This window comes from Enterococcus sp. C63, from assembly GCF_040887215.1.
In the GTDB taxonomy this organism is placed as follows: Bacteria; Bacillota; Bacilli; order Lactobacillales; family Enterococcaceae; genus Enterococcus_B; species Enterococcus_B hirae.
Map to the genome: position 1 here is coordinate 115,344 of NZ_JBFOFI010000005.1, position 115,343 is coordinate 230,686.

General features: G+C 36.7%; 108 protein-coding genes, 1 tRNA gene, 4 pseudogenes and 1 riboswitch (2 of these 114 cut by a window edge). Of the genes and pseudogenes, 90 read left to right on the plus strand and 23 right to left on the minus strand.

Annotation, left to right across the window (positions count from 1 at the left end):
- Together AB3H90_RS08950 and AB3H90_RS08955 are read left to right on the plus strand one after the other, a co-directional pair.
- On the plus strand, positions 1–437 hold the 3' portion of the coding sequence (locus tag AB3H90_RS08950; RefSeq protein ID WP_010719552.1) for a sodium:proton antiporter. The gene continues 1,648 nt to the left of window position 1, outside the view; 437 of the gene's 2,085 nt are visible here — the last part of the coding sequence; the start codon falls outside the window, past its left edge; it ends in the stop codon at positions 435–437.
- A gap of 84 nt (positions 438–521) precedes the next feature.
- A pseudogene (locus AB3H90_RS08955) lies at positions 522–781 on the plus strand (DNA topoisomerase); the annotation flags it as partial.
- Positions 782–878: 97 nt separating this feature from the next.
- Here AB3H90_RS08955 and AB3H90_RS08960 read toward each other — a convergent pair.
- A complete protein-coding gene (locus tag AB3H90_RS08960; protein WP_126344293.1) occupies positions 879–1,193 on the minus strand; it encodes a multidrug efflux SMR transporter in 315 nt (104 codons plus the stop codon).
- 3 nt (positions 1,194–1,196) lie between these two features.
- A complete protein-coding gene (locus AB3H90_RS08965) occupies positions 1,197–1,526 on the minus strand; it encodes a multidrug efflux SMR transporter (protein ID WP_053766436.1) in 330 nt (109 codons plus the stop codon).
- 431 nt (positions 1,527–1,957) lie between these two features.
- Here AB3H90_RS08965 and AB3H90_RS08970 point away from each other — a divergent pair, with 431 nt between their 5' ends.
- From AB3H90_RS08970 to AB3H90_RS09020, 11 genes and pseudogenes are all read left to right on the plus strand, one after another.
- Positions 1,958–2,725: a cyclase family protein gene (locus AB3H90_RS08970; RefSeq protein WP_010737366.1), complete on the plus strand. Its 768-nt coding sequence runs from the start codon at positions 1,958–1,960 to the stop codon at positions 2,723–2,725.
- A gap of 317 nt (positions 2,726–3,042) precedes the next feature.
- On the plus strand, positions 3,043–4,938 hold the full coding sequence (locus AB3H90_RS08975; protein WP_368016594.1) for an ABC-F family ATP-binding cassette domain-containing protein: 1,896 nt from the start codon (positions 3,043–3,045) through the stop codon (positions 4,936–4,938).
- Between the two features lie 10 nt (positions 4,939–4,948).
- On the plus strand, positions 4,949–5,896 hold the full coding sequence (locus AB3H90_RS08980; protein WP_034700291.1) for a thymidylate synthase: 948 nt from the start codon (positions 4,949–4,951) through the stop codon (positions 5,894–5,896).
- Positions 5,897–5,915: 19 nt separating this feature from the next.
- Positions 5,916–6,410, plus strand: a complete 495-nt coding sequence (locus AB3H90_RS08985; RefSeq protein ID WP_368016595.1) for a dihydrofolate reductase — start codon at positions 5,916–5,918, stop codon at positions 6,408–6,410.
- Between the two features lie 231 nt (positions 6,411–6,641).
- On the plus strand, positions 6,642–7,484 hold the full coding sequence (locus tag AB3H90_RS08990; protein WP_010719545.1) for a DegV family protein: 843 nt from the start codon (positions 6,642–6,644) through the stop codon (positions 7,482–7,484).
- A 145-nt stretch (positions 7,485–7,629) separates the two neighbouring features.
- Complete coding sequence (locus AB3H90_RS08995; protein ID WP_368016596.1) at positions 7,630–8,523, plus strand: SGNH/GDSL hydrolase family protein; 894 nt, start codon at positions 7,630–7,632, stop codon at positions 8,521–8,523.
- Positions 8,523–9,224, plus strand: coding sequence for a YpmS family protein (locus AB3H90_RS09000; protein WP_010719543.1), 702 nt, complete (start codon positions 8,523–8,525; stop codon positions 9,222–9,224). The genes AB3H90_RS08995 and AB3H90_RS09000 overlap by 1 nt, the downstream gene beginning before the upstream one ends.
- 29 nt (positions 9,225–9,253) lie before the next feature.
- Positions 9,254–9,771, plus strand: a pseudogene (gene msrA / locus AB3H90_RS09005) (peptide-methionine (S)-S-oxide reductase MsrA).
- A complete protein-coding gene (locus tag AB3H90_RS09010) occupies positions 9,768–9,989 on the plus strand; it encodes a YozE family protein (RefSeq protein WP_010719473.1) in 222 nt (73 codons plus the stop codon). Before msrA ends, AB3H90_RS09010 begins: the two are co-directional and overlap by 4 nt.
- A gap of 121 nt (positions 9,990–10,110) precedes the next feature.
- Complete coding sequence (gene lepB / locus AB3H90_RS09015) at positions 10,111–10,662, plus strand: signal peptidase I (RefSeq protein ID WP_010719472.1); 552 nt, start codon at positions 10,111–10,113, stop codon at positions 10,660–10,662.
- 224 nt (positions 10,663–10,886) lie between these two features.
- The gene (locus tag AB3H90_RS09020; protein ID WP_094940792.1) at positions 10,887–11,900 is read left to right on the plus strand and encodes a lipoate--protein ligase; all 1,014 of its coding nucleotides are present in this window, start codon (positions 10,887–10,889) and stop codon (positions 11,898–11,900) included.
- Positions 11,901–11,991: 91 nt separating this feature from the next.
- Here the strand turns inward: AB3H90_RS09020 and AB3H90_RS09025 are convergent, their stop codons facing one another.
- Positions 11,992–12,390 carry a VOC family protein gene (locus tag AB3H90_RS09025; RefSeq protein ID WP_010737374.1) on the minus strand — a complete coding sequence of 133 codons (399 nt, stop codon included), beginning with the start codon at positions 12,388–12,390 and terminating at the stop codon, positions 11,992–11,994.
- Between the two features lie 343 nt (positions 12,391–12,733).
- On the opposite strand from AB3H90_RS09025, the gene AB3H90_RS09030 reads away from it, so the two are divergent.
- The 12 genes from AB3H90_RS09030 (at position 12,734) to AB3H90_RS09085 (ending at position 25,425) form a co-directional block, all read left to right on the plus strand.
- Positions 12,734–13,180 (plus strand): LytTR family DNA-binding domain-containing protein, encoded by a 447-nt coding sequence (locus AB3H90_RS09030; protein WP_368016597.1) that lies wholly within the window; start codon positions 12,734–12,736, stop codon positions 13,178–13,180.
- On the plus strand, positions 13,177–13,608 hold the full coding sequence (locus AB3H90_RS09035) for a hypothetical protein (protein ID WP_368016598.1): 432 nt from the start codon (positions 13,177–13,179) through the stop codon (positions 13,606–13,608). Before AB3H90_RS09030 ends, AB3H90_RS09035 begins: the two co-directional genes overlap by 4 nt.
- Positions 13,609–14,276: 668 nt before the next feature.
- Complete coding sequence (ylqF, locus tag AB3H90_RS09040; RefSeq protein ID WP_010719467.1) at positions 14,277–15,137, plus strand: ribosome biogenesis GTPase YlqF; 861 nt, start codon at positions 14,277–14,279, stop codon at positions 15,135–15,137.
- Complete coding sequence (locus AB3H90_RS09045) at positions 15,130–15,897, plus strand: ribonuclease HII (RefSeq protein WP_010719466.1); 768 nt, start codon at positions 15,130–15,132, stop codon at positions 15,895–15,897. Before ylqF ends, AB3H90_RS09045 begins: the two co-directional genes overlap by 8 nt.
- A 61-nt stretch (positions 15,898–15,958) precedes the next feature.
- The gene (gene dprA, locus AB3H90_RS09050; RefSeq protein WP_368016599.1) at positions 15,959–16,816 is read left to right on the plus strand and encodes a DNA-processing protein DprA; all 858 of its coding nucleotides are present in this window, start codon (positions 15,959–15,961) and stop codon (positions 16,814–16,816) included.
- A gap of 120 nt (positions 16,817–16,936) precedes the next feature.
- Positions 16,937–19,015: a type I DNA topoisomerase gene (gene topA, locus AB3H90_RS09055; protein ID WP_368016600.1), complete on the plus strand. Its 2,079-nt coding sequence runs from the start codon at positions 16,937–16,939 to the stop codon at positions 19,013–19,015.
- Positions 18,984–20,357, plus strand: coding sequence for an FADH(2)-oxidizing methylenetetrahydrofolate--tRNA-(uracil(54)-C(5))-methyltransferase TrmFO (trmFO, locus tag AB3H90_RS09060; RefSeq protein WP_051092533.1), 1,374 nt, complete (start codon positions 18,984–18,986; stop codon positions 20,355–20,357). The genes topA and trmFO overlap by 32 nt, the downstream gene beginning before the upstream one ends.
- A gap of 282 nt (positions 20,358–20,639) precedes the next feature.
- A complete protein-coding gene (gene xerC / locus AB3H90_RS09065; RefSeq protein WP_010719462.1) occupies positions 20,640–21,539 on the plus strand; it encodes a tyrosine recombinase XerC in 900 nt (299 codons plus the stop codon).
- Between the two features lie 39 nt (positions 21,540–21,578).
- Positions 21,579–22,127, plus strand: coding sequence for an ATP-dependent protease subunit HslV (hslV, locus tag AB3H90_RS09070; protein ID WP_010719461.1), 549 nt, complete (start codon positions 21,579–21,581; stop codon positions 22,125–22,127).
- 12 nt (positions 22,128–22,139) lie between these two features.
- A complete protein-coding gene (gene hslU, locus AB3H90_RS09075) occupies positions 22,140–23,540 on the plus strand; it encodes an ATP-dependent protease ATPase subunit HslU (protein WP_010719460.1) in 1,401 nt (466 codons plus the stop codon).
- 15 nt (positions 23,541–23,555) lie between these two features.
- A complete protein-coding gene (codY, locus tag AB3H90_RS09080; protein WP_010719459.1) occupies positions 23,556–24,347 on the plus strand; it encodes a GTP-sensing pleiotropic transcriptional regulator CodY in 792 nt (263 codons plus the stop codon).
- 202 nt (positions 24,348–24,549) lie between these two features.
- Positions 24,550–25,425, plus strand: coding sequence for an aldose 1-epimerase family protein (locus tag AB3H90_RS09085; protein WP_034700304.1), 876 nt, complete (start codon positions 24,550–24,552; stop codon positions 25,423–25,425).
- 163 nt (positions 25,426–25,588) lie between these two features.
- On the opposite strand, the gene plsY is transcribed toward AB3H90_RS09085, so the two are convergent.
- Positions 25,589–26,227, minus strand: coding sequence for a glycerol-3-phosphate 1-O-acyltransferase PlsY (gene plsY, locus AB3H90_RS09090; RefSeq protein WP_010719457.1), 639 nt, complete (start codon positions 26,225–26,227; stop codon positions 25,589–25,591).
- Positions 26,228–26,330: 103 nt separating this feature from the next.
- Here plsY and AB3H90_RS09095 point away from each other — a divergent pair, with 103 nt between their 5' ends.
- The 5 genes from AB3H90_RS09095 to pflA all read left to right on the plus strand — a co-directional run bounded on the left by AB3H90_RS09095 (position 26,331) and on the right by pflA (position 34,876).
- Complete coding sequence (locus AB3H90_RS09095) at positions 26,331–26,765, plus strand: CoA-binding protein (RefSeq protein ID WP_368016601.1); 435 nt, start codon at positions 26,331–26,333, stop codon at positions 26,763–26,765.
- A gap of 199 nt (positions 26,766–26,964) precedes the next feature.
- Complete coding sequence (parE, locus tag AB3H90_RS09100) at positions 26,965–28,989, plus strand: DNA topoisomerase IV subunit B (protein WP_368016602.1); 2,025 nt, start codon at positions 26,965–26,967, stop codon at positions 28,987–28,989.
- Between the two features lie 11 nt (positions 28,990–29,000).
- Entirely contained in the window at positions 29,001–31,451 is a 2,451-nt protein-coding gene (gene parC, locus AB3H90_RS09105) for a DNA topoisomerase IV subunit A (RefSeq protein ID WP_368016603.1), read from the plus strand.
- A 274-nt stretch (positions 31,452–31,725) separates the two neighbouring features.
- The gene (pflB, locus tag AB3H90_RS09110) at positions 31,726–33,957 is read left to right on the plus strand and encodes a formate C-acetyltransferase (RefSeq protein WP_010719453.1); all 2,232 of its coding nucleotides are present in this window, start codon (positions 31,726–31,728) and stop codon (positions 33,955–33,957) included.
- 151 nt (positions 33,958–34,108) lie between these two features.
- Positions 34,109–34,876 (plus strand): pyruvate formate-lyase-activating protein, encoded by a 768-nt coding sequence (gene pflA / locus AB3H90_RS09115; protein ID WP_010737384.1) that lies wholly within the window; start codon positions 34,109–34,111, stop codon positions 34,874–34,876.
- Between the two features lie 67 nt (positions 34,877–34,943).
- On the opposite strand, the pseudogene AB3H90_RS09120 reads toward pflA, so the two are convergent.
- Positions 34,944–35,140 (minus strand): annotated as a pseudogene (locus AB3H90_RS09120) (ISL3 family transposase); the annotation flags it as partial.
- 233 nt (positions 35,141–35,373) lie between these two features.
- On the opposite strand from AB3H90_RS09120, the gene AB3H90_RS09125 reads away from it, so the two are divergent.
- Together AB3H90_RS09125 and AB3H90_RS09130 are read left to right on the plus strand one after the other, a co-directional pair.
- Complete coding sequence (locus AB3H90_RS09125; RefSeq protein ID WP_368016604.1) at positions 35,374–35,832, plus strand: LMxysn_1693 family intestinal colonization protein; 459 nt, start codon at positions 35,374–35,376, stop codon at positions 35,830–35,832.
- Between the two features lie 7 nt (positions 35,833–35,839).
- On the plus strand, positions 35,840–36,406 hold the full coding sequence (locus AB3H90_RS09130; RefSeq protein ID WP_081001079.1) for a CPBP family intramembrane glutamic endopeptidase: 567 nt from the start codon (positions 35,840–35,842) through the stop codon (positions 36,404–36,406).
- A 208-nt stretch (positions 36,407–36,614) separates the two neighbouring features.
- Here AB3H90_RS09130 and AB3H90_RS09135 read toward each other — a convergent pair whose 3' ends face one another.
- Together AB3H90_RS09135 and AB3H90_RS09140 are read right to left on the minus strand one after the other, a co-directional pair.
- On the minus strand, positions 36,615–36,863 hold the full coding sequence (locus tag AB3H90_RS09135) for a hypothetical protein (RefSeq protein WP_368016605.1): 249 nt from the start codon (positions 36,861–36,863) through the stop codon (positions 36,615–36,617).
- Between the two features lie 9 nt (positions 36,864–36,872).
- Positions 36,873–37,640 (minus strand): DeoR/GlpR family DNA-binding transcription regulator, encoded by a 768-nt coding sequence (locus tag AB3H90_RS09140; protein WP_010737385.1) that lies wholly within the window; start codon positions 37,638–37,640, stop codon positions 36,873–36,875.
- A 465-nt stretch (positions 37,641–38,105) separates the two neighbouring features.
- Between AB3H90_RS09140 and AB3H90_RS09145 the strand changes: the two genes are divergently transcribed.
- Positions 38,106–40,340 carry a helix-turn-helix domain-containing protein gene (locus AB3H90_RS09145; RefSeq protein ID WP_368016606.1) on the plus strand — a complete coding sequence of 745 codons (2,235 nt, stop codon included), beginning with the start codon at positions 38,106–38,108 and terminating at the stop codon, positions 40,338–40,340.
- Positions 40,341–40,616: 276 nt separating this feature from the next.
- Here AB3H90_RS09145 and AB3H90_RS09150 read toward each other — a convergent pair whose 3' ends face one another.
- The 4 genes from AB3H90_RS09150 to AB3H90_RS09165 form a co-directional block, all read right to left on the minus strand.
- The gene (locus AB3H90_RS09150) at positions 40,617–41,921 is read right to left on the minus strand and encodes an alpha-L-fucosidase (RefSeq protein WP_094940800.1); all 1,305 of its coding nucleotides are present in this window, start codon (positions 41,919–41,921) and stop codon (positions 40,617–40,619) included.
- A gap of 10 nt (positions 41,922–41,931) precedes the next feature.
- Positions 41,932–42,417: a hypothetical protein gene (locus tag AB3H90_RS09155; RefSeq protein ID WP_368016607.1), complete on the minus strand. Its 486-nt coding sequence runs from the start codon at positions 42,415–42,417 to the stop codon at positions 41,932–41,934.
- A gap of 15 nt (positions 42,418–42,432) precedes the next feature.
- Positions 42,433–44,301 carry a beta-N-acetylhexosaminidase gene (locus tag AB3H90_RS09160; protein ID WP_368016608.1) on the minus strand — a complete coding sequence of 623 codons (1,869 nt, stop codon included), beginning with the start codon at positions 44,299–44,301 and terminating at the stop codon, positions 42,433–42,435.
- Positions 44,302–44,711: 410 nt separating this feature from the next.
- Positions 44,712–45,356, minus strand: coding sequence for a DUF624 domain-containing protein (locus AB3H90_RS09165; RefSeq protein ID WP_368016609.1), 645 nt, complete (start codon positions 45,354–45,356; stop codon positions 44,712–44,714).
- A 256-nt stretch (positions 45,357–45,612) separates the two neighbouring features.
- On the opposite strand from AB3H90_RS09165, the gene AB3H90_RS09170 reads away from it, so the two are divergent.
- From AB3H90_RS09170 to AB3H90_RS09200, 7 genes are all read left to right on the plus strand, one after another.
- Positions 45,613–46,959, plus strand: a complete 1,347-nt coding sequence (locus tag AB3H90_RS09170; RefSeq protein WP_368016610.1) for an alpha-L-fucosidase — start codon at positions 45,613–45,615, stop codon at positions 46,957–46,959.
- 33 nt (positions 46,960–46,992) lie between these two features.
- Entirely contained in the window at positions 46,993–47,946 is a 954-nt protein-coding gene (locus AB3H90_RS09175; protein ID WP_034867549.1) for a sugar ABC transporter permease, read from the plus strand.
- Positions 47,947–47,959: 13 nt separating this feature from the next.
- Positions 47,960–48,868: a carbohydrate ABC transporter permease gene (locus tag AB3H90_RS09180; RefSeq protein WP_034700323.1), complete on the plus strand. Its 909-nt coding sequence runs from the start codon at positions 47,960–47,962 to the stop codon at positions 48,866–48,868.
- Positions 48,869–48,900: 32 nt separating this feature from the next.
- The gene (locus AB3H90_RS09185) at positions 48,901–50,523 is read left to right on the plus strand and encodes an extracellular solute-binding protein (RefSeq protein ID WP_081128673.1); all 1,623 of its coding nucleotides are present in this window, start codon (positions 48,901–48,903) and stop codon (positions 50,521–50,523) included.
- 302 nt (positions 50,524–50,825) lie between these two features.
- On the plus strand, positions 50,826–52,235 hold the full coding sequence (locus tag AB3H90_RS09190; protein WP_368016611.1) for a glycoside hydrolase family 1 protein: 1,410 nt from the start codon (positions 50,826–50,828) through the stop codon (positions 52,233–52,235).
- 275 nt (positions 52,236–52,510) lie between these two features.
- Complete coding sequence (locus tag AB3H90_RS09195; protein WP_010719439.1) at positions 52,511–53,437, plus strand: manganese-dependent inorganic pyrophosphatase; 927 nt, start codon at positions 52,511–52,513, stop codon at positions 53,435–53,437.
- A 225-nt stretch (positions 53,438–53,662) separates the two neighbouring features.
- Positions 53,663–54,544 (plus strand): DUF1803 domain-containing protein, encoded by an 882-nt coding sequence (locus tag AB3H90_RS09200; RefSeq protein ID WP_368016612.1) that lies wholly within the window; start codon positions 53,663–53,665, stop codon positions 54,542–54,544.
- Positions 54,545–54,709: 165 nt separating this feature from the next.
- On the opposite strand, the gene AB3H90_RS09205 is transcribed toward AB3H90_RS09200, so the two are convergent.
- A complete protein-coding gene (locus tag AB3H90_RS09205; protein ID WP_010719437.1) occupies positions 54,710–55,330 on the minus strand; it encodes a hypothetical protein in 621 nt (206 codons plus the stop codon).
- A 526-nt stretch (positions 55,331–55,856) separates the two neighbouring features.
- On the opposite strand from AB3H90_RS09205, the gene AB3H90_RS09210 reads away from it, so the two are divergent.
- The 5 genes from AB3H90_RS09210 to AB3H90_RS09230 all read left to right on the plus strand — a co-directional run bounded on the left by AB3H90_RS09210 (position 55,857) and on the right by AB3H90_RS09230 (position 60,439).
- Positions 55,857–56,246: a hypothetical protein gene (locus AB3H90_RS09210; RefSeq protein WP_010719436.1), complete on the plus strand. Its 390-nt coding sequence runs from the start codon at positions 55,857–55,859 to the stop codon at positions 56,244–56,246.
- A gap of 4 nt (positions 56,247–56,250) precedes the next feature.
- Complete coding sequence (locus AB3H90_RS09215; protein ID WP_088745511.1) at positions 56,251–57,015, plus strand: alpha/beta fold hydrolase; 765 nt, start codon at positions 56,251–56,253, stop codon at positions 57,013–57,015.
- Between the two features lie 518 nt (positions 57,016–57,533).
- Positions 57,534–58,481 (plus strand): LacI family DNA-binding transcriptional regulator, encoded by a 948-nt coding sequence (locus tag AB3H90_RS09220; RefSeq protein ID WP_368016613.1) that lies wholly within the window; start codon positions 57,534–57,536, stop codon positions 58,479–58,481.
- 98 nt (positions 58,482–58,579) lie between these two features.
- Complete coding sequence (locus tag AB3H90_RS09225; protein WP_010737399.1) at positions 58,580–59,314, plus strand: hypothetical protein; 735 nt, start codon at positions 58,580–58,582, stop codon at positions 59,312–59,314.
- Positions 59,315–59,386: 72 nt separating this feature from the next.
- A complete protein-coding gene (locus tag AB3H90_RS09230) occupies positions 59,387–60,439 on the plus strand; it encodes a zinc-binding alcohol dehydrogenase family protein (RefSeq protein ID WP_094940808.1) in 1,053 nt (350 codons plus the stop codon).
- Between the two features lie 39 nt (positions 60,440–60,478).
- Here AB3H90_RS09230 and AB3H90_RS09235 read toward each other — a convergent pair whose 3' ends face one another.
- The gene (locus AB3H90_RS09235) at positions 60,479–61,144 is read right to left on the minus strand and encodes a YitT family protein (RefSeq protein ID WP_010719430.1); all 666 of its coding nucleotides are present in this window, start codon (positions 61,142–61,144) and stop codon (positions 60,479–60,481) included.
- Between the two features lie 127 nt (positions 61,145–61,271).
- Here AB3H90_RS09235 and AB3H90_RS09240 point away from each other — a divergent pair, with 127 nt between their 5' ends.
- From AB3H90_RS09240 to AB3H90_RS09290, 11 genes are all read left to right on the plus strand, one after another.
- Positions 61,272–61,559 (plus strand): hypothetical protein, encoded by a 288-nt coding sequence (locus tag AB3H90_RS09240; RefSeq protein WP_010719429.1) that lies wholly within the window; start codon positions 61,272–61,274, stop codon positions 61,557–61,559.
- Between the two features lie 439 nt (positions 61,560–61,998).
- The gene (locus AB3H90_RS09245; RefSeq protein WP_010719428.1) at positions 61,999–63,537 is read left to right on the plus strand and encodes an ABC transporter permease/substrate-binding protein; all 1,539 of its coding nucleotides are present in this window, start codon (positions 61,999–62,001) and stop codon (positions 63,535–63,537) included.
- Positions 63,534–64,499, plus strand: coding sequence for an ABC transporter ATP-binding protein (locus AB3H90_RS09250; RefSeq protein WP_178306028.1), 966 nt, complete (start codon positions 63,534–63,536; stop codon positions 64,497–64,499). Before AB3H90_RS09245 ends, AB3H90_RS09250 begins: the two co-directional genes overlap by 4 nt.
- A complete protein-coding gene (locus tag AB3H90_RS09255; RefSeq protein ID WP_368016614.1) occupies positions 64,486–65,808 on the plus strand; it encodes an NAD(P)/FAD-dependent oxidoreductase in 1,323 nt (440 codons plus the stop codon). Before AB3H90_RS09250 ends, AB3H90_RS09255 begins: the two co-directional genes overlap by 14 nt.
- A 391-nt stretch (positions 65,809–66,199) precedes the next feature.
- A complete protein-coding gene (locus AB3H90_RS09260) occupies positions 66,200–67,003 on the plus strand; it encodes a helix-turn-helix domain-containing protein (protein WP_368016615.1) in 804 nt (267 codons plus the stop codon).
- A gap of 296 nt (positions 67,004–67,299) precedes the next feature.
- Complete coding sequence (locus tag AB3H90_RS09265) at positions 67,300–67,683, plus strand: hypothetical protein (RefSeq protein ID WP_228011845.1); 384 nt, start codon at positions 67,300–67,302, stop codon at positions 67,681–67,683.
- 381 nt (positions 67,684–68,064) lie between these two features.
- Complete coding sequence (locus AB3H90_RS09270; RefSeq protein WP_010719424.1) at positions 68,065–69,537, plus strand: helix-turn-helix domain-containing protein; 1,473 nt, start codon at positions 68,065–68,067, stop codon at positions 69,535–69,537.
- A gap of 247 nt (positions 69,538–69,784) precedes the next feature.
- Positions 69,785–70,123 (plus strand): LPXTG cell wall anchor domain-containing protein, encoded by a 339-nt coding sequence (locus AB3H90_RS09275; protein WP_223603537.1) that lies wholly within the window; start codon positions 69,785–69,787, stop codon positions 70,121–70,123.
- 55 nt (positions 70,124–70,178) lie between these two features.
- Positions 70,179–70,808, plus strand: a complete 630-nt coding sequence (locus AB3H90_RS09280) for a hypothetical protein (RefSeq protein WP_088745506.1) — start codon at positions 70,179–70,181, stop codon at positions 70,806–70,808.
- Positions 70,809–71,111: 303 nt separating this feature from the next.
- Complete coding sequence (locus tag AB3H90_RS09285; protein ID WP_258924852.1) at positions 71,112–71,471, plus strand: hypothetical protein; 360 nt, start codon at positions 71,112–71,114, stop codon at positions 71,469–71,471.
- Between the two features lie 678 nt (positions 71,472–72,149).
- Entirely contained in the window at positions 72,150–72,818 is a 669-nt protein-coding gene (locus AB3H90_RS09290) for a plasmid recombination protein (RefSeq protein ID WP_368016639.1), read from the plus strand.
- A 104-nt stretch (positions 72,819–72,922) separates the two neighbouring features.
- On the opposite strand, the gene AB3H90_RS09295 is transcribed toward AB3H90_RS09290, so the two are convergent.
- From AB3H90_RS09295 to AB3H90_RS09305, 3 genes are all read right to left on the minus strand, one after another.
- Positions 72,923–73,543 (minus strand): LysM peptidoglycan-binding domain-containing protein, encoded by a 621-nt coding sequence (locus tag AB3H90_RS09295; RefSeq protein WP_368016616.1) that lies wholly within the window; start codon positions 73,541–73,543, stop codon positions 72,923–72,925.
- A gap of 355 nt (positions 73,544–73,898) precedes the next feature.
- Positions 73,899–74,108, minus strand: coding sequence for a DUF378 domain-containing protein (locus tag AB3H90_RS09300; RefSeq protein WP_010719419.1), 210 nt, complete (start codon positions 74,106–74,108; stop codon positions 73,899–73,901).
- A gap of 623 nt (positions 74,109–74,731) precedes the next feature.
- Positions 74,732–74,814 (minus strand) — tRNA-Leu (locus tag AB3H90_RS09305).
- Between the two features lie 68 nt (positions 74,815–74,882).
- Here AB3H90_RS09305 and AB3H90_RS09310 point away from each other — a divergent pair.
- From AB3H90_RS09310 to nagA, 4 genes are all read left to right on the plus strand, one after another.
- Positions 74,883–75,044: a hypothetical protein gene (locus AB3H90_RS09310; RefSeq protein WP_010719418.1), complete on the plus strand. Its 162-nt coding sequence runs from the start codon at positions 74,883–74,885 to the stop codon at positions 75,042–75,044.
- 143 nt (positions 75,045–75,187) lie between these two features.
- Positions 75,188–76,405: a pyridoxal phosphate-dependent aminotransferase gene (locus AB3H90_RS09315; protein ID WP_010719417.1), complete on the plus strand. Its 1,218-nt coding sequence runs from the start codon at positions 75,188–75,190 to the stop codon at positions 76,403–76,405.
- Positions 76,406–76,611: 206 nt separating this feature from the next.
- A complete protein-coding gene (locus AB3H90_RS09320; RefSeq protein ID WP_010719416.1) occupies positions 76,612–77,448 on the plus strand; it encodes a helix-turn-helix transcriptional regulator in 837 nt (278 codons plus the stop codon).
- 74 nt (positions 77,449–77,522) lie between these two features.
- Positions 77,523–78,671, plus strand: a complete 1,149-nt coding sequence (gene nagA, locus AB3H90_RS09325) for an N-acetylglucosamine-6-phosphate deacetylase (protein WP_010719415.1) — start codon at positions 77,523–77,525, stop codon at positions 78,669–78,671.
- Positions 78,672–78,835: 164 nt separating this feature from the next.
- On the opposite strand, the gene AB3H90_RS09330 is transcribed toward nagA, so the two are convergent.
- Positions 78,836–79,600: a DeoR/GlpR family DNA-binding transcription regulator gene (locus AB3H90_RS09330; RefSeq protein ID WP_053766402.1), complete on the minus strand. Its 765-nt coding sequence runs from the start codon at positions 79,598–79,600 to the stop codon at positions 78,836–78,838.
- Positions 79,601–79,817: 217 nt separating this feature from the next.
- Between AB3H90_RS09330 and ulaG the strand changes: the two genes are divergently transcribed.
- From ulaG to AB3H90_RS09365, 7 genes are read left to right on the plus strand one after another with little or no spacing between them, the layout of a single operon-like run.
- The gene (gene ulaG, locus AB3H90_RS09335) at positions 79,818–80,885 is read left to right on the plus strand and encodes an L-ascorbate 6-phosphate lactonase (RefSeq protein ID WP_123874847.1); all 1,068 of its coding nucleotides are present in this window, start codon (positions 79,818–79,820) and stop codon (positions 80,883–80,885) included.
- A 16-nt stretch (positions 80,886–80,901) separates the two neighbouring features.
- Positions 80,902–81,354, plus strand: a complete 453-nt coding sequence (locus AB3H90_RS09340; protein ID WP_034866766.1) for a PTS sugar transporter subunit IIA — start codon at positions 80,902–80,904, stop codon at positions 81,352–81,354.
- Positions 81,355–81,366: 12 nt separating this feature from the next.
- Positions 81,367–82,857, plus strand: coding sequence for a PTS ascorbate transporter subunit IIC (locus AB3H90_RS09345; protein ID WP_368016617.1), 1,491 nt, complete (start codon positions 81,367–81,369; stop codon positions 82,855–82,857).
- Positions 82,858–82,900: 43 nt separating this feature from the next.
- Entirely contained in the window at positions 82,901–83,200 is a 300-nt protein-coding gene (locus AB3H90_RS09350; RefSeq protein ID WP_010719408.1) for a PTS sugar transporter subunit IIB, read from the plus strand.
- 14 nt (positions 83,201–83,214) lie between these two features.
- Positions 83,215–83,856 carry a 3-keto-L-gulonate-6-phosphate decarboxylase UlaD gene (locus AB3H90_RS09355; RefSeq protein ID WP_368016618.1) on the plus strand — a complete coding sequence of 214 codons (642 nt, stop codon included), beginning with the start codon at positions 83,215–83,217 and terminating at the stop codon, positions 83,854–83,856.
- Between the two features lie 2 nt (positions 83,857–83,858).
- Positions 83,859–84,719, plus strand: a complete 861-nt coding sequence (locus tag AB3H90_RS09360) for an L-ribulose-5-phosphate 3-epimerase (RefSeq protein WP_094940814.1) — start codon at positions 83,859–83,861, stop codon at positions 84,717–84,719.
- Positions 84,706–85,422, plus strand: coding sequence for an L-ribulose-5-phosphate 4-epimerase (locus AB3H90_RS09365; RefSeq protein WP_034700355.1), 717 nt, complete (start codon positions 84,706–84,708; stop codon positions 85,420–85,422). Before AB3H90_RS09360 ends, AB3H90_RS09365 begins: the two co-directional genes overlap by 14 nt.
- Before the next feature lie 165 nt (positions 85,423–85,587).
- Here the strand turns inward: AB3H90_RS09365 and AB3H90_RS09370 are convergent, their stop codons facing one another.
- Entirely contained in the window at positions 85,588–86,013 is a 426-nt protein-coding gene (locus AB3H90_RS09370; RefSeq protein ID WP_368016619.1) for a GyrI-like domain-containing protein, read from the minus strand.
- Between the two features lie 37 nt (positions 86,014–86,050).
- Complete coding sequence (locus tag AB3H90_RS09375) at positions 86,051–86,371, minus strand: MerR family transcriptional regulator (protein WP_010737420.1); 321 nt, start codon at positions 86,369–86,371, stop codon at positions 86,051–86,053.
- Positions 86,372–86,549: 178 nt separating this feature from the next.
- Between AB3H90_RS09375 and AB3H90_RS09380 the strand changes: the two genes are divergently transcribed.
- The 3 genes from AB3H90_RS09380 (at position 86,550) to AB3H90_RS09390 (ending at position 91,376) form a co-directional block, all read left to right on the plus strand.
- A complete protein-coding gene (locus AB3H90_RS09380; RefSeq protein ID WP_368016620.1) occupies positions 86,550–89,153 on the plus strand; it encodes an HAD-IC family P-type ATPase in 2,604 nt (867 codons plus the stop codon).
- A gap of 195 nt (positions 89,154–89,348) precedes the next feature.
- The gene (locus AB3H90_RS09385; RefSeq protein ID WP_010719402.1) at positions 89,349–89,873 is read left to right on the plus strand and encodes an NfeD family protein; all 525 of its coding nucleotides are present in this window, start codon (positions 89,349–89,351) and stop codon (positions 89,871–89,873) included.
- A 15-nt stretch (positions 89,874–89,888) separates the two neighbouring features.
- Complete coding sequence (locus tag AB3H90_RS09390; protein WP_368016621.1) at positions 89,889–91,376, plus strand: flotillin family protein; 1,488 nt, start codon at positions 89,889–89,891, stop codon at positions 91,374–91,376.
- Positions 91,377–91,453: 77 nt separating this feature from the next.
- On the opposite strand, the gene AB3H90_RS09395 is transcribed toward AB3H90_RS09390, so the two are convergent.
- Positions 91,454–92,047, minus strand: coding sequence for an aromatic acid exporter family protein (locus AB3H90_RS09395; protein WP_010719400.1), 594 nt, complete (start codon positions 92,045–92,047; stop codon positions 91,454–91,456).
- A gap of 109 nt (positions 92,048–92,156) precedes the next feature.
- Between AB3H90_RS09395 and AB3H90_RS09400 the strand changes: the two genes are divergently transcribed.
- Positions 92,157–93,110 carry an aromatic acid exporter family protein gene (locus AB3H90_RS09400; RefSeq protein ID WP_034700359.1) on the plus strand — a complete coding sequence of 318 codons (954 nt, stop codon included), beginning with the start codon at positions 92,157–92,159 and terminating at the stop codon, positions 93,108–93,110.
- A gap of 111 nt (positions 93,111–93,221) precedes the next feature.
- Here the strand turns inward: AB3H90_RS09400 and AB3H90_RS09405 are convergent, their stop codons facing one another.
- The gene (locus AB3H90_RS09405) at positions 93,222–94,175 is read right to left on the minus strand and encodes a Gfo/Idh/MocA family protein (RefSeq protein ID WP_368016622.1); all 954 of its coding nucleotides are present in this window, start codon (positions 94,173–94,175) and stop codon (positions 93,222–93,224) included.
- A gap of 183 nt (positions 94,176–94,358) precedes the next feature.
- Between AB3H90_RS09405 and AB3H90_RS09410 the strand changes: the two genes are divergently transcribed.
- The 6 genes from AB3H90_RS09410 to AB3H90_RS09435 all read left to right on the plus strand — a co-directional run bounded on the left by AB3H90_RS09410 (position 94,359) and on the right by AB3H90_RS09435 (position 99,511).
- Positions 94,359–94,895 (plus strand): hypothetical protein, encoded by a 537-nt coding sequence (locus AB3H90_RS09410; protein WP_014834723.1) that lies wholly within the window; start codon positions 94,359–94,361, stop codon positions 94,893–94,895.
- A gap of 14 nt (positions 94,896–94,909) precedes the next feature.
- On the plus strand, positions 94,910–95,713 hold the full coding sequence (locus AB3H90_RS09415) for a D-alanyl-D-alanine carboxypeptidase family protein (RefSeq protein ID WP_368016623.1): 804 nt from the start codon (positions 94,910–94,912) through the stop codon (positions 95,711–95,713).
- A gap of 9 nt (positions 95,714–95,722) precedes the next feature.
- Complete coding sequence (locus AB3H90_RS09420; RefSeq protein ID WP_010737427.1) at positions 95,723–96,340, plus strand: glycoside hydrolase family 73 protein; 618 nt, start codon at positions 95,723–95,725, stop codon at positions 96,338–96,340.
- A 22-nt stretch (positions 96,341–96,362) separates the two neighbouring features.
- A complete protein-coding gene (locus AB3H90_RS09425; RefSeq protein ID WP_010737428.1) occupies positions 96,363–97,046 on the plus strand; it encodes a hypothetical protein in 684 nt (227 codons plus the stop codon).
- 321 nt (positions 97,047–97,367) lie between these two features.
- Positions 97,368–97,465: riboswitch (purine riboswitch) on the plus strand.
- Positions 97,466–97,616: 151 nt separating this feature from the next.
- Positions 97,617–98,198: a xanthine phosphoribosyltransferase gene (locus tag AB3H90_RS09430; RefSeq protein WP_010719393.1), complete on the plus strand. Its 582-nt coding sequence runs from the start codon at positions 97,617–97,619 to the stop codon at positions 98,196–98,198.
- A gap of 2 nt (positions 98,199–98,200) precedes the next feature.
- Positions 98,201–99,511, plus strand: coding sequence for a nucleobase:cation symporter-2 family protein (locus AB3H90_RS09435; RefSeq protein WP_368016624.1), 1,311 nt, complete (start codon positions 98,201–98,203; stop codon positions 99,509–99,511).
- A gap of 203 nt (positions 99,512–99,714) precedes the next feature.
- On the opposite strand, the gene AB3H90_RS09440 is transcribed toward AB3H90_RS09435, so the two are convergent.
- Complete coding sequence (locus AB3H90_RS09440) at positions 99,715–100,992, minus strand: hypothetical protein (protein ID WP_368016625.1); 1,278 nt, start codon at positions 100,990–100,992, stop codon at positions 99,715–99,717.
- 339 nt (positions 100,993–101,331) lie between these two features.
- Between AB3H90_RS09440 and AB3H90_RS09445 the strand changes: the two are divergent.
- The 4 genes and pseudogenes from AB3H90_RS09445 to purB all read left to right on the plus strand — a co-directional run.
- A pseudogene (locus AB3H90_RS09445) lies at positions 101,332–102,259 on the plus strand (transposase); the annotation flags it as partial.
- A gap of 106 nt (positions 102,260–102,365) precedes the next feature.
- Positions 102,366–102,854 (plus strand): 5-(carboxyamino)imidazole ribonucleotide mutase, encoded by a 489-nt coding sequence (purE, locus tag AB3H90_RS09450; protein WP_010719389.1) that lies wholly within the window; start codon positions 102,366–102,368, stop codon positions 102,852–102,854.
- The gene (gene purK / locus AB3H90_RS09455) at positions 102,847–103,971 is read left to right on the plus strand and encodes a 5-(carboxyamino)imidazole ribonucleotide synthase (protein ID WP_368016626.1); all 1,125 of its coding nucleotides are present in this window, start codon (positions 102,847–102,849) and stop codon (positions 103,969–103,971) included. The genes purE and purK overlap by 8 nt, the downstream gene beginning before the upstream one ends.
- 13 nt (positions 103,972–103,984) lie before the next feature.
- A complete protein-coding gene (gene purB / locus AB3H90_RS09460) occupies positions 103,985–105,292 on the plus strand; it encodes an adenylosuccinate lyase (protein WP_368016627.1) in 1,308 nt (435 codons plus the stop codon).
- Positions 105,293–105,447: 155 nt separating this feature from the next.
- On the opposite strand, the gene AB3H90_RS09465 is transcribed toward purB, so the two are convergent.
- Positions 105,448–105,825, minus strand: coding sequence for a hypothetical protein (locus AB3H90_RS09465; protein ID WP_088775549.1), 378 nt, complete (start codon positions 105,823–105,825; stop codon positions 105,448–105,450).
- Between the two features lie 261 nt (positions 105,826–106,086).
- On the opposite strand from AB3H90_RS09465, the gene purC reads away from it, so the two are divergent.
- The 9 genes in view from purC to purD are tightly spaced (at most 17 nt apart) and all read left to right on the plus strand, a layout consistent with a single transcriptional unit that may run on beyond the window.
- Positions 106,087–106,803, plus strand: a complete 717-nt coding sequence (gene purC, locus AB3H90_RS09470) for a phosphoribosylaminoimidazolesuccinocarboxamide synthase (RefSeq protein ID WP_034700365.1) — start codon at positions 106,087–106,089, stop codon at positions 106,801–106,803.
- 14 nt (positions 106,804–106,817) lie between these two features.
- Positions 106,818–107,072: a phosphoribosylformylglycinamidine synthase subunit PurS gene (gene purS, locus AB3H90_RS09475; RefSeq protein ID WP_010737437.1), complete on the plus strand. Its 255-nt coding sequence runs from the start codon at positions 106,818–106,820 to the stop codon at positions 107,070–107,072.
- 1 nt (position 107,073) lies between these two features.
- The gene (purQ, locus tag AB3H90_RS09480; RefSeq protein WP_368016628.1) at positions 107,074–107,745 is read left to right on the plus strand and encodes a phosphoribosylformylglycinamidine synthase subunit PurQ; all 672 of its coding nucleotides are present in this window, start codon (positions 107,074–107,076) and stop codon (positions 107,743–107,745) included.
- A 1-nt stretch (position 107,746) separates the two neighbouring features.
- Complete coding sequence (gene purL, locus AB3H90_RS09485; protein WP_368016629.1) at positions 107,747–109,969, plus strand: phosphoribosylformylglycinamidine synthase subunit PurL; 2,223 nt, start codon at positions 107,747–107,749, stop codon at positions 109,967–109,969.
- Complete coding sequence (gene purF / locus AB3H90_RS09490) at positions 109,954–111,396, plus strand: amidophosphoribosyltransferase (RefSeq protein WP_034700370.1); 1,443 nt, start codon at positions 109,954–109,956, stop codon at positions 111,394–111,396. Before purL ends, purF begins: the two co-directional genes overlap by 16 nt.
- 13 nt (positions 111,397–111,409) lie before the next feature.
- Positions 111,410–112,453: a phosphoribosylformylglycinamidine cyclo-ligase gene (gene purM / locus AB3H90_RS09495; protein ID WP_368016630.1), complete on the plus strand. Its 1,044-nt coding sequence runs from the start codon at positions 111,410–111,412 to the stop codon at positions 112,451–112,453.
- The gene (purN, locus tag AB3H90_RS09500) at positions 112,450–113,043 is read left to right on the plus strand and encodes a phosphoribosylglycinamide formyltransferase (protein ID WP_010737442.1); all 594 of its coding nucleotides are present in this window, start codon (positions 112,450–112,452) and stop codon (positions 113,041–113,043) included. The genes purM and purN overlap by 4 nt, the downstream gene beginning before the upstream one ends.
- Positions 113,036–114,571 (plus strand): bifunctional phosphoribosylaminoimidazolecarboxamide formyltransferase/IMP cyclohydrolase, encoded by a 1,536-nt coding sequence (purH, locus tag AB3H90_RS09505; protein ID WP_368016631.1) that lies wholly within the window; start codon positions 113,036–113,038, stop codon positions 114,569–114,571. Before purN ends, purH begins: the two co-directional genes overlap by 8 nt.
- Positions 114,572–114,588: 17 nt before the next feature.
- A protein-coding gene (gene purD, locus AB3H90_RS09510; protein WP_368016632.1) for a phosphoribosylamine--glycine ligase crosses the window boundary here: on the plus strand, positions 114,589–115,343 show its 5' portion. The gene runs 520 nt beyond the window's last position; 755 of the gene's 1,275 nt are visible here — the first part of the coding sequence; the start codon lies at positions 114,589–114,591; its stop codon lies off the right edge, out of view.

Below are 115,343 nucleotides of genomic sequence, written 5' to 3' on the forward strand. Positions count from 1 at the left end.
AAAAATCAGATCGAAAGACACTGATTTCCGAAAAAGATATTCAAGAAATTCGGGAAACCTATCAAAAAAACACACAATTGATCATTGAGAGTTTAGAAAACCTAACCGATGTTTATGATGAAACAATGGTCAACTTTTTCATCCAACAACGAAAAATGGAAGGCATCAAAATGGCTTCAGGAAATTTGATCTCCTCTTGGATGATCCAACAAGACAGTCTTTATTCTAAAAAAATGTTACGTGGCTATTACTTAGAGCGCAAAATCGTTGATGAGTATGAAGAAGCTGAGAAGATCACGACTTTTTCTGCTAATAGTTATCGGAAAAATATTAATTTACTGGAATCCTATACTATGAATAAGCCAGTTGATGATTTTTCATTTAAATTCGCATTGCGGGCAAGAAAACGTTCGCTTCCGGCTAAAAAAGTTGAGTAAGTGCTCAGCGTGATCAAATCTGGGTCAGAATGAACCTCATTCTGTCTCAGATTTTTTGTTATTTCACGTTGATTCATTGATGGTATGAATGATAACCCATGGTATAGTTTACTCTTGCAGCAAAAAGGCATACCAGTAAGTTTGTCCTTAGGTAGAGTCCAAACCCCAACAACATCTATGATCTACCAATTGCAAGAAAAGATCAGGAACGTCAAGAAAAACCTTACTTTGAAGGAAAAGCCCAGATAATCGCTTAAAACGGAGAGTTTTGTGCCAAGCTTGATCCGAATGAAACTCAAACCACACAAACCACACAAGAAGCATTTGAAGCGTATTTAAAAGAAAATAGCTTTCAATTAGCAAACAGCTTTAGTGATAGTAGAAGAGACTGAGATAAGTTTTGTCCCAGTCTCACAAATGACAATAGATTCTTCAATTTAATTAGCTAACTAGTTTTAGGCCAATCACAGAAAATAAAATAATAATCATGGAAGTAAATTGTAGCCAGTTCATTTTTTCTTTAAATAAAAATACTCCAAGGATCATTGAACCAATGGAACCAAAAGCTACCCAAATACTATAGCTAACCCCAGCTTCTAATGTATTCATTGAATGCGATAAAAGTAGTAAACTAGAGGCTGCAGAAATAATAGTTATAATACTCCAATTTATTTTTTGAAATCCGTGTGAATTTTTAAGAGAAAATACCATTATGATCTCTGCTATTCCTGCTAGTATAAGATAAAGTATATCCACAGATTATTCCTCCTTTGTTGTGATTTTTAGACCCAAAATTCCTATAACTAATAATGCAGAAAACAATATTTTTTGCACAGATACACTTTCTTTCAGAAATAAAATACCAAAAATGATTGTTCCGACTGCACCTATTCCAGTAAACACTGTATATGCTGCTCCAGTAGGTAAGCTTTCCATACCTTTAGCAAATAAATAAAAGCTAATAACAACGAGCAAAATCGTCAAAATGGAATAGAAAAAATGATGGAAATTCTCTGATTTTTTTAAACAAAGTACCCAAAAAATTTCTAAAAAACCTCCGAAGATAACGTAAAACCAGTTCTTCTCCATTTCGTACCTCCTTAAGAAAAATTAGATATCAGAAGACAAAAAAGGGATTGGATAAGAGTAATCTTATCCAATCCCTTAGGATCCTCCGATATTCGAAAAAATTGTAATATATTTTTCTATTAATGTAAAGAAGATATTACTTCTAGTCTCGAAAAATCAAGTAAAGTATACTATGTTGGACTTCCACATTATAAAATCAATAGGATAAATGACAGTTATTTTTCAAGATTTTCTTCACCTTTCTAATCGTTGTAAACTGATAGAAGCATCGTTCTTAACGTTTATCCTTTATTTAATGACATAATTCATTGATTGTCCATCAGACTATCACTATAAAAAATAAATTCAAAAATCATCAAAAAAAAGTAAAATAGAAAAATTTTTTTAGTTAATATTAAAACTTAGATAATCATTCAAGGAGTTGTTAGACATTGAAATTAGTTGACTTAAGTATCACTATAGAAAATGATTTGCCCAGTGATCCAGAGGAAATGATACCTAAAATTTCATACATTGATCATGAACAAAGCGTCAACGATATGCTTCGTTTCTTTGGAACAGCAAAAAAAGAACACTTGCCTGCTGGTTTAGCATGGGCGATCGAAAAAATTCACTTGACTACGCATTCAGGTACTCATTTAGATGCTCCTTATCACTACCATCCAACAATGGATAAAGGTAAGCCAGCTTGGACAATTGAGCAAATTCCTCTTGATTGGTGTTACGGTAATGGTGTTGTATTTGATTTTTCAAACAAACCAGACGGATATCGATTAGAAATCGAGGATTTTAAAGAAGCTTTAGATGCGATGGACTATCGATTAAAAGAAAAGGACATTGTTTTAATTCGGACTGGAGCGGATCAATATTGGGGAACATCAAATTACTTAATCAGTGGGTGCGGTGTAGGAAGAGAAGCAACTTTATGGCTACTCGAACAAGGAATAAAAGTGGTAGGTACTGATGCTTGGTCATGGGACAGACCTTTACCATTCATTGCAAAAGAATTTGATAAGACCGGAGACCCTTCACTTATTTGGGAAGGGCATTTTGCAGGAATCGAGAAATCTTATTGTCAGCTTGAAAAATTAACCAGTCTTGATCAATTACCTTCCACGGGGTTTAAAATCAGTTGTTATCCGATAAAAATTAAAAATGCTAGTGCTGGTTGGGTTAGAGCAGTAGCTATAATCGAATAATTAACATCTTTCTAATTATTTTTTATAATAGGAACGTTATAGATAGTCAAAACATAAAATTTTTTTTATTTTATAGATACAAAAAAGCACACTCCTTTGATTTTTGTTTAGGCACTTTAATCATACAAGGTTGTGTGCTTTTTGTGTACCTTAAAAAAATGAGGCAATAATCAGATTTTTTCTAACTATTATCCCACTCTAATGAAAAAATCAACACTATCTTATTTTCTCCCTTTATTTTGTCTAAGATGACAATAGAAAAATATCCGTAATTAAATTATTTTATGATACAATAACCAAGATGAGGAGGGAATGGATTGAAAGAATTAAAAGTAACTGACCTCAATAAAACGTATGGTGAAAAAGAACTATTTAACCAGATTTCTTTTTTGATCCACGAAAAAGACCGAATCGGTTTGATTGGAACTAATGGAACTGGAAAAACAAGTTTATTAAATATTTTAGCAGGTATCGACAGTGGGGATGGAGATCGACCAACAGTTTTTTATCCGAATGATTATCGAATTGGATATTTGTCACAGACAACCGAATTTTCTGATGAATTGACTGTACTTCAAGCGGTTTTTCAAGGAAATAGTCCATTAATCCGTACCGTGAGAGAATATGAGGAAGCTTTGCTTGTATTAGCTGAGAATGGCGAGGACGAGAGCGTTCAGAGACGTTATGCCAAGGCAGAAGAACAAATGAACAAAGAAGATGCTTGGACCACAGATACAAATGCTAAGATTATCTTACAAAAATTAGGCATCAGTGAATTAGACAAAAAGATTGGCGCACTGTCAGGTGGACAAAAAAAACGTGTAAGTTTAGCACAAGTCCTAATCGATGAGCCTGATTTATTATTATTAGATGAACCCACGAACCACTTGGATTATGAAGCGATTGAATGGTTAGAAAATTACTTAAAACAGTATCGTGGATCGTTATTAATGGTCACCCATGATCGTTATTTCTTGGATCGAGTGACGAATCGCATTTTTGAACTATCATTTGGACAACTACACGAGTATCGAGGGAATTATGAAGCTTATATTTTAGAAAAAGCTGAAAGAGATCGTGTGGAAGTGGAACAAGAAGAAAAACGAAAGCGCCTGTACAAACAAGAATTAGCCTGGATGAGAGCTGGAGTTCAAGCACGCGGAACGAAGCAACAAGCGCGCATCAATCGTTTTGAGGATCTTAAAGAAAACTTGTATCAAGTCAATCATGAAGCAGACCTCGAATTGAATATCGCAACGAAACGTTTAGGAAAAAAAGTATTAGAGATCAAAGATGGAACATATGCTATTGAAGGGAAATTGCTGATCAACCATTTAGATTTGTTGATTCAATCACGAGAACGTTTAGGGATCACTGGGAAAAATGGTGCCGGTAAATCAACCTTACTGAATATTTTAGCGGGACGTATTCCTTTAGATAATGGTACGTTTACGGTTGGTGAGACTGTTCGTATCGCCTACTATACACAAGAAAATGAAGAGATGAATCCAGAAAAACGCATGATTGCTTATTTGCAAGAAGCAGCTGAAGAAGCTCAAACGGCAGAAGGTATGCAAATTGGTGTGGCTGAATTATTGGAAAGATTTTTATTTCCTCGATTTATGCATGGCACATTGATCAAAAAATTATCTGGTGGCGAAAAACGTCGACTATATCTATTGAAATTGCTGATCCAACAACCTAATGTTTTACTCTTGGATGAACCAACGAATGATTTAGATATCGCCACACTGACCATTTTAGAAGATTATTTCAAGAGTTTCCCAGGTGCCGTGATTACTGTATCACATGACCGTTATTTCTTAGACAAAGTAGCAGAAAAATTATTAGTTTTTCAAGGGAATGCTAAGCAAGAATTATATTATGGGGATATGTCGAGTTATTTATTGACACAAAAAGATGCAGCGCCTTTAGGTAAAGAAAAAATGAATGAACCAACGAAGCCGGTTGCTGACGATAAAAAGGTAACAAAAAAGAAACTTTCTTATTTAGAGCAAAAAGAATGGGAAACGATCGAAGATGAAATTGCTGAATTAGAAGAACAGATTTCAGAGCTGCAAGAAGAAATGAATCATCAAGGAGATAACTTTACTCGTTTACAAGAATTACAAGCAAACGTTTCACAAGCAGAAAGCAAATTAGATGAGAAAATGGCTCGTTGGGAATACTTAAGCGAATGGGTAGAAGACTAGGAGGAAAAAAATGGAGCAAGCATATCTTGATTTAGGCAGGAAACTACTAGAAGAAGGACATGAAAAAGGCGACCGAACAGGCACCGGTACACGCAGCATTTTTGGCTATCAAATGCGGTTCGACCTACAAAAAGGATTTCCATTATTAACAACGAAACGGGTTCCTTTTGGGTTGATTAAGAGTGAATTGTTATGGTTTTTAAAAGGGGATACGAATATCCGTTATCTTTTACAAAATAACAATCATATCTGGGATGAATGGGCGTTTGAACGATATATCAAAAGTGATGAATACCATGGGCCAGATATGACTGATTTTGGCCATCGAAGCATCTCTGATCCTGAGTTTAATAAACAATATCAAGAACAAAGTCAGCTATTTTGTGAAAGAATTTTAACTGATGACGCATTTGCTGAAAAATATGGCGATTTAGGTCACATCTATGGGTACCAGTGGCGCCATTGGGAAACGAAAGATGGTGGGTTTATCGATCAAATCAAGGAAGTGGTCGAAGCAATCAAAAAAACACCTGATTCAAGACGTTTGATCGTGTCTGCTTGGAATCCAGAAGATGTTCCTAGTATGGCGTTACCGCCTTGCCACACGATGTTTCAATTTTATGTTCATGATGGGCGTTTAAGTTGTCAATTGTATCAACGGAGTGGTGATGTATTTCTAGGTGTGCCTTTCAATATTGCCAGTTATGCTTTGTTAACCCATCTGATTGCGCATGAAACTGGATTAGAAGTTGGTGAATTTATCCATACTTTAGGTGATGCTCATCTCTATTCAAATCATGTGGAACAAATGAAAGAACAACTTTCAAGAGAAATGCGTGCGTTTCCTAAATTAGTTTTAAATACAGAAAAAAAATCTGTGTTTGACTTTGAAATGGATGATATCAAGGTTGAAGGCTATGAACCTCATCCAGCAATCAAAGCGCCAATCGCAGTATGAACACAGAAAGGATGATGAAATGTTAGCTGCTATCTGGGCACAAGATGAAAATGGGTTGATCGGTAAAGAAGACCAACTGCCTTGGCGATTACCCAATGATATGAAGTTTTTTAAACAAATGACTGAAGCGAATACTTTAGTTATGGGAAGAAAAACATTTGAAGGTATGGGAAGTCGTCCGTTACCTAACCGTCAAACAATCGTGATGACAAGAGATCGTGATTACCAAGCTGACAATGTCATGGTTATGCACGAGATTGAAGAAGTATTGGATTACGCAAAGGAAAACGATGGTATTTTGTTCGTTGCGGGAGGATCAGCTATTTATAAAGAATTTCTTCCTTTTTGTTCGGTGCTGTATCGCACAGTCATCCATCATTCTTTTACAGGGGATACTTATTTTCCAGAAGTTGATTGGGATCAATGGTCATTAATCAATATCAGCCAAGGGGAGATGGACGAAAAAAATCCTTATGCCCATCAATTTGAAACATATCAACGAAAAAGAAAATAAATAACCAATGAAAAAAGGTATTTCCTGAAAGCTTGTTTAGCACATTTTGGGAAATATCTTTTTTAATAAAGTTGAAATGATCAATACCACATCTTTGGATGAAAACGGAATCGTTCGTAGAGGTATTTAATGAAAAAACGTCTGTTGTCTGTTATACTTAAAAAAGAAATTGCCTTTATTAGTACTTGTTGTAAACCAAAAGGCATCTTGTTAAAGGAAGAGTGAGATAGTATGACAAATGTAAAAATCGTAACAGATTCTTCTTGTACAATGGAAAAAAGTGTGCGAGATAACTTAAATATCCAGGTGATGCCGCTAGCTATCATGATCGATGGCGTGGTCTATCCTGATGACGATCAATTAGGTGGAGAAAAATTCATGGATATGATGGCTCAAGCTAAATCATTACCAAAAACGAGTCAACCGCCAATCGGTGAATTTATTTCAACCTATGATCAACTTGGCGAAGATGGCAGTGAAGTTATCTCGATCCATATGACTAAAGGTTTGAGTGGAACGGTTGAAGCGGCCCGTCAGGCAAGCAATCTGACTAAAACGAAAGTGACTGTCATCGATAGTGACACAACCGATCAGGGGCTCTCCTTCCAAGTGATCCGTGCTGCTGAACTTGCACAAGCAGGAAAAAGTGCTGATGAGATTCTTGAAGAAATCAAAAAAGTACAAGAAAATACAAAATTATATATTGGGATCTCTACATTAGATAACTTAGTCAAAGGTGGGCGCATTAGCCGAGCAACTGGTTTATTGTCAAGTGTATTGAACATACGTGCCGTGATGAATTTCACTCATGGAGAGTTGATCCCAGTTGCTAAGGGTCGAGGAAAGAAAACCTTTGACAAATGGTTCAATAATTTGAAGAAAGAATTAAAAGAACTACCAAATGTTCGGCAAATTGGGATCTCTCATGCAGATGCTCAAGAGCTTGCTCAAGAATTTAAAGAAGGACTACAAGAATTATTTCCTGATATGACGATTCCTGTTCTACACACGAATCCAGTTATTGCAACACATACGGGGAAAAACGCCTTTGCAATCATGTATTACGTTGACTAAATCAAGAGGATAAATCATTGGTCAGTTAGCCATTGATTTTATCCTTTTTTTCTTTATAATAATTCTTATTTTTTTCAGAAACACTACCTTTTTATTTTAATTTTTGATAACATAAGAAACAATCGAATAATATGAGGTGAATGATATGAAATTAACAAAACGACAACTATTGCTCGTTTTGTTCCCATTACTTATCGCTATATTTGTATATTTAGGACTATCTTTATCGATTCCAAAAGCTAAACCGCTATTAAAACCAGCAGCGACAGTTAGTCAAAAGACGGATCAAAAAGAAAAAATCCATTATGTAGCTATCGGCGATTCGTTAACTGAAGGAATAGGAGATCAAACGAAACAAGGTGGTTTTGTTCCATTAGTAGCCAACGATTTAAAAGATCGCTATGATCTGACTGCTGTTGAAATTGAAAACTATGGGGTAAACGGTGAACGGAGCGATCAAATTTTAAAACGGCTCAAGAAAAATTCAGAGATTCAAACAAACATTAAATCAGCTGACTTTATCACTTTGACAGTGGGCGGAAATGACTTAATGAAAGTGATTCAAAACGATCTATTTGGGATCAGTATCCAATCATTTAAGCGACCATTACAAAAGTATCAGAAAAATGTTGAACAACTGATCGAAGAAATTAGGAAGTTAAATGGTCACGCACCGGTTTACATCTTAGGTATTTATAATCCATTTTATTTGAACTTCCCTGAGATTAAAGACATGCAGACGATTGTGAACAACTGGAATGCGGGGACTGAGTCTGTTGTCAAAAATGCGGACAACTGCTATTTTATCCCAATCAATGATTTACTATATCAAGGGTTAAACCAAAAAGTTGGCGTAACTGAAGGAGGAACGAATCAGTCAAGTACTAGTGAAAGTACGTCAAATAGCAAAAATAATGTATTGTATGAAGAAGATCATTTTCATCCTAATAACTTAGGCTATCAATTGATGGCAAATGCTGTACGAGATGAATTAATTGAAACGCAAGACCAATGGTTGCCAAGGGAGGATCAGAAATAATGGAAAAACGCTCAAAAAAGGTTTCGACAGAAACGAATACTGAAATTCAAAAGAAAAATTATTGGAAATGGGCTTTTTTGATCCTTTTAGGGGTTGTTCTTGGATCAAGCATCTTTTTAGGTACTCGGATTTTTGCGAATCGAGAACCGGATTTTGCTAAGGTGCCAGCGATCACCCAAAGACAAGGAGATCCAGTCTTGACCATCAACACCAATAAAGAAAAGGTCAATCAAATGATCAGTTTTTTCTTGACAGATTATCAAAAAGACCAAGGTATTCAATATAAATTTTATCTTGAAAATGAAGCGATGTTGAATGGTACGTTTGAAGTATTAGGATTTCCAATCAACTTTTATCTGTACTTTGATCCATATGTGATGGAAAATGGAAATGTCCAATTAAAAGCGAAAAGTCTTTCGATCGGCACATTGAGTTTACCGATCAAAGATATCATGAATATGATCAAGCGAAATTATAAGTTGCCTGATTGGATTGAAATCAATACGGATGATTTGACGATCATGCTACGTTTAGATCGCTTCCGTATGCAAAATGGTATGTACATCAAAGCAGATAAAATTGATTTAGTGAATGATGACATTCGTTTTAGTCTATATCTACCTAAAGAAACTGGTGAAAAGACAACGAGCAATAAAACGACAAAGAATACTGATACCACCGACACGAGTGTAACGAAGTAAACAGTGGGTCATTGATGGGAGAGAGAAGGATGGAAAGAGCAATTTTTGCTGGAGGATGCTTTTGGTGTATGATTCAGCCTTTGATACGCTACCAGGGATTCATACGATCATGTCTGGCTATACAGGTGGACATGTGCCATCTCCAACCTATGAACAAGTCAAATCTAAAACGACTGGTCATACAGAAGCGGTAGAGATCATCTATGATCCAGAGAAAATATCATATCAAGAATTAGTGGAAATTTATTGGCAGCAAACCGATCCAACGGATGCATTTGGACAATTTGAAGATCGTGGCGAGAATTATCGGCCGGTTATTTACTTTACGACAAATGAACAGAAGAGAATCGCGGAAGAAAGTAAAAATCGATTAGCGGCTAGTGGTCGGTTTACAAAACCGATCGTGACCACGATTGAAAAAGCACAACCATTTTATTTGGCTGAGCCAGAGCATCAAGATTATTATAAAAAAAATCCTGAAAATTTTGAGCGAAACCATGCAAGAAGAGCGGCTTTCGTCAAAGAAAACTGGGAGGAAAGAATGTGAATCAAAGCTTCTATCATTATTTAATGACTCTTCGTGGCGGTAAACAAGCAGATCAACAGTCTGTTTTCGCCACAGAAGCAGGAAAAGATATCCAGTTTCCTAAACATAGTACGAGTTATGAAGAAATTTCCGATTATCTAGAATTGAATGTGGATTATTTGTCATCTATGGATATATTTGATGAGGTGTGGGAAAAATATTTAGAAAACAGCCATTGATTCTGCGTTTGTTTTCTTCATTTTTTAGAAAAGATCAAAAAGGAAATATCTAGTCGCATTTTTTGTTTTTTTTTTCTATAATAGAGAAAGATCGATAACCTTGAGAGTGGAATGATGGATATTGACAAAAAAACAACGCTATATCGACCGTTTTTGGCTTATAATCAAATATATACTTTGCTCCATCTTGATCGCTTTTATTTTAAGAGGATTTCTTCTTATTCCAGTGCCAGTGGAAGGTAATTCGATGGAAAACGTCTTGAAACAAGGTGACATGGTTGTAATGGAAAAATTTTCTGAAATCAGACGGTTTGACGTAGTTGTTTTTCAATTGGCTGATGGAACGATTTATATCAAACGAGTGATCGGGTTGCCAGGAGAGACAATTAGCTATGAGAATGATCAGCTGAAAGTGAATGGAAAAGTGGTCGAAGAACCTTTTCTAACGAAAAATAGAAAGTCAGATCATGAAAGTAGTCCTTATACAACGGACTTTACTCTGGAAGAATTAACGAATAAGACAAAGCTGCCAGCCGACAGTTACTTTGTTTTAGGGGACAATCGACGTGTTTCGAAAGACAGTCGCTCCTTTGGTATGATTACAGGAAGCGAAATATTGGGTAAGGCTCGCTTTGTTTACTATCCTTTGAACGAGATAAAATGGATTGGGTAAAGAAAAGAGATCATTCAGGATGATTTCAAGGCGCTAATGCCACCGCTAATTTGTTTTAGAGTGAAGAGGGAAGCGACCTCCAAAAGTTAGATTTTCTGTTCTAACTTTTGGAGGTCGCTTTTTTACTTAATTAAAAGAGTACAATTAAGATATAAAATGAACTAATTTCTTGCCATTTTATGTTCTAAAAGAGATGATAGGAGAAAAAGTAAGAAGGGATAAAAGTGCGTTATCATATCATGGAAAGTTTAGATATTCGGAGAAATCTAGCAACAGAAGAATATCTTATGAACAATTTTGACAGTGATGAACCTTTGTTTTTATTATATATTCAAAAACCTTGTGTGATTATTGGACGAAACCAAAATAGTTATGAAGAAATCGATCTCAAGTATTTAAGGAAAAACAACGTGACACTCACTCGGCGAACCTCAGGTGGAGGAGCTGTATATGATGACTTAGGAAATCTAAGCTTTAGCTTTGTGACCAGCAAAAATGCAATGAAATTTGGTGAATATGAATCCATTACCTCGCCTATTATCACAGCATTAAGAAAAATGGGCGCAACCAAAGCAGAAGTTGGTGGACGTAATGATATGTATATCGAAGGAATGAAATTTTCTGGTAATGCCATGTATACGAAAAAAAATCGGTTATACTCACATGGTACATTAATGTATGATGTTGATTTGTCCGTTCTTGATAAAATTTTGACGGTTTCCAAAGAGAAAATTGAGTCTAAAGCAACGAAATCAGTAAAAAAAAGTGTGACGAATCTGAAACCATTTTTAAAAGAAAAATATCAATTTGAAAAAACCGCTGACTTTAGAGATGCACTGATTTGTGAAGTCTATCAGGTCGATGATCTGCAAGAAATTGAAGATAAAAGGGTAGATTTGACGAAGAAAGATGAACAAAACATTGAACAAATCGTCCAGAATCGTTATGCTAATGATGATTGGGTCTATGGTGAAACACCAAGGTTTTCGGTGAAACGCAGAATCAGGCTCCCCAAAGTTGGAATTGTGGACGTCCGTTTGTCGACACTGCATGGGAGAATCAATGAGATTCGTTTTTATGGTGATTTTTTTGGACAAAAAGATGTAAGTATTCTTGAACAACAATTACTTGGTCAAAAATTTATTTATGAAGAAATAAAAAACGCATTAAATGATATGACTGTTTCAGATTATATCTTTCATTTTAATAACGAAGATCTACTAGCACTACTATTTTAGTCAAACAAGCCAAAATAAGTGCATAGGAGACCAAGATAATTTATCTAAAAAAGCCTTCCATCTGTTTTTCTAATGGAGGGCTTTAAAAAATTTACATTTTCATCCAGACAGGCTCTAATGTATTTCCATCTAAATCTTGGACTTCAAGTGAAAACATTTCTTCTTCAGACATGCCCATATCGACTTCATGATAGCTTCCGCCATTTTCTTTCGCCGTATTCGCAAACTTTTTAACTTCATCCGCATTTGCTACGCTAAAAGAAATCAAGGCGCCACTTGTTTTTTTATTATCTGCGATTTCTTTGTCTTTTAAGAATTTTTTGTAAAAACCGTGAGAGAGTAACATGATCCAAAATGTGTCGTCCCAAACCACAGCGCTTGCTTCGTCAGTTGAAAATTCTTCATTTTTCTTAAAGCCCAATTTTTCATAAAAAGCAACAGACTTGTCTACATCTTCAACGGGGAAATTAACAAAAACCATACTGTTCATTTGTACCTCTCCTTTCTTTTATCCTATCATCTATTAAAATGTAAACGTTGTCAAAAGATGCGTGCTGAAAGAATTCTTCTTTACAGTTTTATAAACGTTCATTGAATATATTTATCGGCAGAATACTAGAAAAAACGATTAAACCCAATCGAATGTCGTTCATCATTAAAGACAGGAACATTCTTCATTTGAAGAAGCAGGGTACACCTGAATAGGGAGGAAGTATTGAAATGTTTCCTATCTCTTGCAATCTTCTTGCGAAAAAGTGCAACCTCATGGAAAGGAATTGAATATGGTATGCGTACGGCTTAAACTGAGAGTATCAAAGCAAGGAGGAGAAAATTTGAGAATAAAATTTGGAATTGATAATCACATTGCACAGGATACAGTGAAGGTAACTACCCATTCTTCTTGCGAAAAAACGTGGGGGAGAATAAAAGAAGCTATTCTGACTACGGAGCAAACAATCGTAGTAATTGATGCAAAAACAAATAAGAAAGTTTCCAGGCTATTAAGTGATGTCTCCTCAATCGAGTCAAAAGAACAGATGTGTCATGTCATTTTTACATCAAATGAGAGGTATCTATTAGCTGTACGGTTAAAAATAGTTGAGAAGCAATTTACAAGTTACGGATTTGTGCGGATCAACATTAGTACGCTGGTTAATCGATCTTTTATTAAAGCTTTTCGTTCTACGGATAATGCACGGGTTGAAATTGAAATGAAAAATGGTTCTAAATTTATTGTGAATCGTCACTATGTAAAAAAATTTAAGGAGATGTGGGTATGAGTAAACAGATAAAACATAATTTTTTTCAAACGTTCTCGTTAAGCAGCATCTGGTTGATATTTATAATAACAAGCTTCTTTGCGAAAGGACAGATGATCCATGTTTATTTTCTTTGGCACGTAATGGGTGTTAGTCTAGTTTGTGCATTAGTCTTTGGTGTGATGTATGATGTGCTTTGGAATCATCTTACGCTGAAACCAGTCAGTAATATTTTGATTGCGACTGTTGGAAATACAGTTGCGGGTTTAGCGATTTTCAATTTGCTTTCATTCAAACTGCCTTTGGCAATTTCACCAATTAATCTTTTGGCAATTTATCTTATTTTAAATTTGATCTTACACACCATTGCTTTTTATCTATACGCAAATAATGAGAGCAAAAAGCAAGCAAGAGCATTAAATAAAAAAATAAATAACTCAATCGATTAAACGTTAGAAAGCAAGTTGGAAGTTTTCCACTCATTTTTAACTGAAAAAGGATAATCGATAGTGGATGATTCCAAAACTCAGAATCGATAATAAAGTGAAAAAATATCTAAAATTATATTGAGTAATGGATCACGAAGAAGTCTTAAAGGATGTGTTATCTCACCAATTTGTAGCATGGAGGAATCAAGAACCCAGAGAACGGAAAATGCCAAAATGAGAGTGCGATTAGTAGGGAAATATGATAAAATACGGAACAGGCGCCTTTTTGTTATTTATAATGATGTATTTTCTTTTTATTAATAGTAATAAAAGTACAAAACATGTTTGATAAAGAAAAATACCCTAAGGCGTTGAGATTTAGTATCATGATAGAAGGATTATTCTGCCGAACCACTGGTGAATAAAAAGCGGTATCCACTTTAAAAAATTGTAAAGTCAGGATAAATGCATAAAAATAATCGCTGATCTTAGGTTCATGGTAGTATGGATAGTTGCAGAGCTGCTTTTGAAAGAGTCTACCCAATAATTGTTTTGAATAATATAAGGAAAATGAGCCTAATCAACTTACTTGATGGTAGTAGACTTGTATGCATAGATTTACTAAGGTTAAATATGATAATGTAAGAATAAGGTTTGAAATCCTTATATGAAAGGAATGAATTTATTCTATGACGATCCAATGGTTCCCAGGGCACATGGCAAAAGCCCGTCGTGAAGTTTCTGAGAAAATGAAATATGTCGATATCGTCTTTGAATTAGTCGATGCACGATTACCTTTGTCTTCACGTAATCCAATGCTTGATCAGATCATCCAACAAAAGCCAAGGTTGGTATTATTAAATAAAGCTGATCTAGCAGACCCCCAACAAACGAAGTTATGGCAAACGTATTTTCAACAACAAGGTCATCAAGCATTAGCGATTACCGCTCAAGAGAGTAAAGGGATCAAAGCGTTGATTCCAGCAGCCAAAGAAGCACTGAAAGAAAAAAGAGCACGTGATGCCGCTCGAGGGATCAAACCACGAGCAATCAGAGCCATGGTTTTAGGTATTCCAAATGTCGGGAAGTCAACATTGATGAACCGCTTAGTTGGAAAAAAAATTGCGCAAACAGGTAATAAACCTGGTGTGACAAAAGGACAACAATGGTTGCGCCTAGGTAGCGAATTAGAGTTATTAGATACGCCAGGAATCTTATGGCCTAAATTTGAAGATGAAGAGATCGGTAAAAAACTAGCACTAACCGGAGCCATTAAAGACCAGTTAGTTCATTTAGATGATCTCGCTATTTATGGCTTAGATTTTTTCGCTCGATACTATCCAGGAAGAATCGCAGAGCGCTATCAGTTGCCAGAAGAAGCAGAACAACAATTAGCACCTGAATTATTGATGACGATTACTGCAAAGCGTGGCTATAAAGATGATTATGATCGTGGTAGTGAAGTGGTAGTCTTCGATATCCGTCAAGGAAAACTTGGGCGTTACACGTTAGATCGATGTGAAGAAATGGGGAAAACAAGCGATGAGTGAATCGATCCAAAGTATCAAGGAACGATTAAAAACAGTGACGTCGTTAACTGATCCCTTCATTGCCGAACTAAAGCAAGATCAGCGAAAAGGGGTACAACAAGCGCTTCTATCCTTTGAGAAACAAGTAAAAAAAACGGCATTGATCCAAGAAAAATATTTGGAAATGTCATTATTTGAGAATCAGGCATATGAACAAGGATATGAATGGATTGCGGGGATTGATGAAGTAGGGCGTGGGCCTTTAGCAGGGCCAGTAGTAGCGGCCGCTGTCATCCTACCTAAAGACGAACCGATCCTTGGATTAAATGACTCGAAACAATTATCAGAAAAAAAACGAGAACTGCTTTATGACCAAATCCAACAAAAAGCACTTGCTATCGGTATCGGCATCATTGATGAAAAAAAGATTGATGAGGTCAATATTTATGAGGCAAGCAAACTAGCAATGATCCAAGCTGTAGAAAAGCTGGCGATACGTCCAAATTATCTCTTAATTGATGCCATGACACTGGATTTGCCAATCCAGCAAGAAAAATTGATCAAGGGAGATGCTCGTTCAGTTTCTATTGCGGCAGCAAGTATCATTGCAAAAGTTTATCGTGATGATTTAATGAAAAAATATGATGAACTATATCCAGGTTATGGGTTTGGCCATAATGCTGGTTATGGAACGAAAGAACATCTACAAGGCTTAGCAACACAAGGAATTACCCCTATTCATCGACGCTCTTTTGCACCGATAAAAAATTATTTATCTTAAGATGTTTGACCGTCTCTTGCGTATTTTATTTAAAAGTAACTTCGAGAGGCGGTTTTCGTTCATGGATCAGATTGAAGGATTTTTACTTAAATTAGCTTATGCGAAAGGAATTAGCAGTCAAGGAAAATGGGCGGTTGTCCAGGCTTTATTGGAAGCTCAAACATGCGAGTTGTCTTCTTATGAAATCATTGAAATCGCAAAAATTGTTCGTCATCGAGAAAAATTTCAAGAAAGTTGGCGGCAAATCAATCAAAATTTTGCGAAATTGAAAACAGCTCAGTCATTCATTACTTGTCTTGACCCGTGCTATCCCCCGCAACTTTTTCATCTTGCGACACCACCGATTCTTTTATTTTATTCTGGTGATCTTTCACTACTAAAACAAAAGATGCTCAGTGTGGTTGGGGGCAGGAAAACCTCGGTCTTGGCAAAAAAAGTTGTACATGAACTTTTAACTCCGGTCATAGATGCTAACTATGTCATCGTTAGTGGCTGTGCCAAAGGAATCGATACATACGCACATTTGGCTGCGATTAAAAATACTGGAAAGACGATTGCGGTAATCGGTACAGGAATTAAAAAAGCCTACCCAAAGGAAAACCAATTTCTTCAAGCAGAAATTGGAAAAAATCATCTTTTACTTAGTGAATATCCACCATACGAAGGACCAAAACAATACCGCTTTCCCATGAGAAATCGAATCATTGCTGCTTTGTCACAAGGCACTTGTGTCATTGAAGCAAAGCAAAAGAGTGGTTCTTTGATAACAGCACAACAAGCGTTAGAAATCGGTCGAACTGTTTTTTCTGTACCTGGAAATATTTTGACACAATACTCAACTGGCTCCCATCAACTAATTCAAGATGGTGCTGTTTGTGTGATTTCTGGTGAAGATTTATTGTTCGAGTTGAAAGAATAACAGGAACTTCTCATTTGATTTTCTTGACAAACGTTTTCTGAATGGATATGATAAGCTACGATTTGTATGAGTCCGCTTAATATAGTAGGAACATGTCAATGGAAAGGAGTCCATTCAGTAATGGCATATAAATATTTAGTGATTGTGGAATCACCTGCAAAGGCCAAAACCATTGAAAAATATCTTGGTCGTAATTATAAAGTAATGGCCAGTGTCGGTCATATACGTGATTTACCTAAAAGTAAAATGGGAATTGATGTCGAAAACAACTATGAACCCCATTATATTTCAATTCGCGGAAAAGGCGATGTGATCAAAAGTTTAAAATCAGCAGCAAAAAAAGCGCAAAAAGTTTATCTTGCAAGTGACCCGGATAGAGAAGGGGAAGCAATTGCTTGGCATTTAGCCTATTTACTAGGTTTAGATTTATCAGAAAAAAATCGTGTGGTTTTTAACGAAATTACTAAGGAAGCGGTAAAAGCAGCTTTCAAGGAACCAAGAACGATCGACGTGGATTTAGTGGATGCCCAACAAGCAAGACGGGCGTTAGACCGCTTGGTGGGCTACTCCATCAGTCCAATCCTATGGCGCAAAGTCAAAAAAGGATTAAGTGCTGGAAGAGTACAGTCTATTGCATTAAAAATTATCATTGATCGTGAAAAAGAAATCCGTGATTTCATTCCAGAAGAATACTGGAGCATTGACGGTAATTTCAAAAAAACACGTAAAAAATTTAAAGCAAACTTTTGGGGAGTTGATGGCAAGAAAAAGAAATTGCCTGATGCCCAATCCGTAAAAGAAGTTACTGATCGTATTGATGGACCAGATTTCACCGTTCAAAAAGTTGAAAAGAAAGAACGGAAACGAAATCCAGCAAACCCATTTACTACGAGTAGCCTACAACAAGAAGCTGCTAGAAAATTGAATTTTAGAACACGGAAAACGATGATGGTTGCGCAACAATTATATGAAGGAATCTCCTTAGGTAAGCAAGGGACTGTAGGTTTGATCACATATATGCGTACCGATTCAACACGGATCGCTGAGACTGCGAAAGCAGAAGCGGCTACCTTCATCGAAGAAACTTACGGGAAAGAATTTTCTAGTCATGCACAACGTAAAATTAAAAATGCGCAAGGTGCGCAAGACGCCCATGAAGCAGTTCGCCCGACAAGTGTCCTACGTACTCCTGAGGAAATCAAACAATATTTAGACAAGGACCAATTAAAACTCTACACCCTTATTTGGTCACGATTTGTTGCTAGTCAAATGACACCAGCGATATTAGATACCATGAAAGTTACCTTAGAACAAAATGGCGTACTTTTTATTGCGAATGGCTCTAAAGTTAAATTTAAAGGGTTCATGCAAGTCTATGTTGAAGGCAGAGATGATGGGAAAGAAGATAAAGAAAATATCTTACCAGAACTAGCACAAGGGGACATTGTTCAATCAGTGGACATTGAACCGAAGCAACATTTCACGCAACCGCCAGCAAGATTCAGTGAAGCAACTTTAATCCGTGCTTTGGAAGAAAATGGTGTGGGACGTCCTTCCACTTATGCGCCAACGCTGGATACGATCCAACGACGTTACTATGTTAAATTGACACAAAAACGCTTCGAACCAACTGAATTGGGTGAAATCGTCAATTCTTTGATTTGTGATTTCTTCCCCCAAATCGTCGATATCCATTTTACCGCTGAAATGGAAGGTGATTTGGATAAAATTGAAGAAGGAAAAGAAGCATGGATCGAAGTGGTGGATCGTTTCTACAAACCATTTGAAAAAGAACTGACCAATGCAGAAGAAAAAATCGAAAAAATTCAAATCAAAGATGAACCGGCTGGATTTGACTGTGATATTTGTGGGCATCCGATGGTTATAAAATTAGGAAAGTATGGTAAATTTTATGCATGTAGTAATTTTCCTGATTGTCGAAATACGAAACCAATTGTTAAAGAGATCGGTGTGACTTGTCCAGTTTGTCATGAGGGTCAGGTGATTGAACGCAAGTCTAAGAAAAACCGAATCTTTTACGGGTGTTCACGTTTTCCAGACTGTGACTTTACTTCTTGGGACAAACCAGTAGGTCGAAATTGTCCGAAATGTGACCAGTATTTAGTTGAAAAGAAAGTCAAAGGCGGAAAACAAGTCGTATGTATCAATGGCGACTATGAAGAAGACATTCAAAAATAAAATGAGAAGAGGTCTTTATTTGAAAACTGTTAATGTAATAGGTGCAGGATTAGCTGGAAGTGAAGCAGCTTGGCAAGTCGCTCAAGCAGGTGTTCCTGTTCGTTTATACGAGATGCGCCCAGTGAAATCAACAGAAGCACACCATACAAGTAATTTTGCAGAGTTAGTCTGTTCCAACTCCTTGAGAGGGAATAGTTTAGCAAATGCAGTAGGTTTATTAAAAGAAGAAATGCGACGGTTAAATTCAGTCGTGATCACTTCAGCTGATGAAACAGCTGTTCCAGCTGGCGGTGCCTTAGCAGTGGATCGGGATTCTTTTTCTGAGACGATCACACGTAAAGTCAAAGAACACCCGCTAGTAACAGTCATCAATGAAGAAATCACTGAAATTCCAGAAGGGATCACGATCATTGCTACTGGTCCCTTAACCTCTCACCCGTTAGCTGAAAGTATTAAAGCATTCAATGGTTCTGACGGATTCTATTTTTATGATGCAGCAGCACCAATCGTAGACAAAGCAACGATCGATATGGATAAAGTCTATTTAAAATCACGTTATGATAAAGGGGAAGCAGCTTATCTAAACTGTCCAATGACTGAAGAAGAGTTTAAAGCATTCCACGAAGCTTTAACAACAGCTGAAGTAGCCGAACTTAAATCATTTGAAAAAGAAAAATACTTTGAAGGCTGTATGCCGATCGAAGTGATGGCTCAGCGTGGCTTTAAAACAATGCTGTTTGGTCCAATGAAACCAGTTGGATTAGAAGATCCCAAAACCGGTAAACGCCCTTATGCGGTGATCCAGTTACGTCAGGACAATGCCGCTGCCTCATTGTATAACATCGTTGGTTTCCAAACGCACTTAAAATGGGGAGAACAAAAACGGGTTTTCCGTATGATCCCAGGTTTAGAAAACGCAGAATTTGTCCGTTATGGTGTAATGCACCGCAACAGTTTTATGAATTCACCAGAATTATTGAAACCAACTTATCAATCAACGAAGCGTGAAGACTTGTTCTTTGCAGGACAAATGACTGGTGTGGAAGGTTATGTTGAAAGTGCAGCTAGTGGTTTGCTTGCAGGGATCAATGCTGCTCGTTTAGCTAAAGAAAGTGAGCCGATTGAGTTTCCACGAGAAACAGCGATTGGGAGTATGGCGTATTATATTACACATGCTGAAGGAAAACATTTCCAACCAATGAATGCGAATTATGGTTTGTTCCCTGAATTACCAGAGCGCATTCGTGACAAAAAAACACGTTATGAAGCGATTGCTCAAAGAGCACTTCAGGCAAATGAACAAATAAAAAAAGAATTAATTGATGAAGTAACAGCTCAGTAACATGAAGTGAGCCCGGGACAAAGGTGTTCCGGGCTCTTTACTAGGCATAAAACAAATATACAACACATCTTTTATTTGCAGTGTTCCAAAAAAATTTTTTTCTTTTGGTAAAAAATGAGTAAATATCAGATTAAAAAAAAGGTCGTAATCTAAGAATTTTGTCAAATTAATTGTTTCAATTGTGAACAAACTTAGAAATATTGATTAAATTCTGACAATTTATTTGTTTTTTTAATTTTGCTATGCTAAATTTATCTCTGGGATTAAAAGGAAGGTGATAAAATGCTAGAACAAACGTGGAAAGATAAGTTTTTGCGTTATTTAATCGTGGAACGTGGTTACTCTGAAAAAACACGAGAAGCATACGAGGAAGACCTCACTAATTTTGAAAGATTTCTTACAGAATCAGGAGAGGATGATTTATTAAAAATCAATCACTTAGATGTTCGAGTGTATTTAAGTTACCTAACTGATGAAAGATATAGCAGAAATTCGATCAGTCGTAAGATTGCAAGTCTGCGCTCTTTTTATCAATACCTTTTAAAAGAAGAAGTGATCAAAGAAAATCCTTTTTCTTATGTCCACCTAAAAAAGAAAAATTTGAAACTACCTCGCTTTTTTTATGAGAATGAAATGCAAGCATTATTTGACAGTGTCAAAGGAGAAAAACCTTTAGATTTGAGGAACCAAGCGCTATTAGAAGTTCTTTACGGTTCGGGCATTCGATTAAGCGAGTGCAGTAATTTGAAACTAGCAGAAATCGATTTCGACTCCGAAGTCATGTTGATTCATGGTAAAGGGAATAAAGAACGGTATGCACCACTTGGTTCATTCGCACAAGATGCCTTACAAGAGTATTTTGAAAAAGGGCGAAAGGTGCTGATGGATAAATACCACAAGAGTCATGACTATGTTTTTGTGAACCATCATGGTGAACCAATTACGCCAACAGGGATCGAGTATGTATTGAATCAAGTGATTAAAAAGAGTAGTTTAGATAGTTCGATCCATCCACATATGCTGCGGCATACCTTTGCTACACACTTGCTGAATAATGGTGCAGATATGCGGACAGTTCAAGAGCTGTTGGGTCATGCTAATCTATCTACTACACAGATCTATGCTCACGTGACAAAAGAAAGTTTACAAAAAAATTATCGCTCGTTTCATCCAAGAGCGTAATAGAAAAGGATCAGTAATCTTAATTGGGAGGAAATAACTATGGTAGAATCACAATTTCATTCAACGACGATTTGTGCCGTTGAAAAAGATGGAAAATTTGCAATGGCAGGTGACGGTCAAGTTACAATGGGCGAATCCGTGGTGATGAAAGGAAGCGCAAGAAAAGTCCGTCGAATCTATAATGATGAAGTCATCGTAGGATTTGCTGGAAGTGTCGCAGACGCATTTACATTGGAAGAAAAATTTGAAGGCAAATTAAATGAATACAATGGTAATTTACAGCGAGCTGCAGTGGAATTAGCGCAAGAATGGCGGACACAACAGTCCATGCAAAAACTAGAAGCAATGTTGATCGTAATGAATGAAAAAGAAATGTTATTAGTTTCAGGTACTGGGGAAGTGATTGCACCAGATGATGGAATTTTGGCCATTGGTTCAGGAGGGAATTTTGCATTAGCTGCTGCTCGGGCAATGAAGAACTACGCACAAAATGACATGAGTGCCAAAGAAATCGCAGAGAATGCATTGAATATTGCAGCAGACATTTGTATCTTTACAAATCATAATATTATTGTGGAAGAATTATAGAGGTGAAGAAGAATGTATGAATTAAAACAAACACCAAGACAAATCGTTAATGAATTAGATCAATATATCATTGGACAACAAGCAGCTAAAAAATCAGTTGCGGTCGCTTTGCGCAATCGCTATCGCCGTTTACAATTAGATGAAAAAATGCAACAAGATATCACACCTAAAAATATGCTGATGATCGGACCAACAGGGGTAGGGAAAACAGAGATTGCTCGTCGATTGGCAAAAATCGTCAACGCTCCTTTCGTGAAAGTAGAAGCAACAAAATTTACAGAAGTAGGTTATGTTGGTCGAGATGTGGAGTCGATGGTTCGTGATCTAGTAGAAAATGCGATCCAGATCGTTGAAAAAGAACAATATAGCCGTGTATATACTGAAGCTAAGAAAAGAGCAGAAAAACGCCTAGTAAAAGTGCTGGTTCCTGGGATTAAAAAAGAACAAAAACAAACAGGAAATCAATTTGAACAAATGATGAATATGTTCAATGTTGCGCAACAAAATACAGCAGAACCGCAAGAAGAAGTGACTGAAGAAATCCGTGTCAATCGGAAAACGGTTCTAGAACAATTACAAAAAGGTTTACTTGATAACCGTCAAGTAACAATCGAAATAGAAGAACAAAAGAAACCAGCTCCGATGATGAACAATGGTTTGGAACAGATGGGCATTGATTTAAATGAAACATTAGGGGCGCTAACACCGAAGAAAAAGGTTGAGCGCACGTTAGCAGTAAAAGATGCACTTGAACTGTTGATCAAAGAAGAATCAAGTAAACTAGTCAAAGATGCTGACATCCATAGTGAAGCCATTCAATTAGCACAATCAAGCGGGATCATTTTTATTGATGAAATCGATAAAATCACTTCAAAATCACAACAATCTGGTGAAGTATCACGTGAAGGCGTCCAAAGAGATATCCTGCCAATCGTTGAAGGTTCACAAGTGAACACGAAGTATGGAGTTATCCAAACGGATCACGTCTTATTTATTGCTTCTGGTGCCTTCCATTTATCAAAACCAAGTGATTTGATTCCAGAATTGCAAGGACGGTTTCCAATACGTGTAGAATTAGATGATTTAACTGCAGATGACTTTATTAAGATCTTGACTGAACCAAACAATGCACTGATCAAACAATACGTAGCATTGATTGGCACAGAAAATGTTTCAGTTATCTTTACGAAAGAAGCAATTGAGAAAATCGCTCAAATCGCTTATGATGTAAATCGCGATACAGACAATATCGGAGCTAGACGTTTGCACACGATCTTAGAAAAATTGTTAGAAGACTTATTGTTTGAAGCACCTGACATGCAAATGGGAGAAATCACGATTACGGAAGCATATGTAGAAGAAAAATTAGGTTCGATTGTAGCAAATGAAGATTTAAGTCGTTTTATTTTATAAAATCGGAGGAAGAAAATGACGGATTTATTAACAAAAACCCGCAATATCAACAAATTATTACAACAAAAAAATACTTTCGATCTGCGAGCTGATTTACCTTACGATAAAATGGCTGTGACATTAGGTGCTATTTTAGATAGTAATGTCTATATCATTAGCAGTGAAGGAGTCTTATTAGGCTATGATGAACGTCATGATGTCAACAATGAACGGATAAAAATGATGTTTGTTGAAAAGCAATTTCCCGATTCTTATACTGACACAGTTGATCAATTGAACAAAACGGAAGCCAATATTCCGATCAGTAGTGAAATGACTGCTTTTCCTTTTGAAGCAAGAGAAAAATACCCATTTGGTTTGACGACAGTAGTCCCTATTTTTGGTGCTGGCGAGCGGTTAGGAACCATTATTTTATCAAGGATGGAACAAGCCTTTACCGATGAAGACCTAGTGTTAGCTGAATATGGTGCGACGGTAGTCGGTATGCAGATCCTTTATCAAAAATCACGTAGTATTGAAGCGGATGTCAGAAGTGCAACAGCTGTCCAAATGGCGATCAATACTTTGTCTTACAGCGAATTGAAGGCAGTTCAAGCGATTTTCGATGCCTTAGAAGGCGATGAAGGACGTTTAACAGCATCCAATATTGCGGATAAAATTGGGATCACTCGCTCAGTGATCGTCAATGCATTACGTAAATTAGAGTCAGCTGGGATAATTGAATCACGCTCCCTTGGGATGAAAGGGACGTATTTAAAAGTTCTAAATTCCAGATTCAAAGAGGAATTAACAAAACACAGTTACTAAAAATCTATGACCGATTGATTAGATGAATCTATTCAGTAGGAACGAAGTAAACAAAAAGAGTCTCCTTTAGGTTTTCTTTTCGCTGAAACACACGAGTAATGCCAAGGATGATTCAAATACTTCTTGTTGGAAAAAATAAGAATAGCTTAGGACCTGAGACTAGCTATCTCAGGTCCTAAGATTTAACGGTGGAGGAATTATAATGACTGTAATCATTCAAAATGATCAATTGATTGCTGAAATTGCTGAACATGGAGCAGAATTGGTCAGTTTAAAATCAAAGGATAATAATCTTGAGTATATTTGGCAAGCTGATCCAGCGTATTGGGGAAGACATGCGCCCGTTTTATTTCCATTTGTTGGAAGATTAAAGGATGACCAATACACGTACCAAGGAAAGACTTATTCAATGGGGCAACATGGCTTTGCGAGAGATATGGATTTTGAAGTAATCGAACATGGTCAAGAATTAGCCAGCTTTTTGTTAAGAAGCACACCCGAGACCAAAAAAAATTATCCTTTTGATTTTGAATTAGTGATTTCTTATGAATTAGGTGGAGATGGGATCACCGTTCATTATCAAGTGGCTAATACTGGAGAAGAAGAAATGTTCTTTTCGATTGGGGGTCACCCAGCCTTTAATGTTCCTCTGGAAGAAGGATTGACTTTTGATGATTTTTATCTTGCGTTTTCACCTAAAAAATCACGTTTGCGTTTACCTTTAAGTGGGCCATATATCGATATGGAACAAAAAACACTTGGACAAACAAATACCAACCTTGCATTAGTACACGATCTTTTTGAAAATGATGCACTAGTATTTGAAACGAAAGGATTGAACGCTTATGCCATCCGTAGTGAAAAATCTAGCCACAGTGTGACATTGAGTTATAAAGATATGCCATATGTTGGGATTTGGTCACCTTATCCAAAAGAAGCGCCTTTTGTTTGTATCGAACCTTGGTGTGGTATCGCAGATACAGTAAACAGCTCGGGAGAATTGATGGAAAAAGCTGGAATCAATCAACTAGGCGCACATGAAATTTTTCAAACAAAATATTCGATTACGGTAAAATAGTGGTTATCCTAAAGTTGTTTGATTTCAATTAATCAGAGGAAATCAGGTATAATGATTCATGTTTCCTTTATTTTGCTAATCGTTTCTTTTCGCTTCTTAACGAATCAATCATTTAAAAGCTAAAAAAACAGTTGGCTGATTAGTCAACTGTTTTTCTCTCAGGTCAATTTTTTTTCTTACTACTATTCAATCCGAAGGGGATACGACTTTCTGTATGGTTTTTGATTCGTAGGATATTCTCTTTATGGCGATAGAAAATAAAGGCAGAAACTAAAAATGCAATGATCGTCAATAGCCAGTTTTGCTTAGGCAAGATACCAGGTGCGATGTAAGGAAGGATAATCGTTGATAAAGTGATCAAAGTTGCACTGATCATACTTGTTAAACTTACCATACTAGTACAAAAGAGCGTAACAACGAAGATGATACTGGAATAGATAAAAAATAGAGGATTGAATCCAAGTAACATTCCAGCACTTGTTGCAACTGCTTTGCCTCCTTTGAAGCCAGCGAAAATAGGGAACGTATGACCTAAGATCGCACAAACACCAAACCATAGGGGATTAATGGTTGTAACGTGGAAAATAACTGGTAAGCAAGTTGCCAAGGTTCCTTTCAAGATATCCATGAACAACACAATTGTACCTGCTGTTTTTCCTAAAACTCTAAAAGTATTGGTGGTGCCAGTATTTCCGCTACCATGTTGGCGGATATCTTTTTTGAAAAATAATTTACCTATCCAAACCCCCGAAGGAATCGAGCCTAGAAGATAGGCAAGTACCAATAATAAAATTAATTTCATTGTTCTACCTCTTTCAATTTGAAACTAATGTTTATTTTAGCATGAATAAAGTACGTGAACAATTGGAAATACTTGAAAGAGTGAACGAAAGGGAGTATTATTTATGTCATTTGAAAATCCAACACAAGAAAAAATCTTCGATTATTTAAAAACAGCAAAAACGATTGCAATTGTTGGTTTGAGTAATAAGGAAGAACGAACAAGTTATCAAATTGCTCGATTTCTGCAAGAACGGGGATATCGTATCATTCCGGTGAACCCATTATTAGCAGGAGAGATCATTTTAGGCGAAAAGGTCTATGCGTCGCTACAGGAAATCCAAGAACCGATCGATATTGTGGATATTTTTCGGCGTAGTAAATTTTTGCCAGAGGTAGCTGCTGACTTTTTACAGACTCAAGCAAAAGTATTTTGGGCGCAATTAGGAATCGCAAATGAAGAAGCAGCAAACAAGCTTCAATCAGCAAATCGCAAAGATATCGTCATGGATCGTTGTATAAAAATCGAGTGGAACAATATGAACGAAAAAGATAACTAAATGTTTGCATTTTAAATAACATGAAATATTTAATCGACAAGACAAAAGCGAACAATAGGATAAAAAAGATGGTATTCTCAAAGGTTAGTTAGTAATTAAGTTTTAATTCTTTCCTAACCTCTTTTTTTTCATGCGTATTTCTAGTATGATTATCGTGATGCGGTTTTAACCGTAAAGTATTATTGAAGGAGCGTTTGCCTTGGCAAAAAAAGTAAAGAACGAATATAATGATGCATCGATCCAGGTTCTTGAAGGATTAGAGGCAGTTAGAAAACGACCAGGAATGTATATCGGGTCAACGGATAGCCGGGGCTTACATCATTTAGTCTATGAGATCGTTGACAATGCGGTTGATGAAGCTTTATCTGGATATGGAAATGAAATTGATGTAACCATTCATGAAGACAATAGTATCACTGTGACAGATAGCGGTCGTGGTATGCCAGTTGGGATGCATGCTTCTGGTATCCCCACAGTTGAAGTGATTTTTACTGTACTACATGCCGGCGGAAAGTTCGGTCAAGGAGGATACAAGACCTCAGGGGGACTACACGGTGTCGGAGCAAGTGTGGTCAATGCTTTATCAAAATGGTTGGTTGTTACAATCGTCCGTGATGGGATTGAATACCAACAAAAATTCAGCAATGGTGGTAAGCCTGATGGTACACTGAAAAAAATCGGGAAAACCAAGAAATCCAATGGAACGACAGTTCATTTCTTACCAGATGACACGATCTTTTCCACTACTAAATTTTCTTATGATATTTTATCTGAACGTTTGCGAGAATCAGCTTTTCTTTTAAGAGGAGTAAAAATCACACTTTCTGATCTGCGTGGTGAAGAACCAATTAAGGAAGTTTTTCACTACGAAGAAGGGATCAAAGAATTTGTTGACTACCTAAACGAAGAAAAAGATACATTGACACCAGTTGTTTATTTTTCTGGTGAAAAAGACGGTATCGAAGTCGAAGTTGCTTACCAATATAATGATGGATATTCAGAAAACGTGTTGTCATTTGTGAATAATGTCCGAACGAAAGATGGAGGCACCCATGAAGTCGGTATGAAGTCAGCAATGACAAAAGCCTATAATGAATATGCTCGAAAAGTGGGCTTACTGAAGGAACGAGATAAGAATCTCGAAGGTAGTGATTTTAGAGAAGGTTTAGCAGCTGTTCTCTCCATTCGAGTACCTGAGAATCTCTTACAATTTGAAGGGCAAACAAAAGAAAAATTGGGTACACCAATTGCCCGTACGGCAGTAGATAATGTCATTGGAGAACAAATGGGCTTTTATTTACAGGAAAACAGTGAAATGAGCCAAATGTTAGTGCGAAAAGCAATCAAAGCCCGAGAAGCTCGTGAAGCTGCCCGAAAAGCCCGAGAAGAAAGCCGTAATGGGAAAAAACGTAAAAAAGGCGAATCATTACTTTCAGGGAAACTGACACCTGCCCAATCGCGAAATCCGAAGAAGAATGAGTTATACCTCGTGGAGGGAGACTCTGCTGGTGGTTCAGCAAAACAAGGAAGAGACCGTAAATTCCAAGCCATCTTGCCTCTTCGTGGGAAAGTGATCAACACTGAAAAAGCAAAAATGCAAGACATCTTGAAAAACGAAGAAATCAATACGATGATCTATACGATCGGTTCAGGTGTTGGACCTGAGTTTTCAATTGAAGATTGCAATTATGACAAAATTATTATCATGACCGATGCGGATACCGATGGTGCGCATATTCAAGTGTTATTACTGACATTCTTTTATCGTTACATGAAACCATTGATCGAAGCAGGAAAAGTGTATATCGCATTACCACCGCTTTATAAGGTTTCTAAAGGTCAAGGAAAAAAACAAGTGATCGAATATGCTTGGACAGATGATGAATTAGCAGCGACCATCAAAAAAATTGGTAAAGGCTATATGTTGCAACGCTATAAAGGTCTTGGAGAAATGAATGCAGAACAACTGTGGGAAACTACCATGGACCCAGCCTCTCGAACGTTGATTCGCGTGAGGATAGATGATGCTGCTCAAGCGGAACGTCGCGTGACGACATTAATGGGGGACAAAGTTGAACCTCGCCGAAAATGGATCGAAAATCATGTGCAATTCACGTTAGAAGAAGATGGTAGTATCTTAGATAAAAAAGAAGATATTGAAAATACAGCTACGTCCAATGAATTGTTCGATGAAGAGAAACAATCTGAATTAGTAGAAGAATAGGAGGTCACCTAATGGAAGAACGTCAAGAAGTCCAAGAACTAACCCTAGAAGAAGTGATGGGTGACCGCTTTGGACGTTACTCAAAATATATTATTCAAGAAAGAGCATTGCCAGACATCCGAGATGGATTGAAACCCGTTCAAAGACGAATTTTATTTGCGATGAATAAAGATGGCAATACTTTTGATAAAGGATTCCGTAAATCTGCCAAATCTGTCGGAAATATCATGGGGAATTATCATCCTCATGGGGACAGTAGTATTTATGAAGCCATGGTTCGGATGAGTCAGGATTGGAAGCTAAGAGAAGTACTTATAGAGATGCACGGAAATAACGGTAGTATGGATGGTGACCCGCCAGCTGCTATGCGTTATACAGAAGCACGGCTCTCCCAATTAAGTGGTGAAATGTTGGCAGATATTGAAAAAAATACGGTTGATCTTGTATGGAACTTTGATGATACTGAAAAAGAACCAACTGTGTTGCCAGCGAGATATCCAAACCTATTAGTCAATGGTTCAACGGGAATTTCCGCTGGTTATGCTACGGAGATCCCTACCCATAACTTAGCAGAAGTCATTGATGGTACGATTTACCTCATTGATCATCCCCAAGCGAGTTTAGAGAAACTAATGGATTATATCCCTGGTCCTGATTTTCCTACTGGGGGAATCTTGCAAGGAAAAGAAGAGATCAAAAAAGCTTATGAAACTGGACGTGGAAAAGTCATTCTGCGATCAAAGACTAAAATTGAAGCGATTAAAGGGAACAAGCAACAAATCGTGATTTCCGAGATCCCTTATGAAGTAAATAAAGCCACATTAGTGAAGAAAATGGATGAAATCCGTTTAAATAAAAAGATCGATGGCATTGCAGAAGTTAGAGATGAAAGTGACCGCACTGGATTACAGATCGTGGTTGAATTGAAAAAAGATGCTAACGCACAAGGTATCCTCAATTATCTGTTTAAAAATACTGAACTACAAATCAATTACAACTTCAATATGGTAGCTATTGATCACATGACACCGCATCAAGTGGGGTTAAAAGATATTTTAAGTAGTTATATTGATCATCGAAAACAAGTGATCACGAAACGAAGTCAATTTGATTTAGAAAAAGCACAAAAGCGCCAGCATATCGTAGAAGGTTTAATGAAAGCTTTGTCGATCTTGGATGAAGTCATTGCCACGATCCGAGAAAGTAAAGATAAGAAAAACGCGAAGCAAAATTTAGTCGAAGTTTTTCAGTTTACGGAAGAACAAGCTGAAGCAATCGTGACGTTGCAACTATATCGTCTAACAAATACGGATATTACGGAATTACGTAAAGAATCAGAAAGCTTAATAGCACAAATCACTGAATTGAACAAAATTCTATCTAATGATAAAGAATTATTCTCGGTCATGAAGAAAGAACTTCGTGAGGTCAAGAAAAAGTATGCTAATGCACGTTTAACGACAATTGAAGACGAAATCGAAGAAATCAAAATTGATACAAAAGTGTTAGTAGCACAAGAAGATGTGATTGTCAGCGTAACAAAGGAAGGTTATGTGAAACGGACTAGTCTACGTTCATATAGTGCTTCTAAACCAGAGGAAATCGGCATGAGAGAAGGGGACTATCTCTTGTATTCTGGTGAACTAAATACCTTGGATCATGTGTTGTTGATCACCAATAAGGCAAATGTCATTTATCGTCCTGTCCATGAATTGCCAGATTTAAAATGGAAAGATGCTGGAGAACATATTTCACAAACGATTGTCAATCTTTCGGTTGATGAATCGATTCTAGCTGTTTTCCCATACAAAAAAATCGAAGCAGAAAAAACATTGGTCTTCATCAGTAAAAATGGCTGGGTTAAACAAACTCGAATGACTGAATTTGAACCATGGCGTACTTATAAGAGTCGTCCGTTAAGTGGCATGAAACTCAAAAGTGACGATGATGAATTAGTTGCGTCTTACTTGGTAGAAGGTCAAACGGATTTAGATCTCTTTTTAGTCACCTACCAAGGGATGGGGTTACGATATCCATTAGAAGAAGTACCTGTGGTAGGAGCAAAAGCTGCTGGCGTTCGTTCAATCAACCTCAAAGACGAAGATACTGTCGTTAACGGGTTACTCGTTTTGACAGAAGGAGATACGCCAATCATCATCGTCACCCAACGTGGTGCGGTGAAACGGATGCTTGCGCAAGAAATTAGTCAAACCTCTCGAGCAAAACGTGGTGTTACGGTTCTACGTGAACTAAAGAAAAACCCACATCGAGTTATTCATATGTCTGAAGGAAACGCCAAAGAAATAATGATCATCAATCAAAAAGGTCAAGAGCTAATGATTGACCCAACGGATTATCCGATTGGCGATCGAACGTCTAATGGCTCATTTGCAGTTGACGAGAAAAAAGGCGGCGAAGTGATCAAAGTCATTGAGCCACCTGAAGTAGCCATTACCGATTAACTGTTATAGTTTTTTTGAAAGAAGGTAGATCTGTTTTAATACAGAACTACCTTCTTTTTTCTGATTATTAAAAAATTATAAATATTAAGATAAGAAAATATGAAAGTGTTCACAATTGCTAAAGCTTGGTATATTAGCGTTTGTTGTTATAAGTGAATAAAAACGCCATCTTTTGTTAAATAAAAAACAAGAAAACCCTTGCAAAGATGCTCGTCTGTGTTATACTAATCACGTAAAAACTGTTACATAAAACAGATAACGGGAGGTCCATACAATGGAGCAATGGAATGGATTTAAAGGAACGAAATGGAAAGAAGGCGTAGATACAAGAGACTTCATCCAAAATAACTACACTGAATACCGTGGAGACGACAGCTTTTTAGAAAAACCAACTGAAGCAACAGAAAAGCTTTGGGCAGAATTACAAAAACTAAATGATATTCAATTTGAACGCAATGGTGTTTATGACATGGACACAGAAATCGTTTCAACGATTACCTCACATGATGCAGGTTATTTAGACAAAGATCTTGAAAAAATCGTTGGTTTACAAACAGATAAACCATTGAAACAAGCATTTATGCCATTTGGTGGTATCAATATGGCTAACAATGCATTAACAAGTAATGGTTACACACCTAATGATGAGCTGACACATATCTTTAGCGATTGGCGTAAAACACATAACCAAGGTGTATTTGATGCCTACACAGCTGAAATGCGTGCAGCACGTAAAAACAAAATCATTACAGGCCTTCCAGATGCTTATGGACGTGGACGAATCATCGGCGACTACCGTCGTATCGCATTGTATGGTATTGACTATTTGATGGAACAAAAGAAAAAAGACCATGATATGACAGGTTTCCATACAATGGATGAAGAAGTCATTCGTCTTCGTGAAGAAATCACAGAACAATATCGTGCTTTAGCACAAATGAAAGAAATGGCTGCAAAATATGGCTATGATATCTCTAAACCAGCTGCTAATGCAAAAGAAGCAGTACAATGGTTATACTTCGGTTATTTAGCAGCAATCAAATCACAAAATGGTGCAGCAATGTCAATCGGACGTATCTCTGCTTTCCTAGATATCTATATCCAACGTGACTTAGATAATGGCGTGATCACCGAACAAGAAGCACAAGAATTGATCGATCACTTAGTCATGAAATTACGTATGGTGAAATTTGCCCGTACACCAGAATACAATCAATTATTCTCAGGATTCCCAATCTGGGCGACTCTTTCAATCGCTGGAATGGGCTTAGATGGACGCTCATTAGTAACTAAGAATGATTTCCGTCTATTGCACACATTGACTAACATGGGTCCTTCTCCTGAACCAAACTTAACAGTTTTATATTCAGAACATTTACCAGAAGGCTTCAGAACTTATGCAAGTAAAATTGCAATCGAAAGCTCATCTATCCAATTTGAAAATGACAATCTTCTTCGTGAACAATGGGGTTCAGATGATTGCGCTATTGCATGTTGTGTATCTGGAACAGTTGTTGGAAAAGACATGCAGTTCTTCGGTGCTCGTGCGAACTTAGCAAAAGCATTATTATACGCAATCAACGGTGGGGTTGATGAAGTAACTGGTGCCCAAGTTGCTCCTGAATATCGTCCAATCACAGCTGATGTATTAGACTTTGAAGAAGTAAAACACAAATTTATGAATGTGATGGACTGGTTAGCTGAGTTATATGTGAATACATTAAACATCATCCATTATATGCATGATAAATATTCTTATGAAGCAGCTCAATTGGCATTGATGGATTCAGATTTGAAACGTACATTTGCAACAGGGATTGCTGGAATCTCTCATGCAGCGGATAGCTTGTCAGCAATTAAATATGCAGATGTGAAACCAATCCGTAACGAAAAAGGAATTGCTGTTGATTTCGAAGTAACTGGCGACTTCCCTAAATACGGAAATGACGATGATGCAGCAGATGAGTTAGCAGAATGGATCTTAGAATACTTTATGACACAAATCAAACGTCATAAAACTTACCGTAACTCCACACCAACAACGTCATTATTAACAATCACATCAAACGTGGTTTATGGTAAAAACACTGGTAACACACCTGATGGACGTGAAGCAGGTAAACCTCTTGCTCCTGGGGCAAACCCAAGTTACAATGCAGAACAAAATGGATTGTTGGCAAGTCTTAACTCAACTGCTAAAATCAATTATGGTTATGCACGTGACGGGATCTCTAATACGCAAACGATCAATCCTTCCGGTCTTGGAAAAGATGAAGAAACACGTATCGGCAACTTGCGTAATGTATTAGATGGTTACTTCTCTAAGGGAGCGTACCATTTGAACGTCAATGTATTTAGTAATGATCTATTACGTGACGCTATGGAAAATCCAATGAAATACCCTAACTTGACGATCCGTGTCTCAGGTTATGCTGTTAAATTCCGTGATCTAACGAGAGAACAACAACTAGACGTATTGATGAGAACATCACACGATAGAATGTAAAGCGGAATAAATAATACGATCTATCATTAAAAAGAACGATTGAAAAAGGTTGAGGGCAAGGCGGTGGTCTTTGCCCTCGTCTTTTCCTAGCAATCGGTTGATTCAAGTGTCTTTTGAAATAAAATGAAATCAAAGAAAAGAAGTGATCCTTATGGAAGAAAAAACAATTGGCTATGTTCATTCGATCGAAACGTTTGGTTCTGTAGATGGACCAGGCGTTAGATTCGTCGTTTTTATGCAAGGTTGTCGCATGCGTTGTGAATTTTGTCATAATCCTGATACGTGGAATATAGGCGGAGGAAAAGAATATACGGCGGATGAACTATTAGACCAAGCAGAGCGCTATCGTTCCTATTGGGGTTCAGAAGGCGGTATCACTGTTAGTGGAGGCGAACCTTTATTACAGATCGATTTTTTGATCGAACTGTTCAAGAAAGCGAAAGAGCGTGGTATGCATACTACGCTAGATACTTGTGGGAAGCCTTTCACGCGTGACGAACCATTCTTTTCTCGTTTTCAAGAATTGATGAAGTATACTGAATTGTTACTGTTTGATATCAAACACATCGACAACGAAGAGCATAAAAAGTTAACACGTTGGGATAATGAAAATATTCTGGAGATGGCGCAATATCTTTCTGAAATCAATAAGCCAGTGTGGATCAGACACGTATTAGTTCCTGAACGCAGTGACTATGATGAATACTTGATTCGGCTGGATGACTTTATCAAGACATTGAACAATGTAGCTAAAGTAGAGATTCTACCTTACCATACGATGGGGAAATATAAGTGGGAAACACTTGGCTTAGATTATCCACTAGAAGGTATTGAACCGCCAACAAAAGAAAGAGTCGAGAATGCCAAACGACTACTTCACACAGAAGACTATCGAGGATATCTTAGCAATAAGAACTGAGTAGCTGTGTAAAATCAAATCTGGGTCAGAATGAATCTCATTCTGTCTCAGATTTTTTTCATTTACTTTAATTAATTGATTTAAATCTGTAAGTTACTCGTTTGGTTGTCTTTTCATGAGGATTCTTCGCTTCTATTTTCCCATTAGAGTACGGAGAAATCAGCGCATTGGTGTTCCCATCTTCATAGTACAGAAGGTTTGAAGCTTCACTCGAAAGCTTTCATCTTGCGTTTCTGGAATTTCTTTTAACAATGAACAAAAAAGAAAAAAGAGACATCACGTATGAACAAGCTTTTACAGGATTCTTTGAGGTAAATTAGTTAAAATTACAAATATTTAACTAATATATGGATGGTTTATTCTATTTTTGACTGGTTTTATCGCAAAATTAAATAACAAAATTTATATAGAATAAATATTGACAACCTTAAATTTTTCTATTATTCTAAAAACACAGAAAACGTTTTCTTAATCTATTGTTACTGAGAGAGAACACCATGAAAAAGCATTTATTTAAAACAATGTCATTATCAACGTCCATTTTGACTTTAGGTTCTGCCATTATGCCTAGCGTTGGAGTATTAGCTAGTGAGCATAATATTTCTAATATAGTTGCTTATTCTGATGATGACTATTATTACGTATTAGATGAATCTACTATTCAAACGAGAACTTGGTCAAAACCTCAAAACTGGTCAATCAAGAAAGGAACTCGAACTTATTTAGGTGTAGAAACTCATACGCGTGGTACAAAATTATCCATTAGTGCTAATATTTTTGGAATGAAAATCGAATTAAATAGAACTACTTCTGCAAGTGGAAAATTTAAAAAATATCGTCAAAATGCAACAATAACCGTAACCTATAAAGTTTATAGGAAAGTTGATAATCGTTATGTTCGTACAGAAACTGCAACAGCAAACACACAGTATATTGATTATATTCCTATTGGATAGTGATTGAATGGTTAAATGGTTATTTTGTAGTACGTACTTACTCTTAACTTTTATTATTCCTTCGCTTGGTGTACCCTCGAATATTTATTTTTTATTTGAGCATAGTAGTATCTTCTTTTTCATTTTGTCAGTCGTTTTATTTTATTCTACTTTAATCCAAGAATTGAAAAAAATCAGTATAACAAAACTCTTAAGAGTTGTTATTTCTTCATTTCTCATACTATTTATTATTAATTTGATTAATACACCAATTTCAAAAAGTTTAAGCCCGAGTGATTTAAAAAATTCACTCTCTTTCTTCTTTTTTAGCGCAATTACTTATGGCGTAATTTTAGAAGAAATAGTTTTTCGCTTCTGTATGATTAACCTTCAAACTAATAAAAAAAGTCAGTATATAATAATGCTAATTTCTGCTTTTTTATTTGCACTTGTTCATGGATTCGGTTTAGTGATTTTCTTAAGTGGAATTCTTTTAGGATTTGTCTATATAAAAACACAAAACATTTGGTATTCCATAATAACGCATAGTTTATATAATTGTTTTGCTATATTGGTTTATTTATTTTTAACTTAATTATTACAAAAAATGTTTAGCAAATGCGACTCTTTATCAATAAGAACTGAGTAGCTGTGTAAAATCAAATCTGGGTCAGAATGAATCATATTCTGTCTCAGATTTTTTGTTTCGCACAAAGCGCACGAAAATGTGACTGAAGAATCCTCCAGTCACATAAATGATAGAGCCAATTAAGCAATGGTCTCAATGCTGTATGTTCATTTTTTTAGCGATACCAAAACACTTTTGATAGCGGATTGTCTTGTTCGATGATCTGTGAATTTAGGTTAATCCATAATAGTTTGATGTAGGTGTGCTGTTTCTTTTGATGAAGCAAATAAGTGCTGTTTGAGTCACCTGCTTTTTGAGAAGAAAAAGGGTGAGTAACAAGGGCGTTTGTTTGGCTGGTTGCAAAAGTTCTATCAACAAGTTGGACAATGAGAAATATTGGATGCTCCAATCGTTTTTTGTCCATTTATATTTCTCATTCAGTGGGATACACCAAGTGAATGTCATTTTTTTCAATGATTCTATGATAAATCTTAGGCGGTTTTTTATTGGTAACAATCGCATCATAATCATAATAATCACCTATCTTGAAAAAATGAGTAGAGTCAAATTTCGTTTCGTCAGCCAATAAAACAATCTCTTGTGCTTTATTCATCATTTCTTTTTTTATTTGTGCTTGATTGAAGTTTGCTTCATAAATCCCTTCATGGTCGAGCCCCCGACAAGATAAAAAGGCAGCATTGAAACGAAAGGAACTGGTAATGGGATCAAGTGTATTTGAAATAACTGTACTAGCATTAAGTTTGACTTCACCGCCAGTCAAATAAATTTTTAAAGATTCGTTCTGACATTCACTTAACTTTAAAGCTGTACGCAAACCATTGGTAATGATAATTAAGTTAGGTATCTTAACAAGTAGTGGAATAAGGTGTAGAACCGTACTGCTGGAATCTAAAAAAATACACATACCTGGTGCAATAAAATCTCGTGCTAATTCACTGATAATCTTTTTTTCCGGGATATTACTGGCTTCTCTTTGAAGATAAGTATATTCCATGTTTGTCGTTTCGTTCAAGATCGCTCCGCCCCAAGTTCTGCGGATCAATTTTCGTTTTTCTAGCTCAAGTAATTCTCTGCGAAGTGTACTTATACTACAGTGAAGGTGAGTACAAAGTTCTTTGGAAGTTGCTTGTTTCTTTTTTACCAAATAGCTTAAAAGATCGCTTGTACGTCTAGTCTCCATTTTTTTCTCCAAGTTTTTCTTTTATTATAGCGCTTTCTTTTTGCGAATAAAATGCTTTTGAATAAAAATGAATGAGTTGAACGAAAATCTTGCTAATTTTTGAACAATGATCAAAATTTTAAGCAAGGATTTCCTTTGATTAGAAAGCGCTTTATAATCGAGGCATACATACATTGGAATAAAAGGAAACGATGGAAGAATAACAGATAAAAATTAGATTTGTGATATATGTAAATAAAATGTGGCGGCAAAAAGCTGGATTGTCAGGATAATGAAAATGGTTCTATGAAGTTGATGGATCAGCTGTTTTAGGTATTTTAATCGGGATCAGCAACCTGTAGATATCTATTCATTGACCAGTGCGGATGGAATTGTGAGGAGTAATTATAGAAATGAAAAGTTGCTATTTGTAACTAAAGCCCTAGATAACACGACAGGATTAGCTAAAGAATCAAGGAGGGACATATGGTACGAGAAGTTGCTACTAACGGGAAAAATAAACAGCACAGACAGCTTTCTAAGTCGATTTTATCTTATCTTTTTGTCTTTCTAGTGCCATTTTTTATGGTATCGTTAATTTGGTTTCATACGGCTAAAGAAAGCATTAATCAGCAAGTTGTTTTGACAGCCAAGAACCAGTTACTCCAATTGAAGTACTCATCTGAAAATAAGTTTTTGCAATTGGATAATATCACTCAACATATTCCTTATAACACCAATCTTTCACCTGGAAGGCTTTCCCATAGTTATTATGCTCGTGAAGGACAGCTTAGCTTGCAACAATATAAGCTAAGTAATGATTTTGTTGAGGAAATTTATCTTTACTACAAAGAAAACCCAAATACATTGTTTTCATCTGCCGGTAGCTTGACAGTGGACAATTTTTTGCAACGAAAAATCAATAATCATTCGCTTGATAAAAAAGAGCTGCTTTCACATCTAGATAACGATATTCCAACTGGGCTAACCCTGAAAAAAGAACCCAATTCCACACAACTTTTTTACATTGTTCCAATTAAAGATGCAGAAATGCATTTTTATGGCGCAGCAATCTATTCAATCAATCTTTCGATTTTGAATAAGCTGTTGAATCTTTCCAATAGTGATGGTATCAGTACCAACTATCTGATTGATGACTCGTATCGTATTCTAGCAGCAGATACCAGTAATAACAAACTAACGGCGCATTTGCATCAGCCGAAGCAAATTCAAATGATCTTGCAACAGGATAATTTTTACTACAACCATCGAAACTATCTTGTCCAGTCTTTGAATAGCAGGGATTTGAATATGTCATTTGTTTCTGTAATGGATCCATCACAAGCTTTGACAAAGATCAATACCATCCACCAAAAGTTTTTAAAACTTTTTTTTGTGATATTTGTGTTTGGTCTAGTGCTTGTAGTGATTATAGGTACTCGTTTTTCACAGCCAATCCGCAACATTGAAAAATTGATTGATCAATATTATCGAAATAAAATCGGTGTAGCTGTTTCCAACGGGAATGTCTATGAAACGTTGGCGCAATTTTTGAACGAACATGAAGAGCTACATAAAGAAATTAAACGACAGACTCCCCATGCGAGAGAACAGGTCCTTAGAAAAATTTTAGGAGGGAAATTTAAGTCTCCAGAAGATTCATTAGTTCTACTGAACTCTGTCCAAGTACATTTTACCGGTACTTGCTATTTTGTCGTCGTAGTTGATTATCCTATCCAGAGCATTGACGACACAGCTAATGAGTTACCGCTGAAAGTAAGCGGAAAGAACTTTTCGGGATATGGTACAGAGATCCTATCTGCAGGAGTGACCGCCTATATCTTTAGTACCTATGAAAAAACTAGTCACAAGAAAGTTGTAATAGAGATGATTCAGCAACTAAAAAAAGCGTGTTACGGTACTTTTAGGATAGGAGTAGGAAATAGTACTGAAAACCTTACGAAGATCAATGCTTCTTATATTGAAGGTTTGGCCGCATTAGACTATTCAACAGTAGAAAATAACTTTGTTTTCTATAATGAAATTCCAAGTGAAGAGTCTTCAACTAGCATTAATTACCCAGATGGAGAAAAACTGAAATTGATTCAAAGTCTGCGTCAAGGAGACTTAACGATTGCTGCGGAAACGATTGAATCGTTGATTGAGCGGGGGATTAAAGAACATTTTTCTTATAGTGGACAAAAAATGTATGGTTTTTATCTATTAAATGCAGTTGCTAAAGTAAGTAGTAATTTGCAAAATAAAACAATTTTGAAAAAAGCAGAAAGAAGTGCCAAGTTTAGTAATTTACTCGAATTGAAGCAACAACTATTAATGCTCGCAAAAATGATCTGTGAGGTAATGCAAGTTAAGCCACAAAATCAAGAGTCTGTGCTGAAAAAAGAATTGTTCGAATATCTTCACAAAAACTATGCTTCTTCCCAATTATCTATGGAAAAGTTGGCAGATGAATTTCAACTTTCCGTTTCGTATCTTAGCCGTTTTATCAAAAAAGAAACAGGTACTACTTTTTCAAAATATCTGCAAGAATTGCGGCTAGAAAAAATCAAGCAAGACTTAATAGAAACTGATTTGCCAATAAAAACGATTATTCAAAAGAATGGTTATTATGATGTTTCAAACTATACGAGAAAATTCAGGACGAACGTTGGTGTGACTCCAGGTCAATACCGAACAATGAATAGAGAAGGAACTTTATAAGCAATAAATAGGAGTAAACTAAGGAGGGCATCGAACTGGAGCAGGACGAAGAAGTCATTTTATTTCCAGTTTTGAGCTTCTAACTAAAAAAACAAAAGCAAATAATTGTAAAAGACTGAAATAACTACCCAAATTGTTGCTTTTTCAGCATACAACTTGGGTAGTTATTCAAATGTTTTACGATATTTCTCACTAAAAGTATGTTTTTACAAGCTTTCGATGCCAGTATTTTTTGTGAATCGACGAAGGAAGTATCATCTGCTTTATATTTGCTCTTTAATCGTCTTTCAAGGTAATTTCAATTACTGGGATCAGCACATCAGGCTTGATGATTGGCAAGGTGATGACAAGATCTTCTGGAGCAATTACTGCTTCTGTAGAAGTAATCACTTCGTCCGGATCAAATCCTCGATAAAAAATTTCCGAGCCATCATTGAGCAGACGAATAAACTCAACTTTACCTGCTAATCCTTTAAGATGAAGGTTGCGGTAAGGATAAGAAAAGAGATGCAGATAAAGCTTGTTTCCATTTTGTGTATATCGGCAATCGTCAGGAGCTTCAAAGGCGCTATATGAACAGCCAATGACAGATGCTTTGTGAAGGGTCATCCAATCCCCGATAGCATGTAGCCGTTCCAACGTTTTCGTATCAATCATTCCTCGTGGATTAGGACCAATATTCATCAAGAAATTCCCATTTTTTGAAACGGTATCAATCAGCATTTTCAAAAGCATCTCACTACTTTTCCATTCCATATTGTCACGGTCATACCCCCAAGTACCATACATTGTCTGACAAGCTTCCCAGATAACAGGCATGCCGTTTTTCTCTAATGGTTTATCAGGTTGAAACTGTTCTGGAGTAGTGATGCCATGGCCTAAATCAAGCCGATCATTCAATAGGAGATGGGGTTGCAGTTCTAAGCAGAGCTTTTCTAGTGCTTCGCTATCCCAATCAATGTGCCCTTTTCCTTTTGACCAACTCCAATCGCGGTGGCTGTAAGAAAAATCGAACCATAAATAATCGATTTTTCCATATTCTGTCAGTAGTTCTTTGACTTGTTCGCGAAGATAGCGTTGATAAATCTTGATATCTCTTTCAGAATTTTTTTCTCGCAGTTTCTGGTTCTCTCTTTCAGGATGCAGTCCGTCCAGTGGGAAATGTTCATGGCGCCAATCGATCAGTGAGTGGTATAACCCGATTTTGATCCCGACTTTGCGAAAAGCCGGGAGTAGCTCTGCCAGAAGATCTCGTCCAAAAGCAGTATTGGTGATTTTGTAATCAGTTTGTTTCGTATCCCATAAGGCAAAGCCTTCATGATGTTTTGTCGTGAATACCATGTATTTTACCCCACAGCGAGCGGCTTCTTTTGCCCAAGCATCTGCATCAAACAAATCAGGGTTAAAATGCTGAAAATATTTTTTTGAATATTCCTCTAAAGAGACTTGTTCTGTGGTCATAAACCATTCGTGTCTAGCTCCCACACTGAACAAACCAAAATGGATAAACAAACCAAAACGATCATGGATAAACCAGTTAGGATCAGGATAGTCGGTGGGCCAATTATTGAATTTTTTCATATGAACACTCCTAATTTAAAAATTGTGTATTTGTCATTGTTGTTTCTTTGATTTTCCATTCATTCTCTTCCAAAATAAAGGTGTGATATGCCGTTGTGATATGATCTCGATATGCCTTCTTCCCATGATTCACTGTTTTTTGTTCTGCCGCTACTAACATCGATTGAGGTGCTTGTTTGATTACTTCGAAAGAAAGCAGTTCATGACTGACATCATAGTCTTTAAAAAATTGCTGCATTTCTTTTGTGGTCGCTTTATGTGCATCTTTGACTAGTGTTGCTAAATAGTCGTTCAGATTTTTATCCGTTGCAGCCTTTAAATTTTGTTGCAAAAGCTGATGGCAGATGTTCGCAGTTCTTTGATTATTGATTTTCCCAGTGATTTTAGTAGATGTCTGTTTTGCTTCGACACGAGGCACGTTTCTGACAAGCTGAGAAGCAGCAGTGACCAACAAAAAAATACTCAGAATGACCAAAAAAAGAGTTCTCTTTTTCATTTTTTATCCCTGCCTTTAGATATCTGATAGTTTACTAGCACTATAAATTCCATGGAACAAGTTTCGCCCGACACCGCTTGCTGTTTTGAAAGGAGCATCGAAGGGTAAAGGCGTTTGCTCAAGCTCAGGCAATTGCTTGATTTCTCCTGTTAAAAATTTATTCAGTCGCCAAACGGTTGTTTCTATCCGACTTTTTAAGGCACCGTAACGAAGATCGATAATTTCATAGCCAAAGGGTTTATTCCATTCAAACCATAGCTGGCGATGGAGGTGTTGCAACTCATTGATCTTTTTGGTGAGAACTTCCAGTTCGTGAAGGATTAGTTGTAACTGGTCATTCCTTTTTGATTGGTAGGCTCGATAAGAGCGACCGATCAAATTTGTTTTTATAAAAAGGACTTGTGCTAATTTCTGATAAAAAGTAAACATCGTTTGTGTGTCCTCATTAGCTGTTACGCTAGATAGTTTCTCACTTAAGTCCTTATAATGCGAAGGAAGTTCTAAATTTTGCAGATCAACATCGTAAAGACCGTATAATAGATCTTGATAAAGTGCCAACTTACTACTATTTGATCCATCAGGGTTATTTTTTGCTACACCTTTCGTCTGATCAAAAGCATCTAGCAGTAAAAAATCATCAGCTTCAAGATGGTGGAAGAGACGGAAACGCTCCTTAATCAGTTCCATGCTTACTTCAGGAGCAAATTGTTCCTCGCTGAATTGTTGTAAACCTAACAAACTTGCGATGATCGGTGTTTCAGCACTATCATCGCCCCATAAAGTAGCATAAACTTCGTTGATTTTTTCCTCTTTTGCGACAGAAAGACTAGCACTGGTCGTTTCAAACGATTTTCCATAATTTGGTGCAAGACCATTCCACGTCCAGATACCGCCCGCAAAAACGATTGGTCGTTGCAATTTTTTATGATTTGAAAAATGCAATTGGTATTCTTCTTTTGAATGATGGTAATAATCCCAATAAACCATACTAATTTCAGGAATCTTTGCAATCAAATCTTCTGGAAAATGTACGTCTTTATCGTAATAGTCTCCTGACTTTGAACCGATTCTAAAAAACATATCGCTCCACATCATGGGCTGTAACTGATAGTTCCTGCAGATTTCCATTACTTTTTTCAGATGCTTTTCCATAATATCAAAGCGATCGATCAAACCATGCTGGGTTAAATAATGACCACGTCCCAGATCATGAGCTTCGTCCATCCCGATATGAATTTTTGACGTTTTAAAAGCGGCTGCGATCACAGAAATTGCACGATCTAAAAATTGATATGTTTTTTCCTCTTCCACAAGGAGAATATCACTTGTATCTCTCATGCCATTGGCAAATCCCCATTTTAGCGGATTAGTTAAATGAGCCAGCGTTTGAATACAAGGAATCAGCTCGATCCCTACCGTCTCTGCAAAAGCATCCAACGCCTTTAATTCCTCAAGAGAATAAGCACCACGACAATAACCAAAATAAGGATAATCAGGGATTTGATACGTATCTTCCATATAAAGCATGCAACTATTTAATCCCATCTTGCTACAAAGAACAAAAAAGTGTTTCAGCTGATCAACAGTCATCACAGCATTTCTAGAAAGATCTACCATGGGCCCAATTTTTTCAAATTGCGGAAACTCTTCATAAGCAAATTCTTCTTCACAGCGATCTAACCAAAGTGACAGTGCTCGAAAAAGATGGGCTTTTTCCTGAAAATAGATAAACGTTTCGTTTTCTTTATTTTCAATTTTTAATGAACCGTTGCGCTGAATCAGTTGGAGTGGTTTTCCATTATCTGAAATAGTTAACGCTAATTCGTTTGTCGCAATTTCAAAAAAATCACGCATGACATCTGTAAGTTCGATTGAAACTTGCATAATAACCTCCTTGAAGTAATCGTTTTCATTTTCAGTATATAGCACTTATAAAAAAAGAAAATAACTAGCTTGAAAGTACATAATCTGTTTATTTGACATAGTGAAAGTTGATGAATATACATAGCCAATCAGCTTCTGGAAAATAATAAATGAAAGGGATAAGTAACAGGTAGTAGCCTTAGCAAAAATTGAAAAAAGGCTTGAGTCAACGATTGGCAGAAGGTTCCCTTTGATGGCGAAAATTATGAATAAGGAGTGAAACAGACATTTGGCTTTTACCTAAAGGGCTGACGAATCGCATTGTAGATTGTAAGTTAAAAAAAGAGCTATTATTGAGGTTTCCTTGTAAAATCTCCTTGCAGTTTTGTTGTAGCTTTTAGCTGTTTGTTTGATTTAAGGTTTGTTTTTTGTTATTGCGTTAACGTACGATTTTTTTCTTCAATTTTAATCATTGATTGCAAAGAGAACCAACTTAATGGCAAACAGAATAAAGGCACAAAAGCCACGATTGTCAAAATTGGGAAAAAGGTAGAGACAACCGTCACGACAAAGATCCCCAGAATAATCGCTACGGTTTCAATCAAGCTACACAAAGATAGAAATAATGCTTGTTTGAAATATTGTGTGAATGACAAATCATAACGTAAAAATACTGGGAATAAATAAAGAATGACTATGACAGTTGCGATAAATAATAATAAGATCCCCATATGAATGAAAGGGTTTTGTAAATACACAGCTGCAATTCTCAGATCCATCCATAGAAATCCTAGTAACATGCCAGCAGCATAGCCTAGTTGATTTGTTGAAATAAACAGATTATTGAAGCTTGTTTGAAAATCTGAATATAAGAGTTGAGGAATTTGTTTTTCTTCAAATAAATGATAGAAAAATTTGAGAACGGTAACACTTGCGGGAAAAGTTCCTAGTAGAATACAACCTTTTAATACCGATAAAAACCAAAATACTTGGAGCTTGATGAGAAAAAGCAAGAATTTTCCTAAAGAATAGGTGAAATCAAAAATAGAATGTGGTGATCGTTTATGTTGATTCATAGCTAAAACCTCCTTGTATTAGTCATACAGCTCTTTTTATTATAGTAAGGTTTATTTATGTTTTCTATCAGTATGCGATTATTACATAGCTTTTTCTACTTTTACATAGTTACTTTCCGACTAAGAGATAAGATATAGATATCCTCTAAATAAGTTACGCTTTATGCTGTTTTTACATAGCTTATGCTTTTTACATATTGCTGTTGCCTTGCTTTTTTTGTAAATTTAAAGCACAAACATGAAAAGGGTTTCATAAATGGCGATACGTGGAGATATCGAAGTACCTAAAGAGGTTGAATTAGATCATAGGACTTATCCAGAAACAGAAATGCTAAAAGAACGATTAGAATGGTTTCAAGATTTAAAACTTGGCGTGATTTTTCACTACGGACTTTATGCTCAAGCAGGAATCGTAGAATCTTGGCAACTTTCTGAAAAAGACCTTTGGGCAAGAGAAGGGCGTGAGTTTCGGAAAGATTTTAAACAACTGCAACTAGACTACTGGAATTTGATTAAAGAGTTTAACCCAGAAAAATTACAGGCAAAGAAATGGGCAAGTATATGTAAAGAAGCAGGCTTTAAGTATTGTATTTTTACAACGAAACATCACGATGGGTTTAATATGTACAATACTCTTGAAACAGAATATAAGGTTGGCGGTAAACAAAGCCCGTTTAAAAGAGATATTTTAAAAGAAGTTTTTGAGGCTTTTCGTAAGGAAGAAATAGCAACAGGAGCCTACTATTCAAAAGCCGATTGGTATTCGCCGTTTTATTGGTTGGATGACGATACGATTAAGGGGCGTCATGCGAGCTATGATACGGAACGTTACCCAGAAATTTGGCAACGTTACGTAAGTTTTGTTCATAATCAGATTAAAGAAATCACGCATAACTATGGTCATGTGGATCTTTTATGGTTAGATGCTGGTTGGTGTGGACAGAAAAAAGAAGACCTGGAAATGGATCGATTAGCAGAAATCGCGCGTGAGAAGCAACCGGAATTAATTATTGTGGATCGTATGATGGGGGGCAGACATGAGAACTATGTGACCCCTGAACGAAAGGTGCCAGAACTAGCTGAAATTCCCAAGAAAGTTTGGGAAAGTAATATCCCGATTGGTGATGATTGGGGCTATGTACCAAATGATCGCTTTAAGAGTTCCCAAGAACTATTGGAAACTTTTGTCGATGTGGTCAGCAAAGGTGGGAATTTGATCTTAGGAGTTGGGCCAAAACCAGATGGTACCTTTACTGATGAAGAAACCAAAATCTTACAGGAAATTGGGAAATGGCTAAATATCTATGGAGAAGGAATCTATGAAACTCGCTCACAACCTAAAGAATGGCAAAATCAGTGGAAATTAACATACAGCAAAGATCAAACCATACACTATGCCTTTCAAAGTATTCGCTTTACACAAGAAAAAATATTTTTAGCTGACATTGAGGCCGATAAACATCATGTGATTAAAGATTTATCTACAAAAAAAGAATTAGAAGTATATACGGACGAAGATCAAATATATATCCTCAGCAGTGAATTAGAGAAACCAGCAATTGGGCTGATTGGTCTTGAAATTTTAAAAAAGCCACAAGGATAGAGATGAGTGAACTTCATAAAAGGAGGTTAAAAAATGGCTGATGCATTACTTGATGTCAATAAAGAGAAAGAGAAAACAAAATGGTCAGAGATCAAAAAAAAATTATATAAAAGCCGACAGCTGTATGTTTTTGTCATTCCAGCATTGGTGGTGGTTGCTGTTTTTTCTTACGGTCCCATGTACGGCGTGATTATAGCATTCAAGGATTATATCCCGTCATTAGGAATTTTTGGAAGTCCTTGGGTAGGATTTAAGCATTTCCAACGTTTTTTTGATTCCTACTATTTCTGGGATCTAATTAAAAACACGTTAGGTATCAGTATATATTCTTTGGTCGTAGGATTTCCGCTACCGATTATATTAGCACTAGCACTAAATGAGTTGAAAGATGGAAAATTTAAAAAATTTACGCAGACAGTGACTTATGCACCTAATTTTATTTCAGTCGTTGTCGTTTGCGGTATGTTAATTGCTTTTTTGACGCCTTCCACCGGTATTATTAACCATCTACTGGTTTTTCTAGGTTTTGAGCGAATTAGTTTCATGACAGATCCTCGTTGGTTTAAAACGATCTACGTATTATCTGGGGTTTGGCAAGGAACAGGATGGGGTTCAGTGATTTATTTAGCTGCATTATCTGGTGTTGATACACAGCTTCATGAAGCTGCAACTGTTGATGGTGCAACGAGATGGCAAAGAATCTGGTATATCAACCTACCGACTATCATTCCTACTATGGTTATTTTACTGATCATGAATGTGGGGAGTTTGATGTCATTAGGTTATGAAAAAATCCTGTTGATGCAAAATGCGTTGAATATGGATTCTTCAAATGTGATTGCCACGTTTGTTTACAAACAAGGGTTGCTTGACGCACAGTACAGCTATGCATCAGCTGTCGGACTGTTCAATGCAGCAATCAACGCATTTTTATTGATCACAGTAAATAAAATTTCGCGTAAAGTCAGCGAAACAAGTTTATGGTAATGGAGGGAAAATAATGTATTCAAAAGCGATCCGATCATCGAAAGGTGACAAATTTTTCATGTTTCTCATCTACTTGTTTATTGCCATTGCCCTTTTGTTGGTTATTTATCCGTTGATTTATGTTATAAGCGCATCTATATCTAGTCCGACCTCCGTCAATTCTGGAGAAATGTGGTTATTGCCAAAAAAGATCACTTGGGATGGTTACAAAACGATTTTTACGTATAAAAGTATCTGGCAAGGTTACCGGAACACGATTTATTACACATTACTAGGTACATTCATCAATTTATTATGTACACTTCCTTGTGCATATGCTCTAGGAAGAGCAGAATTTTATGGGAAAAATCTATTTATGAAGTTTTTGATGGTTCCTATGTTTATCAGTGGCGGTTTGGTACCTACTTATTTATTGATTAAAAATCTAGGGATGAATGATTCGATTTGGGCGTTAGTTATTCCAGGGGCCGTTTCAGTTTATAATATTGCAATTACACGTACTTTCTTTCAATCCACCATCCCTAGAGAAATGGAGGAAGCGGCATTGATTGATGGATGTTCTGACTTTCAGATATTTATGAAGATTGTTTTACCATTATCAATGCCAATTATTGCAGTAATGGGACTATTTTGCGGAGTGGCCCATTGGAATAGTTATTTTAGCGCGTTAATCTATTTAACAAACAAATCAATGTATCCGCTTCAATTAATCCTGCGAGAGATTTTAGTGAATCAAGATTTAACAAAAGGAACAACAGAGATGACAGCAGCGGCAGCAGAAGTGGCTTATAGTAAACAACAGCTTGCACAAGTCATTAAATATGGAGTAATGATCGTTTCGACATTACCAATCATTATGATCTATCCGTTTTTACAAAAGTACTTTGTTAAAGGTGTCATGGTTGGTTCTTTGAAAGGCTAACTAAAAAATAAATAAGAGAGTGAGTGAAATGAATGAAAAAATGTTATTTAGTAATTGCATCATTAGTGTTGACAACAACTCTTTTGGGTGCTTGTGGGAACAAGGGAAATACTGCTGGAAAAGAAGAAACTATTGCCGTTGAAAAAACCGGAATGCCAATCGTCAAAGAAAAAATCAACATGACGATGATGGCTCCTGGTGGAGAAGCAGAATGGGATGAGTTAGCTTCGGCTAAAGCGTTAGCGGAATTAACTGGAATCAATTTTGATTATATTACTCCGCCAAGTACAGATTTTGAAGCGAAATTGAATTTGGCTTTTGCTTCTGGTGAGTTACCAGATGTTATTTTTGGTGCAGGAAGTGGTCTTTCAAATGCCAAACAATCAGATTATGGATCACAAGGAATTTTAATTGCCTTGGAGGATTTGATTGATGACTATGCGCCAAATTTAAAGAAAATCCTTGATGAGAACCCAGAGTTCAAAAAATCAATTACTGCACCAGATGGTCACATTTATTCTTTACCACGATTATATCCAGAAGATACCTCTAGCCCTCTTTATATCTCACCTTTATGGTATAACGGCGAGTGGCTAGAAAAATTAGGGGTAACCGAATTGCCAAAAAACACGGATGAGTTATATAAATTGTTGAAGCGATTCAAAGAAGAAGACCCCAACGGTAATGGCAAACAAGATGAGATTCCGTTATCAGACGGCAACAAGTTGGCAATTATTCGTACGTGGTTGCTACCTGCTTTTGGTATGAAATCTCTAGGAATCGAAGAAGTTAACGGAAAAGTGCGTTATGCTGCTGCATCGGCTAACTATAAGGAATATTTAACGTATATGAATAAACTTTATTCTGAAGGATTGCTGGACCCAGAAGTCTTCTCGCAGTCAGAAGAAAAGTATCAAGGAAACACACAAACAGATAAAGTCGGTTTATTTGGCGCGTATGCTTCATACATGGCTACTGGTAAAATGCCTGAGGAGTCTTTATCAGATCCAATGTTTTCACCAGTTACTTCAAGTATTCAAAATACACCTTTAGCACCAGGTCATCCTCGTGTAACAACTGGAACGTTTGCGATTACCAATAAATGTAAAAGTCCAGAGGCAGCAATGCGATGGGCGGACTATCTTTACACAGAAGAAGGACAAGATTTAATGACAAAAGGTCCAGAAGGGGCATTTTGGAAATATGAAACAAACGATTCTGGAGAAAAAGTTCGGGTATATACAGGTGAAAATAAACAAAAGATGGAAGAAGACCGTGGGAAAATTGCAATGGATTATGGCTTAGTCGTACCGGGATTAGAAGACGATTATGCCCAAAGTGTTTTAGCTAATGTCAACGATCCTGATCCTAGTGTATGGACGGAATTTCGCATGAAAGAAATCAACGAGAAAATCATGCCCAATACCGAGGTACCTTTCCCAATTGTTTATATGACGAAAGATGAAGCAGATCAAATTGCGATCAACGCGACGGACATTCGGACTTATGTAGAGCAAATGGAAGCTAAATTTATTACAGGTGTGGAAAGTTTGGCTAAATGGGATGAATATGTCAGTACATTAAAATCAATGGGATTAAATGATTTTGTCAGCACTTATCAAAAAGCATATGATCGTTGGGCTAAAACCGAATAATCATCTTTAACATCAAAGTGGACGTTGGGGATGTTCCTAGCGTCCAGCTTTGTTTGAACAAAACATCAAGAGTTTGGAGAAATCAAAATGAGATTATTAGCAACTAGCATAGCGATGATGGTCAAACAAATGGTTTCATGATAAAGATCAAAGAGAACGAGTATCACACTGACTAAATAATTTTGCCAAATCATGGTAAATATAAATGAGAAAAAGAATGAACCAACATAAACGATGATCATTGGGTTCACTGACTGAAGGGAATCAGTGGATAAAACGATAGAAAAGGAAGGAAATTTTAAATGGATACATTTCCACAAAACTTTCTGTGGGGAGCAGCGGCTTCTGCCCCTCAGACAGAAGGAGCTGCTTTGGTTGATGGCAAGAGCCCATCAACTTGGGATAAGTGGTTTGAAATAGAACCAGAATTGTTTTATAACGGAACAGGACCAGAAAATACTTCTAATACGTATTATCAATACAAAGAAGATGTTGCCTGTATGAAGGCAATGAATTTAAATTCCTATCGGACATCGATTGCTTGGACGCGTCTTTTACCGGATGGCAAGACATTAAATCTGCAAGCTGTTGATTTTTACCGAGCCTATTTTCAGGAAATGCTGGATAATGGCGTTGAGCCGATCATCAATTTGTTCCATTTTGATATGCCTTGGTGGCTGATGGAAAAAGGTGGCTGGGAAGTTCGTGAGTCAGCGGATCATTTTGCATTTTACGCAAAGACTGCGTTTGAAGCTTTTGGCGATTTAGTAAAAAAATGGGCGACGTTCAATGAGCCTCTTGTACACATCGAATGTGGGTATATGGGAGATGCACATTGGCCCAAGGTGCATGATTTTAAACGAGCTATACAAGTTGCCTATCACACACTACTAGCGCATGCGAAAGCTGTAAAGGAGTACCGGCGCTCTTCTTTTAATGACGGACAAATTTCTATCATTCTCAATTTAGCACCCGTTTACTCTAAAAGCGAAGAAGCTGAAGACGTGGCTGCTGCAAAGTGGGCAGACCTGTTTTATATTCGCAGCTTTCTGGACTGTGCGGTACGAGGTACTTTCCCAGAAGAGCTGGTAGAGGTATTACGAGAAAGTGATTTGCTTCCTAAAACAGAAATAGGTGATAAAGAAATTTTTGCGGAGAATACAGTAGACTTTATTGGTTGTAATTATTACCAGCCATTACGTGTTCAAGCACCTCAAGAAAAGAAACGACCAATCACAGGACTAAGAGATTTATTCCGAGGTTATGATTGGCCGGAGAAACGAATTAACCCACATCGTGGTTGGGAGATTTATCCGCGGGGAATCTATGATATTGCGATGCGGTTAAAAAACAGTTATAGCAATATTCCATGGTATATTTCAGAAAACGGGATGGGTGTGTCGCAAGAAGAACGGTTCAACAATAAAGAGAATATGATTGACGACAACTACCGAATTGATTTTTTATTTGAACATTTGACGCAACTGCAGCAGGCAATTTCAGAAGGTTCTCCTTGCTTTGGGTATCATATGTGGACATTTTCTGACTGTTGGAGTTGGTTGAATGCCTATAAAAATAGATATGGTTTTTATCGTGTCGATCTGGACAATGGCTATAAACGGTTACCGAAACAATCAAGTTTATGGATGGCACAGGTAATCGCTGAAAACCGCTTAGTTGAACCGTTTGCTCAAAACTTAAGTAGTCATTAAAGGCTAGTAAAGAAAAAAAACGATAAATGATTTACTTTTCCCAACTTTTTCTTTCAGTACAAAGAGTTCTGCAATGAAATGAGTAATGGCATGGCCAACTTTTTAAATGACTGTTCCATGGTACTTCGCGCTATCAAAAATTTTGTTTACGATTGTTTGATATAAAAGTAAGATGGATCGGAATTTCTTCCATCCTAGAAATTATAGCGTCAGTATTGCTTCTTTCGGTTTTTTTGCTATTATTAAGTAGGAGAAACCATAAAGGAGCGAGACAAATGTCAAAAATTTTAGTTTTTGGTCACCAAAATCCAGATACAGATGCAATTGGAGCGGCAATCGCCTTTTCACACTTGCAAAATCAACTAGGAAAAGAAACTGAAGCTGTAGCTTTAGGTACACCTAACGAAGAAACACAATATGCATTAGATTACTTTAAGTTATCTGCCCCACGTGTCGTTCAATCAGCAAAAGAAGAAGCAACACAAGTGATGCTAGTGGACCATAATGAATTTCAACAAAGTATTTCTGATATTGCAGAAGTAGAAATTTTAGCGGTCGTTGATCATCATCGGATTGCAAATTTTGAAACAGCCAATCCACTTTATTACCGAGCTGAACCAGTAGGTTGTACAAGTACAATCATTTTGAAGTTATATAAAGAAAACCAAGTAGAACTTCCTAAAGAGATTGCTGGCATTATGCTTTCTGCAATTTTATCTGATACATTGCTATTCAAATCACCAACATGCACATCAGAAGATGAAGCAGCTGCAAAAGAACTTGCGACAATCGCAGGTGTTGATTTGACAAGCTATGGTTTAGATATGTTAAAGGCTGGTACAAACCTTAGCGATAAATCCGCTGCAACTTTACTTGACCTTGATGCCAAAAGCTTCCCAATGGGAGAAGCTAATGTTCGTATTGCACAAGTGAATACAGTCGATTTAAGCGAAGTAATGGCTCGTCAAACGGAACTGGAAGAAGCGATGACTGAAGAAATGGCTAAAAATGGATATGACCTCTTTGTCCTAGTGGTAACGAATATCCTAGATAGCGATTCTGAATTATTAGTTGCTGGTCAGGGATTAGATAAAGTCGAAGAAGCTTTCCAAGTTAAATTAACGAACAATCGTGCCTTATTAAAAGGAGTTGTTTCTCGTAAGAAACAAGTCGTTCCTCAGCTAACAGCAGTTTTTAACTAAGCTAGCTAAGGGGTTGCTAACACCTTTTATTCGATTTATTAAAGAGCCTGACAGCTATTTGTTCCAGGCTCACAATGCCAGCCTAGCTTGTTCGATCAAAATGAGGTTGGAACAGAAGTGTTCAGCTTTAAAAGATAAGCCGAAGAATCCGAAAATAGTTGCTCGTATTTTTGGGATTCTTCGGCCTATTTCCGATTGAGCTAGGGAAAACGAGAAGGGGAAAAAATGAACTATTTTTATTCACAAAATCACCAGCAGTTGCTTAGCAAACTAGTAAACAATGCTGTTTTTCCAACTTTGATTGAGTATTTGCATCATCATCAAGAAGAAGACATTATTTTGAGAGAGTTGAAAAAAATTTTTGATCAACCGAAATTTGAAGCTTTTCTTGATCAGTTGATTGATGAAAATCTAATCAAGCGGGAAAATCGTCGTTATAAGTTGAATTTTCCAATATTTGAGGAAGAAACTTATCAAAAAGAAATTGAAGAAGCTGCAGCCAAGATTTTACAAGCTATTAGTCCTTTGTCGCAAACGGAAAAACAGTTGGTTATGGGAAATGAATGTTGGCAAGAATGTTTCGTGTCTAATTCAACCTATTTTTATGCAACCTTAGAAGATCTTATTCCTGTGACGAGACAGGTTGCCGGCAATGAGAATTATCGATTTGTTTCTTTAAATTATCATAACAAGTTATCTTATTCTCTTGCCAATTATTTTTATTTACAAAAGAAACAATTACCTGTGCCATCAGAATTTTTAAAACTTGTAGAACTGATCGGTGACGTCAACGAAACTTATTATTTTGATCAAGTTGAAGTAATCATTGAGCGTATCCAAGCTCAAAAATATAAGAATCGTCGTTCCAGTATCTTCTTTGATTCACTGATCTTGTCCAATACTGTTAAAGTTGTGAAAACTGATGATCAGTTCAACTATCAATTAGCATTGCCGTTGGTTGAAACGGCAAGCAGCAGAACACAACTACCCAAAATCACTGCTGGAAGAACCGTGGAAGAGCATGCTTATATTGCTAGAAAAGTCTATGATCGTCTTATCAAGGAACTAAATTTAGCAGATTTTTCTTATATAGAAAAAATCAACTAAAAAATTTTTAGACTCAACTGTTAATAATCCTCAGACATCAAAGTTATCAGAAATGACTAGCTTTGATGTTTTTTATGTAAAGTTCAATCATTTATTTCTATTGTAAAAGATTCTTTATTAGCAATATCATCCGAAAAATAAAAAAACAGTTCAAGGCACTTAGACTTACTTGTCCTGAACTGTTTTTCTTATTTGCCACATCATCATTCCTAAACACGAAATGAAGAGTAATTCAAGAAAATTACTAGTGATTTGAATATTTGCTGGATCAAAAGTTGGCGCTAACGCTAATACAAGAAAAGAAAAGACACTATAGACAAAGCAGAATAGTGGGATTAGTTGCATTAAAAGTGGCAAGCGTAACTTTTTGAATATTAGTGAAAAAATAAAGTAAGTAAAGATGGATAAAATGATAACCAGTCCATTCAGTATAAAAAAGAACAATGAATTTTGGTTAAAGGAATAGAATAAAACGGTCAGCAATGCGAGTAACCTAGATGCAACAAAAATTGTAGCAGCTTCATCCATCTTTTTGGGGATTTGTTTTTTCACATATGTTCGAAAAGCCAATGAAAAAATAAAACCACACAAAGATGAAAGAATTAGCAAGAAGAGGCTCTCATCTACCTGACTTAAACCGGGGTGATCTAACAATAACCAGCCAAAGGCATTACATGGTATATCGGAAGATCTGAAATAGGAATAGCATAAGAACAAAAAAAGTGTCAATAGGGCGAAAAGCGTCCCTATGTGCAAAAATGTACTTGTCTGTCGTTTCGTTTTCATATATTCTCCTGATAAAAATAGTGTTAATCAGATATATGATAACAAAATGATGAGTATATGTCGATGCTTTTTAATGGAAATAAAAAATAAAGGCTTTTTTTATATGGTAAATTTCATTTTAACTTCAATTACAAGTTTTCAAACTAATTTAATTAAAGGTTTTACTAATGATGTGCCTCACTTAAATGTTTTTATTCACAAAGAAATTTAGTGACAACATTGATTATTACTTATGAGTTAATAATAGATCAGTTTGATGTAGATTTTCCCAAAAGTATATTTATTCTCTATTTTAAAAAGGAGAAGTTTGAACATGAAATGCCTGAAAAAAGAATTAAATTTTTTCAGAACTAGACAGACAAAATGAGGAGCATGACAAAAAAACAAGAGGTACTCATAGGTTGTTAGGTCATTTTGATTGTGAACGATTATTTGGAAAAAAGAAAAAATTAAAATTTAAGCCTTTTTTGTTCTAAATGATGATAAAACGATTATAATAGAATTATAAAGAGAGTTGGTGATACGAATGAAAATAATAAACCGAGCCATAGGAGTCACTCATGTTCTCAGTGTTGCCTCTTGTGGGTATTTAGATTTATATTCACTTCAGCAGCCCATCGTAGCCAATAATAATATCTTTCAGATATCATTGACCGATAGCTTGCTTTTAAGTATTTTTTTATTTTCCGTGATCTTTATCGGAAATATTTTTGGCAGCTTTGCTAGTTTTTTTAATTTCACAATTTATCCACTGCTTACCTTAGGATTAGGACTAGCTGGTCTTTTAGCATTATTGCTCTTTTCAAGAACGATGAGCTTATTTTTGATTTTGTTTGGTACGATTTGTTTATTTCAAATTGTGGTTAGTGGATGGGAAATATTTCGTTCGACTATTTTGATGAAGATCGGAGACTAAAGAAGTGAATCCAATTATATTAAAACGTAAAGTAAATAATATTCCATTATTAGAAGTTGTCCTAACCGAATTAAGAGCTGAAAAAATTCCGATAATTATTTATTATCATGGTTGGCAAACGAGTAAAGAATTAGTTTTGACACAAGGAAGAAAGTTTGCTAAACAAGGATTTCGTGTCTTACTACCAGATGCAATGAACCATGGTGAAAGAAAGCAAGTAGTTTCTGCTATTCCTTCCTTTACCTTTTGGAATAGTATTTATGGAAACTTATTTGAATTTGAGACTTTATTGAAGCACTTAGAAAAACGAGATGTTCTTCATGAAAAAGTAGCTGTAGGTGGCGTTTCAATGGGGGGGATGACGACTTGTGCGTTGTTAACAAAACATCCGCATTTGGTTGGTGGTATTTGTCTGATGGGTTCCCCTGCGCCTGAACAGTATGCTAAAGAAATTTACAAAAGAGCTCATCAGTACCAATACATACTGCCGAACGATTATTTTGATTTAATTTCTTGGGTCGAAAAATATGATTTATCTTTGCAGCCAGAAAAACTAGCTGGGCGACCTTTATATTTTTGGCACGGTGAAAAAGACGAGAAAATTCCCTTTCAACAAACCAATGATTTTGTGAAAAATAATCAAAAAGAACGTTATGGTCAAGGAATTGTTTTTGATTATTCGCAAACCGAAAAGCATATGGTAAAAGTACCATTGATGGATAGAGCAACCAAATTTTTGGTGCAAATGATGAATGGATCCAAAGAATAGAAAAGACAGGTGTATGTTGAATTTTTAATAATAGAGGTATGAGAGAAGCAAACAATGCTATGAAATAAGCAAAGCTGAGGTTGAGAAATAAGCGTTTAGCATCAAGAAATACGAAAGAATATCCAAAAATTGACAAGAAACACAAACACTGGTTTTTGCTATTGATGGATACTTACTAGGTGTTTCTCAAATTTTTAGTCAATTTCGGCAAATTTTTTGAAGTTGTTGCTCCTTAAACACCGTTTATTCGTTTTAGAGATACTAGAAGAGGAGGCTATTTTTGGCTTAGTCTCATTCTTTGCTATTTTTCTAGTTCATATCTGAAACTAGAAAATAGATGGAGATAACGTACATTTTTCTAATGAAATGGAGTAACTGGCTTTCGATTCTAGTGAACTTTTATTAAAAAGATGCTGGCGTGCAGATAATTTTTACGATATTTCTACATTTTATCGCTTTCAAGTTTGCTATAATGATAGAAAACAGAAAAAAGTTTTCTATTGTGAAAGGAGCAACCTATGCCTACATTAGCTGATGTTGCTAAAAAAGCAAATGTATCCAAAATGACGGTGTCTCGTGTCATCAATCACCCGGAACAAGTAACGGATGAGCTAAAAGAATTAGTTTTTTCTGCGATGGCAGAATTAGATTATCGCCCCAATATTGCAGCAAAAGCACTCGTTTCTAATCGGTCACAAATCATCAAACTTTTCATCCTTGAAGAGATTGATACAACAGAACCGTATTATATGAATTTATTGATGGGAATTGCAAAATGTATTGGAAAAGCGCACTATTCTTTGCAGTTGGTAACCAATGATGCATTTGACGTAGGGTCTTGCGACGGCTACATCATTACAGGGGTGAGAGAAAAAGATTTTGACTGGATCGACCGATTGGAAAAACCAGTCGTCCTTTTTGGTGAAAATCGTTTTGGCTATGATTATGTAGATAGCGATAATCATTATGGCACAGCAAAGGCTTCACAATATGCTATGGAATGCGGTTACGAGACAATTATTTATATTGGGATTGACGAGGATGAGCCATTTGAGTTATCAAGAGAAGCAGGCTACCTTTCAGTTATGGAAACAGTCAACATGAAGCCGCAAATATTACGTTTCCCAAATCATTCGACAATGGCAGAGAAATATCTTGCCGATCATTGGTCAACTATTAAACCAAAGACTTGTTTTATTTGCAGCTCTGACCGACTAGCTTTAGGGATTGTAAGAGGTATTGCTAAAGAAAAGGGAAAAATTCCTGAAGATTTTGGAGTCATTGGCTTTGATGGTGTATTTTTAGACCAAATCAGTTCACCCAAATTAACTACGGTAAAACAAGATATCGTACGAATGGGTGAAGTTTGTGGTGAAATGTTGTTAAAAAAAATTACCGAAAAAGGAGAAAGTCAAGGATATCGTCGATTTTTCCCTGAATTGGTCATTCGAGAAACGACCAGATGACCGTCGAAAGAGGTTAAATTTAGTTATGGTTACTATGGAAAATGAAAAAATTATGCTATGATTGAGAAAAGTTCCATTTATGAGAAGGATGGTTTAAAATGAATGAAATTAGACGGAAACATTTTCGTTTTCCTGCCTATGATGACGAAATTGGCGTCAAACTAGCAAAAAACCAAAGGCGTGTTTTATTTGATGGACAGGATGATCTATTAACCGAAAACAATAATCAACCAATGTTTGAGCAAATGCAAGAATTTCACTTTGCTCAAGGCGATGCTAGAGAACAACGCAAACGTCGAAATTTGAGCAATTCAAAAAAATCAACAATTCCAAAAGAAAATTTAGTCAGACACAAAGAACAGCTTCCTGATTATCATACGCATCAAGCAAGTAATCGCCCATTGACTAATCAGCGGACGAGAAAAGCGGCTGATTCAATGAATAGTCAGAAGAGTCAAGAGCAGCACACAAGTACCAAAGCCTATACATCGAACCAACAAAAAAATGGTCGTGGGCGTTCTTACTTTGTACCTAAGTATGTGCCAGCATCAATTATTCCTGATCCAAAAGTATCTAGTATTTCTGACGCAGAACTAGTTGATTCAATGAAAAAAATGAAAGATTCATATTTGTTATTTGATAATGAACCGGTACCTTACCAAACAAAAAAAGCCGGCTCTCCTTCTGTACAACCTTTTAACAAAGCTGAGAAAGAACCACTCAGTGCGACATCAAAAAGAAAAGATAAAAATCATGGTGTTTTAGAAAGATCATTAAAAGGATTGATAGAAGAACAAGGGAATTCTTTGGGAGAAAATAGCTATTTTAAATAATGGAAAGCCTGGATAACTCCTTTCGTGGATTGATCCAGGTCTTTTTGTATAAAGAAAGAAGGAAAGGTTTCTATGAAAAAACAAATGAAGCAAATAGGGTTTTATGAGGGATTACCATTGACTGACAAAAATAGTTTTTTAGAAAAGTTGGCAGAAACTCCGGTTCCTAAAAAAAGGGAGTTATTGGTGGAGATTTCAGCGGTTTCAGTGAATCCAGTGGATGTAAAATTTAGAATGCAGACGCCAAAACAAGAGTCTTTTACTGTTTTGGGATTTGATGCGGTAGGGAGAATAGTTGCAAAAGGTCCCCAATCTGAAAACTTTGAGATAGGAGACCGTATTTATTATGCTGGTTCAGCAAAACAACCAGGTAGTAACCAAGAATATCAGTTGGTAGATGAACGAATTGTGGCAAAAGCACCAGAAAATCTCACGGACGAAGCTAGTGCAGCATTACCGTTAACTGCGATCACCGCCTATGAACTCTTATTTGAGAAATTTCAATTGATTCCTAAAGAATCAGCGAATAAAGGTAAAAAAATATTGGTCATCAACGGTGCTGGAGGTGTCGGTTCGATTCTCACACAATTAGCAAAATGGAGTGGGTTAGAGGTGGTTGCGACAGCCAGCCCCAAAAACTTTCAATGGTTAAAAGAAAATGGGGTCGATCATCCAATTGATTACCATCAAGAGTTAAAGCCTCAACTAGAAAAGGTTGGGATAAGCACCGTCGATGTCGTAGCGGTTTTACATGATATCCGTCCCTATCTAACTGAGCTGGCAGAAATGATTCAACCTATGGGGAAAATTGGGATGATCGTAGGACTTGATGGACCAATCGATATTGCAAGTTTTAAAAATTTATCTGTTTCACTTGAATGGGAGTATATGTTTACTAAAACAGATTATGGTCAACTAATCGAGACACAAGGGGAAATATTAAAACATTTGACAGCATTGGTAGAAGAAGAAAAAATCCATACTACTTTAGGAAAAGTATACAGAGAAGGCATCAGCAAAGAGACTTTAAAGCAGGCAACGAAAGAAGTAGAGACTGGAAAAGTACATGGTAAAGTAGTGATTACTGGAGGTTTTGCTAGTAACGAAATAGCGACTGAAAAGTAGAAATATACTTTTCAGTCGCTAACCAATCATTTAAGAATGTTATTCAAATTGTTCTGCAGAATCAAGAGTATCAAAAGGTTCTTTTGAACGATTTGCAGAAAAAGGATTGAGAGAACCTTTTACTTCGAGATATTTCACTTTGTTTAACGTATAAGATAAGATGGAGCAACTGAGTAAGGTATAAACAAAATGTGTTACATCCAGATATAATAAAGAAACAACCAAGATACCAAATGTAATCAAGAATAGACTTTTACCGATCTTGATATGGAAATATTTTTCAAAGGCTTGGTAAATAATGTCTGTTCCGCCAGTGCTTCCACCAAAGCGAAAGACCAGACCACAACCGATACCAGATAATACACCAGTCATCAGGCTATTGAGTAAAAGATTGTGGACAGCAAAATGGACGTTTAGTCCTTCCCACAAATGTAAAAAGAACACTAAGGCAAAGGTTCCGACAATCGTTCGCAGAAAAGCCTGCTTACCAAAAATGAATAATGAAACCAATAGCAATGGTAAATTGATAATAAGTGATGTAATGGAAGGAGCAAAACCGAATAAATTATTAAGTAAAAGGGCAATTCCTGTTACACCACCATCTGCTAATTTAGCAGGAATATTGATCCCGGTCACAGCTAAACCATAAAGTGCAGCGCCAAAACTGATACCAACCAGATCAATTAATAGATTTATTTTTTTCATTCTCAAACCTCTTTTCTTTTGAAAATTTTCAGCAACTTCTTTATTATACTTATTAGTTAAGAATCTTCAATAGATAATTTGAAAAATTTTTTCAACATTTAAAGGATGTCCAAGGAAAGGAGTAACTATGCGAGCAGCTGATCTATTAACACTCATCACAACTTCTCCAACGAAAAGAGAATATAAAGGCATCTATTGTGATCTTCATGATAATCTGCAGGCTTTGACGAGCATTCGAAGAAAAGGTGAGACTCAATGTGTGTTTTTATTTGAACCAAATAAACCCAATCTGCCGATGAAAGAGTTGCTTGTTTTCTTGATGAAAAATCGTGAAAAAGAAATTTTGTATCAAAAAGGTCAAGAATTTTATCCATTATACGGAGTGAAAGAAAGAGCAAACCAGCTAGTCATTTGAGAAAAAATAGGAATTTCGAGAAAAATTGAACGTTTATGACTCTAAAACGATCATTTATTACTTTTTTTTATCTTTGGACAAAACTTACAGTATAATAATTTATGAACAAGCCAGTAAAAATTATCTCCCCCACGAGGTTTCTGCTTTACTGGCTGTTTTTTTATATTCAAATAAATTAGACACATTTCTCGTTCAAATTCGTGAGATGTGTCTTTTTTTATATGAAAGAAATACATAGAGTTTGAAGAAATAAATTTCTTCTTTCTTTCCATTTATTGATTAAGGACTTTATCGCTAGTTTGAAGCATATTTAGAGAATTGCCGGGGTGTTGGATTTACAAATGATGAACTACGCATCTTTTTTGTTCTTTTCAGACAACTTAGTTGGGGATTTTTTCGTCTATGTTTATACTTAAATTAGAATGGAAAGGAAGATCCTATGAATAATTTTTTTCAAACGCTTGTTGAGCGAAAAGGAGAATTGATCTCCGCAACATTTCAGCACTTATCAATTTCATTAATTGCCTTATTGATTGCGATTGTTATTGCAATCCCATTAGCTATTTGGGCAGTGAACCATAAAAAAATGGCAGAAGTATTGTTGCAGATAACCAGTGTTTTACAGACGATCCCATCTTTAGCTTTATTAGGATTGTTGATCCCCTTCGTTGGAATCGGAACAGTGCCAGCGTTGATTGCATTAGTGATCTATGCGTTATTACCAATTTTTCAAAATACGTATATCGGACTTAGTGAAATTGATCCATCCATTGAAGAAGCAGCAGTTGCTTTTGGTATGTCACGCATGAGACGGTTGATCAAAGTGGAATTGCCAATCGCATTACCAGTGATTATTTCAGGTATTCGAACAGCGCTCGTCTTAATCATTGGAACAGCGACGTTAGCAGCATTGATCGGTGCCGGTGGCTTAGGAACGTTTATCTTATTAGGAATTGATCGCAATACGCCAGTTTTGACTCTGATCGGTGCAATCAGTTCAGCTTTGTTAGCGATTATTTTCAGTAGTTTAATCAGACTTCTTCAACATTTGAAACCTCGATATACAGTTATCACTTTATTGCTTATCTTTTTGGGAATCGGTGGAATATCTTTGTATCAAAGCGGACTCTTTAAAGAAGATAAGGTGACAATTGCTGGGAAATTAGGTTCAGAACCAGATATTTTGATTCAAATGTATAAAGAATTAATTGAAGATAATTCAGATGTTGAAGTTGAATTAAAACCGAACTTCGGCAAAACCAGTTTTCTTTTTAGTGCATTGGAGAATCAACAGATCGATATTTATCCGGAATTTACAGGAACTGTTTTAGAAAGCTTAGTTAAAGTACCTGATGACTTAAAAAATAAAGAATTGAATGAAAAAGAAACCTATAATCAAGCGAATCGCTTATTAGGTGAACAATTTGAAATGACACTTCTTCAACCAATGGCGTATCAAAATACCTATGCTTTAGCGGTAAAGCGATCATTTGCCAAAGAAAATGGGCTAAAAACCATTTCTGATTTGGGAAAGATTGAAGATCAGATAAAAGCCGGTTTCACATTAGAATTTATTGATCGTTCGGATGGCTATAAAGGAATCCAAGAACTTTACAAACTTAATTTTCCAAGTGTACAAAGTATGGAACCAAGTTTACGCTATCAAGCCATCGATAACGGAGATGTCAATGTAGTAGATGCTTATTCGACGGATAGTGATCTAAAACAATATGACCTTGTCACCTTAGAAGATGATCAGGGATTATTTCCAGATTATCAAGGAGCTCCTTTGATGACCAAAGCCTTTGCGAAGGAACATCCAGAAATCGTTGCAGCTCTAAACAAGCTCGCTGACAAAGTAACAGAATCTCAAATGATTGAAATGAATTATCAAGTGAATGTAGAAAAACAACAACCTGCGGAAGTAGCGCATGCATTCTTGGAAAAAGAAGGACTACTGAAGGAGGGGAATAAATGAATAATCTGATAGAATTCAAGCAAGTCCAAAAGAAATTTGGCGAAAAATATGCAATTAAAGAACTAAACTTATCGATTGAACAAGGGGAAATCTTTGTTTTGGTGGGTCCCTCTGGTAGCGGGAAGACGACCTCGCTTAAAATGATCAATGGTCTATCTCAGCCGAGCGCAGGGGAGATATTCTTCAAGGGTAAATCGCTAAAAGACTATGATTTACAAAAAATGCGATGGAAAATGGGCTATGTCTTACAACAAATTGCGTTGTTTCCAACCATGACTGTCCAACAAAATATCGAAGTTATTCCAGAAATGCTAGGATGGGAAAGAAGAAAAAGAGAAAAAATAGCTGACCAATTACTTGAGAAAGTCGGACTTGATCCTGCAATCTATCGAAATAGAATGCCACAGGAATTATCCGGTGGAGAGCAACAACGGATCGGTATCGTCCGTGCTTTGGCAGCTAGCCCAGAAGTTATTTTGATGGACGAACCATTTAGTGCTTTAGATCCTTTGTCTCGAGCTTCTTTACAAGACCTTGTACTTTCCTTACATCGAGAATTAGGCACAACGATCGTCTTTGTGACGCATAATATGGATGAAGCCATAAAATTAGGAGATCGGATCGCTGTCATGAAAGAGGGCGAATTAATTCAATGTGACCAACCCGACCAGTTGTTGACTCAGCCTAAAAATGAATTTGTACGGAGCTTTTTTGATGAAACGATTCAACAAAAACAACAAACAGTAAAAGAGCTGATCGTAGCTGACGATTACAGCAAAGGACTTCATCAAGCGGATTTTCCAGATGTTTACTTAAGTACACCGCTGACTGAAGTATTCGAATTATTGATCCAACATGAAGCAGTAAATATTCGAGAAAATGAGGAAAATCTAGGGGAGATTACAAGAAAAGATATCTTCACTTATTTATCTAGAAAGGAAAGGGAAAATGAAAGAATATGATGAAGTTGTGATTGGTTCTGGCGTAGCTGGTATGAGCGTGGCTTATGGGTTAAAAAAAGCAGAGAAGAACGTCTTGATCATCGAAGAAAATCTTTGGGGTGGTACTTGTCCTAATCGAGGATGTGACCCTAAAAAAATTCTACTAAATAGTGTGGAAGCAAGAAAACGAATTGAACAGTTGTTGGGTAAAGGATTCAGCGAAGTACCAACTGTTGATTGGCAAGAACTACAAGCATTTAAGCGCAGTTTTACAGATCCAGTTTCAAAGAATCGTCAAAAAGAATTAGCAGCAGCTGACATTGATTATCTAGCTGGAACAGCACGCTTTATCAATGAAAATACGATCATGGTAGGAGAAGAAAAAATTTCAGCTGAATATTTCATTCTTGCTACTGGTCAACGACCATCGATTTTACCTATTGATGGGAATGAATTTTTACAAACAAGTACTGACTTTTTATCATTAAGTGAATTGCCTCAGGACATTATTTTTATTGGTGCAGGCTATATTGCATTTGAATTAGCGATGATCGCTCATGCTTCAGGAAGCAATGTCACGATCGTTCACCATAATCAACGACCATTAAAAGCATTTGACGAACAATTGGTCAAACAATTAGTTAAACAAATGGAAGCAGCCGGGATTCGATTTGTTTTTGATTTTGAGTCACAGCGAATCATTCAAGAAGGAACGCACTATTCCTTGCAGGCAAACGATCAAGAACTACAAGCAGATGCGATTTTTTGTGCCACTGGAAGACAGCCAAATGTTGAGCGACTAGACCTGGAAAAGGCGAAGGTAGAAACAACGAAACATGGTGTTGTTGTTAATGACTATCTTCAAACGAGTAATCCAATGATTTTTGCTTGCGGGGATATCATCTCACGGACAGAGCCAAAATTAACGCCAGTTGCTACCTTTGAAGGAAATTATGTTGCAAACTATGTATTAGGAAATACTAAAGAAAAAATTAGTTACCCTTCCATCCCTACGATCGTTTTTACTAGTCCGAAATTGGCTCAGGTCGGGGTAACAAAAAAACAACTCACTGGACAAGAAGAAGTAGTAGAAATTGATATGAGCAATTGGTTTACCTATCATCGTGTGAATGAACCACTTGCTAAATCCCAAATGATCTATGACAAAGCTGGGTATTTGATTGGTGCCAGTGTCCTTAGTGAACAGGCAGATGATTTAATCAATGATTTGAATTTATTGATCAGTCAACATACAAAAAAAGAAGAATTAGAGCAATGGATCATGGGTTATCCAACGGTAGCGAGTGATTTATCCTATTTATTGAAATAAAAAATACAGTGTATTGATTATGTAAAAAAACGATTAAATATAAAAAAATAAACGCTTAAATCTGTGGCTGAAAATGTCCTCGAATTTAGGCGTTTTTTCTATTGTAGTGAAAATGATAAAAAGATTATTTTAGTGAAAGGCTCTTTATGGAGTTCTCTAAAAGATCCGGTAGTAAATATTTTAATAATAGATATCTTGAGTGTTATTTTTATTAAAATATTACCTCGTAGAAAAGCACGAATCTTATAGGTTGATCACTACTTTTTTAATATTATTATACTTATATTTTAATGAAATGGTAGACATACTTATTTTCGTACATTAAAATTAATAATAGAGGAGAATAGAGAAAACAAAGCGTTTGTAAATTTTGAGGGATTAGGAGGGGAAAATGAAGCAATTACTAACGAAACAAAGTTTAAGACAGCTAGCACTCTTAGAGTTACTCTGGAGCAACGAATGGCTGACGATTGCAGAGATCGTCAAAAAAATAGGTGGGGTTGAAAAAACGATCCGAACAGACATCAAACAACTGAATGAAATAATTGAACCTTTAAAAATAGAGACTTCGGTAAAATATGGCGTTTTTTTAAGTAAAGACTTAGGTGTTTCAAAATCATATGTTTATTCGCTTTTTTTACAAAAAAGTGTCGAATGTCAAATGTTGGAAATGATATTCATCAATCCTATGATGAAAAGAGGGGAACTATGCGATCAACTCTTTATTTCAGAAACACAACTCAATCGATTATATAATAAAATGAATATTTTAATGAAAAAATACGAAATAAAAATCACAAATGATTTGAAATTGATCGGTCACGAAAAAAATATCCGTAAACTTTTCTCTAGTTTGTTCTATGAAAAATACCTTTCACCCGATTTACTTTTTAAAACAGAAGAATTTCAACTGATTGATACAGTACTTGATATTTTTTATAAACAAAATAAAGAGAAGATGGTTATGGATGATCAACATCATTTTTTATTGAATAAAATGCGAATGAGATTATGGGTGGCTGCCTATCGTTGTAAATCTAGCTCATTCTTTAAACAAGAGGAAGATTATTTTAATTATTCTATGATTACTGGAGATCGAGAATTAAACAAAAGGTGGCAGCTGTGTTTGGTATCGAACTATCAGAAGAAGTTTTGTTTAACCTGTTTGAGTATTTTCATGCTCCATTCAAATTAAATGAAAGATGCTTACAACTAGGGACTAGTCAATCGATCTTACAAACAAGACTGGAAAATCTGATTTTGGAAGTTAGCTATGAATTTAAGATTAAATGCCAGAACAAAACAGCTCTACTTCAGGCCGTTATGTGGCGGATATTTCGTACGATCGGTCCAACGCATATTTTAAATAACGTTGAAGAAGATTTTGTCTGCGAATTAATGAATGATCGATAAGATATCGTTTTAAATTTGAAAGCTAAATTCAGTGAAATTTATGACGATCTAACCGTTCATTCTCTAGATAAAAAAAATATGATTTATCAATCCATTTATACTTTAGTTTCACAATGGTCTGAATTTCGTTCGGAAATACGTAAGCCAACGATTAAAATCCACGCTGCATTGCTATTAGATGCACCAGCCGGGCATTTAAAAATGCTAAAAGAAGAAATCGAATATCATTTTAGAAATACATATGAAGTTGATATTTTATTGCCAATAGCACAAAATTCTGTGAATCAGCTAAAACACTATGATTGTGTCCTAACCAATGGCTTTAATACTGGCGATCTAGGAGATGTGAAAATTATTGGCGTCCCTAATTATTTTGGAGAAGAATTTGTCAAAAAACTACATCATTTTTTGATCAACAAAAAGGAAGAATTACACGTTTTTAGAAAGAATATACTCATCTAAAAGCAAAACAAGTTGAATATACATATTGAGAAAGAGGCTGAACGATACAGTAACAATCATAGTAGTATTTCCGAATGAACATCCAAAGAGCAGTTATCGTTACATTAACTATAAAAAAAGTGAGCGTGCTATTTAGTGAAAACGATTCTGTTTGTTGCATAGATCTACCTAGTAAAGGGACCCGAGATGAATGATTGTCTTTGGTCTCCTATTTTTTTACTTTGCATCACGAACAACTCAATGGATCGGTGGAAAAAATAAAAGATTATGAAAGATATTTTACCAAGGGCTCGGTATATTAAGGTTATTTTTAAAGATTGGGATATGCTAAAAATAAAACAAGGAGTATTTATCTGTTAGGAGAGGAGAGATGTAATAGAAATGAGAGAAATATTAGACGGGCGTTTGAGACGCCAATTGAATATTTTAGAAATCCTTTGGAATACGGAATGGATTACGACTGCGGAATTAGCTGAAAAAATTGATAGTTCAGAAAAAACCATTCGAAATGATCTATCTCAAGTCAACGAAATGATTGAGCCTCTATCAATTGAAACTTCTTTTAGAGCAGGAATCATTTTAAAGAAAGATATCACAACGCCTAAGTCATTTATCTATTCAAAAATTCTTGAAAAGAGTCTAGAATACACATTACTGGAAACGATTTTCCTAGGAAAAGTTACTTCTAAAGAAGAGCTTAGTGATTTGCTTTATATTTCAGAAACTCAGGTATCAAGGGTAATTAATCGAATCAATCAAGAAATCCGGTTTTTCGATTTTCAAATTACCAATCAAATCAAAATTATCGGAAACGAAGGGAATATCAGAGACTTCTTTTCAGTATATTTTTCTGAGAAATATCATTTGCCCGAAAAATTGATACAAAAAGAAGAAAGAAATTTGATTTCAGAGATCATTGATATATTCATCAAAGAAAATACGATATGGGCAATTGTGAACAATGACCATCATTTATTTTTGGGAAATTTAAAATTTCAATTGTATGTCTGTTTTACACGATTGAAGCAAGGCTATCAATTAGAAGTTAACGAGATACCTTTTCATTTTACACATCTAATGAACGAAAAAAAACTAGTAGAAAAAATACATAATGTCTTTGGCATCAAAAGTGTAAAAGAAAATCTTCAGCAATTATTTTATGAATTCCATCAGCCAATTAATCCAATCGCTCGCTTTCATTCAGAAGGAGTTGAAATCGATTCGGTCTCAATAAAGAAACAGATCGGCTATGTGATTACTTTGCTGGAAGAACGTTTTGGATTACTTTGCGAGAATCGAGATAAATTGATTCATGATATTTATTGGACGACCATGAGTTCGGTGCGACCTACTTATATTTTATACAATAAAAAAACAGATTTTTTTGAAAATACGTTGAAGGTAAGTCCTGAGTTAGTTACCGCATTAAGAGATGAATTTTTTGATATTTACTTTTCTCTTGGTAATCCATTTTTATCTTACTTAGATGAAATGATCCAGCAATCCATCTTCAAATTATTAACTTCTTGGTCTGAACTATGGGTACGTGTGAGAGAAAGTAAAGCAAGTATCAATGTAGCACTTTTATTGGATAGCTCTTATGATCATATGCGGATGCTCAAAGAGGAAATTCAATTTTATTTTAGACATAATATCAAAATTGAGATACTCGATCCTACTACTCAAATACAAAAGGGCTATTTACAAAAGTTCGATTGCCTTTTAACAGATGTATATTCGCCTGACCATTTCGGTATTCCAACGATTGGGATGTCTAGTTATTTTGATGAAGATATCATTAATAAATTAGTTGATTATTACCATATAAAAGTTAATTCCAGTATGGATAGTTAGTTTGCACTATGACTATAAATTTCGGAAAAGTTTCCGCTTATCAACTGATATGGCTAAAAATTAAGTATTATTTTTTAGATGTTCTAAGCTAATCATCTTTTTGTTACATAACAATTACTAATGGAAAAGGTATTTACCAATCTATCGGTAAAACTTGGTTTTCATTCTATTTTATTTTTACGGATAATATTATTGTGGAGGTTGCGTCGTTAAAGTATTGGAGGTGAAGAGCGAAATAAAAAGAGTGATGTATTATTTGATAGGTGTTTTAATGGTTAGTCTTTTCATTACAACAAACTGTCATGCACAAACCACAAATGAACAAACGATTCAAGTTGAAGCAATAATAGGAGTATGGGATGCGGACGCAGATGCCAGTACAATTGATAACGTAAGTGACGCAGGAACCAAAGAAAAAGCAACTATAACGATCACACCATCTGATTCAGGTTCTTCAAAAAAAGTGAGACTTCCACAAACTGGTGAACAATTGAGCGTTTATATGATGTTACTTGGAACAATTGTATCCCTTTTCTCAACGGTTATGTTGATTGAGCTCAATCGAGAAAAAAACTATATCATGTAATTTTATTTTTATGGAAATGTTGTGAGACGTTTTCAGCGAGGAGAGAGACAGAATAATGAAGAAGTTGACAAATGTGTTACTAGTATCATCTATTTTATTAGGTGGATTTGGGATTGGAACAATGAATGCAAGTGCAGAAACAGTTAAAGATAATGAATTAGGCTGGATTCCTGGATTAAGTGACCCTGAGGATGACAGCGTAACTATTCAAGGAGAAGATAATGCACAAATTAAAGTGGATGGCTGGATTGGTCCATGGGATCCGGTCGGACCGGAAGATGTATCTTATGTTGACATCACTGTACCTACAAAAGTACGTTATGCAAATGCGGTAACAGATGATGGCCAGCCACTTCCTAATATCTTATCACCTATTTATACCGTAACAAATAATTCTAGTGCACGTAGAGTCAAGATTGAAATATCAAAATTTGAAGAAAAAAGTCAATCGGGTGTAAGACAAGATTTATACTTTACGCCAACAAATGAAGCGGGCGTCCGTTTACAAAGTGTTGCGGGTCAATTTCTTAATAGCCCTACTTATTTAACAGAATTAGATAAATCTTCATCTAAAACGTTAAAATTCGAAGGAAAAATCGCTGAAGGATTTAAAGAAAATCAAGTGGTTAGACCAAGTTACGAAATAACGTTTAATTTCACTGCTTTAAAAGATACTGAATCATAAAAAAGCGTGATTTGTTTCATTTATATCATATATTATTGGAATCCCCAGCAGAATAAACAGGGAATTTCGCACATAGTAACAATGACATGACTGTCTTAAAATACCATTTAGCAGGATTCCAAATAGTTGGAGTTCTGCTAATCATTGAAAGTATAAACTGTTGGAACGAAAGAAACTAGTTGATCAACAAAAAAACTTGTGGATTGTTTGAAAAAAATAAAAGTAAATGCTTAACGAATGATTTCTTTATCCATCTGGTTGAGACGATTTGTTTTTGATTTTATCAGAAAGGGAGATTTTTAAATGGCACATAAAGCAAAACAAAGAAAAAAAAGCACATATATCCTGATAACCTTCTCTGTAGTACTTTTGATATTGGGGATCAGTGGATACTTCTATTTTAATCAATCTCCCCCTCAAGTCGTTACAGGATTGCCAGATTTTGATGAGAACATCACTCAGTTGAATAATGGCGAATTATTAAAAAAGATGCAGGAAGAAGTCGATAAAGACAATGTTCGGATTGTATTGAAGCATGAAATCGAATTAAATAAAGAGGGAAAAGCCCACGTGGATGTACGTAATGTGGGTGTCAACTCCTATAATATACAAGTAGAATACTATTTAGCATCTAATCAAAAAAATTATATGTTTCAGGATTGATTCCACCCAACAATGGGATTGAATCGGTTGCTTTCAAGAATATGCCTTCCTCGGGTACGCATGGCATAAAGATATATTATAAAGTATATGATGAAAAAGAACTAATCAATACAACAACCATTGATGGAACACTCCGTATTGATTAACGAATCATAGCTAGCATAATAAAAAATAGTTATTTAGAGGCGGGCCAAAGCTTGCTTTATTATCTTAGTTCACTCGAAAATTCACGAAGTAGGTTTTGTTTTAACTGGTTTACTTGGGATCCTTTAAAGAGGGTCCTTTTTTATTTCACTAAAAGTACATAATTACCAAGAAATAGGAATTTTTCGGTTTGTTTTTTCGGATAGAATTAACTAAACTTTAGATGAAAACGTTGTTTATTTACTTGTTTGAAAGATTCACATAGTAAGAAGAAAGTAAGGAGGCAGAACTATTAAATCAATCAAATTAGAAAAAACGGATTATCGATTTTATGAATTAGAACAAGTCCAAAGACATAATCAAAGAGAAATAGTTGAATCAAGTATTGTACAACCAGATAAAACATCTTTAAGTTATGATGTTTTAAATAAGAAATTTATTGACTATAAAAAGATCATTAGAAAATATTTGACCCATTTATCTTCAACAAAATCGATTCATTCTAATTGGACAATATTAATTGAATGACGAATCATCTTTAAAGAATCGGCATTAAAAAAATTATCAGTAAGAGAAACAAAACTATTTTTTTTACAAATTGTTCAAACCTTTCAAAAACTATACGGTCTATCGAATATCATTTATGCACATGTTCATTTTGATGAAGAGAAACCACACTTACATATTGGCCTAATACCCATGAAAGAAGGACGTCTCAATTCTGCTTATATTATGTCCAAATATAAAAACTGTGAAATAGAAACAGAATTACTCAAAAAGTTAGAAGCAGTTCTTCAACAAAATAAGACATCCATCTATCGAAAAAAATCGACAAATGATCATATGAAAGAACAATTGAATGCTGAGTATCAAGAATACAAAGAACTGTATACTAAATTACTTCACCACTCGTTGTTGCCTTCTGAGGTGGGGATGAAGAAACCAGGAAGAGAAACAGACAACTACTCAAATCATATGACAGACGAAAAGAGTAAAACAATAGACGAATTACATAAAGAAAACAATTATTTGAATTCATTAGTGAAACGATTGAAAGCAGAGAACAACTATTTATTGAACGTCATGAAAGAAACAAAAAATAATTTTGAGCAGTTAGACAAACACAACTGTTCAAAAAACACGATGAACGAACCACCATTTGCCAAACTGGAATTAGAAAATCGAAATTACCAAAAAAATTGACAGAAAGGATACTATTTCTGCCAATTTTTTTCATTTACGCTTTGCTTAGTAAAAAAACGAAGATCCTAAAGAGGGACCTTCGCTTTTTAAACAAGCTATTTATATTAGTACCAACCGTTTGCTTCCCAGAAAGATTTAGCTGCTTCCCATGAGCCATAACGAGAAGATACGTATTGTTCAGCCACTCGTTCTTGGTTCGCTGCTGAATAGTCACCATTTAAGTAAGAAGAATCTAATTGGTAACGTCCGATGTAACGACCGTTTGTTGCTGTATAAGAACCGCTAGATTCTTTTTGAGCGATCCATTCTTTCGCTGAGCTTGTGTTTGTTGTCGCTGGTGTTGCTTGTGCCGCTGTTTGCGTTGCTTGAGCAACTGGTTGAGCAGGTGCTGCTTGTTGAACTGGTTCTTGCTTCACTGGTTGTTGTTCAGCCACTGTTTTTGTTTGAGCAGGCGCTTGGTAAGCTGTTTGTGTTGTTGCTGCTTGTTCGCCTGTTGGGATTGTTAATTGTTGACCTGAATAAATCAAGTTGATGTTTGAGATTGAATTTTTTTCTGCAATAGTTTGGATCAAGGAGTTATCACCAACGTATTTTTGAGAAATCGTTGATAGCGTATCACCTGATTGAACGGTATAAGCTTCGTCCGCATGTGCAGATGTTCCCATAAAGAATAGTGCGCCGGCAGTCAAAGTTGTTCCTAATAGTAATGTTTTAAGTGATTTCATGTAAAAGCTCCTTCGTAAATTTAAAAATAGTTTTGTTGTGACCAACGAGGAATACTTTACCACGGGGATATATTTCATAGGTAATAGCTTTATGACAAATCTACCTTTTTTGTAATATTTGAAGTAACATATGTAATCGAAAGCGATTTCTTTGTCGTAAAATCAAGCATAATGTCTCTGAAAAGAGTAGCTCTCTAGTTATTAAGAAAAGGTTAATCTCACGTTTTTCTGTAGAAAAAATCTCTCTTTTGTCTTGAATAACGCTTACATGAATATAAATAAAAACAGTCATGAGCATACAAACTAACGCTCATGACTGCTTTATTTATATTAGGAACAGAGGATAATTAAAAAATTATCGTTCTACTCTATTTGTAATAAGTGGAAAGAATTTCAAACAATAAATAGCACAAATTCCTACGATAATATAGATCGCTTTAGCTAGAATTGTCGTAGATCCACCTGCAATAGTAGCAACTAAATCAAATTCTAATAAACCAACCAATAACCAATTTAATCCACCAACGATCAATAATGTTAAAGCAATAATGTCTAAAGTTTTCATTTGTTATTTCTCCTCTCCATATTTGACATACTCTAATTATAAACTAATTTTTATATTAGTACTAAAATACTGCTTAAGCTTATAAAATAAGGTTATAAGCTGGTAATGTCATCTTTATTTATAAGAATACGAGTTTGATGATGAGAAAAAAATGAAATATATAGGTCAAGAAAGAGAAATGTCCAATGAAAAGCAAAAGGATTCAAGAACTGTAAACAAGCGTTACACTATTTAAAAGAATCGATTGAATAAGAGTTCAATTATGGTTCCTAATATTCATCGTTCTCATAATTCTTTTACAGTATAGGTCATAGGTTGTAAGTATAAAAAATGATCAAGATGGGCAAAATAGAAGGCATGCAGATAAAACAATACTGATTTCATTGCTTAATCGTAATAAGGAGAAATAATCAAAAAAGCTATCTTATGAAACATAAGAAGGAACTGTCCATGGTAATCATTAGCAGTAAATTAACAGGAAGAGTAAAATAGAAAGAAGAATTAATGCGTAAAATTATCAGAAGTCAGGTCGTTTAGTATAACGAACAGTAAGTTTATTAATAAGACGTGAATAAGAAAACAAAAAAACGTAGAGCACGGAATGCTCTACGACTAGTCATTGATGCAGACGATGGGATTTGAACCCACACGAGCGTACGCTCACAAGACCCTCAATCTTGCATGTCTGCCGTTCCATCACGTCTGCGTATAATAACAATAAATTAATGATAGCGAGTATTTCCGCAGATGTCAAGATGAAAAGGGAGAGAAAAAGTGGAAAAATATGATGGGGAGTTTTCTATCTTAGGAATGAGTGTTGGGCTAATTCTTGGTATTGTATTGAAAGATTTGTCTGCCGGAATTTTTTTGGGCGTTATTTGCGGAATTGCTATGGACTGGGGTGCGAATTTATTCAATGAATATCGACGGAAATGAGTTTGAAAACTAACTAAAATTTCTTATGGTTTTACTTAAAATTGTGGTAAATTTTAGAGGGATAGAGTATGATATTGAAAATAAGTAAAAAATAAAAAATCAGAAATTTCTGTTTATTTTGAAATGAGGGATTGGATAGCGTTATGAGAGAATTTGAAAAATCCAATAAACTAGAAGGCGTAAGCTACGACGTACGTGGACCTGTATTAGAAGAAGCCGAACGTATGCAAGAAGAAGGGATCAGTATTTTAAAGTTAAATACTGGAAATCCTGCCCCCTTTGGATTTGAAGCGCCAAATGAAGTGATACGTGATTTGATTATGAATGCACGAGATTCAGAAGGCTATTCTGATTCTAAAGGCATTTTTTCAGCAAGAAAAGCGATTGAACAATATTGTCAAATCAAAAAGTTCCCCAATGTGACGATCAACGACATTTATACAGGGAATGGAGTCAGCGAACTGATCACAATGTGTATGCAAGGTCTACTTGATAATGGGGATGAGGTTTTAGTTCCGATGCCTGATTATCCATTATGGACAGCTTCAGTATCACTGGCTGGTGGAAAACCTGTTCATTATATATGTGACGAACAAGCAGAATGGTATCCTGATATTGATGACATTAAATCAAAAATAACGAGTAGAACAAAAGCAATCGTGATCATCAACCCAAATAATCCAACTGGAGCATTGTATCCAAAAGAGATTTTAGAGCAAATCGTGGAGATTGCTCGTCAAAATCAATTGATTATTTATTCTGATGAAATTTATGATCGTTTAGTCATGGATGGTTTAGAACATATTCCAATCGCTACCTTGGCACCAGATTTATTTGTTGTGACGTTGAACGGTTTATCTAAATCCCATCGTGTTGCAGGATTTCGTGTTGGCTGGATGGTGTTGAGTGGAGACAAATCACATGTTAAAGGCTATATTGAAGGATTGAACATGCTTTCTTCGATGCGTCTTTGTTCCAATGTATTGTCTCAGCAAATCATTCAGACGGCATTAGGTGGTTATCAAAGTGTGGATGAATTATTATTACCTGGTGGGCGTATTTATGAGCAACGAGAATTTATTTACAATGCCATTAACGACATTCCCGGCCTTTCTGCAGTAAAACCTAAAGCAGCGTTTTACATTTTTCCTAAGATTGATACGAAGCGTTTCAATATTTTAGATGACGAAAAGTTTGTTTTAGATTTCCTACATGAACATCATATCTTGCTGGTTCATGGTGGGGGATTTAATTGGCATCAACCGGATCATTTTAGAATCGTTTATTTACCAAAGATGGATGATCTGAAAACGACTGCTGTCAAAATGCGTGAATTTTTATCGACTTACCGACAAAAATAGCCTGTCATGGATGTTTTTACTCAAAAGAGCCGAACTCAAGTTTTGGCTCTTTTTGGTGTGAGAGATGAAATAATCACTAGCTAAATCAAAAATAAGGAAGGAAAAAAGTCGGACAAGTTTTTGATAGGACTTTTCTTGATGTTTCTTCTTCCGTAAAGTAAAATATTGGTATAATGCGAATACGCATATTTTGAAGGAGGATGCTTATGGAAACGTTGGTCGCTTCCTTTGGTACAATCATAAAAGAAATTCGAAAAGAACAGAAGATGACACAAAAAATGCTTTCGCAAGATATTTGTTCACAGAGTGTTTTAAGCAGAATTGAAAATAATGAAGAGCTACCAAATGTTGTTGTAATGGCACAAATTTGCCAACGTTTAGGCGTAACGATCGATCATGTCATGCGTTTATCTCATGGGAAAATTCGAGCGGTCTTAAAGAATTTTGAGTTAACAGACTTGTATTTTCAGCAACGAGATTATCGCAAGCTGGAACAAGTGTTAAAATCGCCAGAGGTTACAGAAAATTTGTACGAAGCTGCGGATTTTCAAAAATATTATTATTATTTAGGCGTCTGTGAATTTACATTACGAAAAAATATTACTCAAGCACTTAGTTATTTAAAAGAAGCGCTCTCCTATTCGACGTTAAAAGATCGAACACAAGTGACGGATGTTGAGATCCAGCTAGTCAGTTGCATTGGCAAAATCTATGGCGTAGCTGGCAAAACTGCGGAAGCTAGGTACTATTTAAGTCGTAGTATCCAACTCTTCCAAGAGACGATCCAAGATCGAACCAAAAGTGAGTTTACTCAAATTTTTTATAACTATGGAAGCTTTTTATTGCACCAAGGAGAAATTGAACTATCTTTAGAACAAGTAAATCAAGGAATACGGTGGGCACAAGATAAAAATAGTTATTATTACCTTAATGATTTATTTATTTTAAAGAGTTTGATTTATAAAAAGAAAGGTGAAATCAATAAAGCCCTCTTTTATGAAGAATTGGCACAATCAGTTAAAAAAATAGCAAAAAGTCTCTAAATGGTGTAGACCATTCTTGACTTATCTCCAAAATAAGAGTACCTTTAGGATAGAAAATCAAAGGAGAGAGAAGAATGAGAACTTTTATCTACGCAGACAAATTCTTTTTGTCATCCGGTGTCAAAAATGCAGGTTATCTTGAAATCACTGATGGTCTTTTTGGGGAGTATACCCAAAACACACCTGAAGGAGAAGTCAATATCATTGATCAAAGCGGAAAATGGATCGCTCCTGGTCTAGTTGATACGCATATTCATGGCTACATGAACCATGATGTGATGGATAATGATGCAGAAGGTGTGAAAGCAATGTCAGAAGGATTGCTTTCTTGTGGAGTAACATCGTTTTTACCAACTACTTTAACATCAAGTAAAGAACGTTTAAAAGATGTAGCTGAAACAATTGGAAAAATGTACCAAGAAGCTCCTGGAGCAAAAATTAAAGGAATCTATTTTGAAGGACCATTCTTTACGGAAGAACATAAAGGGGCGCAAAATCCAAGTTATTTTGGAGACCCTGATCTTGATACTTTCCATGAATGGCAAGAAGCTTCTGGCGGACTGATTAAAAAAATTGCCCTAGCCCCAGAACGAAAAGGCGTTGAAGAGTTTGTCAAACAAGTGACAGATGAAGGCGTGGTTGTTTCATTGGGTCATAGTAATGCGACGATCGATGAAGCACAAAAGGCAGTAGAAGCAGGTGCCAGTGTCTTTGTCCATGCGTATAATGGCATGCGTGGATTAAATCATCGTGAACCTGGAATGGTTGGTGCGCTACTATCGCTAGAACATGTTTTTTCAGAATTGATTTGTGATGGGCATCATGTTCATCCAAATGCTGCTCAAATTTTAATGGAAAAAGCAGGTCATGACCATGTGGCATTGATCACTGATTGCATGATGGCTGGTGGAATGCCTGATGGCAATTATAATTTAGGAGAATTTCCAGTGGTCGTGAAAGATGGAACTGCTCGCTTAGAATCAGGTAATTTAGCAGGAAGTATCTTGAAATTAAAAGAAGCAATCAAAAATGTAGTAGACTGGGGATTAGCTACACCTGAACAAGCTGTGATGATGGGAAGCTTAGTACCAGCAATCAGCTGCAAGATCGATGATACTTGTGGCAAGATCGCAAAAGGACGGGACGCTGATTTTATCGTATTGAATCCAGATATGACTTTAGAAGCAACATACCTAGATGGTGTAGAACGTTATCACGCTTAATAAAAAGACTGTTATTAAGTAAGTAAGAGCGAACCATCGCTGAAAGGCTGATTTGATGAGCTTTGACTTAATGGATCAGGTCATTTTATTTGAACATCATTCGTAAATAAGCAAAAGCCGATGTGGTTGGGACAGAACCTTGTTCCATTCACACCGGCTTTTTTTTAACTGATTTGGATGACTTTCACCCCAACATTTTTGATTTCAGCAATTACTTTTTCAGAACAAAACTTGTCAGTAATCAAATAATCAAAAACAGAAATATCTGCAATTTTAAATTTTGATGTTAAACCAATTTTACGATGATCAGCAACTAGAATTTTACATTTAAACGTTTGACGAATCATCATTTCATTGATCGTTGATTCATTGAGAATTTTAGTTGTTACGCCATTATCGAGCGACACACCACTGCAACCAATGATACAGACATCAGCATTCATTGAAGAAATGGTATTTAATGCGATATCACCCACTAATGCTTCTTTTGGAAAGCGCATCTCACCTCCAGTCAAGATATAATTGCAGTTTTCTTTATGAGGGGAGTAAGTGATTTTTACGTTATTTGTGACAATTGTCAGGTGATTGGCACGTACATATTCAACCACTTTAAGTGCAGTAGAACTAGAATTAATGAATACGGTATCATAATCATTGATGTATTTACAAGCTTCACGAGCGATTGATTGTTTTAGTCGTTCTGGTCCAGATTGATCAAAGTCTGTACGATTATCATAATTATAAGAACAGAACCCGTAATGACGAATGATCTCATTTTTTTCTTCTAATAAATTTAGGTCTCTGCGTATTGTACTAATAGAGACTTTTAAAGATTCAGCTAACTCATATGTTGTCATTTGCTCTTTTTGTTGTAATCGCTCCAAAATATCCTTTTGACGCTTCTCAATATTGACAATGGAATTTTTCATTATTTACCCTCCTATTTGTTGCCTATGTATATGATTTTTATCGCTTCAAAGATTCATATAAAGTTTATTAACTATATATATCATACTAAAAAAATCAATTAACTTACAAAAACGATCATATAAATAACAAACAGTCATATAAAAGGGTTTTCATGTTTGTCGTTGCATATTATGATTTAGATATCAACAAAAGAAAGTTCTTGAGAGGAGAATTACAATGAGCAAACATGTCAATGATGTCACAAAAGAAAATTGGGTTTTAGAAACATTTCCTGAATGGGGTACCTACTTGAATGAAGAGATCGAAACAGAAGAAGTAAAAGAAGGAACGGTTGCGATGTGGTGGTTAGGTTGTACCGGGATTTGGTTAAAGACGCATAAAGGGACAAATATTTTGTGTGATTTATGGTGTGGGACAGGTAAACGTAGTCATGGAAATGGGATGATGAAAAAAGGGCATCAGATGATGCGAATGAGTGGGGTTCAAAAAATGCAACCGAACTTGCGGACGCAACCTTTTGTGATTGACCCTTTTGAAATGAAAAGTGTAAACGCTTTAGTTATCACGCATATCCATTCGGATCATTTGGATATCAATACAGCAGCTGCTGTTCATCAAAATTGTCCGAATGCAAAATTCATTGGTCCTCAAGAAGTAGTAAATACTTGGTTGAACTGGGGAATTCCAAAAGAGAAAACGATAATCGTCAAACCAGGAGATGAAGTCAAAATTGAGGATGTAACTATCGTTGCTTTAGAAGCATTTGACCGTACAGCACTAGTCACTTGTGAAGATCCAGAGGAAACTTTAAAAGGGAAAATACCTCAAGAAATGGATGAGATCGCTGTGAATTATCTATTTGAAACATCGGGTGGAAATATTTATCATGCTGGAGACTCTCATTATTCTAATATGTTTGCGAAACATGGGAACGAACATACTATTGATGTTTGCCTAGGTGCATATGGTGAAAATCCGCGAGGTATCACGGATAAAGTGACTTCTGTCGATATGTTGCGAATGGCTGAGTCATTGAAGGCTAAAGTAGTCATCCCTGTTCATTATGATATCTGGGCAAATTTTATGGCTGATCCAAAAGAAATTACCGAAATATGGAAGTTTAAAAAGGATCGCTTGAAGTACGATTTTAAACCATATATCTGGCAGGTAGGAGGCAAGTTTACCTATCCAACGAACAAAGACGACCTGGAATTTAATTTCTACCGTGGTTTTGAGGATGTATTTTCTGTAGAAAACGATACACCATTCCCGTCATTCTTATAGAAAAGAGGCTAACAACATGTTGAAATATTTTTTGGATCAAGGCTTGGTGAAATATTCCGATAAAGAAATTACTGATTGGAAGGAAGCTGTTGCTGAAAGCTGTCAACTATTATTAGATAAAAAGTTGATTGATCAAAGTTACGTAGATGAAATCATCCAATGTGTAGAAGAACATGGTCCTTATATCGTGATTGTTCCCAAAGTGGCAATGCCACATTCTTCAGCAGATAGTGAAGGAGTTTATGGAACAGCTATATCATTCACTAAAATGAAAAGACCCATTCAATTCGACCAAGAAGAAAAATCAGCAAGTTTATTCTTTACTTTAGCAGCCAAAAATGTAGATCAGCATATGGAAAATATTCAAAAATTGTCTGAGTTGTTGATGATAGATGGGCTAATTGATCGTTTGGCAGATACCGATTCGATTGAAGACTATCGAGTGGTGATGCAAGAGTATAACTTATAGGAGGAAAAAAGAATGGCTGATTTTTTATTGAGCATTTGGACTTATTTCGCTACAAACATCTTAACTCAACCAGCTTATCTGATTGGTTTTATTGTACTGCGAGGGTACATTCTCTTGAAACGTCCATTTTATGAGTGTATTGCTGGTTTCTTGAAAGCAACAGTCGGTTACTTCATTTTGACGGTTGGTTCAGGAGGATTAGTAAACAACTTCCGCCCCATTTTAGTAGGTTTAAAAGAACGGTTTAATCTGGATGCGATGGTCACCGATCCATATTTTGGACAAAATGCCGTTGACTCTGGATTAGAGGAAACATTTGGTCGTACATTTGGGGATGTCATGATTTTACTTTTGATTGCTTTTGTTATGAATATCTTACTCGTTCGTTTTCAAAAATATACAAAATTACGTTCGGTTTTTACAACTGGAAATGTTCAGATTCAACAATCTGCAACTGCTTTTTGGATATTATTATTTTGTTTTCCCTCTTTAGGAAGAATTCAAGTTCTGATTTTTATGGGACTGATTTTAGGCTGTTATTGGGCAGTAGCTTCTAATTTAACAGTTGGTATCATCCAGGAGTTAACCGAGGGTGCTGGTTTTTCTGTGGCACATCAGCAAATGTTTGGTATCTATATATTTGCGAAGTTAGCCGAGTTTTTAAAGAAACGTGATCAAAAAAAAGAACACTCTAAAAAAGTGGATAAAAAATTGGAAGATATTGAATTACCAGGTTTTTTATCTATATTTAATGAAAATATGGTAGCAACTTCTTTATTAATGCTTTTATTTTTTGGAATTATTTTGTTAGTGCTAGGAAAAGATTATTTGATTCAAGCACAGTTTATGCAAGAAGGACAAAGTTTCTTGTTCTATATTATGACAACATCATTGAATTTTGCTGTCTACCTAGCCATTTTACAATTAGGAGTCCGTACTTTCGTGGATGAGCTAACACAATCTTTTCAAGGGATCTCAAATACAATCCTACCAGGTGCGGTTCCTGGGATTGACGTAGCTGCTACTTTTGGTTTTGGTTCACCTAACGCCGTAACCATTGGCTTTTTGTTTGGTGCCTTAGGTCAATTTTTGATGATTGCCTTACTCATTTTGTTCAAATCACCAACCATCGTGATTGCTGGTTTTATTCCACTGTTCTTTGACAATGCAGTTATCGCAGTTTTTGCCAACAATCGAGGTGGTTTCAAAGCCGCCTGTCTGTTCCCATTTCTTTCTGGAATCATTCAAGTTGGTGGATCGGCCGTTTTTGCAACTTGGATCGGCATGTCAAAATATGGTGGCTATCTCGGTATGTTTGACTGGGCCACTGCTTGGCCATTATTTACTGTAATGATGAAGTTTTTGGGGTATGTTGGTATCGCATTAGTCGTGGTTGGGCTATTGATTATTCCACAATTACAATACCGTAAAAATCCAGACGGGTACTTTTTGATCGTCGATGATTATGAGCAATATGCAGAAAAATATCACAACGAGAATTAAATACAACAATAAAATTAAAATGAACACATAGGAGGAAAACATAATGAGAATTTTAGTATCTTGCGCAAACGGGTCGGGAACAAGTTTGATGATGATGAGAAGCGTCGAAAAGGCAATGAAAGAACTAGGTGTGTCAATTACCAAAATCCATCATTGTGCAATTTCTGAAGGAAAAAGTTCTGCGACTCAGTATGATGTCGTTTTTACACCAGTCAATTTTTTGAATATGTTTATTCAAGCAGAGAAAAAAGGAATTACGGTGATTGGCATTAAAAATGTCATGTCAGCCAAAGAAATTGGTGAAAAATTTGCTGAATCAGCGTTGTATCAAAAATCTAAATAAAAGAGGAAGACAAAATGAGCAGACCAAAATTACAGATTGCTTTGGATCATAATGATTTAGAACAAGCATTAGCAGATGTATTTCAAGTAGGGGATATTGTCGATATTATTGAAATTGGAACCATTTTATGTCTGCAAGAGGGGCGCAAAGCCATCAGCTGTATTCGTAGCATGTTTCCAAGGAAAACAATTGTTGCTGATACAAAATGTGCGGATGCCGGGGGCACGGTAGCCAAAAATGTAACTGATGCCGGTGCGGATTTTATGACTGTTATCTGCTGTGCTACTCTGCCAACCATGGAAGTAGCTCAAAAAGAAGTGAAGGCATTGCAAGTCGAACTGTATGGGGATTGGACCTATGAACAAGCAGCTGAATGGCGGAGGATCGGTATCCAACAGGTGATCTATCATCAAAGTCGAGATGCATTACTTTCTGGTGAAACTTGGGGAGAACGGGATCTGACAAAAGTAAAGAAATTGATAGAAATGGGCTTTGCAGTTTCTGTGACAGGTGGATTAAACGTGGAAACATTGAAATTATTCGCAGGGATTGAAGTGGAAACTTTTATAGCTGGAAGAGGGATTTCTAGTGCGGACAATCCTGCAAAAGCAGCCAATGATTTTAAACAAGAAATGATTCGCATTTGGGGGGAATAGACTTGGCTCAAATCGGAATTTATGAGAAGGCACTACCAAAAGATATCTCTTGGAAAGAGCGCTTTTTATTAGCAAAGGAACTTGGTTTTTCCTTTATTGAGATGTCGATTGACGAGACAGATGAACGCCTAGCTCGACTCAATTGGTCAGACGAGATGATCAATCAAATACGCAAAGACATGAAAGAGACAGGCATACGGATCAATTCCATTTGTCTGAGTGGTCATCGCAGGTTTCCTTTTGGCTCTTCAAATGAAGCGTATCGGATAAAAGCCAAAGAATTGATGGTCAAAGCGATCCGCCTTGCTCAGCGCTTAAGTATCAAAATTATCCAAGTAGCCGGATACGATGTCTATTATGAAAAAAAAACAAGGCTATCACGAAAATTATTTATTGAAGGACTTGAAGAAAGCGTCAAAATAGCTTCTGAATATGGAATAATCTTGTCAATTGAAATTATGGATGATCCATTTATGAATTCAATCACTAAATTTTTAGAAATCAAACGCCAGATTGATTCACCATATCTTCAAGTTTATCCAGATCTTGGTAACCTTTCGGCTTGGCAAGAAAACGATCCAGAACGTGAACTAGAAAAAGGGATCAATTGGATTTCTTCCATCCACTTAAAGGATACCTATCCAGTAACAACTGAATCATCAGGTCAATTTCGTGATGTTCCTTTTGGCGCAGGCTGTGTTGACTTTGAGGGTTTGTTAAAGAAACTCAAACAGATGAATTATAATGGGTCATTTTTAATTGAAATGTGGAGTGAAAAAAATCCGGATTTTAAAAAAGAAATCGCAGCAGCAAAAAGCTATCTTTATCCGAAGCTAAAGGAGGCAGGTTATGAGTTTGCGTAATCCGATCATTAAAGAAATGAAACAACGTGTTTATGAAGCAAATTTGGCACTACCTCAATATGGACTAGTTAAGTTGACTTGGGGCAATGTCAGTGAGATTGATCGAGCGCTTGGGGTGATCGTGATCAAGCCAAGTGGTGTAAAGTATGAACAGATGGCTCCCGAACAAATGGTAGTGACTGATCTAGCTGGAAATCCGCTAGAAGAAGATGGGATGAAGCCCTCTTCTGATTTATCGACTCATGTGATTTTGTATCAAGCTTTTGAAAAAATCAATGCTATCGTCCACACGCACTCCACTCATTCAGTCATGTGGGCGCAGGCTGGTCGAGACTTGCCTGCCTATGGAACAACTCATGCGGATGCTTTTTATGGAACGATTCCTTGCACACGGCAATTAACTGAAGAAGAAGTTAAAAGTGCTTATGAAAGAAACACTGGTCATGTGATTGTTGAAACGTTTCAAGAGAGACAATTAGCTCCCACTGAAGTTCCTGGTGTATTCGTTTATGGACATGGCCCATTTACTTGGGGTGAAACCCCTGCAAAGGCGGTAGAGAATAGCTTGATCTTAGACGAAATATGCTTAATGGCTAAAGAAAATGAAAAAATTAATCCTGCTATGCAATCTATTCCACAATATCTTTTAGATAAGCACTACTATCGAAAACATGGGATGCATGCATATTACGGTCAAAAATGACGAAGCTTGCGGGGGCTTACTTGAAGTCTTCACACTTATTGATTCGTAGCACTTAGTAGCAAATTTTTATTCTTGATTTATAAAAGAGTTACTATGTCTGAGTTTGATGTCTGATGTCAAACTCAGACGTAGTTTTTTCTTGTATAAATACTTAGTTATCCAAAGCTACGATTCAACTAAAATTTCTAAACGCGTCACATATTCTTCTGGCTTATTCGTTTCGTGAAAATCAATCAGATAAGATTCATAAAATGGACTGGCTCTATGAAGCGAATGGGTAGTCAGGTAGTTCATGATGGTAGCAATTCCTTTCTTCCTTTGTTCATAGTCACCTTTAAAACTATAACTAAGATAATTTCCAGCAGGGAGTATCTCAGCATCCTCATTTTTAATCGTAAGGTCAGGACAAAAATAAAATACTTGATAGGTAAAAGGATCTTCTTCTAAATGGATGATACTACCAAAAAGATTTTGATTATTAGTGCTTAATAAAGGTTCGTATTTTTTATGAAGTTCTTTTAACGAAAAGTCGATTTGTTCATCCGTTGCAACCGTAGAAGCTTTAAGAATCAGTCTTTTCGGTTGCTTCACTAATAGCACTTCTTGATAGTCTATGCTTTCTGCTTCTTCAATTAACTGGACACGTTCGATTAATAGTTCGATTTTTTTTTTGTGAGTCACTGATGAGTTGATGAAGTGCCTCGATTTCAAAAGCTAATAATTCTTTTGTCTTGCTGATTTCTTTTTGCTTCAAATAATCGGCGATCTCAGTAATGGAGACGTCAAAATAACGTAGGTCACGGATGGTATTCAGTTGTTCAATGTGTTCGTAAGAATAATTTCGATAGCCATTTTCATCATAATCCGGTGTAATCAAACCTAATTTTTCATAATAGCGTAAAGTATGGGCTGTAATATCATAGAGCTTTGCTAATTCATTGATTTTCAAATCATCACTTCCATTGATCAGTCATTTTAAGTAAGGTTATTTTACTACGAAACGTGGGGGAAATGTGAATGGAATTGATTTTTTTATTCTACATAGATAGATTTGCTTAAATTTTTCTTGACCTTAGAGTCACTCTAACCTTTATGATTTGATCAGTAAGAATTATTGGAGGAAAAAAATGAAAGAATGGTACACCTTATCAATCATAGAAATTAAAGAAAAATTAATGGTAAAAAAAGCAATGAACGAACAAGAAAGGAACGAACGACAACTTAAGTATGGAAGAAACGTCTTAGAAAATGGTATTAAAGTTCCAGAATGGAAAAAATTTCTTTCTTACTTTCATGATGCACTGATGTACATTTTACTAGGAGCTGCGATCGTTAAGCTTTTTACAGGCGCATATATTGAAGGCAGTATGATTTTTTTAGTTGTTTTCTTAAATGCGCTGATCGGCTATTTACAAGAACGAAAGGCAGCTTCATCTTTAGACAGCATTGCGGAATTACTTAGTGAAAAAGCAGTCATCATCGAAAAGGGACAGCAAAAAGAGATTGCACCAGCTGATTTAGTGGTGGGGGATCAACTCGTATTGGCTGCTGGAGATATCGTTTCTGCAGATGTTCGTTTGAGTGAAACGTTCAATTTACAAATCGATGAAGCAATTCTTACTGGAGAAACCCATGCGATCCAAAAGACGACCGACCCGTTACCGCTAGAGACTCCTTTAGCGGAACAAACGAATATGGCTTTTTCTGGGACTAAAGTGGAATCAGGCAGAGGAGTAGGGATCGTAGTCGCGGTTGGAACTGCTACAGAAATTGGAAAAATCAGCACTTCATTAGGGTCGATCACAGAACAAGAAACACCGTTATTGAAGAAAATCAAAGAAATGAATACTAGTATATTTAAAGGAATCGCTGCGTTGATTTTATTGTTAGCTACCGTATCCTACTTTTATTATGGCATGACTTGGGGCTATATAGCGACGGCTGTCATTGCCTTGATCGTGTCTTCTATCCCAGAAGGACTTCCTTCGATCTTAACGATTATTTTATCTTCGGGTGTCAATCGAATGGCAAAGAAACAAGCAATCGTCAAAAATCTACCCACAGTTGAAACGTTAGGGGCAATGACAGTAATTTGTTCAGATAAAACAGGAACACTGACTAAAAATGAAATGACATTGGTTAGCTTAGCGACTAGAGAAGCGAACCATGGGGTGGAAATGCTTGAAGAAAAAAACTGGACCAAAAATGAGACTTGGCTTGTTGAAGCGATGCATAATTGTCAAGAAACCCAACTAACTCAAGGAGTATGTCCAACTTCAGGTAATGCCACGGAATTAGCTTTATTAAAATGGACCAATCAACAACCGATCGAACTTTATCCAGTCGTTGATAAAATCCCTTTTGACTCAGCTTACAAATATATGGCGACCGTCCATGAGATTGCAGGAAAAAGGATCTTATTTGTGAAAGGTGCGCCAGATGTTTTACTGAATAAAGTGCAATATGAACTGGGATCAGATGGAAGACAACAACAGATAGATCATGCTATGTGGTTGCAAAAAAACGAACAATTAGCGCAAACAGGCCAACGTGTCTTAGCGTTTGCAATGAAAGAGCTAAAGGATCGTGAATTGTCACATGAAGAATTAACGAATGAGCTGGTGATGATTGGGCTTAGTGGCATCATTGATCCGCCAAAGGAATCAGCTATTGCTTCAGTCAAGGAAATGCAACAAGCAGGGATCAGAGTAAAAATGATCACTGGCGATCATCAAGCAACAGCAAAAGCGATCGCTGAGAAATTAGGTTTAAAAAATGCTAAATCGGCGATTACGGGAACGGAATTAGATCAATTGACAGAAGAAGAATGGAAGATCGCTGTCCGTGAGAATGATGTTTTTGCCAGGACGACACCTGAACATAAATTGGCTATTGTGACCTATCTCCAAGAACAAGATGAAATTGTTGGAATGACTGGGGACGGCGTTAATGATGCGCCAGCTTTGAAAAAAGCCGATGTCGGGATCGCTATGGGAATCAAAGGGAGCGATGTTAGCAAACAGGCAGCAGACATGGTGTTGGTAGATGATAATTTTGAGACCATTGCAAAAGCCGTGAAAGAAGGACGAAGAATTTTTGATAATTTGAAAAAGACGATTCTCTTTTATTTGCCAACTTGTTTAGCCCAAGGATTACTATTGCTCTTTTCATTGGTAGGAAATTTCCCATTACCTTTAACTACTGTACAAATCTTGTGGTTAAATCTAGTCGCTTCGATCACCCTTTCATACGCATTGGGTTTTGAAAAAGCAGATCAAGATGTTATGAATCGTCCACCGAGACCAATTAACGAAAAAATCCTATCAAAATATGCACTTTTGCGTATTTTATATGTTGGGATCATCATGACTATTTTAGGGTTCGTTGCAATGGATTTTGTTCCTGCTGAAGCGAAACAAACCGTTCTGATCAATGCGATGGTTTTTGGACAAGCCTTCTACATGGTTAATTGTCGAAGAGTGACTGAATTTAGTTTGACAAAAGATCTTTTTGAAAATCGGGCATTACTCTATTCGATTGGAGCGATGATCCTCTTACAAGGATTGATGTTAGTGTTCCCACCATTAAAAATTGCGATTGGGACAGTTTCGTTGACTGTCCAAGAAGTAAGCATCAGTTTACTACCTGGATTGGTTTTATTCCTTCTTGTTGAATTAGAGAAAGCTTTTGTAGGGATGACGGTAAAATCAACTCACAAACTAGATGCATGAGCCATTTTCTTTTTAAAGAAAAGAAGCGAACAAAAATAATAAACGATCCCATCAAAGTTCTTTTGTTGCCGGTGGGGTGTCCGCCCCACTGGCTAAATCGTCATTGGGAAATTGGTAAAACAAAATTATCGATCAAACTATACAGAAAGTTATTCTATTGGTATGATAGTACAAAACAGAGGAGGAGGCGATTACATGATTGGAGGGGTGGCATTAGAGACGATTTATTGGTATACACTTTTAACTTGTGCGGGGATTGCAGTTTTTCTGCTAGTCTTTGGAGATATTTTTGATTTCGATGGTCCAATTGACCCGATACTCATTGTCCCTTGGCTAACTTTTACCAGCCTGTTTGGGTATTTAGGAGAGCGCTTAACAGAATTAGATTCGCTGTTTTTATTGATTTCAAGTGGGGCGATTGCAACTGTTTTAGTGTTTTTGCTCAATTTTTATGTCCGAATGCCGATGAAAAATGCTGAAAGTACGTTGTCGGCATCAGAAAAAACTCTTGAAGGACAGATGGCGATTGTAGTTACACCCATACCATTAAAAGGGATGGGGGAGATCCAATTAAAAAGTGTGACTGGTTCGATTACGCGACCTGCATGCTTTTATGCCCCACAAAGTTCACCAGCTAAGCAAGGGGAACAGGTCTTGATCATTGAAGTAAAAGAAAGAGTTTGTTATGTAACGCCTTATGAAGGCATGCTAAAAATATGAAGGAGTGTGTAAGAAATGGAAATATCAGGAGTTTATATCGCAATTGCTATTGCAGTATTGATCATTTTAATGTTACTGATCGTCTTTGTAGCAAAATATCAAACTGCCAAACCAGATGAAGCATTAATTATTAGCGGGAGTTATTTAGGCAGTAAAAATGTCCACGCAGATGAAAGTAATAATAAAATCAAAATCGTTCGTGGTGGCGGGGCATTTGTTTTACCAGTTTTCCAACGCTCGAATCGGATCAGTCTCTTGTCAAGCAAGTTAGATGTTTCGACGCCAGAAGTCTATACTGAACAAGGGGTACCAGTGATGTGTGATGGCACCTCGATCATCAAGATTGGTTCTTCAGTGGAAGAAATTGCGACTGCTGCAGAACAGTTTCTAGGTAAAACACGTGAGGAACTTGAAAATGAAGCAAGAGAAGTTTTGGAAGGGCATCTTCGTTCCATTTTGGGTTCGATGACTGTAGAAGAAATTTATCAAAACCGCGACAAATTTAGTCAAAGCGTTCAAGAAGTAGCATCTGTTGATTTAGCGAAAATGGGATTGATTATTGTTTCGTTTACGATCAAAGAAGTTCGTGATAAAAACGGTTACTTAGATTCTTTAGGGAAACCACGGATCGCCCAAGTGAAACGTGACGCAGATATTGCGGAAGCAGAAGCGTTAAAAGAAACACGTATTAAAAAAGCAGAAGCTGAAAAAGATTCTCAAGCAGCGGAACTACAAAGACAGACGGAAATTGCAGAATCAATCAAAGAAAAAGAATTAAAACTAGCTTCTTACAAGCAAGAACAAGATATTGCAAAAGCCAAAGCAGACCAAGCCTATAACTTGGAAAGCGCTCGGGCGCAACAACATGTTGTTGAACAAGAAATGGAAGTAAAAGTCATTGAACGACAAAAACAAATTGAATTAGAAGAAAAAGAAATCATTCGTCGTGAGAAACAATACGATTCAGAAGTGAAGAAAAAAGCTGATGCGGATCGTTATGCCAAAGAACAAGAAGCACAAGCTCAAAAAGTAAAAGAAGTAACTGAAGCCGAAGCTGAACAATTCCGCGTTGAAGCACTGGCACAAGCCGAAGCCAATAAAACCCGGTTAGCTGGTCAAGCGGAAGCGGAAGCGACTTTAGCCAAAGGAGCGGCCGAAGCTGAAGCCAAAGCCAAAATCGCAGATGCGTTCAAAGAATATGGTGAAGCAGCGGTCTTGAGTATGGTAATCGAGATGTTACCACAATTAATGAAAGAAGCAGCACAACCATTAGGAAACATTGAGAAAATCTCAGTGGTTGATACCAGTAACGGGTCAAGCGAAAATGGCGGAGCAAATCGGGTGACTAACTATGCTACCAATCTCTTAGCTTCCACTCAAGAAACGTTGAAAGAAACAACAGGATTAGATATCAAAGACATTATCGAAAATCTCTCTAATCGTGGAACGATGAAACAAGTTAATCTCTATGAAAACGGGGAACAACCCAATCAAGCAGAATAACTATTGTTTAAATTAGTTAGAAAAATAAACAAACCAGTTTCTTTCATGTTGAAGAGACTGGTTTGTTTATTTATGTATTAGCTATTTTTGTGTTTTTTGATCTGTTCTTCGACTTCTGCCAAATTTTCTCTAAGCAACGCTTCTTTTTTTTGCAGCTCAACTAAGTCTTCTACAAGCTCTTCTTTCTTTTCTGTCTCAGGTGGACGGAGAAAGAAATTGATTCCGATGGCGATAAAGGTTCCAATGAATGTGTCTAAGACTCGTTGGATCGCATATAAAGAGGATTCGCCTTGAGGAACGCTCAGGGCAATCAACAACAAAGTGGCGATTGCTGAGATGATCCCAGAATTATTATTGATTCCGTCAGATACCACGATGACGATGACCACTAGAACCGGCAGCAGAAATAATTCCACTAAAAAATCATTGTGAAAATAGTTCTTTACTAAAAAATAGATGATTCCGAGAAAGCCGCCGATTGAATTGCCAATGATTCTTGAACGACCAAAGGAAACAGTAGTGGTTAAATCTTGGCGCAAGGAAAAAACAGCTGACAATGCAGCAATCATCGGTAGTCCTCGATCAGTGACGTGGAAAAATAAAATACATAAAAAAACTGCTAATGCGCTTTTTATTGTTCGCATTCCTAAACGAAAACGGCCAAATTCCATCGCTTATTCTCCTTTTAGTCCTTTTTAATAGGATAACGAACTTTTAAAGAGATTGCTAGTTTTTAGCTAAGTCTTTTAGTATAATTCTAAGAAAAGAGAGGGGTTGCTTATGCGTATCGGAATGAGGACCGTGAAAACAGTGGTTAGTAGTATGTTGTCCATGGTTACCGCCCAAATGTTTTCATTATTGTTTTGGCCTTCAGCAGGAATCATTGCTTTGTTAAGTGTGGGCAACACGAAACGTTCAACTTTAAGAACTGGGATGTTAAGGATTGCGGCATTTATTTTAGCGACTGTGATTGCTTTTATTAGTTTTTTTATTTTTGATTATACGATCTTGGGGTTTGGCTTGTTCCTACTACTGTTTATTCCTCTGACTGTTGGGTTAAAATTGACGGATGGAATTGTCGTAAATTCTGTGCTAGTCACACACTATTTAAGTGAAAAAAATATGAGTTGGTCGTTGATCGGTAATGCAGCAAGTTTAATGGCTATCGGTGTTTTTTTTGCACTAGTAGCGAATATCTATATGCCGGATATCAAAAAACAGCTACAAAAAAATCAACAATTGATCGAAGAAGAGTTTCGTATCATTTTAAACAACATGGCTGATTTCCTACTGACTGGAAGAAATACCAACAATCAACTGCTTTGTGATAAATTGTTGGCTTTCGTAAGAGAAAGTCAGAGCGATGCTAGGAAGTACCAAGAGAATTACTGGGTGAAACAAACGCAATACTATGAAACGTATTTTTCCATGCGTCGAACCCAAATCAACGTGATCAAAGATATGCAGGGAAATCTGGATCGAATCCAAGATCCGGTTCCTTATGGCAAGCATATTTACGGCTTGTTGGTTTATACTGCAGAAACTTTTTCTGAAAAGAATGATGGGAAAGAATTATTGAAGCGGATTGAAGAAGTCTACGAACTATATCGGGACATGGCTATGCCCAAAGAACGTTTAGAATTTGAAGATCGAGCAGAATTGTTTCAATTTTTGCAATCCTTTAAGAGCTTTATTGAAATCAAAGCGGAATTTTCGCAACAATCGATTGGTTAAATTATTCAGTTCAATGAATGAAATACAGAGAAGCTGTTTAAGCATTGGGGATGTCTCCGTTGCTTAAACAGCTTTTCATGTTTTGAAAAATTCCAGCTTATTTCAAGGAGCTTATTTTTGCCAAAGCTTTTGCATCCCATCAAGGATCTCGATGACATCGTGGGTCAGAAACAACGAACGGTTAGGGAGTTCGCCTTTAATAGTTTTGACCATATTTTCGATTTCATAATTCATGGCTTGCGCGGTGCTGCCGCTTTCGATCCATTCTTTTGTCCCGTCATTGAAGATGATCTGCGCACGATCCGCACGAGGGTAATCGGTGATGGTGATATAGCCTTCTTCAAAGGCAACGATTCCCACTTTAGGCATTTTGGCTTGGAAAGTCAGACTGATCGTTGCTAACTCATTTTCTTTATTCCTTAAAATAGTCACTGACTGTTCATCCACACCTGTTTCAAATGGTACCATTGTTGATGCAATAACTTCTGGTTGAGATCTCAAAAAGAAACGAGCAAACGAGACGGCATATGTCCCAATATCTAATAAAGCACCACCAGCTAATTCAGGATTGAAAAAGCGATTGGTTGGGTCGGGATCTTTATAGCTGCCAAATGGTGCTTGAATCATTTTTAATGCCCCAAGCTTGTTTGTATCGATCAAAGAACGTAACTGTTGATACAATGGCATATTGAAAATCGTCATCGCTTCTGCTAACACTAGATTCTTTTCTTCTGCTAATTTCATTGCTTCGGTCAGTTCTTTTTTATTCATGGTGATCGCTTTTTCACATAAAACATGCTTATTCGCTGCTAATGCTTCCATGATATGTTGACTATGTTGACGATTGGGAACGGCAATATAAATAATATCGATTTCTTGGTCATTAAGCATTTCTTGATAACTACCATATGCTTTAGGAATATGATAGCGTTGTGCAAATGCTTCTGCTTTATCTATTGTTCGTGAAGCAACTGCTGCCAACTCGCTTGTTTCTTGGTCAAAATGTTCCGCAAACTCATGTGCAATATTTCCTAAGCCAATGATTCCCCATTGATACTTTTTCATACTTCAAAACTCCTTCTCGTGTTATATTTAATATAGTGAATGAAACAAAAAAATGCCATTGTCCTTGTTTAATTATACCAAATGAATCGTTAAAATTTGTGTTAGAGTACTTTAATAAGAAAAAGTAAAGCCGTAGTGAATTTTTTTGAAAATTAAGTAAAATGAGTAGAGGGGGAAAATTTTATGCATCAAGTTTATGTTGATTTGATTCTTAGTGTATTACTGGAACAGTACGCAACAGAAAAGAATTTTTTAGAGGACTATTTAGTAATTGACGAAGCGCAGTGGGAAGGCTGGAAACGAGGAGAGAAGAACCTTCCATCTGAAACCATGCAGAAAATCAAAAACCTGTTTACTGATTATGAATGGATGCTTACGCAAAAGATTTTACGACAAACGATCATTTTCCCTGAAAAAAGGACGACTGCAGTGGCAGAGTATAAACAAATCAAAACGAGAATCGCTCAAAAATGGTTAACGGATGGTCCTGCCAAAGTCGAATTGATTCCATTAAAAAACGATCAATATCTTACAGGGTTCCTTGACTTGAAGGTAAGTATTAATTATGATGAATGGGGTTATGACGACATCTTGAACTTTCGATTACCTGCAGACGTTCAAAGACAGATCGAAGGCGAGAAATTGGAACTGTTGGATTGGGTAAACGAGAATTTAGAAGAAACCTATGTTCATGAAAAAAATGAACATAAAAAGGAATGAGAGGATTTTTAAGAGTGAATAAAGTTTTAGGGTTTGGAGCAGTTGTGATCATGGTTGCCGCAATGGGGTACATCTTTGTAAGCGAGCAACACATGAAATCTGACGTCCAAGCAGAAAATCAAACAACTGAACAAGTAACCAAACAGACAACAAAGAGTTCCAAAGAAACTAAAGTGAAGGATTCTACCAAAAAAAGTGAAGATTTACCAAAGGTTCAACCGACCGATTGGGATCTTGTCTTGGTAGGACCTGATCATAAAATCGAAAAAGAAATCAATGAAGACACGCAGCTGGCATCACTGCCCAATGGTTATTTGATCGATAAACGTATCGAATCCCATTATGAAGATTTTGCGAAAGCAGCACAATCTGCAGGTTTTCCTTTAGTGATGGTCTCCGTATATCGTTCGGTTGCAGCACAGCAACAGGTGTTTACACAAAATGTCCAAGAAGTGATGAGTAGTCAACATGTTTCAGAGGAAGAGGCGACAGCAATCACGAAACAAACAATCACCGTCCCTGGACATAGCGAACATCATACAGGCTTAGCGGTCGATGTAGTGGATGAAAATTGGTATAATAATTATCCTTCACAGCTTTTAGAGGCAAGTTATGGAGATCAACCAGGGGCAAAATGGATTGCTGAAAATGCGCCTAAATATGGATTTATCATACGTTATCCTAAAGATCGTCAAAATATTACAAAAATCACGTATGAACCATGGCACCTGCGTTATGTTGGAGAAGAAAGTGCGGCCTATATTTCGAAACATGATATCACATTAGAAGAATACTTAGAACAATTACAAAAGAAATAGGAGTAGTGAATGGCCAAAAAAAAATGGAAGAAACAAAAACGTAATTCATTACGCTTGATTGCTGTGATTTTTGGTGGAATATTGTTGATGATAGCTTTTGTTCTCTCTTTACGAGGCTTGTCAGCGCCTCTTGTTGGGCAAGAACAGAATAACAATGAGGCACAAACACATCAACAATTTATTGATCGATTAGCTCCTCATGCGAAAGAATTACAAACCGGCTATGGCGTTCTCCCAAGTATCATTTTAGGTCAGGCAATTCTTGAATCAAACTGGGGCGAGAGTACGTTAGCCAGTCAATACAATAATCTTTTTGGAATTAAAGCATATGGTGATCAAAAAAAGGTCAATTTAGAAACAAAGGAATTTGTGAATGAAGAATGGGTCACGATCCAAGGAGATTTTCGTGTGTATGATTCATGGGAACAATCGATGGACTCTCACACACAACTTTTTGTGAATGGGGTAGATTGGAATCCAGCATTATATGAAAAAGTGATCACGGCTACGAACTATCGTGAAGCTGCCCAAGCACTGCAAGACGCAGGCTACGCAACTGACCCTTCCTACGCACAAAAAATTATCCAAGTCATTGAAACCTATCACTTGGATCAATATGATCAATAACAATGAAAAAGGGAGTGGCAAGATGGCAGAGCAATTTACCCCTGAAATTATGACCGAGCTACGAAAAGATATCGTTAGAGTACCTGAGGTCATTATGGAGGCAAGTGGTATTAAGATTTTTGGAAAACTGATACGATCGATTATTTTTACTACTGATATAGCAATTGTCCGGAATACAAATGCAAATGCCGTGATTGCTGTGTACCCATTTACTCCGCATCCTGCAATCACTAAAAGTATTATCGAAGCAGCAGACATTCCAGTATTTTCAGGTGTTGGCGGAGGTCTAACACAAGGTACGCGCTCTTCTTACATGAGCTTATTCGCTGAAGCGCAAGGATCGTTAGGAGTCGTTTTAAATGCACCCACACCACTTGAAACAGTTCAAGAAGTTTGTCGTGCAGTGGATATCCCAGTGATTAGTACAGTGACATCGAAATATACAGAAATCGATGAAAAATTGGCAGCAGGTATTACGATCATCAATATCAGTGCAGGGAAAGAAACAACTGAAACGGTAAAATTTTTCCGAGAAAAGTATCCGGAACTACCGATTATTGCTACTGGTGGTCCAACAGATCAAAGCATCTTGGATACGATCAAAGCTGGAGCGAACGCTATTACCTATACTCCTCCAAGTAACGGGGAATTATTTAGTCGTAAAATGGAAAAGTATCGACAACTTGAAAAGCAAGAGGAATCATAAAAATCAAAAACAAGTCAAAAAAGAGAAAAAATCGTGGCACTCACGTAAATTCTCTTTTTTCTCTTTATTTCTGTCAGAAATACCGAACAACCTTGCTGAATGAGATCAAAAATATTAGATTTTAGAAAAAAATAGTGAAAGTTGGTTGTCACTTTCTGAAACAGATGTTAAACTGTTTTCATCGTTTGGAACAAAAGCTAACATTAAAAGTGCCAAACAACGATTATGAATGCTTGAACCAATCAACATATTTTATTAAAGCTGCTTCTAGACTACTTGAGCAAAATAGATCACTATTTTGTTTCTTAAGAGGATCGAAGGAACGTAGTGATATAGCCCACTTATATATCGTCATGATAAGGATGACAGTTTCTAGCCAGCACCGTAAATGCTGGACTATAAGTGAAAGAGTGTCTTGCACCCTTTTTACTTATTTAGTAAAAGGGTTTTTTTGTTTAAAAAGCAGGCATTTTTGCGTATTTCGCACGAGCTTGAAACCTTGAAAGGGTGATCCATGAGGTCGAATAGTGGTTAGCTTTGATATCAATAAATGAAAAAGGGGAAAATAAAGTGAAAGAATTAGTGGAACGTATTCAAAAAGATGGCCGTGTGCTAGGTGAAGGCGTCTTAAAAGTAGATAGCTTTGTGACGCATCAAGTGGATCCGGTATTAATGGAACAAATAGGCCAACGATTTGCGGAAGTTTTCAAAGATCAAGGAATCACTAAAGTGGTAACGATTGAAGCTTCTGGAATTGCACCAGCTTTATTTGTGGCACAGACATTAAATGTACCAATGATTTTTGCCAGAAAAGCCAAAAGCTTGACGATGGATGAAGAATTGTTGACTACTTCTGTTTATTCCTTTACAAAACAAGTGACTAGTACGATTTCTATCTCTCGTAAATTTTTATCTGCAGAGGACAAAGTTTTAATCATTGATGATTTCTTAGCGAACGGTCAAGCGGCGAAAGGGTTGGTTGAATTGTGCCGCCAAGCAGGTGCAGGAGTCGAAGGGATCGGCATCCTGATTGAAAAATCGTTCCAAGATGGCCGTCAGCTATTAGAAGAAATGGGCTTGAAAGTTGTTTCATTGGCACGAATTGCGGCATTATCCAACGGACAAGTTGAATTTCTTGAGGAGGATGCATAAAGGTGGAGAAAGAAACAAAAAATGGCCAAGCCGCAGTATTAGGTTTACAACATCTCTTAGCAATGTATGCTGGGGCAGTTGCTGTTCCATTGCTGATCGGTACGGGACTAGGGTTTAATCAAGAGCAAATGACGTACTTGATCTCGATTGATATTTTTATGTGTGGCTTAGCAACATTATTACAATTGACGGTTAATCGTTTTTTTGGTATTGGGTTGCCAGTTGTTTTAGGTTGTGCCATTCAAGCAGTTGCACCACTGATCCTAATTGGGAGCGACCAAGGTGTTGGGGCAATTTATGGTTCGATTATCGCTTCTGGTATTTTTGTTGTTTTAGTGTCTGGATTTTTCTCAAAGATCAAACGATTATTTCCGCCGATCGTGACTGGGACGGTCATTACCGTGATTGGGTTGACGTTGATTCCAGTTGCAATCGAAAAAATGGGCGGTGGCGATTCATCTGCGACTAATTTTGGAAATCAAACCAATTTATTGCTAGCTTTCGTTACAATTGCACTGATCGTCGGAGTACAAATGTTAGCTAAAGGGTTTGTTCGCTCGATTGCTGTACTGATCGGTTTAGTTGGCGGGAGTATTTTAGCTGCTGTACTGGGAATGGTGGATTTAAGTGCGATTGGTCAAGCACCTGTTTTTCACATGCCTCAACCTTTTTATTTTGGAAAACCAACTTTTGATGTCTGGTCGATCTTGTTGATGATCATTATTTCTATTGTGAGTATGGTAGAGTCAACAGGTGTTTACTTTGCGCTAGGGGATATCACTGGACAAAAAGTGGGCGAAGAAGAATTGAAAAAAGGCTATCGTGCCGAAGGTCTGGCGGTTATTTTAGGTGGGATTTTCAATACATTCCCTTACACTGGTTTTTCTCAAAATGTTGGGCTAGTCCAACTTTCTGGTATCAAGACAAGAAAGCCAATTTATTTCTCTGCAATTTTTTTGATTATTCTTGGATTATTTCCTAAAATAGGTGCTTTGGCACAAATCATTCCAGAGCCAGTTCTAGGTGGCGGCATGTTAGTCATGTTTGGGATGGTTGCTGTTCAAGGTATTCGGATGTTGATGGAAGTTGATTTTACGAATGACAAAAATCTCTTGATTACTGCTGTTTCGATTGGTTTTGGCTTAGGATTCAATATTATGCCGACTTTATTTAGCCAATTACCCCCAACAGTTCAAATGTTTACGGGGAATGGGATCGTCATGAGTAGCGTGACAGCGATCGTTTTGAATCTTATTTTTAACGGGTTGAAAAAAGATGAAGAGATTATTGAAGAAGCATTAGCAAAAAAATAACTTGAATCGTCCTAAAAATGAGACTGAGACAAAAGTAACATCTTCGAAAAATAAGCAGGGATTGACCAAAAAGTTGAAAAGCAAATTTTGGAAATTCCTGCTTATTTCTTGACGCTAAATACCTTTGTCTCAACCTCGTTCTAGTTTATTTCTTTATGTATACGCTAAAATCAATATTCTATACTTATTATATGCTATTTATGCTATGCAAAAGAGGAACCCCGCTCTGATTTATCTGGTTGTTTACTTTTTTCAGGTTGTTTCCCTTGACTTACAATTTCACTTTGTTTTTCCTTCGCATTTTCTTTTAGATCAATAAATGTACTTTGACCCCTCATTGTTGCAAATTCCTTTTTTTGGTCAGCTAAATTTTGAACTATTTTTATTGAATTCTTAATTTTTTCCGAAAGTATTTTATTCGAATTTTCTAAGTTTGTCAAATCATCCTTGAATTTGGGATCAATTTGTTGGGTTACTTGTGTAATTTCAGATAAACGATCCACCTTATTCACCAAAGTTTTGAGATTCGTTTTTAAAGCATTAAGCTCAGCCTGTTTTTCTTGACTTATGGGTAACATTTTATCTATTGCTGCTTCACTCTCCATTATATATGCTGCTTTATCTACAGATATCGTACTCAATTCTTTATTATAAGTTACTATATTTTGATCTTTTGTGTCTAATTTTTTCGTTAAATCTCTCTTCTCTCCTGTAAAATACACTATAATTTTATTGAAAAATGACGAATTATCTATTTCATTTATTTGATTTTTTATGTTCTTTCGGCTCTCTTTTTCATTACTTAATTTATCTTGGATTCTAGACTCTTTTTTATCTAGCAGGGACATTTTATGTTTATTATCTTTAACATACTGCACAGTGTTTGTGATTTCCTCAAATTGGTTTTCTTTGAGTTTTCCATTTTTATCAGGACTGTTAGTCGTTAAGTTATTGTATTTTGCTTCTAACTGGTTGTTTGACTTTTTAAAATTGTCCATATACACCTTAATTTTTTTATCATCAGGTTCTTCTCTTTGTTCTCTCAGTGCTTGTAACGTGCCCAAATTAGCCGCTGCATTTTTTTCCTCTTTCGCTTTTTGCTGTCGTTGTACTTTGGGTTTATTTATGTTTTCCATATGATTGTATCTGTTTTTGGCATATTTAAGTTTTTCTGATATTTTTAATGCTTCATTGCCAAAAGGATCGGATATCCGAGCATGCTGCATTTCCAATTTATTCACTTGTACTTTTGCTTCATCTAATTCTTTTGCGCTAAATGCTGGTTGATCCTTTTCTTCTTGATGATGACTTTTCATATATTCCAAGCATTTATTTTCTTTTTCGTAGGTTTCTTTCGCCACTTTGCTCGCTGATGAATATTCATGTTTCACATTAAGGGCTTGTTTTGCTTTTTCAGTTATTTTTCTTTGACTGTTAATCTCATCTTTTGTAAAGTAAAACCCTTCATACCATTCTTTCATCTCTTCACTCCTCTATTTTTATTCATAGTTCAATCTTAACACGTTAAGATTATTGTTATATTCTAATAATTTCTTTTGTTAGGAAAAGATGAAAAACTACTCTTTTCTTCTACTTGTATAATGGATAATTACATAAATCTATACAAAGGATATGATAGTTCCCACGAAATTTATTGTTTCCATTTACAAAAACATACTAAGATTAGAGAGTGGGACAATAGTCAGAAAAAATCTGATTATTGTCCCATTTTATTTTGATTTTAAGGCACACAAAAAGCACACAACCTTGTATGATTCAAGTGCTTAAACAAAAATCAAAGGAGTGTGCTTTATGTTTAAAAATAATACCATCAACCAAACAACTTTACCACTAGATGTAGAACATTTACTGATGCCGCCTTTATGCGGATGAAAGACGATTATATGCGAAATGGACAGCTCAAACCAGGTTATCATTTACAAATCACCACCGAAAATCAGTATGTTTTGAGCTATGAATTATTTTCGAATCCCACAGACACCAAAACATTGAAGCCATTTTTAGATAGTTTTTTAGACCAACATAAGGAGTTGCCGGAGTACATTGTGGCAGATGCAGGGTATGGTAGCGAAGAAATTTACATGTATATCAACGATGTTTTACATAAAACCCCCTTGATTACCTATGGAAGTTACCACAAAGAAAATAAAAAGAAGGACAAGGAGAATCCGTTTAACGTGGAGAATTGGCGTTATTTTGAAGAACAAGACACCTATATTTGCCCAGCGAATCGTCCGGTACCGTTCAAAAATTATAGTCGCAGAATAGATAAAGGTGGCTTTATTCGAGATTTCAAAATCTATGAATGTGAGGATTGTCGGAACTGTCCAGTCCGTCGTCAATGTACGCGTGTGAAAAGTGAACAAAAGCGAAAAATTCAAGTAAATAATAATTAGCGCTATTTCAAAGCAGAATGCAGAAAAAAGCTTCTAGAGGAGAAAACTGGTTCGATTTATCGGAAACGAAAAATGGATGTCGAACCCGCGTTCGGATATCTAAAGGCTAGCTTGGTGTTCCATCGTTTCCATTTACGTGGAAAACAAGGAGCAAGGATTGGTATTGGTTTGGCACTGATGGCATTAAATTTAAGAAAATTAGGAAAATATATGGAGAGGAAAGTGCGCATAACAAAAAATAAGTTCGATTTTGACAATAAACATCAAAATCGAACTTATTTTCTTTTTGAGAAAGAACGATTGTCTCGCTCTCGTTTTTTCGCTGATATAAATACCGAACATTAAAGATGAAAATCTTTATAATATTCGAAAATTCTTTGACATCAAAAAAACCGATTGCTAAAATATGAATGTGAAAGTAGAGAAAGGAGAAATGTATGACAATCAAGGTTGCGGTAATTATGGGGAGTACATCTGATTGGGAAACAATGAAAAATACTTGCGAGATTCTAGAAGAGTTTGAGGTGGCTTATGAAAAGAAAGTCGTCTCTGCGCATCGTACACCTGATTTGATGTTTCAGTATGCCAAAGAAGCACGAGCAAGGGGAATCAAAGTGATCATTGCTGGAGCAGGTGGAGCCGCTCATCTGCCAGGAATGGTGGCTTCTCAAACAACCTTACCAGTAATTGGCGTTCCGGTACAAACACGAACATTGAACGGATTAGATTCGCTATTATCTATTGTCCAGATGCCTGGTGGTGTTCCTGTGGCAACGACGGCGATTGGAAAAGCGGGGGCAATTAACGCTGGACTACTTGCGGTTGAGATGCTTTCAATGTATGATTTAAAGTTGGAGGCTAAGTTAGCGAAAAGACGGTTAATGTTAGCTGAAACTGTGATAGAAAGTAGTGATCAACTTGGTTAAACCTTTGTTGCCTGGATCAACGATCGGAATTGTCGGTGGCGGACAATTAGGACGGATGATGGCGATCAGTGCAAAAGAAATGGGCTTTAAAGTCGGGGTTCTTGATCCTGTAACGAATTGTCCAGCAGCTCAAGTAGCTGATTGGTATATTCAAGGAACATACGATGATACTTTTGCATTGGAAGAACTTGCTAGACGAACAGATGTTATCACGTATGAATTTGAAAACGTCAGTGTGGAAGCATTAAATGCCATTTCCTCTATGTCGTTTATTCCTCAAGGAACTGATTTATTAGCGATTACCCAAGATCGTCTTTTAGAAAAATCTTTTTTAGAAACGAATAATATCGTTATTGCTCCTTATGCGACAATTGTAAGTCCAACCGATATTCAAGATGCCATTGATGGTATTGGTTATCCTTGTGTGTTGAAAACGACACGAGGTGGATATGACGGCAAGGGACAATATGTCTTGAAAAGTCGGGCAGACCTTGCGCCAGCAATGGATTTACTAAGGGAAGGGACCTGTGTATTGGAAGCATGGATTCCCTTTGAAAAAGAAATCTCGATCTTAGTTGCTGGAAACGGACAAGGGAATTATAGTACATTTCCAGTGGTCGAAAATATCCACCGTAACAACATTTTACATGAAACGATTGCACCAGCAGCAATCGCTGATGAGGTTGTTGAAGAAGCAGAGCGGATCGCTAGAGTCATCGCTGAAGGAATGAGCTTATCTGGCGTACTTTGCATTGAAATGTTTTTAACAAAAACTGGTGGTTTATATGTGAATGAATTAGCACCACGACCTCACAACTCGGGACATTACTCCATTGAAGCATGCTCGATGAGTCAATTTGATGCCCATATTCGGGGAATATGTGGTTGGCCATTAAGTAAAAAAGTCCGTTTATTGAGTGAGGCAGTGATGGTCAATGTATTGGGCGAGCAGTTATTAGAAAGCTATCATTTGATCGATAAAAAACCAGATTGGCAATTTCATTTTTATGGGAAAGCACAAGCGAAAAAGGGTCGTAAAATGGGGCATATTACTATCGTAACTGAAGACATTCAACAAACTTTGGATGAAATAAAGAAAACCAATATTTGGGATTAAAGGAGAAAAATTGATGTTAGAACGTTATACACGACCTGAAATGGGCAATATCTGGACAGAACAAAACAAATACCAAGCTTGGCTGGAGGTAGAAATTTTAGCTGACGAAGCATGGGCAGAATTAGGAGAAATTCCTAAAGAAGATGTCAAAAAAATTCGTGAACATGCATCTTTTGATATTGAACGTATTTTGGAAATTGAAAAGGAAACACGTCACGACGTTGTTGCCTTTACTCGAGCAGTTTCTGAAACATTAGGCGAAGAACGTAAGTGGGTCCACTACGGCTTAACGAGTACTGATGTCGTGGATACAGCTTATGGCTATCAAATCAAACAAGCAAATGATCTTTTACGAGATGATTTGAAACGTTTTACGGCAATTATTGGTGAAAAAGCTAAAGAACATAAGTACACAGTGATGATGGGAAGAACGCATGGCGTTCATGCTGAACCAACGACATTTGGCTTGAAATTAGCTACTTGGTATTCAGAAATGAAACGAAATATTGAACGTTTTGAGCATGCAGCCAAAGGTGTTGAAGCAGGTAAGATATCAGGAGCGGTAGGAACATTTGCGAACATTTCGCCATTTATTGAAGAATATGTGTGTGAAAAATTAGGGATTCGTCCGCAAGAGATCTCTACGCAAGTGCTCCCCCGTGATCTCCACGCAGAGTACTTTGCGACTATGGCATTGATTGCTACCAGCATCGAACGTTTTGCAACAGAAATCCGTGGTTTGCAAAAATCAGAAACGAGAGAAGTAGAAGAGTTCTTCGCTAAAGGACAAAAAGGGTCTTCAGCAATGCCTCATAAACGAAACCCAATCGGTTCAGAAAACATGGCTGGACTTGCTCGAGTGATTCGTGGTCATATGGTCACAGCCTATGAAAATGTTTCGTTGTGGCATGAAAGAGATATCTCTCATTCGTCAGCAGAACGAATCATTTTACCTGATACAACAATTTTATTGGACTATATGTTGAATCGTTTTGGAAATATCGTAAAAAATCTGACGGTCTTTCCTGAGAATATGAAACGTAACATGGAAGCTACTTTTGGCTTGATCTATAGTCAACGTGTGATGTTGAAACTGATTGACAAAGGTATGACAAGAGAAGAAGCTTACGACTTGGTTCAACCTAAAACAGCTTATGCATGGGATTATCAAGTTCAATTTAGACCTTTACTTGAAGAGGATCCAACGGTTACTTCTGTTTTATCAAAAGAAGAGATCGATGACGCATTTGACTACCATCATCACTTGAAAAATGTGGATGTGATCTTTGACCGTGTTGGTTTAGGAGAAAAAGACAAATAATCAAAATGAGTGGCTTGCTTCGGATTGCTAGAAGCAGCCATTCTTTTACTGATATGTAATAAAAAGAACCTTGACACAGATAACTCAACTGGTCGGGGTTCTTTTTAGCTATTTTGATTCATTTCATGATGTTGCTTGATAATAGCATGAGAAAACTATCCGTAAAGGGCTTGAGCGGAATAGTTAAAATGTTTAGTATGAAGCAAACTCAATAATTCTTCGATAAAAGTATAATCAAATTCTTGCTGATCATAAGTGACTTGGATACGATAATGATTTTTGAATAATTTTTGTTCGTGTATCTGACTGATCACGAGTTGATGTTCAGAAATTGTTTGATATTCAAATGTGCGCTTTCGGCACTCAGTATGGCGCTTTGCCGCACGACGGATTTTTCTGAAGGTATAAAAACTCGTATCTTTATTACATAAGTAGACATCTTTGATAGACAACAGATCATTATATAAACGTGACGTTTCCTCGGGCGATAAATCCATTAAAAAACATTGGGCACAAACTGCGGCCTCTTCCATTTCGCTACCTCCTTGAATTCCTTGAATAAATATCCAGAATCATTCTAATCCTACTATAGCATCAATTATTATGGGTGTAAACGCTTATTATTTTTCCAGGGAAGAATTTTTGAATTAAACACGAACATTAGACAATTTTAATGCTATGAATGTACATGTTTTTGCTGAACAGGATAAAAACACTTGTTAAAATTTAAAGTGAAAAGACGAACAAAAAAATAATGTTTGTTGTGATCGTCAAGAATTTAAGGAGATGTCGAAATGGAACAGAAAGATTTGCTGTATGAAGGAAAAGCCAAAAAAATGTACCATACTTCAGATGAACAGGTGATTTGGGTGGAATACTTGGACCAAGCTACCGCTTTAAATGGCTTGATGAAAGACCAAGTAAATGGAAAAGGGGAACTGAACAATCAAATCACAAGTAAAGTCTTCCATTATTTATCCGAACAAGGGATTGCCAATCACTTTATTCAACAAATCGGAAAAGACGAACAATTAGTGAAAAAATTAAATATTCTTCCCTTAGAAGTGGTAGTCAGAAATAGTGCAGCTGGTAGTTTTTCAAAACGGTTAGCAATTCCTGAAGGACAAAAATTACCCACACCAATTGTCGAATTTTATTACAAAGACGATCAATTAGATGATCCATTTATCAATGATGAACATGTGCTGTTTTTACAAATTGCAGATGAAGCTGAAATTACTGAATTAAAGACACAGGCTAGAAAAATCAATCATTTGTTAATCCAACTATTTGAGAAAATCGATTTACAGTTAATTGATTTCAAACTGGAATTTGGGAAAACAGCTACGGGCGAAATCGTATTAGGAGATGAAATTTCGCCTGACACTTGTCGATTATGGGATCTGAAAACAAACGAACACATGGACAAAGATGTTTATCGACGAAAAATTGGGGAGATTGTCCCAGTATATCAAGAAGTTTTGACACGTTTAACACAAGTTGGTTTATGAGAGGGGAAAATGAAATGTATTTTGTAAAAGTTTATGTCACCTATAAAGATTCTGTATTAGATCCTCAAGGAGAAGCAGTGAAAAATGCGGTCCATCGTTTGGGATATGAAACTGTTGAAGATATCCGAATCGGTAAATATTTTGAGATCCAAGTTTCAGCAGAAGCTAGCGCAGTAGAGGAAACGATTGAAGGGATTTGTGACAAACTATTAGCTAACGTCAACATGGAAACGTATCGTTATGAAATCGAACAATTGGAGGGAATCTAGCATGAAATTTGCCGTGATTGTCTTTCCTGGTTCGAACTGTGATGCGGATATGCTGTGGGCAATTCGTGACATTATGGAAGTAGAAGCTGAGTATGTTCGTTATGATGAAACCTCTCTACAAGGCTATGACGGCGTATTGCTCCCTGGTGGTTTTTCCTATGGCGATTACTTGCGGTGTGGAGCTATTGCGCGTTTTTCAGCTATCATGAATGAAGTCGTTCGTTTTGCGGAGGAAGGAAAACCAGTCTTTGGTACATGTAATGGGTTTCAAATCCTTACAGAAGCGGGTCTTCTTCCAGGCGTGTTAAGAAAAAATGATTCTTTGCGCTTCATTTGCAAAACTGTTCCTTTGAAAGTTAACAACCAGACAGCCTTTACTTCGGAGTATGAAACCGATGAGATCATTCAGCTGCCTGTCGCTCATGGCGAAGGAAATTATTTTTGCGATGATCAAACGTTGCAAGAGTTAAAAGCCAATAATCAAATCGTTTTTACTTACGCTGAGAATATCAATGGTAGTGTCGCAAATATTGCAGGGATCACCAATAAAGCAGGAAATGTGTTGGGAATGATGCCTCATCCAGAACGGGCAATGGAGGCGTTACTAGGATCAGAAGACGGAAAACGATTTTTTGCATCGATGTTAAAAAATTTTGGAAAGGTGACTGTCTAAGATGAAAACACGGAATGAACCAAGTCCCTTAGAGATCAAAGAAAAGAAAATTTATGCTGAATGGGGATTGACAGACGAAGAATATCGAATGATCGAAGAAGATATTTTGGGGAGAATGCCCAATTACACCGAAACAGGTTTGTTTTCAGTCATGTGGAGCGAGCATTGTTCTTACAAAAATTCTAAACCGATTTTACGAAAGTTCCCAACAAGTGGACCGCATGTTCTTCAAGGTCCAGGAGAAGGCGCTGGTATCGTGGATATCGGTGATGATCAAGCAGTTGTGTTTAAAGCGGAAAGTCATAATCACCCTTCAGCAGTAGAACCTTATGAAGGAGCGGCAACCGGTGTTGGTGGGATCATCCGTGATATTTTCAGTATGGGTGCACGTCCGATTGCTTTACTTGACTCTTTACGTTTTGGCGAGTTAGACCAACCACGAACCAAGTACTTATTGGAAGAAGTAGTCGCAGGGATTTCTGGGTATGGTAATTGTATCGGAATACCGACGGTTGGAGGAGAAGTAGCGTTTGATCCTTGTTATGAAGGGAATCCGTTAGTTAATGCCATGTGCGTAGGGTTGATCGATCACAAAGACATTCAAAAAGGGCAAGCTTCTGGTGTGGGTAATTCGATCATGTATGTCGGTGCGAAAACAGGACGCGACGGCATTCACGGTGCGACTTTTGCTTCAGAAGAGTTCAGTCAAGAAGAAGAACAGCAACGTTCCGCAGTCCAAGTAGGCGATCCTTTTATGGAAAAACTATTACTTGAAGCTTGCTTAGAATTGATCCTGGAACATGCGGACATTTTAGTAGGGATCCAAGACATGGGCGCTGCTGGATTGGTTTCTTCAAGTTCGGAAATGGCATCAAAAGCTGGATCTGGTTTGATTTTGACATTAGACGATGTGCCACAACGAGAAACAAATATGACTCCTTACGAAATGATGCTTTCAGAATCACAGGAACGAATGTTGATTTGTGTAAAAGCTGGGGCAGAGGAAAGAGTCAAAGAATTGTTTAAAAAATATGATTTGGATGCTGTTACGATTGGAGAAGTCACCGATGATGGCTTGTATCGCTTGTACCATCATGGGGAAGAAGTGGCTAACTTACCAGTTGATGCCTTAGCCGAAGATGCACCTGTTTATGAAAAGGCAGTGCAAGAACCCGCTCGAATCGAAAAATTTAAACAGTTAGGGCAATATCAACCAATCATTGAAGATGCGAATCAATTATTGCTAGATTTATTGAAACAACCGACAATAGCTTCAAAACATGCGATTTATGAAACCTATGATTCTCAAGTACAAACCAATACAGTAGTTTCCCCTGGAAGTGATGCTGCCGTATTGCGTATTCGTGGAACTGAAAAAGCAATTGCTATGACGACTGACTGTAATGCCCGCTACCTTTACTTGAATCCTGAGATAGGTGGGCAAATCGCTGTTGCAGAGGCTGCCAGAAACATTGTAGCTAGTGGCGGACGTCCATTGGCGATCACAGACTGCTTGAATTATGGTTCTCCTGATAAACCAGAAGTATTTTGGGAATTAGTTAAATCAGCAGACGGGATTGCCAAAGCATGTGAAGTCTTTGCGACACCTGTGATCTCCGGGAATGTTTCTTTATACAATGAAACGGATGGCAAAGCGATTTATCCTACCCCGATGATCGGCATGGTCGGATTGATCGAAGACTACCAACACATCACCACTCAATCTTTCAAAATGGCGGATGATTTGATTTATCTTGTTGGTGAAACTTATGACGATTTCAATGGTAGTGAATTGCAAAAAATGCAATTAGGAAAAATTGAAGGGGACATCGAGCATTTTGATCTATTGACGGAACAACAAAACCAAGAAAGTCTACTGGCGGCTATTCAAGCAGGAGTGGTAACCAGTGCGCATGATTGTTCGGAAGGCGGTTTGGCTGTGGCGTTGGCTGAAGCAACTTTTGGTACCCAATTGGGATTAGATGTCACAGTAAATCTGACGACAGCACAACTTTTTTCAGAGACACAATCAAGATTTGTGGTCACCATCCTTCCAGAAGATCGTGAGGAATTTGAACGTTTGATGGGCGAAAAAGCAAGTTGTATCGGTAAAGTGACTGAGTCAAGTAATATCGTGATCCAAGCAAGTGATGGGGAAATCCATCTAGCTGTTACAACAGCTAAAAAATGCTGGGAGGACGCAATCGAATGTCTTATGAAGTAAAAAGTTTAAATGAAGAATGTGGGGTGTTTGGTGTCTGGGGACATCAAGAAGCATCTAGCGTAACGTATTTTGGGCTTCATAGTCTTCAGCACCGTGGTCAAGAAGGTGCTGGGATCGTTTCAAATGATCAAGGGAAACTATTAGGACACCGGGATCTAGGTTTACTCTCAGAAGTTTTCAAAGATCAAAGAAAGCTAGCTGCACTCTCTGGACAAGCAGCGATTGGACATGTGCGTTATGCTACAGCAGGTAATGGTAGTGTGGACAATATCCAACCCTTTTTATTTAAATTTTATGACCAGTCAATCGGTCTAGCTCACAATGGGAATCTTACGAATGCCCGTTCGTTGAGAACGTCGTTAGAAAAAGACGGTGCGATTTTCCATTCCAATTCAGATACAGAGATTTTGATGCATTTGATTCGTCGAAGTAAAAAAACAACATTACTCGATCGTTTAAAAGAAGCATTAAATGAAGTGAAAGGCGGCTTTGCCTATTTGCTTTTAACAGAAGATGCCATGATCGCCGCTCTTGATCCGAATGGTTTTCGACCTTTGGCAATCGGACAAATGAAAAATGGTGCATATGTGATTGCTTCTGAAACTTGTGCACTGGAAGTCATCGGTGCGCGGTTTATTCGAGATGTTCGTCCAGGGGAAGTAGTGATCATTGATGACTCAGGCTATACGATCGATACTTATACGACCGAAACCCAGTTAGCGATTTGTTCCATGGAATATATCTACTTTGCACGACCAGATTCAAATATCGCTGGTGTCAATGTACACACTGCTCGTAAAAATATGGGGAGAAATTTAGCACAGGAAGCGCCAATTGATGCTGACATGGTTGTAGGTGTTCCAAATTCTTCGCTATCAGCAGCCAGTGGCTATGCCGAAGCTAGTGGCATCCCTTATGAGATTGGACTAGTAAAAAATCAATACATTGCCAGAACCTTTATTCAACCAACACCAGCATTAAGAGAGCAGGGTGTCAGGATGAAACTTTCGGCTGTCAGAGGAGTTGTTGAAGGCAAACGAATCGTGATGGTGGATGATTCGATCGTTAGAGGAACAACGAGCCGGCGAATCGTACGTCTATTAAAAGAAGCAGGAGCAAAAGAGGTTCATGTACGAATTGCTTCACCACCGTTAAAATATCCTTGTTTTTACGGCATTGATATTCAAACGAGAAAAGAACTAATTGCAGCGAATCATAGTATCGAAGAAATCAGACAATGTATTGAAGCAGATTCATTGGAATTTTTAAGTGAGGATGGGTTGATCCAAGCAATCGGATTAAAAGAAGCAGCTCCTTATTCTGGGTTATGTATGGCTTATTTTAATGGTGATTATCCGACGCCTTTATACGACTATGAAGAAAAATACCGTGAATCATTGAAAGAAAAAGTATCTTTTTTTCAATAAAGGAGGAAGTAACATGAGCAATGCCTATGCGAATGCTGGTGTGGATGTAGAAGCTGGCTATGAAGTAGTAGAACGAATCAAGAAACACGTGAAAAAAACAGAGCGACTAGGGGTAATGGGTGCTTTAGGCGGTTTTGGTGGCTGTTTTGATTTAAGTTCTTACCAATTAAAAGAACCAGTTTTGGTATCAGGGACAGATGGGGTAGGAACAAAATTGTTAGTAGCCATCGAAGCGGATCAACATGAAACGATCGGAATCGATTGTGTGGCGATGTGTGTCAATGATATTTTAGCTCAAGGTGCGGAACCTTTATATTTCTTAGACTATTTAGCTACTGGAAAAAATGATCCACAAAAATTAGAAAAAGTCGTCGCTGGCGTGGCGGATGGTTGTGTAGCAGGTAATCTTGCGTTGATCGGTGGCGAAACCGCAGAGATGCCAGGAATGTACGCGGAAAATGAGTATGATCTTGCTGGCTTTGCAGTTGGGGTTGCAGAAAAGTCGCAATTGATCACAGGAAGTGAAATCAAAGTTGGTGATGTTCTGTTAGGCTTACCTTCTAGCGGGATTCATTCAAACGGCTATTCATTGGTTCGGAAAGTGTTTTTTGAACAAAATGGCTACAAACTAACTGATCAGGTAGAGGGTTTGTCTGAAACGCTAAGCCGAGAATTGTTAAAGCCGACAAAAATCTATGTATCAGCGTTGTTGCCAATCATAAAAGAACAAAAGATCAAAGGTGCGGCACATATCACTGGTGGAGGGTTCATAGAAAATATTCCGCGGATGTTGCCGGAAGGAACGGCCGCGCAAATTCAATTAGGATCATGGCCTCGCTTGCCAATTTTTGATTGTCTCCAACGTTTAGGCGAAATCCCTGAACAAGAGATGTTTGAGATTTTTAATATGGGTATTGGCATGGTTGTAGCAGTAGCAGCTTCTCAAGTCGATGAAGTCATTGAAAAAATCAATGAGCAAGGAGAAGCAGTTTATCGAATCGGTGAAGTAATTCCCTTAAAAAATAAAACAGTGTTGTTTGATGAGGAAGAAAAATGAAGATTGCCGTATTTGCTTCAGGAAATGGCAGCAACTTTCAAGCTTTAGTTGACTATTTTCGGGAAAATAAGTTGCCAGATACCTTTGAATGGCTTTTTTGTGACCAGCCGAATGCTTTTGTCTTAGAACGGGCAGAAAAGTTACATGTACCATTTCATTTTTTTTCACCAAAAGAATTTTCATCTAAAAGAGAATATGAAGAAAAAATTTTAGAGATCCTAGTGGAAAAAGAAATTGAACTCATTGTATTAGCAGGATACATGCGGATTATTGGTCCGACTTTATTGAATGCTTATGAGTCAAGGATCATTAATATCCACCCCTCTCTTTTACCTGATTTTCCTGGCTTACATGGGATTCGTGATGCGTTTGCTGCGGAAGTCAAAGAAACAGGTATAACGATTCATTACATTGATAAAGGGATAGATACAGGACCCATCATTCACCAAGAAACCATAGAGATCACGAAAGAAGACACATTGGATAGCTTAGAAGCAAAGATTCATCAAATCGAACATCAGACCTATCCTAAAATAATCGAAGCAGTCATCAAAGAAATGCAAAAAGTGGAGGAAGAAAAAAATGACTAGAGCATTGTTAAGTGTATCGGATAAAAAAGGAATTGTTGAATTTGCCAAGGGATTACAAGCTTTGGAAATTGAGATCATTTCAACTGGGGGCACCAAAAAAGCACTTGATGAAGCGGGAATCTTGACCATCGCAATCGAAGATGTCACTGGCTTTCCTGAGATGATGGACGGACGTGTCAAAACTTTGCATCCTAAGATTCATGGGGGATTATTAGCACGTCGTGATCTTGCTAGTCACAGAGATGCAATGGCAGCTTCTGAGATTTTGCCGATTGATTTTGTTTGCGTCAATTTGTATCCTTTCAAAGAAACAATCATGAAACCGGATGTTAGTGAAAAAGAAGCCATTGAAAATATTGATATTGGTGGACCAAGTATGTTGCGTAGTGCTGCCAAAAACCATGAATTTGTCACGGCGATCGTTGATCCGAACGATTATCCAATTGTTTTAGATGAACTGAGAAATCAAGGGACTACTTCTCTAGCGACACGTCAGAAACTGGCAGCGAAAGTATTTCGTCACACAGCAGCCTATGATGCATTGATTGCTCAATATTTAACGGAGCAAGTGAAGGAAGAAAAGACGGAAAAATTGACTCTTACTTTTGAACGCAAGCAAGACCTCCGCTATGGCGAGAATAGTCATCAGCAAGCTGTCTTTTATCAATCTGCTCTACCAGAACGTTATTCGATTGCTCAAGCAAAACAGCTTCATGGAAAAGAACTATCTTTTAATAATATTCGTGATGCAGATGCTGCTTTGCGGATCATGAGTGAATACCAAGAACCAACAGTCGTAGCACTCAAACACATGAATCCTTGTGGTATTGGCTCAGCTCACACGATTTTCGATGCTTGGCTAGCAGCTTATGAAGCAGATCCTGTTTCGATTTTTGGTGGGATTGTGGTATTGAATCGGGAAGTCGATTTAGCAACAGCTCAAGAAATGCATAAACTCTTTTTAGAAATTATCATTGCACCGTCTTATACACCAGAAAGTCTAGAAGTTTTAAAAGCCAAGAAGAATTTACGATTATTAACGGTTGACTTTAACTCGCAATTAACAAAAGCATCTAATGAAATTGTTTCAGTTCTTGGAGGTTTACTCGTCCAAGAAAAAGATACAGCAATGGAAGAACCAACTACATGGCAAGTAGTAACCGATCGTCAGCCAACATCTGATGAAATGGCTGCATTAGCATTTGCTTGGAAAGCTGTTAAGCACGTCAAATCAAATGCGATCGTTGTAAGTAATCGGTATCAGACGCTAGGGATTGGTGCAGGACAAATGAATCGTGTCGGTTCTGTCAAACTTGCGATTGAACAAGCTGGAGAAAAAGCACAAGTAGCTGTTTTGGCAAGCGATGCTTATTTCCCAATGGATGATTCGGTGGAATATGCAGCTAAACACGGAATCAAGGCGATCATTCAGCCTGGTGGAAGTATCAAGGATCAAGCGTCGATTGACATGGCTAATAAATATGGAATTGCCATGGTCTTTACGAACGTCCGTCATTTTAGACATTAAGATAGAAGGAGTAAGAAATGAATATATTGATCATAGGATCTGGTGGGCGTGAACATGCGATTGCGAGTAAAATCTTACAAAGTCCGCTAGTCGAAAACGTTTATTGTGCACCGGGGAATCCTGGCATGACACGTGATGGGGTCAAAATCGTTGATATTAAAGAAACTGATCATCAAGGATTGATTGAGTTTGCTAAGAAAGCGTCGATTACTTGGAGTTTTGTTGGCCCAGAAATTCCATTACTAAATGGGATCGTAGATGATTTTAAAAAAGCAGAGTTAAAAATATTTGGTCCGACGAAAGCTGCCGCATTGATTGAAGGATCTAAGAGTTTCGCCAAAGAATTGATGGAGCGTTGTCAGATTCCAACTGCTGAATCTAAAACTTTTACCAACTATCTTGAAGCCAAATGGTACATCGAAGAGAAGGGTGCCCCAATTGTGATCAAAGCGGACGGTTTAGCTGCTGGCAAAGGCGTGGTCGTAGCGATGACAAAAGCCGAAGCGTTACAGGCAGCCAGCGATATGCTGGAAAAACATCGTTTTGGACAAAGTGGACATCAAATCGTTGTGGAAGAATTTTTAGAAGGAGAAGAGTTCTCTTTGTTAGCGTTTGTGGATGGCGAAGCAGTTTATCCAATGGAAATCTCACAAGATCATAAACGAGCGTATGATGGAGATCAAGGACCGAATACTGGAGGGATGGGCGCCTATTCTCCAGTACTTCACATTTCTGAAGCAATCATTGAAGCGGGGATCGAAAAAGTAATAAA

Excerpts from the sequence above, each read along its gene's own strand:
- AB3H90_RS09160 (WP_368016608.1), bottom strand. The coding sequence starts at position 44,301 with ATGCAAGTTTCAATCGAACTTACAGATGTCATGCGTGATTTTTTTGAA.
- purC (WP_034700365.1), top strand. The coding sequence starts at position 106,087 with ATGGAACAGAAAGATTTGCTGTATGAAGGAAAAGCCAAAAAAATGTAC.
- trmFO (WP_051092533.1), top strand. The coding sequence starts at position 18,984 with ATGGCGACTATGAAGAAGACATTCAAAAATAAAATGAGAAGAGGTCTT.
- AB3H90_RS09175 (WP_034867549.1), top strand. The coding sequence starts at position 46,993 with ATGGCTGATGCATTACTTGATGTCAATAAAGAGAAAGAGAAAACAAAA.
- AB3H90_RS09270 (WP_010719424.1), top strand. The coding sequence starts at position 68,065 with ATGAGAGAAATATTAGACGGGCGTTTGAGACGCCAATTGAATATTTTA.
- AB3H90_RS09225 (WP_010737399.1), top strand. The coding sequence starts at position 58,580 with ATGAATGAAATTAGACGGAAACATTTTCGTTTTCCTGCCTATGATGAC.
- AB3H90_RS08965 (WP_053766436.1), bottom strand. The coding sequence starts at position 1,526 with ATGGAGAAGAACTGGTTTTACGTTATCTTCGGAGGTTTTTTAGAAATT.
- AB3H90_RS09035 (WP_368016598.1), top strand. The coding sequence starts at position 13,177 with ATGAGTAAACAGATAAAACATAATTTTTTTCAAACGTTCTCGTTAAGC.
- AB3H90_RS09255 (WP_368016614.1), top strand. The coding sequence starts at position 64,486 with ATGAAAGAATATGATGAAGTTGTGATTGGTTCTGGCGTAGCTGGTATG.
- AB3H90_RS09150 (WP_094940800.1), bottom strand. The coding sequence starts at position 41,921 with ATGAAAAAATTCAATAATTGGCCCACCGACTATCCTGATCCTAACTGG.
- AB3H90_RS09400 (WP_034700359.1), top strand. The coding sequence starts at position 92,157 with ATGCGTATCGGAATGAGGACCGTGAAAACAGTGGTTAGTAGTATGTTG.
- AB3H90_RS09185 (WP_081128673.1), top strand. The coding sequence starts at position 48,901 with ATGAAAAAATGTTATTTAGTAATTGCATCATTAGTGTTGACAACAACT.
- AB3H90_RS09410 (WP_014834723.1), top strand. The coding sequence starts at position 94,359 with ATGCATCAAGTTTATGTTGATTTGATTCTTAGTGTATTACTGGAACAG.
- purQ (WP_368016628.1), top strand. The coding sequence starts at position 107,074 with ATGAAATTTGCCGTGATTGTCTTTCCTGGTTCGAACTGTGATGCGGAT.
- AB3H90_RS09280 (WP_088745506.1), top strand. The coding sequence starts at position 70,179 with ATGAAGAAGTTGACAAATGTGTTACTAGTATCATCTATTTTATTAGGT.
- AB3H90_RS09155 (WP_368016607.1), bottom strand. The coding sequence starts at position 42,417 with ATGAAAAAGAGAACTCTTTTTTTGGTCATTCTGAGTATTTTTTTGTTG.
- AB3H90_RS09170 (WP_368016610.1), top strand. The coding sequence starts at position 45,613 with ATGGCGATACGTGGAGATATCGAAGTACCTAAAGAGGTTGAATTAGAT.
- AB3H90_RS09315 (WP_010719417.1), top strand. The coding sequence starts at position 75,188 with ATGAGAGAATTTGAAAAATCCAATAAACTAGAAGGCGTAAGCTACGAC.
- AB3H90_RS09135 (WP_368016605.1), bottom strand. The coding sequence starts at position 36,863 with ATGGACAAAAAACGATTGGAGCATCCAATATTTCTCATTGTCCAACTT.
- AB3H90_RS09420 (WP_010737427.1), top strand. The coding sequence starts at position 95,723 with ATGGCCAAAAAAAAATGGAAGAAACAAAAACGTAATTCATTACGCTTG.
- AB3H90_RS09300 (WP_010719419.1), bottom strand. The coding sequence starts at position 74,108 with ATGAAAACTTTAGACATTATTGCTTTAACATTATTGATCGTTGGTGGA.
- AB3H90_RS09205 (WP_010719437.1), bottom strand. The coding sequence starts at position 55,330 with ATGAAAACGAAACGACAGACAAGTACATTTTTGCACATAGGGACGCTT.
- purB (WP_368016627.1), top strand. The coding sequence starts at position 103,985 with ATGTTAGAACGTTATACACGACCTGAAATGGGCAATATCTGGACAGAA.
- purH (WP_368016631.1), top strand. The coding sequence starts at position 113,036 with ATGACTAGAGCATTGTTAAGTGTATCGGATAAAAAAGGAATTGTTGAA.
- pflB (WP_010719453.1), top strand. The coding sequence starts at position 31,726 with ATGGAGCAATGGAATGGATTTAAAGGAACGAAATGGAAAGAAGGCGTA.
- AB3H90_RS09165 (WP_368016609.1), bottom strand. The coding sequence starts at position 45,356 with ATGAATCAACATAAACGATCACCACATTCTATTTTTGATTTCACCTAT.
- AB3H90_RS09025 (WP_010737374.1), bottom strand. The coding sequence starts at position 12,390 with ATGAACAGTATGGTTTTTGTTAATTTCCCCGTTGAAGATGTAGACAAG.
- AB3H90_RS09320 (WP_010719416.1), top strand. The coding sequence starts at position 76,612 with ATGGAAACGTTGGTCGCTTCCTTTGGTACAATCATAAAAGAAATTCGA.
- purM (WP_368016630.1), top strand. The coding sequence starts at position 111,410 with ATGAGCAATGCCTATGCGAATGCTGGTGTGGATGTAGAAGCTGGCTAT.
- AB3H90_RS09195 (WP_010719439.1), top strand. The coding sequence starts at position 52,511 with ATGTCAAAAATTTTAGTTTTTGGTCACCAAAATCCAGATACAGATGCA.
- AB3H90_RS09250 (WP_178306028.1), top strand. The coding sequence starts at position 63,534 with ATGAATAATCTGATAGAATTCAAGCAAGTCCAAAAGAAATTTGGCGAA.
- AB3H90_RS09230 (WP_094940808.1), top strand. The coding sequence starts at position 59,387 with ATGAAAAAACAAATGAAGCAAATAGGGTTTTATGAGGGATTACCATTG.
- AB3H90_RS09095 (WP_368016601.1), top strand. The coding sequence starts at position 26,331 with ATGTCATTTGAAAATCCAACACAAGAAAAAATCTTCGATTATTTAAAA.
- purL (WP_368016629.1), top strand. The coding sequence starts at position 107,747 with ATGAAAACACGGAATGAACCAAGTCCCTTAGAGATCAAAGAAAAGAAA.
- AB3H90_RS09045 (WP_010719466.1), top strand. The coding sequence starts at position 15,130 with ATGAGTGAATCGATCCAAAGTATCAAGGAACGATTAAAAACAGTGACG.
- AB3H90_RS09340 (WP_034866766.1), top strand. The coding sequence starts at position 80,902 with ATGTTGAAATATTTTTTGGATCAAGGCTTGGTGAAATATTCCGATAAA.
- AB3H90_RS09385 (WP_010719402.1), top strand. The coding sequence starts at position 89,349 with ATGATTGGAGGGGTGGCATTAGAGACGATTTATTGGTATACACTTTTA.
- hslV (WP_010719461.1), top strand. The coding sequence starts at position 21,579 with ATGGTAGAATCACAATTTCATTCAACGACGATTTGTGCCGTTGAAAAA.
- AB3H90_RS09405 (WP_368016622.1), bottom strand. The coding sequence starts at position 94,175 with ATGAAAAAGTATCAATGGGGAATCATTGGCTTAGGAAATATTGCACAT.
- AB3H90_RS09285 (WP_258924852.1), top strand. The coding sequence starts at position 71,112 with ATGGCACATAAAGCAAAACAAAGAAAAAAAAGCACATATATCCTGATA.
- purN (WP_010737442.1), top strand. The coding sequence starts at position 112,450 with ATGAAGATTGCCGTATTTGCTTCAGGAAATGGCAGCAACTTTCAAGCT.
- AB3H90_RS09355 (WP_368016618.1), top strand. The coding sequence starts at position 83,215 with ATGAGCAGACCAAAATTACAGATTGCTTTGGATCATAATGATTTAGAA.
- AB3H90_RS09235 (WP_010719430.1), bottom strand. The coding sequence starts at position 61,144 with ATGAAAAAAATAAATCTATTAATTGATCTGGTTGGTATCAGTTTTGGC.
- AB3H90_RS09240 (WP_010719429.1), top strand. The coding sequence starts at position 61,272 with ATGCGAGCAGCTGATCTATTAACACTCATCACAACTTCTCCAACGAAA.
- AB3H90_RS09190 (WP_368016611.1), top strand. The coding sequence starts at position 50,826 with ATGGATACATTTCCACAAAACTTTCTGTGGGGAGCAGCGGCTTCTGCC.
- codY (WP_010719459.1), top strand. The coding sequence starts at position 23,556 with ATGACGGATTTATTAACAAAAACCCGCAATATCAACAAATTATTACAA.
- AB3H90_RS08985 (WP_368016595.1), top strand. The coding sequence starts at position 5,916 with ATGTTAGCTGCTATCTGGGCACAAGATGAAAATGGGTTGATCGGTAAA.
- AB3H90_RS08995 (WP_368016596.1), top strand. The coding sequence starts at position 7,630 with ATGAAATTAACAAAACGACAACTATTGCTCGTTTTGTTCCCATTACTT.
- AB3H90_RS08990 (WP_010719545.1), top strand. The coding sequence starts at position 6,642 with ATGACAAATGTAAAAATCGTAACAGATTCTTCTTGTACAATGGAAAAA.
- ylqF (WP_010719467.1), top strand. The coding sequence starts at position 14,277 with ATGACGATCCAATGGTTCCCAGGGCACATGGCAAAAGCCCGTCGTGAA.
- AB3H90_RS09330 (WP_053766402.1), bottom strand. The coding sequence starts at position 79,600 with ATGAAAAATTCCATTGTCAATATTGAGAAGCGTCAAAAGGATATTTTG.
- xerC (WP_010719462.1), top strand. The coding sequence starts at position 20,640 with ATGCTAGAACAAACGTGGAAAGATAAGTTTTTGCGTTATTTAATCGTG.
- AB3H90_RS09260 (WP_368016615.1), top strand. The coding sequence starts at position 66,200 with ATGAAGCAATTACTAACGAAACAAAGTTTAAGACAGCTAGCACTCTTA.
- AB3H90_RS09275 (WP_223603537.1), top strand. The coding sequence starts at position 69,785 with ATGTATTATTTGATAGGTGTTTTAATGGTTAGTCTTTTCATTACAACA.
- AB3H90_RS09390 (WP_368016621.1), top strand. The coding sequence starts at position 89,889 with ATGGAAATATCAGGAGTTTATATCGCAATTGCTATTGCAGTATTGATC.
- AB3H90_RS09210 (WP_010719436.1), top strand. The coding sequence starts at position 55,857 with ATGAAAATAATAAACCGAGCCATAGGAGTCACTCATGTTCTCAGTGTT.
- nagA (WP_010719415.1), top strand. The coding sequence starts at position 77,523 with ATGAGAACTTTTATCTACGCAGACAAATTCTTTTTGTCATCCGGTGTC.
- dprA (WP_368016599.1), top strand. The coding sequence starts at position 15,959 with ATGGATCAGATTGAAGGATTTTTACTTAAATTAGCTTATGCGAAAGGA.
- AB3H90_RS09265 (WP_228011845.1), top strand. The coding sequence starts at position 67,300 with ATGATTTATCAATCCATTTATACTTTAGTTTCACAATGGTCTGAATTT.
- AB3H90_RS09140 (WP_010737385.1), bottom strand. The coding sequence starts at position 37,640 with ATGGAGACTAGACGTACAAGCGATCTTTTAAGCTATTTGGTAAAAAAG.
- AB3H90_RS09465 (WP_088775549.1), bottom strand. The coding sequence starts at position 105,825 with ATGGAAGAGGCCGCAGTTTGTGCCCAATGTTTTTTAATGGATTTATCG.
- plsY (WP_010719457.1), bottom strand. The coding sequence starts at position 26,227 with ATGAAATTAATTTTATTATTGGTACTTGCCTATCTTCTAGGCTCGATT.
- purE (WP_010719389.1), top strand. The coding sequence starts at position 102,366 with ATGACAATCAAGGTTGCGGTAATTATGGGGAGTACATCTGATTGGGAA.
- AB3H90_RS08980 (WP_034700291.1), top strand. The coding sequence starts at position 4,949 with ATGGAGCAAGCATATCTTGATTTAGGCAGGAAACTACTAGAAGAAGGA.
- AB3H90_RS09295 (WP_368016616.1), bottom strand. The coding sequence starts at position 73,543 with ATGAAATCACTTAAAACATTACTATTAGGAACAACTTTGACTGCCGGC.
- AB3H90_RS09085 (WP_034700304.1), top strand. The coding sequence starts at position 24,550 with ATGACTGTAATCATTCAAAATGATCAATTGATTGCTGAAATTGCTGAA.
- topA (WP_368016600.1), top strand. The coding sequence starts at position 16,937 with ATGGCATATAAATATTTAGTGATTGTGGAATCACCTGCAAAGGCCAAA.
- AB3H90_RS09180 (WP_034700323.1), top strand. The coding sequence starts at position 47,960 with ATGTATTCAAAAGCGATCCGATCATCGAAAGGTGACAAATTTTTCATG.
- purS (WP_010737437.1), top strand. The coding sequence starts at position 106,818 with ATGTATTTTGTAAAAGTTTATGTCACCTATAAAGATTCTGTATTAGAT.
- AB3H90_RS09145 (WP_368016606.1), top strand. The coding sequence starts at position 38,106 with ATGGTACGAGAAGTTGCTACTAACGGGAAAAATAAACAGCACAGACAG.
- AB3H90_RS09130 (WP_081001079.1), top strand. The coding sequence starts at position 35,840 with ATGGTTAAATGGTTATTTTGTAGTACGTACTTACTCTTAACTTTTATT.
- AB3H90_RS09220 (WP_368016613.1), top strand. The coding sequence starts at position 57,534 with ATGCCTACATTAGCTGATGTTGCTAAAAAAGCAAATGTATCCAAAATG.
- AB3H90_RS09365 (WP_034700355.1), top strand. The coding sequence starts at position 84,706 with ATGAGTTTGCGTAATCCGATCATTAAAGAAATGAAACAACGTGTTTAT.
- parC (WP_368016603.1), top strand. The coding sequence starts at position 29,001 with ATGGAAGAACGTCAAGAAGTCCAAGAACTAACCCTAGAAGAAGTGATG.
- AB3H90_RS09245 (WP_010719428.1), top strand. The coding sequence starts at position 61,999 with ATGAATAATTTTTTTCAAACGCTTGTTGAGCGAAAAGGAGAATTGATC.
- pflA (WP_010737384.1), top strand. The coding sequence starts at position 34,109 with ATGGAAGAAAAAACAATTGGCTATGTTCATTCGATCGAAACGTTTGGT.
- AB3H90_RS09425 (WP_010737428.1), top strand. The coding sequence starts at position 96,363 with ATGGCAGAGCAATTTACCCCTGAAATTATGACCGAGCTACGAAAAGAT.
- AB3H90_RS09380 (WP_368016620.1), top strand. The coding sequence starts at position 86,550 with ATGAAAGAATGGTACACCTTATCAATCATAGAAATTAAAGAAAAATTA.
- AB3H90_RS09000 (WP_010719543.1), top strand. The coding sequence starts at position 8,523 with ATGGAAAAACGCTCAAAAAAGGTTTCGACAGAAACGAATACTGAAATT.
- AB3H90_RS09125 (WP_368016604.1), top strand. The coding sequence starts at position 35,374 with ATGAAAAAGCATTTATTTAAAACAATGTCATTATCAACGTCCATTTTG.
- AB3H90_RS09395 (WP_010719400.1), bottom strand. The coding sequence starts at position 92,047 with ATGGAATTTGGCCGTTTTCGTTTAGGAATGCGAACAATAAAAAGCGCA.
- AB3H90_RS09350 (WP_010719408.1), top strand. The coding sequence starts at position 82,901 with ATGAGAATTTTAGTATCTTGCGCAAACGGGTCGGGAACAAGTTTGATG.
- hslU (WP_010719460.1), top strand. The coding sequence starts at position 22,140 with ATGTATGAATTAAAACAAACACCAAGACAAATCGTTAATGAATTAGAT.
- AB3H90_RS09345 (WP_368016617.1), top strand. The coding sequence starts at position 81,367 with ATGGCTGATTTTTTATTGAGCATTTGGACTTATTTCGCTACAAACATC.
- AB3H90_RS09440 (WP_368016625.1), bottom strand. The coding sequence starts at position 100,992 with ATGAAAGAATGGTATGAAGGGTTTTACTTTACAAAAGATGAGATTAAC.
- AB3H90_RS09200 (WP_368016612.1), top strand. The coding sequence starts at position 53,663 with ATGAACTATTTTTATTCACAAAATCACCAGCAGTTGCTTAGCAAACTA.
- purF (WP_034700370.1), top strand. The coding sequence starts at position 109,954 with ATGTCTTATGAAGTAAAAAGTTTAAATGAAGAATGTGGGGTGTTTGGT.
- ulaG (WP_123874847.1), top strand. The coding sequence starts at position 79,818 with ATGAGCAAACATGTCAATGATGTCACAAAAGAAAATTGGGTTTTAGAA.